The sequence below is a fragment of the Streptomyces coelicoflavus genome (assembly GCF_045041415.1).
GTDB lineage: Bacteria > Actinomycetota > Actinomycetes > Streptomycetales > Streptomycetaceae > Streptomyces > Streptomyces coelicoflavus.
This window is the reverse complement of sequence record NZ_CP108218.1, coordinates 5,796,665-5,908,881: the sequence shown is the minus strand read 5'-3', so window position 1 is coordinate 5,908,881 and position 112,217 is coordinate 5,796,665. Positions and strand designations below refer to the sequence as shown.

The following is a 112,217-nucleotide window of genomic DNA, read 5'->3' as shown; positions in this document are numbered from 1 at the left end:
CGCGATCGAGGTGACGCTGCGGACACCGGTCGCCCTCGACGCGATCCGGGCCGTCGCCGGTGAGGTGCCGGACGCGGTGGTCGGCGCGGGCACCGTCGTCACGGCGGAGCAGGTCGGTGAGGTCGTGGCGGCCGGGGCGCGGTTCCTGGTCAGCCCGGGGTGGACGGACAAACTGCTGGAGGCCATGCGGGGGTCCGGGGTGCCGTTCCTGCCGGGGGTGTCGACCACGTCGGAGGTGGTGGCGCTGTTGGAGCGCGGGGTGCGGGAGATGAAGTTCTTCCCGGCCGAGGCGGCGGGCGGCACCGCCTATCTCAAGGCGCTCGCCGCGCCGCTGCCGCAGGCGCGCTTCTGCCCGACCGGCGGCATCACGCCGGCCTCCGCGCCGGAGTACCTGGCCCTGCCCAACGTCGGCTGCGTCGGGGGCAGTTGGATGCTGCCCAAGGATGCGATCGATGGGCGGGACTGGGGGCGCGTCGAGGCGCTGGCCCGGGAGGCGGCCGGGCTCAGCGCAGGTGGGACGTCTCGTTGAACAGGCGGACGCTGGCGCCGCCGTCGGCGTAGTACGCCACCGCCGACAGGGACGCGGCGGACAGTTCCATGCGGAACAGCGACTCGGGCGGGGCGCCCAGCGCGAGTCGCAGGAACGTCTTGATCGGCGTCACGTGGGAGACCAGCAGCACCGTGCGGCCCGCGTACGCCGCGACGAGCCGGTCGCGGGCGGCGGCGACCCGGACACCGGTGGCCGCGAAGCTCTCGCCGCCGCCGGTCGGTTCCGCGTCCGGGGAGGCCAGCCAGGCGTCCAGGTCCTCGGGGTAGCGGTCGCGCACCTCGCCGAAGGTGAGCCCCTCCCACGCGCCGAAGTCGGTCTCGCGCAGGCCCTCGTCGACCGCCACCTCCAGGCCGAGGCGGGCGGCGACGACACCGGCGGTCTCACGGGTGCGGGCCAGGGGTGAGGCGACGACCGCCTCGATCGTGCCGCGCCGGGCGAGGCTCGCGGCGACCCTCTCGGCCTGCTCCCGGCCGACGGACGACAGGGACGGATCGCTGCCGCCGCTCCCGGAGAACCGCTTCTGCGGGGTGAGGGGCGTCTCCCCGTGCCGCAGGAGGACGAAGGTGGCGGGGGCGCCCATGTCGGGGGGTCCCCAGCCGGGCGAGGCCACGGCCTTCGCGGCCCGCACGTCGGCGCCGGTCCGGGCCGCCTGCCCGAGGTGCTCGCCCGCGACCGCGCCGCCCGCTGCCGGGGCGGCCTTCCCACCGCCACCGCCTTCGGTGCCGGCAGGTGCGACGGCCGGCTCGTCCCCGCTCCGGCCGCCCCCGGCCGCACGACCGGCGGCAGCACCCCGCGTCACCGCGCTCCCGGCGGAGGTCACCGCGTCGGCGCGTCCCGCGACCCCGGTGGGTGTACCGGCCGGCCCGTCCCCGGTACCCGGATCGACCGCCGCACGAGGGGCGGCGGCGTCCCGCGCCCCCGTGCCGGGCACGGCCCCCGCTGCCACACCGGCGCCCTCCGCGGCCCCGGCGGGTGCGGCGGTCGGCCGCCCGGTGCGGCTGCCCCGGGCCGTACGGCCGGCGGCGCCGCCCGTGTCCAGTTCCGCCGTCGACCCGGACGGCGACCACGTCTCGCCGCGCGCGCCCGCGTCCATCGCCTCGTTGGCCAGGCGGTCGGCGTGCTTGTTGCTCGCGCGGGGGATCCACTCGTACGTCACGCGGCCGGGCGGGAAGACCCGCGCGGCCTCGGCCGCCAGCGGCTTCATGTCGGGGTGCTTGATCTTCCAGCGGCCCGACATCTGCTCGACGACGAGCTTGGAGTCCATGCGGACGTGAACGACGGCGTCCGGGTCGAGTTCCCTCGCCGCGCGCAGGCCGGCCAGCAGCCCCCGGTACTCGGCGACGTTGTTGGTGACGACCCCGAGGTACTCGGCGGCCTCCACCAGGGACTCCCCCGTCGCCGGGTCGAGGACCACCGCGCCGTAGCCCGCGGGCCCCGGGTTGCCCCGCGACCCGCCGTCCGCCTCGACGACGAACTCCCGTACCCGGCCCTGTGAACCGGCCACCGGATCAGTCACCGAACCGGCTCCCTACAGCCCGGAGTCGGCCGTGCGCACCAGGACGCGGCGGCAGTTCTCGCAGCGGACGACCGTGTCGGGCGCCGCCGCACGGATCTCGCTCAGCTCGGTGATGGCCAGCTCCTGGCGGCACCCCTGGCAGCTGCGCTGGTACAGCTTGGCCGCGCCGACGCCGCCCTGCTGCTCGCGCAGCTTGTCGTAGAGCTTCAGCAGGTCGTCGGGGACGGAGCCCGCGACGACCTCGCGCTCCTTGGTCACCGAGCCCGCCTCGCCGTCCAGCTCCTCGACGGCCGCGTCACGGCGCGCGGTGGCGTCGTCGATCTTGCCCTGGACCGCACCGACCCGCTCGGTCAGCTCGGCGACCCGCTCCTGCGCGGACTCGCGGCGCTCCATCACCTCCAGGACGACGTCCTCGAGGTCGCCCTGGCGCTTGGCGAGGGAGGCGATCTCACGCTGGAGGTTCTCCAGGTCCTTCGGGGAGGTGACGGCGCCGGAGTCCAGGCGCTGCTGGTCGCGGGCGGCGCGCTGGCGCACCTGGTCCACGTCCTGCTCGGCCTTGGTCTGCTCGCGGGCGCAGTCGCTCTCCTCGGTCTGCGCGGCCACGAGCAGGTCGCGCAGCTGGGTGTGGTCCTTGGTCAGCGACTCGATCTCGGCGTGCTCGGGCAGGGACCGGCGCTTGTGCGCGAGCTGCTGGAGCCGCGTGTCGAGGCCCTGGACGTCGAGGAGTCGGATCTGGTCGGCGGGCGCGGCTTTCAGTTGGGGGCTCCCATTGCGCTAGAGGTCGGGGCGGACGCCACCTGGGCGGTCCAGGGGTCGGTGACCGTTTTCGAGACGTGGACCCTGAGGTCCCAGCCGTTGCGGTCGGAGATCTCGTCGAGCTGGGCCGCGCCCAGCTCGCACCAGGGCCACTCGGTGGCCCAGTGCGCCGCGTCGAGCAGCGCGAGGGGACGACGGGCCGCGCGGTCCGCGGAGAACTCGGAAGCGGGGTGGTGGCGCAGGTCCGCGGTGAGGAAGGCGTCGACGCCCGCCGCCCGTACGTGGTCGAAGAGGCTGTCGCCGGAGCCGCCGCTGACGGCGACCGTGCGCACGGTCGCCTCCGGGTCGCCGGCGACGCGGATGCCCTGCGCCGTGGCGGGCAGCCGCTCGGCGGCGCGGGCGGCCAGCTCGCGGACGGTCAGCGGGTGCGGCAGCTCGCACACCCGGCCGAGGCCCCGGCGCCCCTCCGGGTCGGCCGGGTCCGGCACCAGGGGCCGTACGACGTTCAGGTCGAGGGCGCCGGCCAGCGCGTCGGAGACGCCGGGGTCGGCGGTGTCGGCGTTGGTGTGGGCGACGTGCAGGGCGATGTCGTTCTTGATGAGGGTGTGCACCACGCGGCCCTTGAAGGTGGACGCCGCGACCGTCGTCGTCCCGCGCAGATACAGCGGGTGGTGGGTGACGAGCAGGTCGGCGCCGAGCTTCACCGCCTCGTCGACGATCTCCTGGACGGGGTCCACCGCGAACAGGACCCGCGTGACCTCCTGGTCCGGGTCGCCCACGACGGTGCCGACCGCGTCCCAGGACTCGGCCCGCTCGGCGGGCCACAGGTTGTCCAGCGCGGCGATGACTTCTGACAGACGGGGCACGCGTGCAAGGCTACCTGGAGCTTCTGTGCCGTTGTACCCGCAGCCGCGCACACCGGCCGCCGCCGCGACGGCCCGGTCCGGCACAGCACACCCCGTGCCCTTCCCTCAGGCGAATCGTTCCTGTGACACACGTATGTGTGATGCGGGCCGTCCCGGTCCCCCGCCCGTGCGTACGAAAACTAGCTTCGTCGCTGGAGGTGACCGAACGATGACGGTCTGTGCGATCGAGCCTTCGGCGGACCCCGGCGACGGCGGGACCCCGAAGGCGGGGTGCAGCATCACCGCGGAGGGTGGCTACGCCGCGCGTCTCGCCCGGAGCGAGGGGAGCGGCGAGGCCTGGTACCCGGAGCGGTGGACCCTGGACGGCCCGGAGCCGTACGCGGTGCCGCTGCCGGGGAACCAGCCCGAGGAGCCCGGCACCGAGGTGCAGCCGATGGGCGACGGGCGGGTCCTGGTCCACCGCGTGGCGGCAGGCCGGCACCTCTTCGCGCTGCTGTACCCGACCGGGCCCGGCACCGGCGAACTGTCGCTCGGCGCGGTCGAGTGCCCCGCCGACGCCCCCGGGCTGCGGCTGCTGCCGCCGGCTCCGGGGGGTGAGCGGGCGTACGCCCTGGCGGCCGGGGCGCGTTCGACGGTGCTGTGGCAGGTCGCGGGCGGCGCCTTCGGACCCGAGCGGGTGGCCGAGATCCCCGGCCGCTGCTCGGGCGGGGTCTGGCTGGACCGTGCGGGCCGGATGCTGGCGGTGGACCGGGAGACCGGCGGGCGCACCAAGGCGGTCGTGGTGGACCTGGAGCGGGACGGCGAGGTCTCGCCGCTGCTCCAGATCGCCCCGGACAGCGACGACCGGCTGCTGCTGGCCGACCCCGACAGCGGGCTGGTGCTGATCGGCTCGGACGCGCCCTCGCCGGGGCGGGAGCGGCTCGGCTGGGGCGTCCTCGGCAGCACGCTGCCGGTGCGTTTCCCGGAGTGCCTGCGCATGCCGGACTGCGTCGTGACGCCGTTCGCCGTCCAGCCGGGGCAGGTGCTGACTCCGGAGCGGTGCGGGGTGGCGCTGCGCGTGGACGGCGCCTTCGGCAGCTGGGTCGGGGTCTGGCGGCCCGCCGACCGGCAGGTGCGTCATCTCCCGCCGCCCGACGGCTGGTTGACGGGGGCCGGGCTGTGGACGCCGGACGGGGAGCTGCGGCTGCCGTGCTCCACACCGCGCTCGCCGTGCGGCGTGGCCCGGCTGGTCGCGCCGGAGGCTCCCGGCCCGGAAGGCCCGGACGGCCCGGACGGCTCGGAAGGCGCAGACGGCGCAGAGGGCGCAGACCGCACAGAGGGCGTGGGCGGCGCGGGCGGCGGGCGGTCCGGGAATCCGGAGGAATCGGCTCCGGACGAGTCGGGCGAACCCGGCACGGCGGACGCTCCCGCCCCCGCCCAGCCGCGCCCCGTACCGCTTCAACAGGCCCCGCTGGCACGGCTTGTAACGAAGTAGTGCCGGTTGGCGTGGTCGCCTGGATCCGCCCCGAGGTGTGCCGGTTAGACTCGCCCGGCTGTAGGAAAGATCATGTTGACGGGGTGAATTCCTTCCGATGAACGACGCCAGCACGACCCAGCCGATGCAGGCCGCCGGTGCCGACGTTTCCGAGACCGACGCCGGCCACGGCAAGCACCGTGGACCGGTCTCCAGCCAGGAGGGCGAGGCGACCCCGCAGGGCCGCCACCGCAAGCCTGCCGAGGAGTCCCAGACGGCCGCCTGACGCCACGGACGAGGCATAAGTCTCAGACACAGACACAGGCACAGGCACACACGAAGGCACGCGGCTCCGGCCCCGTTCGTCGCATCTTCCGTTCTAGTGGTCGTTGCAACACCCCAGCTTGAAGGGGTGCTCGATGGGCTTCGAGATCCGGAAGGACAAGCAGACCAGGGGGGCGAAGCTCCGGCGTGAGCGGGAGGAATACTTCCGGCTCGTGGACCTGGGCTACAGCAACAAAGAGGCGAGCAAGCTCGTCGGCATCAACATCCGGACCGGCCGCGAGTGGAGGAACGGCCGGCCCGAAGGACGCAAAAAGCGCCCGAGGCCACCTGCGCACATCGTGCGGGTGGCCTCGGGCGCTCCTTCGCGTTTTCTGACGGAAACCGAACGAATCCACATAGCCGACCGGGTACGGGAGAAGGCCACCGTCCGCGCCATCGCGGCGGAGCTGGGCCGCAGCCCGTCCACGATCAGCCGCGAGATCCGGCGCAACCGCAGCGTCCTGCCAGACGGCCGCTGGTACTACCGGCCCCACGCGGCCCAGCGGCGGGCCGACGCCCGCCGGCCACGTCCCAAGCCGGGCAGGATCGGCCAGAACCCGGAGCTGCGAGACTTCATCCAGGACCATCTCACCAAGCGCTGGAGCCCGGAGCAGATCTGCCACGCTCTGCGCAGACGCTTCCCTGACCGGCCGGAGATGCACGTGGTCCACGAGACGATCTACCAGGCCCTCTACGTCCAGGGCCGCGGAGAACTTCGGCGAGAACTGACCCGGGCCCTGCGTTCTGGGCGGGTCCGCCGCAGGCCGCACCGCCAGGCCGCCAAGCGCCAGCCGCGGTTCACCGGCAACATGCTGATGATCAGCGACCGGCCGGCCGAGGCCGCCGACCGTGCCGTCCCCGGGCACTGGGAGGGGGACCTCATCGTCGGCGCCCGGCACAAGTCCGCGATCGGCACCCTGGTCGAACGCGCCACCCGGTACGTCATGCTGGTCCACCTGCCGGACGGCCACCAAGCCGAGCACTTTCACAAGGCCCTGGCCGAGACCGTCGCCCAACTTCCGCCCCACCTGCGGCGGTCGCTGACGTGGGACCAGGGCAACGAGATGGCCAGCCACCACGTCTTCTCCACGGCAACCGACATGCCGGTCTACTTCTGCAACCCCGGCAGTCCCTGGCAGCGCGGCTCGAACGAAAACACCAACGGCCTGCTCCGGCAGTACTTCCCCAAGGGCACCAACCTCGCCCAGCACAGCCGCGAGGACCTCGACACGGTCGCGGCCGAGCTCAACGCCAGACCGCGAAAGACGCTCGGCTGGGAAACCCCAGCCGAGCGCCTCGCTAAGCTCCTGGCGACAACCAGTTGATCACTGTGTTGCGACGATCCCTGGAATCTGCCCATCCGACGGGCGGGGCCGTTGTCGTCCCCCGCGCACCGTCCCGCCCCGTCCTTCCCCTCCCCTACCCGTACCGGACGACCGTGTCGGCGAGGACGGGCGCGTCACCGCGCTCGACGGCGCTCACGGCCACCCGCGCCTCCCACGTCTCCGCCGTCTCGCCCGTCTCCTCCGTCTCCCCCGCCCCGGCGCCGTCCGCCCCGGGCCCCCGCCACATCCGCACCCGCAGCGTCTCCCCCGGGTACACCACCCCGGCGAACCGCGTGCGGTACTCGCGCACCCGGGTCACGTCGCCGTCCAGCAGCGTGTCGACGACCGCCTTGAGGGCGGCGCCGTAGGTGCACAGCCCGTGCAGGACGGGCCGCTCGAAGCCGGCCCGCGCGGCGAACTCCGGGTCGGCGTGCAGAGGGTTCCAGTCGCCGGAGAGCCGGTAGAGCAGGGCCTGGTCCTCGCGCACGGCCCGTTCGACGACGTGGTCCGCCGGCTCGGCGGGCGGTGGCGAGGGGCGTCCGGACGGGCCCCGCTCGCCGCCCCAGCCGCCTTCCCCGCGTACGAAGACCTCGGCCTCCTCGGTCCACAGGGGCCCGTCCGCGTCGGCGACCTCGGTGCGCAGCACGAGCACGGCCGCACTGCCCTTGTCGTACACGGCGACGACGCGCGAGGACGCGGTCGCCCGGCCCCGCACCGGGACGGCGGGCCGGTGCAGCCGCAGCCGCTGCCCGCCATGCAGGACGTGGGCGAGGTCGACGTCGACGCCGGGCACGGACAGCGCGCCGATCACCCCGGGAACGCCGCCGCCGGCGACGGTCGCGAAGCTCGGCAGGACGTGCAGCCGGGACTCCAGGGTGTAGCGCAGCTCGCGGGGGCCGGTGGCGGGCCGGCCGGCGCCGATGCCGAGGTGGTAGAGCTGGACGTCCTTGTGGTCCCAGGCGATCTCACGGACCCGGGGCGCGGCGGCGAGCGCCCCGACTGCGTCGACGGGCATGGCCCTCCCCGTTTCGTCCCTGCGGTTCCCGGTCACCGTACGGGAACCGCGGGGACGAGCGGCACCCATGACATTTGTCCTGCCGATCTCCGGACAACCGCATCTGCCGCGCGTCCCCGCCGGCTCCGTAACGTCATCGGCATGAGACCGACAGAGGGCACCACCCCCGCCGTCGCCTTCACGGGTGCGGCCAAGACGTACGGCGACATCCGCGCCGTGGACGGCGTGGACCTGCGCATCGGGCGCGGTGAGACCGTCGCGCTGCTCGGGCGCAACGGCGCGGGCAAGTCGACGGCGATCGCGCTGCTGCTCGGCCTGTGCCCGCCCGACGCGGGCACGGTGGAGCTGTTCGGCGGCCCTCCGGAGCGTGCCGTGCGCGCCGGCCGGGTGGGGGCCATGCTCCAGGAGGCGCGGGCGGTGCCCCGGGTCACCGTGGGCGAGCTGGTCGCCTTCGTGGCCGGCCGCTACCCGGCGCCGATGCCGGTCGGGGAGGCCCTGGAGCTGGCGGGTATCGCGCCGTTGGCGGGGCGGCGGGTGGACCGGCTGTCCGGCGGGCAGGTCCAGCGGGTGCGGTTCGCCCTCGCGCTGGCCGGCCGCCCCGGCCTGCTGGTCCTGGACGAGCCGACGGCGGCCCTCGACGTGGAGGCCCGGCACGCGTTCTGGGAGTCGATGCGGGCCTACGCCCGTCGGGGCAGCACGGTCCTCTTCTCCACGCACTACCTGGAGGAGGCCGACGCGCACGCCGACCGGATCGTGGTCGTCGACCGGGGGCGGGTCGTCGCGGACGGCACCGGCGACGAGCTGCGCCGGGCGGCGGGCGGCAGCCGCGTCTCCGTCGACCTGGCCGGCCGACCCGCCGACGGCCTGGAGCTGCTGCCCGGAGTGTGCTCGGTGGAGATACGCGGGGACCGCGCGCTGCTGCGCAGCGAGGACTCCGACGCGACCGTGGTCGCCCTCGCGGAACTCGGCGCGATACGCGGCCTGGAGGTGGCCCCCGCGTCCCTGGACGACGCGTTCCTGGCCCTGACGACGAAGACGAAGGAGAGCGTGCGATGAAGGGCGGGACGATGGACTACCTGCGGTTGGAGACGCGCCGTACGCTGCGCGATCCCGGCTTCGTCATCGGCGGCGTCGCCATGCCGGTCCTGATGTACCTGCTCTTCACCAACCTGGGGGGCGACGCGGGCGAGTGGAAGACGGGCGCGATGGTCGGCATGGCCGCGTACGGCGCGGTCGGCTCGGCCCTGAACACCGGCGGCGGGGTCGCCGAGGACCGGGCGATCGGCTGGCTGCGGCAGCTGAGGGTGACGCCGATGCCCCCGCACCAGGTGGTCGCGGGCCGCGCCCTGACCGCCTCCGTCACCGTGCTGCCCGCGATCACGGCGGTCCTCGGCGCGGGCGGCCTGGTCAACGGCGTACGGCTGGACGCCTGGCAGTGGGCGGCGCTGGCGCTGCTGCTCTGGCTCGGGTCGGTGCCCTTCACGCTGCTGGGGCTGGGCAACGGCTACCGGCTGACCGGGCAGACCACGGGCGTGGCGAACATGGTGGCCAACCTCGGCCTCGCGGTGCTCGGGGGACTGTGGTTCCCGCTCGCACTGTTCCCGGAGTGGCTGCGCACGGTGTCGTCGTACACGCCGACCAACCGCTTCGCGCAGCTGGGCACTTCGGTGGCCACGGGGCAGGCGCCGCCCGCGGGTGGAATCCTCGTCCTCGCGGGATGGCTGCTGGCGTTCGGTGCGTACGCCGTCCTGTCCTACCGCCGCGGCGCGGGAAACGACTGAGCGCCCGGTGCGCCCGAGCGGAAGGAAGCCGACAGCCATGACCGGGACCCGAGGGCGGCTGCGCAGGATGTCGCACCGCCTGGACGCGTGGCAGCTGGCACGGCAGCCCGAGCCCGAATCCGAACCGGCCCAGGGCGGCGGACGGCCGGAGCGCGTCGGCCCGCCGCCGACCGGATTCACCCTGCTGCCGTGGCTGCTCATGGGCCTGGGCAGCCTGGCGAACATCTTCCAGGGGAACAGCGCCAACCCCTGGATCGGCGGCGCGGGGCTGATCGTCTTCAACTCGCTCTACATCCACGTCGCCTTCCGCTCGTTCCACAAGACCTTGCGCGAGTCGCTGAACACGCGGCTGGCACTGGCCGCCATGGCGGTGGTGACCTGTGCGCTGGCGCTGGCGTACGGCGGCAGCTGGCTGCTGTTCTTCCCGCTGCTCGGCCTCGCCGCGGGGGCGGCCCTGCGCGGCCCGTGGCTGGGCCGGTGGGGCTGGTCGCTGACGGTGGTGGCGGGCGTCGTGGCCGGCGTCAAGGACGGCTGGAACGGCCTGAACATCGCCTACGGGACCTTCCTCTCGACGATGGTGACGGCCGCGATCCTGAGCCTGTCCGACGCCGTACGGCAACTGCGTGCCGCCCGGGAGGAACTGGCCACCCGGGCGGTGGCGGAGGAGCGGCTGCGGTTCTCGCGGGACCTGCACGACCTGCTGGGGCACACGCTGTCGGTGATCGTGGTCAAGTCGGAGGCCGCCCGCCGGCTGGCACCCCGGGACCTGGACGCCGCGCTGACCCAGGTCACGGACATCGAGTCGGTCGGCCGCCAGGCGCTGACCGAGATCCGCGAGGCGGTCACCGGCTACCGGGAGGGCAGCCTGGGCACCGAACTGGACCGGGCCCGTTCGGTGCTGGACGCGGCGGACGTGGAGGCCGTGGTCCGCCGCACGGGCCCGCCGCTGCCACCGCAGACCGAGGCGCTGCTGGGGTGGGTGGTACGGGAGGCGGTCACCAACGTCGTACGGCACAGCGGGGCGAGCCGCTGCGAGATCACCGTCCGGGGCGGTGCGGACCGGGTCCGGCTGACGGTCACGGACGACGGCACGGGCGTGGCGGGCCCCACCCGGGGTCCGGGCACGGGCCTGACCGGCCTCACGGAACGCCTCGCCACGGCGGGTGGTTCGCTCACGGCGGGGGCGGAGCCGCGGGGCGGCTTCTCGGTGACGGCGGAGCTCCCGGTGCGGGCGGAGGAACGGCCGGTGGGCGCACCGGCCTAGGAGAAACGACACCCCCTGGCGCCGCGTCCTACTCTTGCCCCCGTGACCGACGAGACGCCGCGCGCCCACCCCGTCCGTGTCCTCCTCGCCGAGGACCAGGGCATGATGCGGGGCGCGCTCGCGCTGCTGCTCGGGATGGAGGAGGACATCGAGGTGGTCGCGCAGGTGGCGGCCGGGGACGAGATCGTCGCCGCCGCGCTGACGCACCGCCCCGACATCGCCCTCCTCGACATCGAACTGCCGGGCCTGAGCGGCCTGGACGCCGCCGCCGAGCTGCGGGAGCGGGTGCCCGGCTGCCGGGTGCTGATCCTGACGACGTTCGGTCGCCCCGGGTACCTCAGGCGGGCCATGGACGCGGGCGCCGCCGGTTTCCTGGTGAAGGACGGCCCGGTGGAGGAGCTGGCCGGCGCGATCCGCCGGGTGCTGGCCGGGGAGACGGTCGTCGACCCGGCGCTCGCCGCGGCCGCGCTCAGCGCGGGTCCCAGCCCGCTCACCGGCCGGGAGTGCGACGTGCTGCGGGCCTCGGCGGACGGGGCGACGGTCGCGGACGTCGCCGCGGTGCTGCATCTGTCCGAGTCGACCGTCCGCAACTACCTGTCCGCCGCGATCGGCAAGACCGGGACGCGCAACCGGGCGGAGGCGCTGCGCTCGGCTCGGCAGCGGGGGTGGGTTTGAACTGGGGTGGTGCGTCGGCCGCGGGCCGGTGGGGGTTGCTCGCGCCCCGCGGCGGAGCCGCAAATGGATGCAGCCCCGCGCCCCTCAGGAGGCGCCCCTTCGGGGCGCTCCCCTTCGGGCGCCGTTTCAGACCTCGGCGCGCTCAGTCCCTCGCGCGGGTCTTCGGCAGCCACGTCCACATCAGTACGGCCGCTGCGACCAGGACCGCCGTCGCCGTGCGGAAGACCAGGGCGTAGCCGTCCGTCAGGGCCACCGGGCCCGCGTGCTCCTCGCCGCCGGACCGGGACGCCGCGATCGTCGCCATCACCGCGAGGCCCAGCGAACCGCCCATCGTCCGGGAGGTGTTGATCAGCCCGGAGACCAGTCCGGCGTCCCCGGGGGCCGCGCCGGAGATGGCGAGCGAGGCCAGCGGGGTCGCGGCCAGGCCCGCGCCCAGCATCATCAGTACGCCGGGAATCATGATCGCGGTCACATAGCCGCCGTCCGCGGTCATCGTCGACTGCCAGCCGAAGCCGACCGCGGCGACGAGTGTGCCGAGCACGGCCACGTTGCGCGCGCCGAGCACCGGCAGGAACCGCGGGGCGGCCTTCGAGCCGAGGATGACGGCGAGGGAGCTGGGCACCAGGGCGAGACCGGCCTCCAGCGGGGAGTAGCCGAGGACGTTCTGCGCGTACAGGGTCATGAAGAACCACATGGAGAACATCGACGAGCCGGACACCAGCATCGCCACGTTCGCCGACGCCACCGACCGCAGCCGCAGCAGGCCGAGGGGCATCAGCGGGGCCGCCGTCCGCGCCTCGACGAGGAGGAAGAGCCCGAGCAGCGCGAGGCCGGCGAGCAGCGGGACCAGTGTCGCGCCCGCGGCCCATCCCTCGGACTCGGTCTGCGAGATGCCGTAGGCGAGTGTGGCGAGTCCGGCGGTCACCAGCAGGGCGCCCGGCAGGTCGAGGCGGCGGCGCTCGCCGCCCCGGCTCTCGGTCAGCCACAGCAGGGCGCCGGCCAGCACGACCGCGCCCACCGGCACGTTGATCAGCAGCACCCAGCGCCAGGACAGCCCGTCCACCAGGACACCGCCCACCAGACCGCCCGCGGCACCGCCGCCCGCGCCCACGGCGGTCCAGGTCGCGATCGCGCGGGCCCGGGCCGCGCCCTCCGGCACCGCGGCGGTCAGGAGCGTCAGCGTCGAGGGGGCGAGTACGGCCGCGCCGAGGCCCTGCACGGCCCGCGCCGCCAGCAGCTGCCAGCCCTCCTGGGCGAGTCCGCCGCCCAGCGAGGCCAGCGTGAAGAGCCCGAGCCCGACCAGGAACATCCGCTTGCGTCCGTACAGGTCGCCGGCCCGCCCGCCGAGCAGCATGAACCCGGCGAAGGCGATGGCGTAGGCGTTGACCACCCACTGGAGGCCCTGGGCGCTGAGCCCGAGGTCGGTCCGCATCGAGGGCAGGGCGACGTTGACGACGGACACGTCGAGCACGACCAGGAACTGTCCGGCGCAGGCGATGGCCACGACCAGCCAGGTCGGCGGCGTGCGGCGCGGGGATATGCGGCGTGCGGAGGCGGGGGCGGCGATGCGGGTGGCTTCGGGCATGGGTGTCATGGTCTCAAGTCCGCTCTGCCCCTTGCATCGGTTTTTGGTCGCACCCGCCGCCGACCCGTCCTAGGACCCGAGACGTAGGCGACCGGCCGGTGAACCGCGTGTAGGCGCGGTCCCAAGAGAAGGTCAAGAATTAGTTAGGGACTCGAAGCAACGGAATAGTTGCCCCGGCGCACGAGGTTCAGTCTGCACACACCCAAGATCCGCGCATCCACCGACTCCCGGCCTGGAGGCCCCACCCCATGTCCCACACGACGACCGACGAGCCCGTGCGGCGAGCGAGCGGGGCCACCGTCCCGGTGCTCGCGTTCGCGGGCATCGTCGTCGCGGTGATGCAGACCCTGCTGGTCCCGGTCATCAAGGACCTGCCCCGACTTCTGGACACCTCACCCAGCAACGCCACCTGGGTCCTGACCTCCACGCTCCTGTCCGGAGCCGTGGCCACGCCGATCATGGGCCGGCTCGGCGACCTGTTCGGCAAGCGCCGCATGCTGATCGCCAGCCTGTCGGTGATGGTCGTCGGCGCGCTGCTCAGCGCGCTCACCGACGCCCTGGTCCCGATGATCGTGGGCCGTACCCTCCAGGGCGTCGCGATGGGCGCGATACCCCTCGGCATCGGCCTGATGCGCGACATGCTGCCCCGCGAGCGGCTCGGCTCGGCGATGGCGCTGATGAGCTCCTCGATCGGCGTCGGCGGCGGTCTGGCGCTGCCCGCCGCGGCCCTGGTCGCGCAGAACACCGACTGGCACGCCCTCTACTTCGGCGCCGCCGGCCTCGGTGTCCTGTCCATCGCGCTGACCCTGCTGATCGTGCCGGAGTCCCCGCTGCGCGCCAAGGGCTCCTTCGACCTGCCGGGCGCGCTGGGTCTGTCCGCCGGCCTGATCCTGTTCCTGCTGCCGGTCAGCAAGGGCAGCGACTGGGGCTGGTCGTCGCCGACCACGCTCGGCCTGTTCGCCGCCGCCGTCGTGGTGCTGCTCCTGTGGGGTCTGATGGAGCTGCGCGTCGCGGCCCCGCTGGTCGACCTGCGCACCACGGCCCGCCGCGAGGTCCTGCTCACCAACCTCGCCTCGATCATGGTCGGCGTCTCCTTCTTCGTCATCTCCCTCGTCCTGCCGCAGCTGCTCCAGCTGCCCGCCGAGACCGGCTACGGCCTCGGGCAGTCGATGGTCGTCGCGGGCCTGTGCGTGGCCCCGCTGGGCCTGACGATGATGTTCACCGCGCCGGTCTACGCCCGCCTGTCCGCCCGCTACGGCCCCCGCACCACCCTCATCATCGGCCTGGTGATCATCGGCATCGGTTACGCCGGCGGCCTCGGCCTGATGAACGCCGCCTGGCAGACCGTCGTCACCTCGGTGCTGATCGGCGCGGGCATCGGCCTCGCCTACTCCTCCCTGCCCGCGCTGATCATCGGCGCGGTCCCGGCCTCGGAGACGGGCGCGGCCAACGGCCTCAACACCCTGATGCGGTCCATCGGTACATCGGTGTCGAGCGCCGTCATCGGCATGGTGCTCGCCAACACGTCGAAGGTCGTCGGCGGCGTCGCCGTCCCGACGATGCACGGCTTCCGCGTCTCCTTCCTCATCGCGGCCGGCGCCGTCGCCATCGGCCTGGTGCTGGCCTTCTTCCTCCCGCGCCGCAGCCCGGCCGGGGTCTCGCAGCTGCGGGCGAGCAGCGAGGAGGACGCCAACCTGGCCCGCGCCGAGCAGGCGCTCGCCGGGGCCGGGCAGCCGCCGCAGGGCTTCCGCGGCCGGGTGCTGGCCGCCGACGGCGCCCCCGTCGCCCGCGCCAAGGTCACGCTGATCGACCGGCACGGACGGCAGGCGGGCGCGACCCTCTCCGCGGGCGACGGCAGCTACGCCCTCGCCGTGCCCGCACAGGGCCCGTACGTCCTGGCCGCCCGCGCCGCGGGCCACCCCCCGCTCGCCCACGCGGCGACCCACGGCGGCGACCGCCCGGTCGACCTGGACCTGTCCCTGCCGGGCGAGACGGTCCCGGCCTGACCCTCTGCCGTCCCGGACCCGTACCCCCTGTCGCGCCGCGCGGCGGGGGGTACGGCAGCATGGGGCGCCGCACACGCCGTACGACCAGCGAAAGGCCCCCATGACCGCGGCCCCCGGATCCCTCCCCGCCCCCGCCCCCGACGTCCTGGCCGCCTTCGAGGCCGCGAAGGGGTTCATGCCCGCGCACGAGGGCCGCGCGCTGTACGCCGCCGCCGTCGAGGCGGGCGGGCTCGGGCTGCCGCTGCTGGAGGTCGGCACGTACTGCGGGCGCTCCACCGTGCTGCTCGCCGACGCGGCCCGCCGGGCCGGGGTCACCGCGCTCACCGTCGACCACCACCGGGGCAGCGAGGAGCAGCAGCCGGGCTGGGACTACCACGACCCGGAGACGGTCGACCCGGAGCTGGGTGTGATGGACACCCTGCCCGCCTTCCGCCGCACCCTGCACCGGGCCGGCCTGGAGGAGCACGTGGTCGCCCTCGTCGGCCGCTCCCCCCAGGTCGCCGCGTTCTGGAACTCCCCCCTCGGACTCGTCTTCGTCGACGGCGGCCACACCGACGAGCACGCGAACGCCGACTACGAGGGCTGGGCCCCGCACCTGGCCGACGGCGGCCTGCTGGTCATCCACGACGTCTTCCCGGACCCGGCCGACGAGTTCACCGGCCAGGCCCCGTACCGCGTCTACCTCAGGGCGCTGGAGTCCGGCGCGTTCACCGAGGTCTCGGTGACCGACTCGCTGCGCGTCCTGCGGCGAACCGGCACGGGGATCCGAAGGCGCGGTTAGAGTCGCTGACGTGTCGTACACAGGCCCGGACTTCGAACCGCCCCAGCGCCGCCGCTCCCCGCTGCGCCGCCCCCTGACCGTGGCGGTCGCCGCGCTCGTGCCCGGGGCGCTGCTCGGGTGGGGGGTGTACGCGGCGGTCGGCGGCCCGGACGACGGCGACGGAGGCGGCGCCGACCGCGCGGGCGCCGTACGGACGTCGGCGGCACCCTCGTCGCTGCCTCCCGCCTCCAGTGCTCCCGCGTCGCCGGGCGAGGACGACGGCAAGAAGCCCGCGGGTTCGTCGCCCGCGCCCACGTCGAAGCAGCCGTCCGCCTCCCGGCCCGCCGCCTCGGGCCCCCTCAAGGGCAAGGTCGTCGTCATCGACCCGGGCCACAACCCCGCCAACTTCCAGCACGCGTCCGAGATCAACCGCAAGGTGAACGTCGGCACGCACTGGAAGGAGTGCGACACGACCGGCACGGCCACCAACGCGGGCTGGCCCGAGGCGAAGTTCACCCTCGACGTGGCCCACCGGCTGCGCACCCTGCTGGAGGCGCAGGGCGCGACCGTGAAGCTGACGCAGGACGGCGACCGTGCGTTCGGACCCTGCGTGGACGAGCGGGCCCGGATCGGCAACGAGGCGCACGCGGACGCGGCGATCTCGATCCACGCCGACGGGTCGGGGGCCGGCAACCGCGGCTTCCACGTGATCATGCCGGGCGCGGTGCACAAGGGCGCCGCCGACACCCGCGCCATCGTGGCGCCCTCCGCCGAACTGGGCCAGCGCGTCGCGGGCAACTTCGTGCGCGTCACGGGCAGCGCGCCGTCCAACTACCTCGGCGAGGGCACCGGCCTGGTCACGCGTACGGACCTGGGCGGTCTCAATCTGTCAACGGTTCCCAAGGTGTTCATCGAGTGCGGCAACATGCGGGACGGCAAGGACGCGGCGCTGCTGACCAGCGGCAGTTGGCGGCAGAAGGCGGCGGAGGGGATGTCTGAGGGGATTGTGAGTTTCCTGCGCGGGTAGCGCCCGGCGCCCCGATCCCTGCGGACAGCCCCGAGGTCCGGACGATAGTGTCGTCCGTACGATGAGGGGCCACCCCCGCGCTTCACACCGGAACCTTTCGGCGCCATCGTGACAGCGACGCCTCTACCGACGACGAGACGACCTACGAAGGACCTGAAGTGAATATCCGCTCCCTCACTCGAGGCGACGGCGTGGTGATCGGAGCAGCGGTGTTGCTGTTGATCGCGTCGTTCCTCGGCCTCTACTCCGTCAAGGACGCCCCCGACAGTCTCGAACTGCCGAACCTGTGGGGCAGCGGGCCCGTCGTGCTCGGCGTCGTCCTGGCGGGCATCATCGGCGCCGCGCTGATCGTGGTGGCCCGAGGGCTGCCGCAGCCCAAGAAGGTCGCGGGTCTCGACCTGGGCCAGCTGGGCATCGCGTTCACGATCTTCGCCGCCTGGAGCGCGCTCGGCAACGTCTTCGACCCCGCGAGCGGCGTCGACAACGTCGGCGGTGGCTCCGACGGTCCCGACCTCGGCGTGGGCCTGATCCTCGCTCTCGTCGCCACGCTGGTCATGGCCGCCGCGGCCGTGGCCACCCCGCTGGTCCCCGCCCTCAAGGGCTCCCTGGTCCCGGCCGCCCGTCCGGCCGCGCCGCAGCCCTACGGCGGCCAGCCCCAGGGTGGTTACGGCTACCCGGGCGCCCAGCAGCAGCCGTACGGCGGCCAGCCCGGTCACCCGGGTCAGCCGGGGCAGCCGGGTCAGCCCGGTCCGTCCTTCGGTGGCCAGCCGCAGCCGGGGCAGCCGCAGGCCGCTCAGCCGCAGGCGCCGCAGCAGGCGCAGGCGCAGCCGGCCGGGGACTTCTCCCCGTTCTGGTTCGCCGTGCCGGTACCGCGTCCCCTGTTCGGGGAGGACGGCTCGCCGACGCCGATCGCCGAACTGGCGCCGGGCACCTGGTACCTGGCCGTCGAGCAGCGCGGCGCCAACCTGGTCGCCCAGACCCAGGACGGCCGCCGCGGCGTCCTCCAGGACACCTCGGGCATCCAGCGCGGCTGATCACTCCGACGCCGCCGAAGCTTCAACGGCCCCCCGTCCGGACTCGGTTCCGGGTGGGGGGCCGTCGGTGTACAGGTTTCCTTCGGGCTCGGGCGGCCATACGGAAGGCATGTCCAGATACAGCGGTTCGAACTCCGCGGGCAGGGCCGTCGCGATCGTCGCGGACATCATGGCCTTCATCCTCGGCCTGTGGATCCTGATGTACCTGTTGGACGCCAACCGGGCCAACGACCTGGTGCGGTTCGTCCATGACGCGGCCAGTTGGCTGGCGGGCTGGTCGCACGACCTCTTCACGTTCGACGAGGCGTGGGCCCGGGTCGTCGCCGGCTACGGTCTGGCCGCGGTCGTCTACCTCTTCGTCGGCCACGCCGTCGCCAACCGCCTCGGCCGTCGCTGACCGCAAGTCCGCCGGTCAGACGGTCCGCCGTTCAGACGCAGCAGTCCGGGTCCAGTCCCCTGGGCAGCCGGTCGCCCGAGAAGACCTGGCAGGTGGCCTCGTGGCCGCCGAGCGCGGCGACGGCGAGGAGCAGGGAGCCGGCCGTCCAGGTGGTCAGTTCGCGGGGCCAGATCGCGTCGTCGTCGAAGACGTAGCCCGTCCAGTACAGGCCGCTGTCCGCGTCCCGCAGGTGCTGGATGGACTGGAGGATCTCCAGGGCGTGGTCGGACTCGCCCACCGCCCACAGGGCGAGCGCGAGTTCGGCCGACTCGCCGCCGGTCACCCACGGGTTGGGCACGACGCAGCGCACCCCGAGGTCCGGGACGACGAAGCGGTCCCAGCTCTCGGTGAGGCGGCTCCTGGCCTCCGTGCCGGTCAGCGCGCCGCCGAGGACGGGGTAGTACCAGTCCATCGAGTAGCGGCCCTTGTCCAGGAACCGTTCCGGGTGGCGGCGGATGGCGTGCCGCAGTGCACCGGCCGCCAGCTCCCAGTCGGGCTGCGGCTCTTCGCGCTGCTCGGCGATGGCGAGCGCGCAGCGCAGCGCGTGGTGGATCGATGAACTGCCGGTCAGCAGGGCGTCGGTGGTGTCGGTGCCGTCGTCGTCGCGGCGCCAGCCGATCTGTCCACCGGGCTGCTGGAGGCGCAGCACGAACTCGACGGCCGCGTGGACGACGGGCCACATCCGGTCCAGGAAGGGGTCGTCGCCGGTGGCGAGGTAGTGGTGCCAGACGCCGACGGCGACGTAGGCGACGAAGTTGGTCTCGCGGCCGCGGTCGGTGACGTCGGCGAAGTCTCCGTCGGCGTAGGCGGCGTACCAGGAGCCGTCCGGGTTCTGGTGCCGGGCCAGCCACGTGTAGGCCCGCTCGGCGGCCTCGTGCTCGTCGGCCGTGTCCAGGGCCATCGCGGCCTCGACGTGGTCCCACGGGTCGAGATGGTGCCCGCGGAACCAGGGGATGGCTCCGTCCGCGCGCTGTACGGCGAGGATGCCGCGGACGGTCGCGGCGGCCTCGGCGTCGGTGAGGACGCCGGGCAGGACGAGGTGTTCGGTACGGGGGGTGCGGGGCGAGCGCGGGGTCGTCACGCGGCGTCCACCGGCGGCAGGTGCGGCTTGGTGGCGTAGGCCACGAAGCTCTTGCCGATCAGCGGGTTCAGCGCCTGCTCGGCGACCCGGGTCGCCAGTGGCTTCTTCATGATGTCCCACACCAGCAGCTTGTGGTACGCCCGCACGGGCAGCGCCTTGTCGTTGTCGACGCCGAACGCGCACTTCAGCCACCAGTACGGCGAGTGCAGCGCGTGCGCGTGGTGGGTGCCGTACGGCTTGAGGCCGGCCTCGCGGATGCGCTCGAGGAGCTGGTCGGCGCGGTAGATGCGGATGTGGCCGCCCTCGACCTCGTGGTAGGCGTCGGAGAGGGTCCAGCAGACCTTCTCGGGGCCGTAGCGCGGCACGGTGATCGCGATGCGGCCGCCGGGCCTGAGGACGCGGACCATCTCGGCGAGGACGCCCTTGTCGTCGTGGATGTGCTCCATCACCTCGGAGATGATGACGACGTCGAAGGAGGCGTCGGGGAAGGGCAGGGCCAGCGCGTCGCCCTCCATGGCGGTGGCGGTGGCGCCGGCCGGGGCCTCGCCGGCCTCCTTCATCGCCGCGAACCACTTGGCGACCTCGCGGATCTCCTCGGCGTTCTGGTCCAGCGCGACGACCTGGGCTCCGCGCCGGTAGCACTCGAACGCGTGCCGCCCGGCGCCGCAGCCGAGGTCCAGGACGCGGTCGCCCGGGGCGAGCGGGAACCGGGAGAAGTCGACGGTCAGCACGTGGCCCTGCTTTCGGGGTAGACGCCGGTGTCACTGGTGGTCGGGGTCGCGGGCACGATCCTCGGGGTGGCGGTGGGGGCGGGGCCGATGGCCTCCCGGTAGCGGGCGACCGTGCCCTCGGCGGCGCGGGCCCAGGTGAAGTGCTTCAGGACCCGTTCGCGTCCGGCCGCGCCGAGCCTGGCCCGCAGTTCGCGCTCGCCGAGCAGCCGGTTCAGCCCGGCGGCCAGCGCGTCCGCGTCGCCCGGCGGCACCGCGAGGCAGGTCTCCCCGTCGGGTCCGGCGACCTCGGGGACGGCGCCGCCGGTGGTGGCGAGCAGGGCGGTGCCGGTGGCCATGGCCTCGGCGGCGGGCAGCGAGAACCCCTCGTACAGCGAGGGCACGCACGCGACCTCCGCCGACCGCACGAGGTCGACCAGTTCGGCGTCGGAGATGCCCTTGACGAACTCGACGGCGCCGTCGAGGCCGTACCGCTCGATCGCCTGCGCGACGGGCCCCTCGGCGGGCCGCTTGCCGACGACGACGAGGTGGGCCCGGGGGTGCTCGGTGCGCGCCTTGGCGAGCGCCTCGACGAGGAAGACCAGGCCCTTGAGCGGCACGTCGGCGCTGGACGTGGTCACGATCCGGCCCGGCACCCGCGGCACCGACGGGTCGGGCGAGAACAGGTCGGTGTCGGCGCCGATGTGGACGACGTGGATGCGGTCGTCCCGTACGCCGAGGTGGTCGACGATCTCCTGGCGGGAGGTGCCGGAGACGGTGAGCACGGAGGGCAGCCGGCGGGCGACGCGCTTCTGCATCCGGGTGAAGGCGTACCAACGGCGCACGGAGTAGCGGCGCTTGCGGCCGTCGGCGGCGTCCAGCTCCAGCTGCCGGTCGACGGTGATGGGGTGGTGGATGGTGGTGACGAGCGGCGCGCCCACGTCGCCCAGCAGCCCGTACCCGAGGGTCTGGTTGTCGTGCACGACGTCGAAGTCGCCGCGGCGGGCGCGCAGATGGCGCCGGGCGCGCAGCGAGAAGGTGAGCGGCTCCGGGAAGCCGCCGGTCCACATGGTGCCGACCTCGAGCGCGTCGATCCAGTCCCGGTACTCGCCCCGCTTCGGGGTGCGGAAGGGGTCGGGCTGGCGGTAGAGGTCGAGGCTGGGCAGTTCGGTGAGGGAGAGCCGGTCGCCGACGAGGGGCCCCTCGTCCAGGACGGGGTAGGGCTGGGCGCCGATGACCTCGACGCGGTGGCCGAGGCGGGCCAGTTCGCGGGAGAGATGGCGGACGTAGACGCCCTGGCCGCCGCAGAACGGGTTCCCCTTGTAGGTGAGGAGTGCGATGCGCAGCGGTGGCAGGCCGTCGGCTGCGGGTTCCGGACGGGGACCCGTCTGACTGGCCTCGGCGGTCACTCTGGGCCCCCTTCTCGCTGCGCTGTCCCGCGACACTACGTCGGGAGGTTAATCTAGAACAAGTTTCAGACTTGATCGTCAGCGGCTTCGAATCTACCGGCAGGTAGCCGGGCTGTGACGAGTGGATCAGGTGATTCACGCCACGGCGGGAGCACGGCGGGAGCACGGCGGGAGGGGGAGCGGGTGACCGAGGCGGACGAGCGGGCGACACGGGCACCGGGCGCGGCGCACCGTGCCACCACCCCGCCCCTCACCGAGCGGCAGCGGGAGCGCCGCGGCCGCATCCTGCACGCGACCGCCCAGCTGGCCTGCCGGGGCGGCTTCGAGGCGGTGCAGATGCGCGAGGTCGCGGAGTCCTCGCAGGTCGCCCTCGGCACCCTGTACCGCTACTTCCCCTCCAAGGTCCACCTGCTCGTCGCCACCATGCACGACCAACTGGAGCGGCTGCACGGCACCCTGCGCAAGAGCCCGCCCACCGGCGAGACGGCGGCGGACCGGGTGGCGCAGACCCTGATGCGGGCCTTCGGCGCACTGCAGCGCGAACCCCGGCTGGCCGAGGCGATGGCCCGCGCCCTGACCTTCGCCGACCGCAGCGTCTCCCCGGAGGTCGACCAGGTCTCCCGGCAGACGACGGCGATCATCCTGGACGCGATGGGCGGCCTGGACAACCCGACCCCGGAGCAGCTCTCCGCGGTCCGGGTCGTCGAGCACACCTGGCTCTCCACCCTGATCACCTGGCTCGCCGGCCGCACCTCCCTCGCCCAGGTGCGGGTGGACATCGAAACGGTCTGCCGCCTGATCGACCTGACGGACGCCGGCCCGGGAGAGCGGACGGCGCGCCCCTGAGAGCGGCCGCCCGGCCCGGCCGCCACCGCCTCCCGGCCGCTCCCTCCCTCCCGGCCGCCCCTCGGCCCCGGCCCGGCGGGCGGGTAAAGTGGCGGCGTCGTCATCACCCGTACGGGGGGAAGCCGGTGCAATTCCGGCGCTGACCCGCAACCGTGAACCGCCCGCCGAGCCCGCCCGGGCTCGCGGACGGTGAGCCGGACTGCCCCGCGCGGATGTGACCGGCTCACGTGCCCGGCGCCCGCCGGTGCACGGGCACCGTCGAGGCATACGGGCCGAGCCGCCGGGGGTGCCCCGTGCTGCCAGGCCCCGCACAGGGAAAGGCACCCGCCGATCATGAACGTCCGCCGTCGCAGCAGCGCCGCGGCTCTGGCCGCCATAGCCGTGATCGGCGCCGCCGCCGCGCCCGCGGTCGCCGCCGATCCGTCGCCGTCCGCCTCCGCGCCCCCGTCCACGCCGTCCGGGCTGTACGGGACCACCGACCCGCAGTACGACGGTGTCTGGCGCCAGTCCCTCGCGCTGCTCGCGCAGGACACCGCGGGCGTCGTCCCGTCCTCCAAGGCCGTGAAGTGGCTCACGGACCAGCAGTGCGCGAACGGCTCCTTCGGCCCCTTCCGCGCCGACCCCGCCAAGGCCTGCGACGCCAAGACCATGGTCGACACCAACAGCACGGCCGCCGCCGTCCAGGCCCTGTGGGCCGTCGGCGGGCACGGCGACGTCGTCGAGGACGCCCTCGGCTGGCTGAAGTCCGTGCAGAACGAGGACGGCGGCTGGGGCTACAGCCCCGGCACCCCCAGCGACGCCAACTCCACCTCCGTCGTCGTCGGCGCCCTGACCGCCACGGAGACGAACCCCGAGGACGTCCGGAAGGGCGGCAAGTCCCCCTACGACGCCCTGCTGACGTTCGCCCTGCCCTGCGCGAAGGACAAGGGCGCGGGCGCCTTCGCCTTCCAGCCCGACAAGGACGGCAAGCTGCTCCCCAACGCGGACGCCACCGCCGCCGGTGTCCTCGGCTCGCTCGGCAAGGGCCTGGTCACCGAAGCCGGATCCGGCGCGAAGGCCAAGGCGGCCACCTGCTCCGACGCGGACGAGCCGACCCGCGAGCAGGCCGCCGCCAACGGCGCCGCCCACCTCGCCGACGCGCTCGCCAAGGACGGCCACCTCGTCTCCGCCCTCGGCGGCTCCGCCGACCAGCCCGACTACGGCAACACCGCCGACGCCGTCGTCGCCCTCGCCGCGCAGGGCGGCGCCGACCGGGCGGCCGAGCCGCTGGCCTGGCTGGAGAAGAACGCCGCGAAGTGGGCCGCGGAGAGCGGCCCGGCCGCCTACGCCCAGCTGATCTTCGCCGCCCACGCCACGGGCACCGACCCGCGCGCCTTCGGCGGCACGGACCTGGTGGAGAAGCTGAACGCGACGGGACCCGCCCCGCAGGGCACGACCGCCAAGGACACGGCCACCGCGAGCGACGCGGACGAGGCGGAGAAGAAGGACGACGACTCCCCCTTCGGTGTCTGGTGGTTCGTCGGCGTCTGCCTCGTCTTCGGCATCGGCGTCGGTTTCCTGCTGAGCAACCGCAACAAGAAGCAGCAGCCGTGACCCGCCGCGCCGTCCTCCTCGTCCTGGCCGCGTTCCTCCTGATCGGGACCGCGGGCCAGGCGCAGGCCGCCGGATACCGCTACTGGTCCTTCTGGGACCGCGACGGCGGCAAGTGGGTCTACGCCACCCAGGGCCCGTCCACGGCCCGCCCCTCCGACGGCGACGTGCAGGGCTTCCGCTTCGCGGTGAGCGAGAACTCGGGCGACGCGGCCCAGCCGCGCGGCACCGCGGACTTCGCGTCGATCTGCGCGAAGACACCGGCCGAGGAGGGCAGCAAGCGGGTGGCGCTGGTCCTCGACTTCGGCACGGCCCCCGACGCCCCGTCCGGCGAGACCCCGCCCGCCCCGCGCACCGCCTGCGCCCAGCTCTCCCCCGACGCCACGACGGCCGACGCCCTGGCCGCCGTCGCCGACCCTCTCCGCTACAACACCAACGCCCTCCTGTGCGCGATCGCGGGCTACCCGAAGTCGGGCTGCGGGGAGCAGGTGTCGCAGAAGGAGGACTCCAGCGCCTCGGCCGCCCCGAAGGCCACGGAGGACGAGAGCGACGAGGACGGCCCGTCGATCGGCCTCTACGCGGGCATCGGCGTCGTGGCAGCCCTGGCCGCCGCAGGCGCCTGGCAGTCAAGGCGGCGCAGGAATGCAGCCGGTTAATGCTGCGGGCAGTCGTGCCGCCGGGGCCGCTGCTCCTGCGGGCAGTCGTGCCGCTGGGGCGGCACGGGTGGGCGCAGGCGGCACCCCGTCAGCGCGGGCAAGCGCCCCCACCCCCGCCGCCCCCCATCGGCACCGGGCAACCGCCCTGCACCCCGGCGCCTGGTGGCTCTGGGCCCTGTCCCTCGGCACCGCCGCCACCCGCACCACCAACCCCCTCCTCCTCGCCCTCCTCATCACGGTCTCCGCCTACGTCGTCATCACCCGCCGCCCCCACGCCCCTTGGTCCCGCTCCTACGGCGCCTTCGTCAAACTCGCCCTCGCCGTCCTCCTCATCCGCCTCCTCTTCACCACCCTCCTCGGCTCCCCCATCCCCGGCACCCACACCCTCCTCACCCTCCCCGAAGTCCCCCTCCCCGACTGGGCGCAGGGCATCCGCCTCGGCGGCCGGGTCACCGCGGAGGGCCTCACCTTCGCGCTGTACGACGCGATGAAGCTCGCCACGCTCCTCATCTGCGTCGGCGCCGCGAACGCCCTCGCCAACCCCTCCCGCCTCCTCAAGTCCCTCCCCGGCGCCCTGTACGAGATGGGCGTGGCCGTCGTCGTCGCCCTCACCTTCGCCCCGAACCTCATCGCCGACGTCCACCGCCTGCGCGCCGCCCGCCGCCTGCGCGGCCGCCCGGACCGGGGCGTACGCGGCCTGCTCCAGGTGGGGCTCCCCGTCCTGGAGGGCGCCCTGGAACGCTCCGTCGCCCTCGCCGCCGCGATGGACGCCCGCGGCTACGGTCGTACCGCCCAGGTCCCCGCCCGTGTCCGCCGTACGACCGCCGCCCTGACCCTGGGCGGCCTGCTCGGCGTCTGCGCCGGCACGTACGGGCTGCTGACCGCCGCGGGCGGCACGTACGGCATCCCCGTGCTCCTGGCCGGTGTCGCCGCCGCCGTCGCGGGCCTGTGGCTCGGCGGCCGGCGCACGGTCCGCACCCGCTACCGCCCGGACCGCTGGGACGCCCGCGCCTGGCTGGTCACCGCGTCCGGCGCGACGGTCGCCGCCCTGCTCTTCCTCGCCGCCGCCCGCGACCCGGCGGCGCTGCACCCGGGCGTGATCCCGCTGACCGCGCCCACCCTCCCGCTCTGGCCCGCGGCGGCCGTACTCGTCGGCCTGCTCCCGGCGTTCGTCACCCCCGCACCCGAGCCCCCATCCAGCAAGGAGCCGTCGTGATCCGCTTCGAGGACGTGTCGGTCACGTACGACGGTGCGGCCGAACCCACCGTCCGGGGCGTCGACTTCGAGGTGCCGGAAGGCGAACTCGTCCTGCTCGCGGGCCCCTCCGGCGTCGGCAAGTCCACGGTCCTCGGCGCGGTCGGCGGCCTGGTCCCGCACTTCACCGGCGGCACCCTGCGCGGCCGGGTCACCGTGGCCGGCCGCGACACCCGCACCCACAAGCCGCGCGAACTCGCCGACGTCGTCGGCACGGTCGGCCAGGACCCGCTCTCCCACTTCGTGACGGACACCGTCGAGGACGAACTGGCCTACGGCATGGAGTCCCTCGGTCTCGCCCCGGACGTGATGCGCCGCCGCGTCGAGGAGACCCTGGACCTCCTGGGCCTGTCCGACCTGCGCTCCCGCCCGATCGCCACGCTCTCCGGCGGACAGCAGCAGCGGGTCGCCATCGGCTCGGTGCTCACCCCGCACCCCGAGGTCCTGGTCCTGGACGAGCCGACCTCCGCCCTGGACCCCGCCGCCGCCGAGGAGGTCCTGGCCGTCCTCCAGCGCCTGGTCCACGACCTCGGTACGACCGTCCTGATGGCCGAGCACCGCCTGGAGCGGGTCATCCAGTACGCCGACCAGGTCGTCCTGCTCCCGGCCCCCGGCGAGGCACCGCTCCTCGGCGCTCCGGCGGACGTGATGGCCGTGTCCCCGGTGTACCCGCCGGTGGTGGACCTGGGCAGGCTGGCGGGCTGGTCCCCGCTGCCGCTGACGATCCGGGACGCCCGCCGCCGGGCCGCGCCCCTGCGCGAGCGCCTGGCCGGCCGGGAGATCCCGGACCGCACCCCGTCACCGTCCGCCACGCTCCCCGCGCCGCCCGCCCCGCGCCCCGTCACCTCCCGTTGGCGCCGCCGCAGGAAGCACCCGGAGACTCCCCCGGCGCCCACCCCGTACGCCGCCGAGGTCCGCTCCCTCGCCGTGCGCCGCGACCGCGTCCAGGCCCTGCGCCACGTCGACCTGACCGTCTCCCCCGGCGAGACGGTCGCCCTGATGGGCCGCAACGGCGCCGGAAAGTCCACCCTGCTGTCCGCGCTGGTCGGCCTCGTCGAACCGTCGGCGGGTTCGGTCCGCGCCGGGGACGCCGTACCGCACCGCACTGCGCCGCGCGACCTCGTACGGCGCGTCGGCCTGGTCCCGCAGGAGCCGCGCGACCTGCTGTACGCCGACACGGTCGCCGCCGAGTGCGCGGCAGCCGACCGGGACGCGGAGGCGGCGCCCGGCACCTGCCGCGCGCTGCTGTCGGACCTGCTCCCCGGCATCACGGACGACACCCACCCCCGGGACCTCTCGGAGGGCCAGCGCCTCACCCTCGCCCTGTCCGTCGTCCTGACCGCCCGCCCGCCGCTCCTCCTCCTGGACGAGCCGACGCGCGGCCTGGACTACGCGGCGAAGGCCCGCCTGGCCGGCATGCTGCGCGCCCTGGCCGCCGCGGGCCACGCGATCGTGCTGGCCACGCACGACGTGGAACTGGCCGCCGAGCTGGCCCACCGCGTCGTGCTGCTCGCCGAGGGCGAGGTCATCGCCGACGGCCCGGCGGCGGACGTGGTGGTGGCCTCCCCGTCGTACGCCCCGCAGGTCGCGAAGGTGCTGGCCCCGCGCAAGTGGCTGACGGTCGCGCAGGTACGGGAGGCCCTGGCATGACCGGCGGCACCCCTCCCCAGCGCCAGGCCCGCGCGGTCCGCCTGGGCCCTCGCTCGGTCGCCGCACTCGTACTGGTCAGCGCGGTGGGCGTGGCGGGCTTCGGCTGGCCCTTCCTGGCCCCGCCGGACGCGTCGCTGAACGCGCACGCGCAGGACGCGCCGTGGCTGTTCGCGGGCGTGCTGGTGCTGCTGGTGGCGGTGGTGGCGGCGACGATCTCGGAGTCGGGCCTCGGTCCGAAGGCCGTGGCCATGCTCGGCGTGCTGGCGGCGGCGGGCGCGGCCCTGCGTCCCATCGGCGCGGGGACGGCGGGCCTGGAGCCGATGTTCTTCCTCATGGTCCTCAGCGGCCGGGTCCTGGGCCCCGGTTTCGGCTTCGTCCTCGGCTCGATCACGATGTTCGCGTCCGCGCTGCTGACGGGCGGGGTGGGGCCGTGGATGCCGTTCCAGATGCTGGCGATGGGCTGGTTCACGATGGGCGCGGGCCTGCTGCCGGGCCCCGACCGGCTGCGCGGCCGCGCGGAGCTGCTGATGCTCGCGGCGTACGGCTTCCTGGCGGCCTTCGCCTACGGCACGGTGATGAACCTGGCGGGCTGGACGTTCATGAACACGCTCTCCTCGAACATCGCCTTCGACCCGGACGCGTCGATCGCGGACAACCTGGCCCGCTTCCTCTCCTACTGCCTGGCCACGTCGCTGGGCTGGGACGGGGGCCGCGCCGCCATGACGGTCGTCCTGACCCTGGCCCTCGGCACCCCGCTCCTCAAGGCCCTGCGCCGCGCCACCCGCAGGGCGGCCTTCGAGGCACCGGTCACGTTCGAGAAGGGCGACGGGGTGAGCCGCCCCACGTGAGCCGCTTCACCCACGAAGCGGCTTCGTAGCCGGGGTCCGGCCGACGGGCGGGCCACCGCTACGGCAGCGCCTGCGACGCGTGGAGCTTCTGGCAGTCCAGCGGCTGGTACTGCCCCGGCGTCAGCGGTTCAGGTCCAGTACGGGCAGGCCCCGCCCCTCGTACGCCTTCGTAGCCACCGTGGCGATCAGCGCGTCCGCGCCCCACTCGGGCAGGTGCCGAGCCGCGTGGATCGCCGCGCCGATCCCTGGCGGCACGCCGTCACGGCTCAGCTCTGCGATCGCGAGCACTGCCGGGTAGTCGAGGTCGACGGTGTGCATCACGTCCAACTGCCCGACGTGTTCGGCGATGCCGAGAAGCTCGCTCTCCGCCTCCAGAACGGAAAGGGCCGGCACCCACAAACGGGTCTCCGTCTCGAAGTTCGCCCGGTGGACGAGAGCGGACACCTGCCGATTGCCCGACAGCGCCACTAGCGTGGGCGTGTCGAGGACCAAGTGGTGCAGGATCACGCGGCATCACTCTGCTGCCGGGCAAAAGCATCCCGGAGCCTGCGTCCCATCACCGCGCTCTCTTCGTCGTCCACCTCGACCCCGAAGTTCTCGGCCAGGTAGGCGCGCGTCCGCTCGGCGCGCTCCAGGCGCTCTTCCTCCGTCAGCGTCGACTCCGCGAACTCCTGCACCAGTGATCGAATAGACGTCCCCTGCGCCTCCGCGATCACTGCCAACCGGTCCCGCACCTCGGCCGGGACCCGGATCATCGCATCACCCATACCCGCAGTATACGTCGACGTATACACGGCCGGAGGCCGCTTGACGCGCTTGCTGCTCCATCAGCTTTCGGGCCGTGCAGTAGCTTTCCGGCATCCCCGAAACGACCGGAAGCGACCGGAGGTCCACCCATGCCCCGTCAGGCGCCCTACCTCGCACTGGCCGACGTGCTGCGGACGCGGGTTCTCGCCGGAGAGTGGGAGACCGGGGCGCGGCTGCCGTCGCGGGCGCGGCTCGCCGAGGAGTACGGGGTCGGGCGCAACGTCGTACAGCGGGCGGTGGACCGGCTGGTCGTCGACGGGCTCCTCGAAGGGCGTGCGGGCTCGGGCACGTACGTCCGCAGCCCACGTGAGCGCCTGCGTCTGGTCCGCTCTCGGCACCGGGAGCGGACGGGCGGGCGTCCTCACGGCGCCGACGCGCGGGAGCGGGGCGGGGCCGACTCCTGGGACGCGGAGAGCCGGGTGGGCGTCCCCGCGCCGGAGGGGATCGCCGAGCGGCTGGGCATCGCGCCCGGCGACCTCTGTGTCACCACGCGGTACGAGTTCCTCGCCGGTGGGCAGCCCGTCCAGCTCTCCGAGTCCTGGGAGCCCCTGGCCCTCACCAAGGGGACCCCGGTCGCGCTGCCCGAGTCCGGGCCCCTGGCCGGCCAGGGGGTGGTCGAGCGGATGCGTTCCCTCGGGATCGTCGTCGACACGGTCGTCGAGGTGCCGCGCCCGGCCCGCGCCACCCGGGAGCAGGCGAACCTGCTCGGCGTCGGCCCGGGGGACCTCGTTCTCCTGATCGAGCGGACCATGTACGACACCGTGCGTCGCCCCGTGGAGACGGCGGACATGGTCGTCCCGGACCGGTACCGCGAGGTGGTCTACGAGTTCGGAGTGGAGCGCCCCGCCCGCACCACCGCCGGACGATAGGCATGCCCGGGTCTCACCGGCTCGGACTCCTCAACGACCGGGACTTCGGCCGCCTCTTCGCCGCCACCGCACTCGGTCAGCTGGGCGACCGGATCATCTTCCTGACCTTGCCGCTGGTGGCGATCGCGACCCTGCACGCCGACGAGTTCCAGGTCGGGCTGCTGACCGCGACGACCACGGCGGGCTCGCTGCTGGTCGGGCTCCCGGCCGGGGCATGGGTCGACCGGATGCGGAAGAGGACCGTGCTGATCGGCACCGACCTCCTGCGCGCGGCGGCCCTCCTGACGATCCCGCTCGCCTGGTGGGCCGACCTGCTCAGCGTCCGGCTGCTGTACGCCGTGGCCCTGCTGCACGGGGTGCTGACCGTGTTCTTCGACGTCGCACACGTCAGCTACCTGCCGCATCTGGTGGGACGCGACAAGCTCGTGGAGGGCAACGCGAAGCTCTCGGCGATCCGCTCGGTGACCAGCATCGGCGGCCCGGCGGTGGCGGGGCCTCTCGTCGGTCTGGTGGGGGCTCCGGCGACGCTCCTGGCGAGTTCCGCCGGAATGACCATGTCCGGCCTCTTCGCGGCCACGATCCGCAGGCGGGAAGAGAACCCGAGGCCGACGTCGGAGAGGCCCCGCCTCAGGACGGAGATCACGGAGGGGCTGCGCTTCGTCCTCCATCGTCCCGCCCTGCGCGCCATCATGATCTCGGACGCGCTGTTCAACCTTTCCCTGGTGATGTACCAGACGATGCTGCTGGTCTTCCTGGAGCGCACCGTGGGCCTGGGGCCCTTCGGCATCGGACTCGTTCTGTCGGGCATGGGGTGCGGCGCCCTGCTGGGCGCGTTGGCGGCCACCACGCTGGCGCGGCGGATCGGACAGCGCCCGGTCATCTGGCTGGCCACGCTGGTCACTTGCCCGTTGGCCGTACTCATGCCGTTGGCGCACCCGGGCTGGCCCCTTTACGGGGGCGCCGTCGGGCTCGCCGCGCTCTCCCTGGGCGGCGTCGTCCGCGTGGTGGCCCAGTCGAGCCTCCAGCAGTCCCTCACTCCGGACCGGCTCCTGGGCCGGATGGCCGCGACGGCCCGGTTCGTCTCCTCGGGCGGCGTTCCGCTCGGCGGGCTCATGGGCGGGGCGTCCGGGGCCGCGTTCGGTGCGACGGCGACCTTGTGGATCGGCGCGGCCGGTATGACGCTGAGCGCCCTTCCCACCTTCCTGTGGTGGCGCGGCCTCAGCCCCCGGCCCGGTGTCCATCGGTGAGATCCCGGAGCGCTCGGAGCAGTTGCGCCCGTTGTGCCTCGTCGAGAGGTGCGAAGAGGTCCTCCAGGACGCCGGTCGCCAACTTCCGGCCCTCCGCGAGTGCTTCCCGGCCCGACTCGGTGAGCGCGTGATCGAGGCGGCGCCCACGGCCTGCGGACCGGGTGATGAGCCCGCGCTCCACGAGCCGGTTCGCGAGGGTGCCGAACGCCTGGTCGCTCTGGAACGTCGCGACGGCGAGTTCGTGTCCGGAGGCTCCGGGCATCCGCTCGACGGCGCGCAGAGCGTCCCACTGGACGAGGCTGACCCCGATCTCGCGCAGCGCGGCGTCCATCGCACGGTGGTTGCGGTACTGGGCGCGTTTGATCGCCAGCCCGAGCACCTCCAGGTCGGTCGTCATGGTGGTACCGTATCAACACTCGTATATAAACATATTGATATGCAGGGAGCGCCATGGACGCCACGAACATCTCTCTCGTCGAGGGCCTTCCCGCCCTCCAGGCCGGCTCCCCCGCATCACGCACGGCACTCGTGCTGCACGGTGGCGGGGGACCCCGGACCGTCGCACCGCTCGTAGACCACCTCGCAGCCACGCTGCACACGTTCGCACCCACGCATCCCGGCTGGGAGGGCACGGCGCGCCCCGACTCCATCGCCTCGGTCGCCCAGCTCGCGGCCGCCTACCTCGCGCGCCTGCGCGAGCACGACGAGCGCGACGTCGTGCTGATCGGATCCTCGATCGGTGGCTGGGTCGCTCTCGAAATCGCGGTGCAGGCCGCCGCCGACGACCGCTGTGCGGGAGTACTCGGGGCCGTGGTCGTCATCGACGGCGTCGGTGCGGTGGTGGACGGCGAACCCGTCGCGGACTTCTTCGCCCTCGACGCCCGCGGGCTCGCCGAGGCCGCCTGGCACCACCCGGAGCGCGGCTACCTCGACCCGGCCCGCCTCACCGACGAGCAGCGCGCGATCCAGCAGGCGAACGGACGCACCATCGCCGCCGTCGCGGGCCGGAGCATGAGCGATCCGACGCTGCTCGGCCGGCTCGGCGCGGTGGGCATCCCTGCACTCGTGGTGTGGGGCGAGAGCGACCGGATCGTCACGCCGGCCTACGGGCGGGCCGTTGCCCGCGCGATACCCGGCGCGCGGTTCACCGAGGTCCCGGAAGCCGGACACCTCCCCCACCTCGAAGCCCCGGACACGACCTGGGCGGCGATGGACCCCTTCCTCGCGAAGCTCTAGGCGGGGGCGGAGCCACCCCCGCCCCCGCACTCGAACCAGACCGTCTTGCCGCCCCCGGCGCCCGGCGCGACACCCCACTTGTCGGCCACCGCCTCCAGCAGCACCAGCCCCCGGCCGCCCTCCGCGTCGTCGCTCACCCACGCCGACGGTACGGGCTGCCGGGGACTCCCGTCCGCCACCTCCACCCGGACCCCGCCCGCCCGGCGCAGCAGCAGCAACACGCAGCGCCGGTCCGGGACATGGCGCACGACGTTCGCCAGCAGCTCGGTGACGCCGAGTTCCACCGCGTCGGTCAGCTCGGCCAGGTCCCACTCGCACAGGTACGAGCGGACGATGCGGCGGACGTGCCCAGCCGAGTGCGCGCCGGCGGTGAAGCTCATCCGGTACTGGTCTGCCAGGGGGTGGCCCACGAGGACCGAGGGAAAGTATTCGTTCACGGCACGAGCCTGACGTCGGACGACTACCGTGGGCTACGGAACGGATACAACCGGTGCCCCAGTGGACCGAGTTGTGCGCGAAGGGGGCTGTGCGTGACCCACATCAACGTCCTTGACCCGGGCGCCTCGCCGCTCGACTACTACGGCTTCGAGCTGCGCCGCCACCGGGAGGCCGCCGGCCTGACCCAACGGCAGCTCGGCGACATCGTCAACTACACCGGCTCGTTGGTCGGCCAGATCGAGACGGCACGGAAACTGCCGACGCCGGAGTTCAGCGAACGGGTGGACGCTGCGCTGGGCACGGGCGGGTTACTGTCCCGACTCGTCGACCTGGTGATGCGCAGTCAGGTGCCGGCCTGGTTCCAACAAGTGGCCGAGTTGGAGGGGCGGGCGGCCGAGATCTGCACCTTCCAGACGCACATGATCCACGGCCTGCTCCAGACCGACGCCTACGTCCGGGCTGTGCTCGGCACACTCGATCCGTACGACCTCGACGACCGCACCGCGGTACGGCTCGCCCGCCAGCGCATCTTCGAGAAGGAGGAGCCGCCGGTCTTCTGGACGGTCCTCAGCGAGGCCGCGCTCCACCAGGAGATCGGTGGCCGGGAGACGATGCGCGGGCAACTGGCCCACCTGTTGTCGTTCGAGAACAATCCCCGGATCAATGTCCAGGTGCTGCCGTTCTCGGTGGGAGCCCATCCGGGACTCCAAGGCTCATTCACCCTCTTTCGCTTCGTTCGGGACCCAGCCATCGTCTACACGGAGGGGTACGGTGCCGGGCATCCGACCGCCAACCCGGACACGGTCAAGGACTGTTCGCTCCGTTACGATCACCTCCGGGCCGCCGCACTCTCTCTCAGGGACTCGGCGGCACTGATCCGCCGGGTGATGGAGGAACGCTGTGGTGAGCAAGGCGATACCGACGACGATCCAGTGGCGTAAGTCCAGCTACAGCGGCGACCAGGGCGGCGAGTGCCTGGAGGTTGCCGAGACCCCCCACGCCACCGTCGCCGTACGCGACTCCAAAACCCCGGCGGGCCCGACCCTCGCCCTCGCCCCCGCCGTCTTCACCACCTTCGTCGACTGGGCCCGCACCACCCACAAGTGACGCGTAGGCGTGCGCAATTGCGCCAACCATGAGCCGCACCCTGGGCCGTGTGATCTTCGTGTGCCTAAAGTGTGTGCGCCTCAGGCACTCGCAACAGGTCACCCCCTGACACACGACCGCGGCGGGCACGCACCACCTCTGCCCGACTCGCGCCGGTCGAGCGCGGCCTCACTCGGGCCCGGGTGGCGGCGCCCTCCGTCCGAGAGGAAGCCGGCCCATGGCTGACGAGATGGTGCGCGCAGCGCAGCAGTTCATCAACACCACGTACGACGACGGCGCCAAGCTGGGCATATCGAGGCTCGACGAGAACGGCCAGACGAGCTGGACCGTGATGTACGCCCTGACCCGGGCGCTCCAGTACGAGCTGGGCATCTCCGGCCTGTCGAACAACTTCGGCCCCACGACGCTCTCCACGCTCCAGTCGAAGTACCCGAACATCCACGCCTCCGGCGCCCCCGAGAACATCGTCCGGATCGTGCAGGCCGGCCTGTACTGCAAGGGGTACGACGGCGGCGGCATCGACGGGACGTACAGCGAGCGGGTCCAGGACTCGGTGCTGTCGCTGAAGTCGGACATGGGTGTCGACTTCGCCTACCCCGGCGGTGACGTGGTCCCGAAGGTCTTCAAGGGCCTGCTGAACATGGACCCGTACGTCACCGTCAACGGCGGCTCCGAGCAGATCAGAGCCGTCCAGCAGTGGATGAACGGCGAGTTCGTCAACCGCCGGGACTTCTACATCGTGCCCTGCGACGGGCACCACTCCCGGACCGTCGCCACGGCCATGCTCTACGCGGTGCAGTACACGATCGGTATGGCCGACGGCGTGGCCAACGGCAACTTCGGGCCGGGCACCAAGTCCGGGATCAAGGCGCACACGCTGTCGGTGGGATCGTCCGGCACCTGGGTGCAGCTCTTCACCGCGGGCATGCTGCTCAACGCGCGGCCCGTGTCGTTCGGCGGCACCTTCACCTCGGCGCTCGCCGACGCCGTCCGCTCCTTCCAGTCGTTCGCCAAGCTCCCGGTGACGGGACAGGGCGACTTCTCCACCTGGGCGTCGCTGCTGGTGTCGTACGGCGACCAGGACCGCAAGGGCTCCGCCTGTGACGGCGTCACCCGGATCACCCCCGACCGGGCCAAGGCCCTCAAGGCGGAGGGGATCACGATCGTGGGGCGCTACCTCACCAACCCGGTCCCGGGCGGCGGCACGGTGCCCGAGAAGGAGATCCAGTCCGGGGAGTTGCAGACCATCGCCGACGAGGGCATGCGCTGCTTCCCGATCTACCAGACCTTCGGCCGGGGCGCGAGCGACTTCAGCTATCCGCTGGGGCGCGCCGCGGGCCAGGCCGCGATCAACGCCGCCCTCGACCACGGGTTCAGGTCCGGGGCCAGGATCTTCTTCGCCGTCGACTTCGACGCGTACGACTACGAGGTCACCGACAGCGTCCTGCCGCACTTCAAGGGCATCGAGGACGCGATGCGCGACGACGGCAACCGGTACACGGTCGGCGTGTACGGCCCGCGCAACGTGTGCACGCGCGTGTCCGACGCCGGGCACGCGTCGGCGTCGTTCGTGTCCGACATGTCCTCCGGGTTCTCCGGGAACTTCGGTTACCCGCTGCCCGCGAACTGGGCCTACGACCAGATCGTCACCAAGACCGTCGGCTCCGGCAGCGGCTCCATCAACATCGACGTCAACATCGCCTCCGGACGGGACAGCGGCCAGGGGTCCTTCGACCCGCCGCGCGGCGTCAAGCCCGACACCCGTCTCAGCCCCGACGTCACGACGGCCATGGAGACCGACGTCGGCAAGTACATGGAGTCCCTCGGCTTCCCCCTCGACGGGGGACTGCGGTCGTACCAGCACTGGAAGTGCTTCGAGCGCACCGTCACCGCGCACGACGACCTGATCACGGAGCTGTCGAACCGGCACAACATGCGCAAGGCGCTGATCCAGACCACCGCCTACTGGGAGATGCGGCACATCTCCCCGGACGACGAGGCGGCCTGGGCCGCGGTCATCCTGGCCTTCAACACGACCCGGCAGTACATCCGGGACACCTCCACCGGCATCGCCAAGCAGCGCGCCGTCACCCTCATCGGCGCCTGGAACCACGCGCTGGACAAGGGGTACGGGTCGGGTCAGCCGCGCCGGGACGTGTCGGTGGACGAGGACAAGTACAACGCGTGGAAGCAGGCGTACGACAGCGAGACGTACGCCCTGACCAGCGTCGCGCTGATCCACCGCTGGGACATCGACGGCAAGCCCGGCGGCGACGACGACTCACCGGCCCTGCGCCAGCCCACCCTGGGCTACACGGACCAGGAGATCTACGAGGTCCTGCGCCGCTACCAGGGTCCCGGCGACGTCGCCTACGAGGAGGCCAAGAAGAGAATGGGGCTCTACTACGTGATGGAGAAGTACAACTCCATCTCCCGCAACCTCTGACAGGAGTACGGCACATGTCAGGCGACCAGCCCTACGCCGAGCACGAGGGTGCCGTCCTGCTGCTGTTGCTGCTGGCCGGTCTCGTCGCCGTGGTGTGGCTCACGGTCCGCGCGGTCACCGGCCTGGTGCGGGCCCGCCGGAGGGGCACGACCCTCCTCGGTCCGGCGGCCGCACTGGCCTGGGACGCGGCGGTCGGGATGTACACCTGGGGGCTGCTCCACCTGTTCTTCTTCGACGACCACGCCCAGGCCGAGGCCTGTGCGAAGGCCGTCGAAGGCAGGGTCACCGGCTACGAACCGACCTTCGTGCCGCTGCACTTCGGCTGCCGCGCCGGTGACGGCCGGGTGACCGAGGCGGTCGTCCCGTCCTACCTCAACCCCGCCACCCTGCTGCTCGGCATCTGCGCGCTCGTCCTGACCTGGCTCGTCATCGCACACCACAAGAAGGGCACCCACACGTGACCACCCCCCTGTCCCGCCGCCACGTCCTGCGCCGTGCCGCCTTCCTGGCCGCCGGGGCCGCCGTCGGCTCCCAGGTGCTGTCCTCCCCCGCCCTCGCGCAGCCGGCCGGTCCGGAGCCCGACAAGCTCCGCGAGTCGGTGCGCAAGGCGCAGGAGCGCAACAAGCGCGTGCTCAGCGGCGTCCCGTCCCGCAACGGCTGGGAGATGGAGAAGACCGCCGACAACCGCGGGCACGTCTACACCAGACCCGTACCGGGCCTTCCGGTCGACGGCGTCCAGGTACGCATGGGCGACGTCGAAACCGTGCTGGTCCATGTGGTCCGCCGCTTCCACTACGAGGTCGACGAACTGCGCCACGGCGACGTGACCGGCTGGCGCCACCCCTCCACGGTCCGCAAGGGCATGGCCGAGTCGAACCAGGCGTCCGGTACGGCGGTCCAGATCCGGCCGGGTTCCTACCCGTCGGGAGTGCGGGGCGGCTTCTTCCCGCAGCAGTTGACGGCGATCCGGGACATCCTCGCGGAGTGCGGCGGTGTGGTCCGCTGGGGCGGCGACGACAAGCACCCGGACGAGGCGCTGTTCTACATCGACGTCAAGCCCGGTGACGACAGGCTGCCGAAGCTCGCCGAGAAGATCGTGGACTGGGACTGGACCCCCGGCAAGGGGGCCGGTTCCGGCACCGTCTGAGCCGGAGCGGGCCGGAGCGGGAGCGCGAGCGGGACCCGGTCCGGGCCAACGTTTCTGTTCGATTTATCGTCTTCGCACGTGTGTCCACCCGGGCACCCTCGATGACCTCGAACGGAAACCCCGACCGTGGCCCCTGCCGAACTCACCGTCCCCCGGCCCGAACAGCTCCGGGACAGACGTCCGGGCAACGCCCTGCGCGCCTTCGGTCGCCGGCATCGCGTGCCGCTGCTCGCGACCCTGCCCACCATTCCGCTGTACGCGGTGTGGTGGGCGTTTCTCGCGACGGGCGGCGGGGACCTCGCCGCGCAGGAGGCGTGGGCCGACTTCGCCTCGAACCACGGGGGTTCGGCGTACGGGCTGTTCTGGTACGGCGGGATGCACACCGCCAACTACAGCGTCTTCTCGCCGTACTTGATGGCGCTGGTCGGTGTCCGCACCGTCACGGTGGTGTCCGGGCTCGCCGCCTCCTGGCTCGCGGCGGTGCTGATGGTGCGCGGCGGGGTGCGCCGGCCCGTGTGGCCCGCGCTGCTCGCCTCCCTCGCACTGTGGTGCGACGTCGCCTCCGGCCGGGCCACCTTCGCGCTCGGCGTCGCGCTCGCCCTGGCGGCCTGCGTGCCGCTGGTGCGGGAGCGGCGCCTGTGGCTCGGCGCCGGGTACGCGGCGCTGGCGACGATGGCCTCGCCGGTGGCCGGGCTGTTCGTGGCCGTCGTGGGCGCCGCGTTCCTGCTCGTACGGGACTGGGGGCGCGCCCTCGTCCTGCTCATACCCCCGGCGGCCGTGGTCGGGCTGACGACGCTGTTCTTCCCCTTCACGGGGGAGCAGCCGATGCCGTTCGCCCGCATCTGGCCGCCGGTCCTGCTCGGCCTCGCCGTCACCGTGCTGGCCCCGCGTACCTGGCGGGTCGCCCGGTGGAGCGGGGCCGTGTACGCGCTGGGGACCGTGCTGACGTATCTGATCGCCTCGCCGGTCGGGACGAACGTCGAACGGTTCGCCGAGTTGTTCGCGCCCGCCGTGCTGCTGGCGGCCCTGCTCACCGCCCCGCCCGCGCTCACCGCGGACCGGGTGCGGCGGCTCGCGCGGGGGCTGCTGGCCGTCGCGCTCGCCTACTCCGTGTGGTGGGTGGGCGGCAAGACCGTGAGCGACCTGAGAGTGTCCACCGTCGTGCCCGCCTGGGCCGCCGAGACGGACGGGGTCGTGGCGGCCCTGGAGGGGCTCGGCGCCGACCGGACGCGGGTGGAGGTGGTGCCCGCCCGCAACCACCGCGAGGCCACCCTGCTCGCCCCGCACGTCAACATGGCCCGCGGCTGGAACCGGCAGCTCGATGTGGAACGCGGACGCCTCTTCTACGACGGCAGCTTCTCGGCGGCCACCTACCGGGAGTGGCTGGACCGGTGGGCGGTCGGCTTCGTCGTCGCCCCGCTCGGCAAGCCGGACGGTCCGGCGCGGGCCGAGGCGAAGCTGGTCCGGGACCCGGAGCGGCGGCCCGAGTGGCTGGAGCCCGTCTGGCGGGACGCGCACTGGCAGGTCTACCGGGTGCGGGACGCCGTACCGCTCGTCTCCGCGCCCGGCACCGTCGTGTCCACCGGCCCCGCCGACCTCGTACTGCGCGTGGCGCGGCCCGGCGCGGTGACCGTGCGGGTCGCCTGGTCGCCGTGGCTGCGCAGCGACGGCGGGTGTCTCGTGCAGGAGGGCGAGTTCACCCGGCTGACGGTCGACGAGCCGGGCGAGTACCGGATCAGCTCGCGGTACGGTCCTTCGCCGGGGTCGGGGGGCCGCTGCTGACGCCGGGCGCGGGTTCCGCGGGCTCCGCGGCCTCCTTCGCCGCCGCCACCGCCACCGCCGTCCGGGCCCGCGGGCCCTGGAACCAGTACGTCAGCCCGAAGCCCGCCGCGACCACGGCCGCGCCGCCCACCGCGTCCAGCACCCAGTGGTTGCCGGTCGCCACGATCGCCGAGACGGTGAAGAGCGGGTGGAGCAGGCCCAGCGCCTTCATCCACATCCTCGGCGCGATGACCGCGATCACCACCCCGCACCACAGCGACCAGCCGAAGTGCAGCGACGGCATCGCCGCGTACTGGTTGGTGAGGTGGGTCAGCGTGCCGTAGTCCGGCTTGGAGAAGTCCTGCACGCCGTGCACGGTGTCGATGATCCCGAGGCCCGGCATCAGCCGCGGCGGGGCCAGCGGGTAGAGCCAGAAGCCGACCAGGGCCAGCAGCGTGGCGAAGCCGAGGGAGGCGCGGGCCCAGCGGTAGTCGACCGGACGGCGCCAGTACAGGAGGCCCAGGACGGTCAGCGGGACGATGAAGTGGAACGACGTGTAGTAGAAGTCGAAGAAGTCCCGCAGCCGGCCGACGCCGACCACCGCGTGGTTGATCGTGTGCTCGATGTCGATGTGCAGGAACCGCTCGAGGTCCAGGATCTGCGTCCCGTGCTCCTCGGCCCGCGCCCGGCCCGCCGAGTTGCTGCCGCCGGTCGCGGCGAGGCGGACCTGGGAGTAGGCGGCGTAGGTGACCCGGATGAGCAGCAGCTCGAGGAGGAGGTTGGGGCGGGTGAGGACCCGGCGCAGGAAGGGCAGCAGCGGGACGTGCTTGAAGCGGGCCGGGACCGGCGGCGCGTAGGCGGTCGGGGTCGGGTTCTCGAAGTAGGGCGACGTGCGCGGCAGGAAGGGCACGGCGACGGCGGCGGCCAGCGCGGCGAGCAGCACGACGTTGTCCCGCAGCGGGTACAGCGCCGCCATGTTCGGCAGCATCATCTTCGCGGGCAGCGTCATCACCAGGACGACGGCGACCGGCCACACGTACCGGTCGGAGGCCCGCTTGCCGACCCGGCCGACGAGCGCGGGCAGCACCCACAACAGCTGGTGCTGCCAGGTGGCCGGGGAGACGACGACGGCCGCGCAGCCGGTGACGGCCACCGCGAGCAGCAGCTGGCCGTCACGGGCGTAGCGCACCGCGCGGCGCAGGGCGAGGACGGCGACGGCGGCGCCGAGCAGGAGGAAGAGGGCGATCTCCAGCGGGCCGTTCAGGCCGAGGCGGAGCAGGACGCCGTGCAGCGACTGGTTGGCGAGGTCGTCGGCCTCGCCGCCCAGGCCGACACCGGCCATGTGGTGCACCCAGTACGTGTACGAGTCCTGCGCCATCGCCGCCCAGGCGACGGCGGTGCAGGCGGCGAACGTGATCCCGGTCGACAGGGCGGCGCGTCTGCGGTCGGTGAACCACAGCAGGGGGACGAAGAGGAGGACGGTCGGCTGGAAGGCGGCGGCGACGCCGATCAGCACGCCGCCCACCCGGTCGCCCCGCGCCCCGCGTACGGCGAAGCAGCCCAGCAGGACCAGCAGGACCGGGATGATGCTGGTCTGGCCGAGCCAGAACGCGTTGCGCACCGGGAGGGACAGCATCAGCAGGCTGATGGCGACGGGCGCCGCCAACAGCGCCGTACGGCGACCGACGGGCTGGGGCAGGGCGCGGGCGGCGACCAGGCCGAGGGCCACCACCAGCAGCAGCGAGCCGAAGGTCCAGCCCCAGCCGAGGGCCTGTTCGGCGGCGCGGGTGAAGGGTTTGAGGACGAGCCCGACGAACGGCGTGCCGGTGAACTGAGTGGAGTCGTACAGCGACCCCTCCACGTGCAGGACGCCGTGCTCACCGACCCAGGTCTCCAGGTCCGTCAGGCGTTCCCCGCGCGGGGTGCCGAGGACCGCCGCCACCTGCCGTACGGCCAGGACGGCGGCGATCAGCCACAGTCCGAGGCGTGCTACGCGCAGCCGTGCTCTGGTCGCGTCGGCGGCCGCGGCTCCGAAGGACTCCGCCGGTCGCCCACTGTGCTCCGCATTCGCCACGCCTCGTCGGCCTCCCGCCCCGTTCGTACCGTCCGCACGTACCCTACGTACCGCGTTCGTGTACGCGGTGTGTCGTCCCTGCGAACCCTATGAGGCTCGCACCACCTTCGGAGGAAGACGCGGTCGCCCCCCACTCAACCTGACAGCCGCCCGCTTTTCGATCCGGGGAGCGAGAAGGATCACAGCTCGCGGCCGGGGGAACCGCGCACGGCGCGCGCATGTCCCCTGCATGTACGCCATTTCGGTGCACACTGCAACGAAAAGCATACCGGGCGTAAGCGGAGCATCAGCGCCTATGGTCGCTTTTCTGCCCGTGGCCGAGTGCCGCGGGCTCTTTCCGGCCCGGCGACAGCGCCGCCGTACGGGTCACACACGGCGTTCCCCCGCCTCCGTCCCTGTCCCCGTCGAAAGCAGGCGAGCGTAGTTTTGTCGGCCGCCCCCGTCGCCACTCCCCCGTCCCGCACGACCCCCGCACCCGTCCCGCGTGCCTCCGGCGCCCCCACCGCCACCGATCCCGCGCTCGTCCGGCGTGCCGTCAAGGCGGCGGCGCTGGGCAACGCGATGGAGTGGTTCGACTTCGGCGTCTACAGCTACATCGCCGTGACGCTGGGCAAGGTCTTCTTCCCGTCGGGCAACCCGACCGCGCAGCTGCTCTCCACCTTCGGCGCCTTCGCCGCCGCGTTCCTGGTCCGTCCCCTCGGCGGCATGGTCTTCGGTCCGCTCGGGGACCGGGTGGGGCGGCAGAAGGTGCTCGCCGTCACGATGATCATGATGGCGGCGGGCACGTTCGCGATCGGCCTGATCCCGTCGTACGCGACGATCGGCGTCTGGGCGCCGGTACTGCTGCTGCTCGCCCGGCTGGTGCAGGGCTTCTCCACCGGCGGCGAGTACGCGGGCGCGTCCACCTTCATCGCCGAGTACGCGCCGGACCGGCGCCGCGGCTTCCTCGGGAGCTGGCTGGAGTTCGGCACGCTCGCCGGGTACATCGGCGGCGCCGGTCTGGTGACGCTGATGACGGCGCTGCTGTCGGACGGCGACCTGATGTCGTGGGGCTGGCGCATCCCGTTCCTGATCGCGGGCCCGATGGGCATCGTCGGCCTGTACCTGCGGATGCGGCTCGAGGAGACCCCGGCGTTCGCGGCCGAGGTGGAGAAGGCGGAGACGGCGCGGGTGAAGGTGCCGCTGCGCGAGATGGTCACCGGTCAGTGGCGGGCGCTGCTGCTCTGCGTCGGCCTGGTGCTGGTCTTCAACGTCACCGACTACATGCTGCTGTCGTACATGCCGAGCTACCTGACCAGCGAGCTGAAGTACGACGAGACGCACGGGCTGCTCGTGGTGCTGGGCGTGATGGCCCTGATGATGGTCGTCCAGCCGTTCGCGGGCGCGCTGACCGACCGGGTCGGCCGGCGGCCGGTGATCGCGGCGGGCTGCGCGGGCTTCCTGCTGCTGTCCGTCCCGGCGCTGCTGCTGATCCGCGAGGGCAGCCTGCTCGCGGTCGCCCTCGGCATGGGCGCGCTGGGCCTGCTGCTGGTCTGCTTCACCGCCTCGATGCCGTCCGCGCTGCCCGCCCTCTTCCCGACCCGGGTGCGCTACGGCTCGCTGTCGATCGGCTTCAACGTGTCGGTGTCCCTGTTCGGCGGGACGACACCGCTGGTGGTGACGGCGCTGATCGGCGCGACGGGCGACATGATGATGCCCGCGTACTACATGATGGCCGCGGCCGTGGTCGGCGGCGTCGCGGTGTGGTTCATGACGGAGTCGGCGGGCCGCCCGCTGCCGGGCTCGGCACCCGCGGTGGACGGACGACGCTGATCGCCCCCGTCTGAGAGACTGCCGGGATGATGGTCAGACTCGCCGAGGAGCGAGACTTCCCCGGATTCCTGGGCCTGGCGGGCCAGGTGGAGCACTGGTTCGGCCCGATGGTCGAGGAGGCCGGATTCCACGACGCGGTGCGCGAGCACATCCGCCGGGGCGCGGCCCTGGTCGCCGTCGCCCCGGACACCGACGTGGGGCCGGGTGCGGGCGCGGAGCTGCTCGGTGGGCTCCTGTTCGGCACGGACACGGAGACGGACCCGCCGGTCCACCACGTCCACTGGCTGGTCGTGTCCCGGCAGGCCCGCGCGGGCGGTGTCGGCCGTGCGCTGATGCGGGACGCGATGCGTAGGTGGGTGCGGGAACCGGCCGACGTCGAGGTGGTCACCTTCGGCGCCGACCACCCCGGCGCCACCGAGAGCGGCGCCCGCGTCTTCTACGAGCGCCTCGGCTTCACCCCCGCCGAAGTCGTCGCCCCCGGCCCGGAGGGCGGCTCCCGCCAGCTCTTCCGCCTCGGGGCACGGGTCCGGCCCGCACACCGGGAACACGTCACGACGTACACGGGAGGCCCCGCATGAGCGAGTCACAGGTCTGGGACGACGTCGACAGCTACTTCATCACCCACCTCGCACCGGACGACGACGCCCTGGCCGCCGCCCGCGCGGAGAGTGACGCCGCCGGGCTGCCCCCGGTGAACGTCGCCGCCAACCAGGGCAAGCTCCTCCAGCTCCTCGCCCAGATCCAGGGCGCCCGCACCGTGCTGGAGATCGGCACCCTCGGCGGCTACAGCACCATCTGGCTGGCCCGCGCCCTGCCCTCCGACGGCCGCCTGGTCACCCTGGAGTACAGCGCCCGGCACGCGGAGGTGGCCACCCGCAACATCGCCCGCGCCGGCCTCGAGGCCCTCGTCGACGTACGGGTGGGTCCCGCGCTGGAGTCCCTGCCGAAGCTCGCCGACGAGAACCCGCCGCCCTTCGACCTGGTCTTCATCGACGCCGACAAGGGCAACAACCCGCACTACCTCGAGTGGGCCCTCAGACTCACCAGCACCGGCAGCCTGATCGTCATCGACAACGTGGTCCGCGGCGGCCGCGTGGCCGACGCCGACGACACCGGCGACGACGTGCGCGGCACCCGCGCCGCCATCGAGCTGATCGGCAGCCATCCGCGGCTCAGCGGCACCGCGGTCCAGACGGTCGGCACCAAGGGGTACGACGGTTTCGCGCTGGCGCGCGTGCTGGCCTGACCCCGCCGAGCGGCTACGCCTCGTGGTAGAAGCCGACGTTGACGCTGCGCGGCTCCGCGCGGTCCTGGACCACGACCTCGCCGCTGCCGCCCCTGGGCAGCGGCACCGTGCCGCCGTACGGCAGGGACTGCAAGTGCTCGCCGATGGTCAGCCGTACCTCGCTGGAGGGGTCCGGCTGGGAACCGCGCAGCCAGCTCAGCCGCCAGGTGCCGTCGGCTCCGCAGCGGAACTCCAGGTGGACCCGGGAGACGAACAGCCAGTCGTCCGGCGTCGACAGCCGGCACACGGACCTGTCCCTGCCCACGCGCAGCACCGCGTCCGGCTCGCTGGGCGCGTCGGCCATCTGCATGCCGGCCGTGGCGCCCGCGTCCGCCGCGGTGACGGCGGCCATGGTGAGTTCGAGCACGTGCGCTCCTTCGAGGTCCGTTGGCCTGTCGCCGCCGCATGATAGATCGACCGGTGGTGTGCTGTCCGGCACAATGGGGTCATGACCGAGCGAAAGCCACCCGGCGTCGACTTCGAGTCCTGGGTCGACAAACAGATCCGTGATGCGGACGCGCGCGGCGAGTTCGCCGAACTGCCCGGCGTCGGCAAGCCCCTGCCGAGCGAGATGGACAGCACCTACGACGAACTGTGGTGGGTCAAGCGGAAGATGGCCCGCGAGGGCTTCTCCGTACTGCCGCCCACACTGGCCCTCCGCAAGGAGGCCGAGGACGCCCTGGAGGCGGCGGCGAAGGCCCCGTCGGAGCGGGTGGTCCGCCGCATCGTCGAGGAGATCAACGTCAAGATCCGCGACGTCATGTTCAAACCGCCGCCCGGCCCCCCACTGGGTCTGAAGCCCTACGACGTCGAAGAGGTCGTACGGCGGTGGCGGGAGGGCCGGGCGGAGCGGTGACGCCCGTCGCTCACAGGCGCATCAGACGGTCCGCCAGCTCGCGGTAGTCCCGTAGGGCCAGGCGGAGTTGCTCGGTGTCCGTGCTGGTCGCGTCCCCGCCCTCCCCGGGCTCGTGCCAGGAGGTGCGCAGGGTCTGCCTACGGTGCGCCACGGCGTCCGTGAAGGCGGCGGCGACCTCTTCCAGGACCCGGTCGGCCTCCTCGACGGAGGCGCGCGGCGCGTCCACGAACCCGGCCACCGCGTGGTGCAGCCGCTCACCGAGCCGCTCGGACGCACCGGGCGGGAGGAGCGCGGAGGCCGACGCGGGGGTGGTCGCCGGGGTTGCCCCGGCGGCGGTGCGGGCCACGGCGGCAGTGGCGGCGTCGCCGCCTGCCCTGGTGCCGGGGGCGGCGCCGGAGTTGGGGGTGGGGTCGACGGCGGTGCCGGGACCGGGAGGGGTGCGGGGATCGGCAACCGCGCCGGGGTCGGCGACCGAGCCGGGGTCGGCGGTGCCGGGACCGGGATCGGCAGAGGTGCCGCGGTCGGCAACCGTGCGGCCGGTCTTGCCTGTGGTGCCTGTTGTGCCTGTCACGTCGGACATTGCCTCAGCTCTCCTTCGGCCGGCGCTTGCCGAGCGACCACCCGTGCGGTGCTCGGGCCCCGGGGGTCGACGCCGGTGCCGGTGCCGGTTCGCCTGCTTCCGTGCCGGTCCGCCGCCCGTCGCCGCCGTCGTGGCGGGCCGGGCGCATCAGGGCCTCGAACAGGGCGCGGGCCTCGACCATGGAGGCGCGCATCTCCTCCGTTCCCGTGCCATCGCCCTCCCGGGCGTCGTCCACGCGCGCGTGGGTCACGCGGTGCACGCGGCGGTAGCCCTCGACGTGGTGGGCGTGGTGCACGGACAGCGCCGTGAGCTGCTCCTCGTACTGCCCGCCGTCCGGGAAGCCCCGCGCGCCGGCGAGTTCCGCGAGCAGCCGGTCCGCCTCGGCGACCGCCTCGCGCGGGGAGTCGACGAAGCGCTCCTGGGCCGCGGTCCAGCGCGCCTCGAAACGCTCGCGCTCGGCGGACTCCAGGGGCCGTGTGCGCAACGACCCGTGCCGTCGCACCCGTTCGGTCAGTTCCCGTTCGGCGGCCTTGGTGTCGCCGTCGTGCCGGGCCACGGCCAGGTCGTACTCGGGCCCGAAGCGGCGCTTCAGACTTCCGCCGTGCTGGGGGCCCCGTGCGCGCAGGGCAAGGACGGCCGCGGCGACGAGCACGACCGCCACGACCACGATCAGAGCGATGATCACGCCAGTGGACATGAGTGCCTTCCGGGTTTTCGGCCTGCCGGCTCTCAGAGCGGCCGGTTCGCCGTTCGTGTTGCCCCCGAGGCCGCGCTCAAACGGCGCACGGCGTGCGCCGAGGGCGCATCGGTGGGAAAATACGCTTGCCCGGCCCACCGGCCCCCTGCCGACAATGCCGGTCATGACCTGGACCGTCGCCCCGGAACCGTACGACTCCCCCGTCGCCGCCGCCCTGTGGCGCGCGTACTACACGGAGGTGAGCGACCGCTGGTACCAGCTGTACGAGGGGCGCTCCACCGACCCCGACGAGCTGGAGCGGGAGATCGCCGCGGAGTCCGGTGCCGACCTCGCACCGCCCCGGGGAGGGCTGCTGGTCGCGCGCTACGCCGGTGAACCGGCCGGTACCTCCGGCGTACGGCTGCTGGACGACACGACCGCCGAGCTGAAGCGGGTGTTCCTGTGCGCCGGGATGCGCGGCCGGGGCGGTGCCGCGCTGCTCGTGCGGGCCGCAGAGGACGTGGCGCGGACGCTCGGGGCCCGGCGCATGCTCCTCGACACGCGCGGCGACCTGGTCGAGGCCCGCGCCCTGTACGCGCGCCTCGGCTACACCGAGACCGACGCGTACAACCAGAGTCCCTACGCCGAGCACTGGTTCACCAAGCCGCTGCGCCGCGACTCCTGACGGCGCCCCGCTAGCCGGCCCGTGCGGGCGTACGCCCCTTGCGCCGCTCCTCACCCCCGCGTCCCGTGCGCCGGTCCTGCGGACGCTCCCGCTCCGAGCCGCACAGTTCTCCGGTCAACTCGTGCACCAGTTGCACCAGGTCGGTCGGGCGGTCGGGTCCCCACCAGTCGCCGAGCAGTTCGGCGAGGGAGTCCTCGCGGGCCAGCGCCAGCCGTTCGGCGACCTCGCGCCCGCGGCCGGTGAGGACCAGGTCGGGGCCCTCACGGACGGCCAGGTGCCGCTCCTCGACCTGGCGGGCGGCCGCCATCACGGTGGCCAGCGGGACGGGGCTGCGCTCCGCGAGCTGGGCCGGCTCCACCCGGCCGTACCTCCGGACCCGCAGCAGCATCCAGCTCGACGCGGGCAGCAGGTCGTACCCCGCCCGTGCGGTGATCCGGCGGTAGATCTCCCGGCGGCCCTCCCGGGTGCCGAGCACCGACAGGGCGCGGCACACCTCGTCGTGCGAGGAGCGCTCCACCGGGTTGCTGGCCAGGGTCTGGGTGGCGTCCGGGGCCGTGACCGAGCCGCGCAGCCGGTCCTCCTTGAGGAACCAGGCCAGGAGGAAGGCGACGAGGGCGACGGGGGCGGCGTACAGGAAGACGTCGGTGATGGAGGAGGCGTAGGCGTGGATCGCCTCGGGGCGCAGCGCGGGCGGCAGGGCGCCGATGCCGCGCGGGTCGGCCTTGAGGGTGTCCACGGAGACGCCGGGCGGCAGGGCGGCGCCCCGGAAGGCGTCGGTGAGCTGGTCGGCGAGTCGGCTCGCGAAGACCGTGCCGAAGATGGCCACGCCGAACGAGGCGCCGATGGACCGGAAGAAGGTCGCGCCGGAGGTGGCGACGCCCAGGTCCTCGTAGGCGACGGCGTTCTGCACGATGAGGACGAGGACCTGCATCACCAGGCCGAGGCCCAGGCCGAAGACGAAGAAGTAGGCGCTCACCTCGGCGGTGGCGCTGTTCTCGTCGAGCTGGTGCAGCAGGAGCAGTCCGAGGGTGGTGACGGCGGTGCCGGCGACCGGGAAGACCTTCCAGCGGCCGGTGCGGCTGACGATCTGCCCGGAGACGGTCGACGACAGCAGCAGGCCGAACACCATCGGCAGCATGTACACACCGGACATGGTGGGGGTGACACCCCGCACGACCTGCAAGAACGTCGGCAGGTAGGTCATCGCGCCGAACATCGCGAAGCCGATGACGAAGCTGATGACGGCGGAGAGGGTGAAGGTGCGGACGCGGAAGAGCTTGAGCGGCAGGACGGGCTCGGCCGCCCGGCGCTCCACGGCCACGAAGAGCACGGCCAGCACCACCGCGAGCACCGCGAGCCCGATGATCTGCGGGGAGCTCCAGGCCCAGGTCGTGCCGCCGAGCGAGGCCACCAGGACCAGGCAGGTGGCGACGGAGGCGATGAGGAGGGTGCCGAGGTAGTCGATGACGTGCCGGGTGGTGCGGCGCGGGATGTGCAGGACCGCCGCGATCACGGCCAGGGCGACGACGCCGATGGGCAGGTTGATGTAGAAGACCCAGCGCCAGCTGAGGTGCTCGGTGAAGACCCCGCCGAGCAGCGGCCCGAGCACGCTGGTCGCGCCGAACACCGCGCCGAACAGCCCCTGGTACCGGCCGCGTTCGCGGGGCGGGACCAGGTCGCCGACGATCGCCATCGACAGCACCATGAGCCCGCCGCCGCCCAGCCCTTGCAGGGCGCGGAAGGCGATCAGCTGACCCATGCCCTGCGCGATGCCGCACAGCGCGGAACCGACCAGGAAGATCCCGATCGCGAGCTGGAAGAGCTTCTTGCGCCCGTACTGGTCGCCGAGCTTGCCCCACAGCGGTGTCGCGGCGGTCGCCGCCAGGAGGTACGCGGTGACCACCCAGGACAGGTGCTCGAGACCGCCCAGATCGCTGACGATGGTCGGCAGCGCCGTCGAGACGATGGTCTGGTCGAGCGCGGCGAGCAGCATGCCGAGGAGCAGGGCCCCGATGGACACGAGCACACCGCCGGCGACCTGTTCCCGCTCCTCCGGCGCCCCGGGCCCCCGCCCCGGGTCCGCCTCCGCCGCCTCGCGCACCTCTCCGGCCATGTGGACCTCCACGGATGTCATGACTCGCGCGCGTGCCGACACGCGCTGCCCATCCTGGTCGGTGTGACCGGATATGGCCGTTTCAGTCCTCCAGGAAGCCGGTATTCCGGGGGCGTGTGCGCGGAAGTGTGGAGAAGATCTGCATAATCTCTGAAGTTCGCGAGGGGAGTCGCGAGGGGCGCGAGGGGAGGGACGAACGCGTGGAGCAGGAGAAGCAGCCGTCGCAGGAGCGGCCGGGGAGGGCCTCGTGCCCGGAGTGCGGCACGCCCAGAGCGGCGGACAACACCCCGTCCTGCGCCTGCGGGACACGGGCGTCCGACGCCCTGCGCGACGCGCGCACGGCCCGGGCGGCAGCGGCGGAGGACTTCGACCCGCTGCGCATACGGCCGTACGTCGAGCTGGACGGGGCCGCGGAGCCCTCCGGTACGCCTGAGGCACCCGGCGCGTCCGGGGCCTCCGGTGAGCGCTCCGACGGGACCGCGTCCGACCCGGACGCCACCATGACACTGCGCGCGGTCGGTGCGGGTGCGGGTGCGGACGGAGGTGCGGGCGCCGGCGCCGGTGCCGGTGCCGGTTCGCGCGACGGGGGCACGGAGGCGGCGTCCGCACTGTCGACGCCGCTCGCCCCGTCGGCCGGCTCGCCCAGCGCGCACGACCTGCGCCTGTTCGAGGCTTCCGCCACCGCGCCCCTTCCGCAGGTCTCGCGGCCGGGCCCGGGCACGGGGGGCGCGAGCGGTGGCGGACGGCCCTCGCGCGGGCGCCGCAAGGGCCTGCTGCTGAGCGCGGCCGGAGCGGTCGCGGTCGTGGTCGGCGCGGCGGGATACGCCAGCGGGCTGTTCTCGTACGACACCCCGTCGCGGGACGGCGCCCTGCCGGACGAGGTCCGGGCGAGCGTGCCGGACCCGTCGACCGGCGAGGCGTCACCGAGCGAGGAACCCAGCGCTTCCCCGGCCTCGTCGGCACCCTCCGCTTCCCCCTCCCCGTCCCCGTCTCCGTCGGCGTCCGCCTCCGCCTCGGCGAGCGCGAGCGCCTCCGCCTCGCCGTCCCCGTCGAGCGCCTCGCCCACGGCGTCCCGGCCGGCCGAGCCGACGCAGAGCACGACCGCACCGGCCGAGGACGCGCCGCCGGAGTCCGGGGAAGAGGGCCTCGCCCCGGGCGACGGCCCCACGCTCCAGCGCGGCGACCAGGGCCCGGAGGTCGCGGAACTCCAGCAGCGCCTGCGAGGGATGAACATGTACTGGGGCGACTTCAACGGCAACTTCAACCGCCAGGTCGAGGACGCGGTCCGCCAGTACCAGTGGTACCGCGGCATCTACACCGACGGGGTCGGCGTCTACGGCCCGGACACCCGCCGCAGGCTCGAGTCGGAGCCGCGACAGCGGTAGACCGCAGGAGGGACGGGCGAAGAACCCGCGCAGGCGGGCCCCCGCCGGCTGTCCCGGCTGTCCCGTCAGCCGATGTGCAGGCGCAGCGTGCCGTCCGCGTCGGACTCGACGCGTACCCGCGTGAGGTCCTCCACGACCACGTCCGGCCCGTGGAGCCCGGCGCGGGGTCCGACCCCGACGACCCGCATGCCGGCGGCGCGCGCGGCCGCGATGCCGGCGCCGGAGTCCTCGAAGGCGATGCAGTCGGCGGGGGCGATGCCCAACTCGGCGGCGCCCTTCAGGAAGCCCTCCGGGTCGGGCTTGCTCGCGCCGACCGACTCGGCGGTGACCCGGACGTCCGGCTGTGCGAGCCCGGCGGCGGCCATCCGCGCGGTGGACAGGGCCACGTCGGCCGAGGTCACCAGGGCGTGCGGCAGACCGCGCAGCGAGGCGAGGAACTCCGGCGCCCCGGGGATCGCGACGACGCCCTCGGTGTCGGCGGTCTCCTCGGCGAGCATGCGCGTGTTGTCGGCGTGGTTCTGCTCCATGGGCCGGTCCGGGAGCAGCAGCGCCATCGAGGCGTAGCCCTGCCGTCCGTGGACGACCTTCATGACCTCGTCGCCGTCCAGCCCGTGCCGGTCGGCCCAGCGCCGCCAGACGCGCTCGACGGCGGCGTCCGAGTTGACGAGGGTGCCGTCCATGTCGAGCAGCAGGGCACGGGCGGGCAGAACGGTGGTGGCGGTGGCCGTCATCGGCAGACTCCAAGGCGCGGGGAGGAGAAACAAGGTGGCCCCGCCCGCCGGTCAGGGAGAACGGGCGGGAGCCACTTTGTTCATCCACGGTACAAAACGGAGCGGGGATCGCGCCAGGCGGCCCCCGCCACCGATACCCGCCCGGCCCCGCCGACCACCCCCGCCGACCGCCCCCGCGGACCGGTGGCGGCCCGTGCCGGCCGGCACTCAGCCGCTGATCGCCTCCCACAGGCTCCACACGCCCAGGCCCAGCATGAGCACGGCCGCGATCTTCGTGATCAGCGCCAGCGGCACCCGCTTCATCAGGGCCTTCCCACCGACGATGCCGAGCCCGGCCACCGCCCACAGCGCGAGCACCGCACCGAGGCCGACGGAGAGCGGATCGTCGTAGCGGGCGGCGAGGTTGGCCGTCATGATCTGCGTCAGGTCACCGAACTCGGCGACCAGGATGAGCATGAATCCCGCCCCGGAGACCTTCCAGAAGGACTGGTCCCGCGGCTTGCGGACCTCCTCGTCCTCGTCGTCCTTCTTCATCAGCAGCACGGCGGCACCGCCGAGGAACAGCACACCGGTGATCGCGTGCACGAGCTGCTGCGGCAGCAGGGTCAGCACACTGCCGGCCGCGACCGCGAGCACGACGTGCAGCAGGAAGGCGGCGGCGACGCCCGCGAAGACGTACGAGGCGCGGTAGCGGGTGCCGAGGACGAGGCCGGCGAGGGCGGTCTTGTCCGGCAGCTCGGCGAGGAAGACGACACCGAAGACGAGCGCCGTCACGGTCAGGCTGATCAAGATTCCTCAATCGGTCGGGGCCACCCCACCGAGAGTGCTGATTGCGCGGATTTCACGATCTCCGCGACGCGCGACACCTCGGCACGGCAGCACACGGATCCACCCGTGCCATGCGGCACGGGCGTGCACTGCTTGCCGAAGGTCTCGCTGGCCCGCCTCGCGTACGAGGCCTGCCTCCGGGCGCCGGCTCAGGCGGGCTGAGCAGTATGTCGACGGTCCGGCGAAGAGCTACTCCCCTTCTGCGCCGTCCATAGTACGCGAACCTCCGGACGGGCCCGAGGGCCGAAGGTCCCGCACCGACTCCCGTCAAGGTCCTGTGACGAGTCACGTCGCACTCCTAGACGTGCCATGCACACGTCACTAGCTTCTTACCGACCGCACACCTGTGCGTCATGCGGCGTCGCGAGCATTGCCTTGCCCGCGCCCCAACGCCCCCACACCTCAAGGGAGTTCGCATGCCGAAGTTCTACGCGCGTCGACGGCTCGGTTTCCTCGCCGCGTTCACCGGGCTCATAGCCTCCGCCGGGCTCCTCAACGGCCCGGCCGCCTCCGCCGCCCTCCCCACCCCGGTCAGCGCCGCCACCGCCCGCACCTACCTCTCCTCCCTCACGGTGGCCTCCGAGGACCGCACCGGCTACGACCGCGACCTCTTCCCGCACTGGATCACCCAGTCCGGCACCTGCAACACCCGCGAGACGATCCTCAAGCGGGACGGCGAGGACGTCGTCACCAACTCCTCCTGCGCCGCCACCAGCGGCACCTGGTACTCCCCGTACGACGGCGCCACCTGGTCCGCCTCCTCCGACGTGGACATCGACCACATGGTCCCCCTCGCCGAAGCCTGGGACTCGGGCGCCGACTCCTGGACCACCTCGCGCCGGCAGTCCTTCGCCAACGACCTCACCCGGCCCCAGCTCCTCGCGGTCACCGACAACGTCAACCAGTCCAAGGGCGACCAGGACCCGGCCACCTGGATGCCCTCGCGCAGCGCCTACCGCTGCACGTACGTGCGCGCCTGGGTGCAGGTGAAGTACTACTACGACCTCTCGGTCGACTCGGCGGAGAAGTCCGCCCTCCAGGGCTACCTCGCGAACTGCTGACGCGCCGTCCACCGTCCGTTCGTCCATCCGTTCGGCCCGGAACCTCCCCGCCGGCCTCCGTCGTTCCGTACCGTACGGTGCGACGGAGGAGAGGATCATCATGGCGGGACTGCGCCTGGGCCCACTGCTGAGGTACGCCGACGGTTCGTGCGCGACCGTCTGGGTGGAGACGAGCGGCCCCTGCACCGCCGAGGTGCGCTGCGCCGACGGCTCCCGGGGCACGGCCCGCACCTTCCGGATCGCGGGCCACCACTACGCCCTGGTCCCGGTCGGCGGTCTGACCCCCGGTACGGCGACGGAGTACGAGGTGTTCCTCGACGGCGCGAGCGTGTGGCCGCCGGCCGACTCCCGCTTCCCGGCCTCGGTGATCGCCACGCCCACGGACGATGACGGCATGCGCGTCGCCTTCGGCTCCTGCCGCTGGGCCGCGCCACCGGCCGGCGGCAAGGACTCGGTGGGCCCGGACGCCCTGGACACCCTCTCCGCCCGCGTCGCGGCCGACCCCGAGCGCGCCCGCCCCGACGTCCTGCTGCTGCTCGGCGACCAGGTGTACGCGGACGAGGTCTCCGACGCGACCCGCCACTGGCTCGCCGGCCGCCGCGACCTGGACCGGCCCCCCGGCGACCAGATCGCCGACTACGAGGAGTACACCCGCCTCTACTACGAATCGTGGCTCGACCCCGAGGTGCGCTGGCTGCTGTCCACCGTGCCCAGCTGCATGATCTTCGACGACCACGACGTCATCGACGACTGGAACACCTCCGCCGCCTGGCTCGCCGACATGCGGGCCACCGACTGGTGGCAGGAGCGGCTGCTGAGCGGGCTGATGTCGTACTGGGTGTACCAGCAGCTGGGCAACCTCTCGCCCGACGAGCTGGCCGCCGATCCGCTCTACGCCGCCGTCCGCGAGACCCCCGACGGCACCGACGCCCTGCGCGCGTTCGCCGCCCGGGCGGACTCCGACCCGGCCTCCGTCCGCTGGAGCTACCGGCGCGACTTCGGGCGCACCCGGCTGCTGATGGTGGACTCCCGCGCGGCACGCGTCCTGGACGAGGACCGCCGCACGATGCTCGACCCGGGCGAGGCCGCCTGGCTGCGCGAACAGATCCTGGAGGGACGGGGCGACAGTGACAGCGACAGCGACAGCGACAGCGACAGCAACAGTGCGTACGACCACCTGCTGATCGGTACCTCCCTGCCCTGGCTGCTGCCCCACCTGGTGCACGACGTGGAGGCGTGGAACGCCGCGATGTGCGGCGGCGAGCGGGGCGAGCGCTGGGCGCGGCGCGGTGAGTGGATCCGGCGCGGGGCCGACCTCGAGCACTGGGCCGCGTTCCCGTCGTCCTTCGACGCGCTCGGCGACCTGATCGCCGAGGCCGGTACGGGACCGGGGGCGCCCGCGACGGTGAGCGTGCTGTCGGGCGACGTCCACCACGCCTACGTGGCCGAGCCTTCGTGGGCGGGGCGTGCGCCCGATGCGCGGGTGGCCCAGCTGACCTGCTCCCCGGTGCACAACTCCGTGCCGCTCTCGATCCGCCTCGGCTTCCGCTTCGGCTGGAGCGCCCCGGCGCGTGCGCTCGGGCGGCGCATCGCCCGGCACGGACGCTGTGCGCCGCCGGCGGTGAGCTGGCGCAGGACGGGCGGCCCCTGGTTCGGCAACCAGATCATGACGCTGACGCTGCGGGGCCGGTCGGCGCGACTGCGCCTGGAACAGGCCCGGGCGAACCGCGACGGCACGAACGCACTCCGGACGATCACGGACCGGGAACTGGCGTAGGCGGGACACGCCGGGCGGGGCGTGCGGCGGGCGGGCCGGGGTATGAATTGAGTCACGTCCGCAGGCCGCACCGCGGGCGTGGGAGCGCTCCCACCTGCCTCGGCGTCCATGCCGTACAGGTGACCGCACGTCAGGCTATGGCTAAATGTTGAACTTGCAAGTACTCGTTAGGCAGACCTAACGTGGGCAGCCCACTCGGTTCCGTCCCCCGCCGGCCGCGCCCTCGGCCGGTCGACCGAAGGAGCAACCCCCCATGCCCGAACGCCTCAACGGCACCAACGCCCAGCCCTACGTACTCGGCTTGTTCCGCATAGTCGTCAGCCTGCTGTTCGCCTGCCACGGCGCCGCCTCCCTGTTCGGCGTCCTCGGCGGCGCGGCGGGATCGGGCGGCACCATCGACGCGGGCACCTGGCCGGGCTGGTACGCGGCCGTGATCCAGCTGGTCGGCGGTGGCCTCGTCCTGCTGGGCCTCGGCACCCGCCCGGCGGCGGTCATCTGCTCCGGCTCGATGGCCTACGCGTACTTCAAGGTGCACCAGCCGGGCGCCCTGTGGCCGCTGGAGAACGGCGGCGAGGCGCCCGCCATGTTCTGCTGGGCCTTCCTGCTGCTCGCCGTCACCGGTTCCGGCGCCTTCGGCCTGGACCGGCTCCTCGCCCGGCGCACGTCCGAGCGGAAGCAGCCCGCCCCGGAACCGAAGACGCCGGTCGCGGCCTGACCGGACCGCGCGGGGCTCCCCGGCGTCACGCACGCCGGTGGAGCCCTGCGCGGTCGACAGCGGTGTGAACGTCACGCGCCGAACACACGAGCCCCCTGTGAACCCGCTGTCACACCCCCGGCGTACGCTGTATGGCTGTCATTGGCCGCTCCTGCCGTCCCCGCGTCTCGCGGCAGGCCCGGCCCACGGGGGAGTCATCGGGGAGTTGTGGTCGTGGAGAGTCTGGGAGTCGTCGGGGCACTGGTCAGCAGCCCGTGGATCTATGCGCTGGTGGCCGTCTCGGTGCTGCTCGACATCTTCCTGCCGGTGCTGCCGAGCGGTGTCCTGGTGATCACGGCGGCGACGGCGGCGGCCGCCGGTTCGGGAGCGGCGGCCGCCGGACGGGTGCCGCAGGACGTCCCCGACATCCTCGTCCTGACGCTCTGCGCGGCGACCGCCTCCGTCCTCGGCGACCTGGCCGTCTACCGCCTCGCCTGGCGCGGCGGGGCGCGACTGGACCGCGCCATCGCCCGGTCCCGGCGGCTGACCACCGCGCAGGAACGTCTCGGCGGCGCCCTGGCCCGCGGCGGCGGCGCCCTCGTCGTCCTGGCCCGCTTCGCCCCGGCCGGCCGCTCGGTGGTCTCGCTGGTCGCCGGCGCGGCCCATCGCCGGGTCCGCGAGTTCCTCCCCTGGTCGGCCCTGGCCGGGCTGGCCTGGGCCGCCTACAGCGTCGCCCTCGGCTACTTCGGCGGCCAGTGGCTGGGCGCGAGCTGGCTGGCGACGGGCGTGTCGCTGGCGGCGCTGTTCGGCGCGGGGGCGGGCGCGGCGTACCTGATGCGCCGCCAGCCCCGGACGACCGAGGCCTCGTAGGCGCACCAGCCCGTAGCGGCACCGGCCTCGTAGGCGCACCGGCCCGGTAGCGGCACCGGTCTCGTAACGGCGGCAGGTTTCGCGGCGCGGCGCGTAGCGGCACGGGCCGGGCGCGGTCGCGCCGGACGGCGTCAGGAAGCCCGGCGCGCGCCGGCGCCTCCCCGTATCTCCAGGTCGGCCAGCAGCTCGGCCGTGGCCTCGGCGACGGCCTCGACGGCGCGGTCGAAGACCTCCTGGTTGTGCGCGGCGGGCGCACGGAACCCGGAGACCTTGCGTACGTACTGAAGGGCTGCGGCCCTGATCTCGTCCTCGGTGGCCTCCTCGGCCAGCACCGGCGGACGCAGGGTCTTGATGCTGCGGCACATGACGTCAGTCCTCCCTCTCCAGGTCCACGCGCCAGTCGTTGGACCTGATCCAGTGGCCCTTCGGATACTCGAAGTCGGCCTCCCCGAGCAGCGTGAACCCGGCTCCCCGGCAGACCGCGTTCGACGCGGCGTGGCCGACGCTCGGGAACGCGTGCAGGTACCGGTGGGACCCGTCCGCCCGGGCCGCCTCCCGGACGGCGCGGGCCGCCCGCACGGCCAGGCCGCGCCCCTGGAACTCGGGCAGCACGCCCCAGCCGGTCTCCCAGACCTCGGTGTCCTGCCAGGTCCGCCGCCAGTACCCGACGGAGCCGACGGTCTCACCGCCCGCCGCCAGGGTCACCCGGTACATCCGCCCCGGCGCCGGCTCCACGTACCGGCGGTTGCGGAGCAGGAGCTGCTCCTCGCTCTCCGGGCCGCCCAGGTGCGCCGTCATCTCCGGGCTGTTGAGCCTGCGCAGCAGCCACAGGTCCCCCTCCGCCCAGGGGACCAGGTCGACCCGCTCCCCGCCCGCCCCGGTCCGCCCGCCGTCGAACTCGTCCACGCCGTCCATGTCTTTCACGGTAGGGCAGGGGTCTGACAGTCGGCCGAGGCCTCGGCGCCACCCTTTCGCGTGAACCACCGAAGGGAACGCGCGCCTCAAAATCGAACAGGCGTATCATTGGAATGTGGCTACGACCTATGATTTCCCCAGTGACCTCCTCGCCGGTCAGGAGGAACTGCATCAGGTCCGGGCCGAGCTGGCGACCCTGCTGAAGAGACTGCCGTGGTCCGTCGAACCGCTCGACGGGTTCAGTGACGACAACGGCTGGCGCAAGGTCGAGCGCCCGGCCTCGCCCGGCTGGTCGGCGGACGACCAGGCCGAGGTCGAGAAGCTCCGGCAGCGCGAGCGCGAGCTGGCCGTGTTCGTCAGCACCCATCGCTACTGGTCGGAGATCACCGGCCCCGACCAGGTGAGCGCCCGGTCGGCACTGAAGCGCGCCCACGAGGCCCCGCCCGGGGACGCCTGAGGACGTCGCGCGCGGGCGGGACCCGTGGGCCGGGCCGAGGAGCCGCGGACTCAGTCCTTGCCGTTCCCGCCGTCGTTGCCGTTCCCGCCGTCCTTGCCGTCCTTGCCGTCCTTGCCGTCCTTGCCGAGGAGCTTGTTCATCTCGGTGATCTCGGCGTTCTGCGCGGTGGCGATGGCGTCGGCGAGGTCCTTGGCCGGGGCGTAGCGGCCCTTGGCCTTCTCGGTCCCGGCCATCTCGACGGCACCCTCGTGGTGCTCGACCATCATGGTCAGGAACATCGTGTCGAACTCCCGGCCGGAAGCCTCCTTCAGCTTCGTCATGTCCTCGTCGCCCATCATCCCGGGCATGCCCGAGTGCGCCGAGTGGTCCATGCCGGGCATCGACTCCGGCACTTCCTCGCCCCAGGCCGTCAGCCAGCCGGTCATGGTCGTGATCTCCGGGTCCTGTGCCTTCTCGATGCGCGCGGCGAGGTCCTCGACCCCGGCCGACGCCGACCGGTCCGCGGCCAGCCGTGCCATCTCGAGCGCCTGCCGGTGGTGCGGGATCATGCCCTGCGCGAAGGCGACGTCCTGGGCGTTGTGCGCGTTCTCGCCGGTCTCGTTCCCGGCGGTGCTCCCCGCCTCGGCGCCCGCGGAGGCGGAGGCGTGCGGGCCCTCGTGACCGCTGCCGCCGTCACCGTCGCCGCCGCAGGCGGCGAGGAGGAACGCGGCGGTGGCCGTCGCCGCCGCCAGGGCGGTACGGCGCGTGCGGATACGGATGCTGGTCCTGCTGGTCATGCGTGAACTCCTGCTGTGAGGGGGGATGGACATGCCGGTGCACCGCGCCGCGCCCTGGCGGCGCGGGTGCGGGGGCGGTGTCTATATCCGCAGGAGCTGGAGTTCGGCGAGGGAGGGCGGCGCCCGCGCACCGTCCGGTGCGCCGGCCGCGTACGCCCGTACGATCCCGTCGCACCCGACGACGGGGACCGGGTCGGGGACCGGCGCCGGCAGCACCGGTCCGTCGCTCACCGCGCCGGACGCGCACATCGCGTCGGCGTGCCGGAGATGGCCGCCGCCGCAGGAGCCGTCGTCCTGGGGGCAGCCCGCGTGCGCCGTGCCCGCGCCCGTCGTCGAGGACGCCGCCGCACGCGTATGCGTGCCCGGGGACGGGGACGGGGACGGGACCATCGGTGCCGCCGACGCGTGCGGATGCCCGGCGGAGTGCTCCGGGAGGCCGCCGCCGGGCGCCAGCCCGTGCATGCCGAGGAGTCCGGCGAACAGCCCGAGCACGCACACGGCCCGCCACCACCGCGCGGGCGGTCGCGGGACGTACGGCTCGGGGCTTCTCACGGACCTCATCCTAGGGAGGCGGGGAACGAGCGCACGCGTAAGGCCCCCGGAAGAACTCCGGGGGCCTTCGCGCCGACGACGGCGCCGGTCCTGGTGGGCGCGGACGGTTTCGAACCGCCGACATCCTGCTTGTAAGGCAGGCGCTCTACCCCTGAGCTACGCACCCAGGACGAGTCGACAGCCTACATGGCCCGCGGCGCTGCCCGGCAAACGTGTTCGCACCGTGCCCGGCCGGCGGGCCGGGGGTTATCCCCACCCCGGATCCGGTAGCGGTCCGGATCCCGGCGGGGGCCCGCGCTCCGTACGGTCGAAGAGCCTCGCCGATGGGGGCCGTCCGCCACCGCGGAGGGCCTCGGGCGCGGCACCTCGCCGTCCGTTCCAGGGGGAGACCGCCATGCCCGCCCGTACCGTTCCCGTCCGCGTGTCCGCCGCCGTCGGCGCCGTCGCCGTTCTCGTCGCGGGCCTGAGTGCCTGCGCCTCCGCGTCGGACGACAAGGACCCCGAGCACCGGTCGTTCGACCTGCCGGGCCGCACCCTCACCGTGGACACCGACGACTCCGCCCTGGAAGTCGTCGCCTCGGACGACCACGCGTCCGGCAGGATCGAGGTGACCCGGTGGTTCTCCGGGTCGGTCGCCGTCGGTTCGGACCCCGAGGCGACCTGGAAGATGGACGGCGACCGGCTGGTGCTGCGGATGCACTGCTCCGGCATCATCGCCGACTGCGCGGCCAAGCACCGCGTCGAGGTGCCGCGCGGCATCGCCGTCAAGGTGCGGGACGGGGACGGCAGCGTGCGGGCGAGCGGGTTCGAGGACGCGCTGGACATCCGTACCGGCGACGGTTCCGTGCACGTCACCGACTCCTCGGGGCCGCTGAAGCTGCGCACCGACGACGGCTCCGTACGGGCCGCGGTCTCCTCCCGCCGGGTCAGCGCGCACACCGGCGACGGCTCGGTCCGGCTGGACCTCGGCGCCGTCCCGGACCAGGTGGAGTCCCGTACGAGCGACGGCTCCGTGACGATCTCGCTGCCCCGGGCCACGTACAAGGTGTCCACCGACACCGGCGACGGCGCGGTCGACGTGTCGGTGCCCACGGACGACACCAGCGCGCACGTGGTCGACGCCCGGTCCGGTGACGGCAGGATCACGGTCCGAACCGCGAACTGACCGGCCCGTGTGTTCGTCCTCAACGGGTGGGAGAATGAACCCGGGCAGGACGGACGACACGGGAGAGTGATGTGACGGCGACGCCATCGCAGCCGGACTCGCCGACGGCGGTGCGCGCCCAGCGCCCACCGCGCCGCTCCCACCGCTCCCGCCCCGGGGCGCCCCGGCCGGTCCGTGACGCGCTCACCCTGATGGGCCTGCCGCTGCTCGCCGTGCTGGCCCTGCCCGCCGCGTTCGCCGGGGGCGGTACCCGGCGCTGGTTCGGCGGGCGGGCCGAGAGCCAGCGGGCCGAGGCCCAGACCGCCAAGGACGACGCGGCCGCCGCCTTCTACGAGCTGGACACCGCCCAGCGGGACCTGCGGATCTCCATAGAGACGATCGCGGCCGTCGACTCCTCCCCCGCCGCCCGGCGCGCGGTCAGCGACTTCGAGGCCCTCGGCCGGCGCATCGACGAGGTCAGCCACCAGTACATCAGTGCCGTCGACGCCCACGACCTGGACCGGGACGACCTGGAGGCGTCGGCCGCCGCGCAGGCCCGCGGCGAACTGACCGCGGCCAGGACCGAGCTGGGCCGGGTCAAGCAGGAACTGGACCGCTTCGCCGAGGGCCTCGGCCCCCTCCTCGGCAAGGCCGAGACCCAGCTGGCGCGCCTTGCCCCCGCCGTGGAGCGCGCCCGGCAGGCCCTGCTCGCCGCCTCCGACGCCCTGGACTCCGCGCGCGGGTCCGGTCTGAAGGCGGACGACCTCGCCACCCGTCTCGCCCGTCTCGGCCCGGAGCTGACCCGGCTGAACCAGGGCGCGGGACAGCACGGGGTGCCCCAGACCCTCGAGCGCGCCGAGCGGGTCACCCGGGAGGCCGAGGCGGTCCGCGCCGAGGCGGAACGGCTGCCCGAGCGCGCCGCCGAGACCGGCCACCGGCTGGTCTCCCTGCGCACCCGCGCCCAGGCCCTGACCACCCGCACCGGACAGGTCGAGCCGGTCCTCAGCGAGCTGCGCCGGCGCTTCACGGCCGCCTGCTGGCAGGACCTCCAGCACGTGCCGGAGCAGGCCACCGCATCGGTCCGGCAGGCCGAGGAAAAGCTGGCCGAGGCCCGGACCGCCCGCGACGAGCAGCGTTGGCCCGACGCCACCGCCCTGCTGTCGACGGTGCGGGCGCTGCTGAACTCGACCGACGAGGCCGTCTCGGCGGCCGGCGACCGGCTGCGGCAGCTGAACGCCGTGCAGAAGGACCCGCAGCAGGAGATCGAACGCACCCGGTTCGCCATCCGCGACGCCCAGCGCCTGGCCATGGCCGGCCGCAACACCCCCGAGCCACGCCACGCGCGCCCCCTGGACGAGGCCGTGGCCCGGCTGGAGCGGGCGGTCACCACGCTGGAGGGGCGGCACCCCGACTACTGGCACTTCCTGACGGAGACGGAGGCGGTCCGGCAGACGGTGGCCCAGGTGGTCACCCGGATCCGCGAGGAACGCGGGGCCGGTCACTGATCACCCGGGACGACCGGGTCCGCCGGCCGGCCGTGCCGGTTAACCTGTGCGCATGCCTCGCTACGAGTACCGCTGCCGGACCTGCGGCGACACCTTCGAACTGAGCCGTCCCATGGCCGAGTCCTCCGCTCCCGCCGCCTGCCCGGCGGGTCACGGCGACACGGTGAAGCTGCTGTCGACGGTCGCGGTCGGCGGCTCGGCCTCCGCGTCCGCGCCGGCGCCCTCGTCGGGTGGCGGCGGAGGAGGCTGCTGCGGCGGGGGCTGCTGCGGCTGAGCCTGCCGCGACGGGCTGCCCGCTCTCTCCCCTCCCCCGGCCGCATGATCCCGGCACGGCGAGGAACCCGCGCAGGAAGGCGTCCGCAGCGGACAGCGAAGGGAGCCGCCGTGTGCCCCGTGCCCTTCCTCAGGATCCCTTCAGCCGCGGTTTCCTAGCGTGGGCGTCATGACAGCCATCGCAGCGCAGCCGGCCGCGGACAGCGGCGCGGGCCCGCAGTGGATCAACGACCTCATGGACGCCCTCGGCGCACCGGGCGCCGGTCTCGCCATCGCTCTGGAGAATCTCTTCCCTCCCCTGCCGAGCGAGGTGATCCTGCCGCTCGCCGGGTTCGCCGCGAGCTCCGGCCGGATGAACCTGATCGCCGTCCTGCTGTGGACGACGGCGGGTTCGGTGATCGGCGCGCTCGCCCTGTACGGGATCGGTGCGCTGCTCGGCCGGGACCGCACGGTGGCGATGGCGGGGAAGCTGCCGCTGGTGAAGGTGTCCGACATCGAGAAGACGGAGGCGTGGTTCCTCAGGCACGGGACGAAGGCCGTGTTCTTCGGGCGGATGATTCCCATCTTCCGCAGTCTGATCTCCGTCCCGGCGGGTGTCGAACGGATGCGGCTGCCCGTCTTCCTCGCCCTGACGACGCTGGGCAGCGCGATCTGGAACACCGTCTTCGTCCTGGCAGGCTATGCGCTGGGGGACAACTGGTCCGAGGTGTCGGGGATCGCCTCGACCTACTCGAAGGTGATCCTCGCCGCGGCCGCCCTCGCCCTGCTGGTCTTCGTCGTCATGCGGCTGCTGCGTCCGGGCGCCGGCCACCGCAGGCGGGGCCCGGACGACAGGTTCAGCGAGCCGGGCTCGCCGCGCGCAGGAACTCCCGGAGGATCCGCTCACCGGCCAGGACGCCGCGCTCGGGCAAAGCGCTGATCGTCGGGGCCGTCCACCCGGAGTCGGCCAGTTCGCCGTGGCCCGGGCGCCAGCCCCGGTCGGCGGCGAGCAGCAGGTCGGCGTCGAGCAGTGAATCGCCCGCGGCGAGGGTGAGTTCGGCGCCGGTGCGGCGGGCGACCTCGCGCACGGCGGCGCTCTTGGTGAGCGGCTTGGGCACGGCGTAGATCTTGCGGCCCTGGAGGGACACGGTCCAGCCGCGGTTCTCGGCCCACACGGCGAGTTCCTTCACCCAGTCCTGGGGCAGCAGGTCGCGTTCGACGACGAGGTAGGCGAAGAGGTCCTCGGCGACCCGGTGCTTGCGCACCCACAGCGGGTCGGCGGTGTTCGTCAGGTGGTCGCGGACCTCGGCCAGCGAGGCGCATTCGTCGGCCAGCCGCGCGGTCACCCGGGCGTGCCAGGCGGGGTCGGAGACGCCGTCCACCAGCAGGTGGCCGCCGTTGGCGCAGATCGCGTACTTCGGCGGCGGGCCGGGCAGGTTGATCCGCTGGTACTGCTTGCGGGTCCGGGTGGTGGTCGGCACGAAGAGCGCCGTGTCGCCGAGGTCGGTCAGCAGCTGGGCGGCCGTCTCGGTCAGGTAGGACAGGGGTCTGCTCTCGTACACCTCCACGCACAGCAGACGGGGTGCCCGCAGGTCGGGCATGGTCAGTCCGAGCGCGGCCGCGGAGTAGATGAGCGTGCGGTCGAGGTCGCTGGCGACGAGCACCGGCATCAGAGCGTCACCGCCTTGCCGTCGGCGCCGGTGGCGCCCCGGGTGTACTGGGGGTGGATCAGCCCGACGCAGGTGTAGGGCAGGCCGTCGACCTCCTCCACGGGCACGCCCCGCTGCTCGGCCAGCAGCCGGACGTGGTCCAGGTCGGCGCCGGCGCCCGCCCGGGCCAGCACCTTCCACGGCACGCGGCGCAGCATCACCCGCGTGGTCTCGCCGACGCCGGGCTTGACGAGGTTCACGTCGTGGATGCCGTACTCCTCGCTGATGCGCTCGACGGCGGCCCAGCCCTCCCAGGTGGGGGTGCGGTCGGCGGAGAGGAGGTCCTTGACGTGGGTGTCGACCGCGTCCGTGACGTCCGGGAAGCAGGCGGAGACGGCGTCGAGGAAGGCCGGTGACAGGTCGGCGCCGGCGAGTTCGCGGTAGAACTTCGCGCCGTGGAAGTCGTGCGGGCCGACCAGGTCGGCGCGGAGCACGGTGCGCGAAACGAGGCCGGAGACGGTCGAGTTGAGGCAGGCCGAGGGGATGAGGAAGTCGTCCCGGGTGCCGTAGGTGCGTACGCAGGAGCCGGGGTCGGCGAGTACGGCGATCTCCGGGTCGAAGCCGGTGACGCCGTCGGAGGCCTCGAAGTCGCGCAGGGCGGCGGCGAGTTCGCGGGTGATGGCGCCCTTGCCGGTCCAGCCGTCGACGAAGACGACGTCGGCGGGGTCGTGGTGGCCGGCCAGCCAGCGCAGGGCGTTGGCGTCGATGCCCCGCCCCCGGACGATCGACACCGCGTAGTGGGAGAGGTCGAGGCCGTGCCGGTACTGCGCCCAACGGCGCATCAGCACGCCGACGGGGGTGCCCGCGCGGGCGAGGGAGACCAGGACGGGGCGGGGCGAGCGCTCCGCGAGGACGATCTCGGTGACGGCGCCGACGGCGCGCGCCAGCCGGGCGGCGGACGCCTCCAGCGCCGCGTGGAACAGCTCCTGGTACTGCTCGCTGGGCTGGTACTCCACGGGCAGCGACTCGGCGTAGTGCGCGCCGCCGCTCTGGATCGCCTCCTCGCGCTCCTCGGTCGGCGCCTCCAGCGTCACGTCGGAGAGGTCCTGGAGCAGCCAGCCGACCTCGTCGGGCGCGTACGAGGAGAACGCGGGGCCGCGCAGCGGCTCGGGCAGCATGGAGGGCCTTTCCGGGGCTTGCGGGACGGGCGGGACGTCGGGGACGTACGACGGGACGACCGCGAGCAGGACGTGGGGGACGTGGGCGGCGAGCCGGGCGGCCAGCCCGTCCGGGGCGTGCAGCGCGGGGGTGTCGGCCGCCGAGTCGACGACGGCGACCACGGCGTCGAAACCGGCGCCCGCGACGTTGTAGGCGTAGCGCTCGCCGGGGCCGTCGGCCGGGTCGTCGTGCGCGGGGAAGACCAGGCGGGTGCGTATCGCGTAGCCGGGGTCGTCGACGGCGAGGACGGGAGAGCGGGTGGTGGTGGAGTAGCGCACGTCGACGCCGTCGCCGGCGGTCTGCTCCAGCGCCCGGGCCAGGCGGAGCGGGGCGTACATCAGCTCCTCGAAGCCGAGGACGAGCACCCGCCGGGCGCCGGCGGGCAGCGCCTCGGCGATCCGGGCCGCCATGCCGGGCAGGGCGCTCTCCAGCCGGTCCCGGTCCGCGGCGGTGAAGCCGTGCCGGCCGCCGTCGGGAAGACCGGCGGGCCAGCGCAGGTCCACGGGGGTGGCGCGGGGGTGGGTGCGGTGGTCGTGTGCGGGGCCGACAACGCCCGCCGGGGGCGCGACCGGCCACGACGGCGCCGCGGACGACGGACCACCGGCCTGCGCGCTCTCCGCCTCGTACCGCGTCACCAGGGCCTGCCCCTTCTCCAGCACCCCGTCCGGGAGCCGCACCGTCCCCGAGGCCGCCGCTACGAGATCCACCCGCGCGCCGATCTCCCGCGCGAACTCCTCGAGGCGCCCCGCGTCCGCCGCCGACCGCATGTCCACCAGGGCGACCACCACGTACCGCTCCCGCGGATACCGCTCGTGGAGATCGCGCACGGTGTTCAGCACCGTGTTCCCCGTGGAGAACTCGTCGTCGACGAGGACCAGCGGCCCGTCCCCGGCCAGCAGCGCGGGGTCCGCGGGCAGCAGGAGGTGGGAGGTCGCGTGCGAGTGGGACTCCTCGAAGCCGCCAGCCCGGGCGACTCCGGTGACCGGACGGCGGGTGGAGTGCAGGTACGGGGCGGGGCCCAGGCCGTCGGCGACGGAGTGGCCGAGTCCGGTGGCGGTCTCCGCGTAGCCGAGGACGACCGCGCGTTCGGCCGCGTCCGCGCCGAGCAGCTCGCGGACCCGCCGGCCGAGGGCGACGCCGTGCCCGTACACGACGGAGGGCGACTGCGGGACGTGTTTGCCGAGCACGTTGGAGACGAGCAGGTGCGCCCGCTTGGGGTTGCGGCGCAGGGCGAGCCCCAGCAGGCCGGTCAGCGCCTCGTCGCCGGCGAGTTCGACGCCGAGCCGCTCGGCGACCCAGCTGCCGGACCAGACTCCGACGGGCTCTTCGGCGTGCCCTTCGGCGTGCGCCCTCTCGGTCATGTACTCGTGCCTCCCGTTGTCCGCCGCGGCGTGCGCCCGGCGTCGGTCATGGATCGCTTGCGTCCGGTCACCCGGCGTTCAGTCGGACAGGCCGGCGGCGAGCAGCTCCACGAAGCCGATGTCCTCGTTCGCCACCCCGAAGACCTCGGCGCGCAGCAGGGTCCGCTCGGCCCAGGCGCGATGGGGCTTCACCTCGTTCATCTTGTTGGTGTAGGCGGACCTCATCACGCCTCCGCCACCCCGTTCGGGCCGCAGGATGTCCTGGGCGTCGCTGTACTCCTCGTGGCTGACCACGGACAGCGCGTGCACGGGGAGCACGTGCGAGGGGTGGATGCAGGTCTTGCCCAGCAGGCCGTTGGCCCGGTCCAGGGAGATCTCGCGCAGCAGACCGTCCATCGAGTGCTCGATGAGCTTCTGGCGCAGTTCGACGGCCTGTCCCTCGAGGAAGGGGCTCTGGCGCAGTTGCGGTTTGAACATGCGCTCCTGGACCCGGAAGTACTCCCACACGGGTCCGGTCACCGTGAAGCCGGTGCCGTCGGCGCGGGCGAGCATGTTCACCACGTCGGCGATCACGGAGGCGACGATCTGGACGTCGTAGGCCGTCATGTCGGGGCCTCTGCGCAGCCCGTAGGAGGAGCAGAAGTCGGTCACGCCGAGCCGCAGGGCGAGGACGCGGTCCCGGTACTTGTCGACCGCGCGGAAGATTCCCTCCAGCGTCTGCACCCGGGTCTCCCGGTACAGCAGGTCGGGGGACTCGAGCACCGGCATGGCGAAGAGCCTGCGGCCGCTGGTGGCCTCGGCCGCGGCGAGCGCCTCCAGGAAGGGCATGCCGCGTTCCTCGGTGAACTTCGGCAGTACGAATCCGGACAGCAGCCGCACGGCGGGGCCCAGGCGATGTACGAGGTCCGGTATCTGCTCGGGGGTGCGGACCCGGACGAACAGGAGGGGCAGGTCGACGCCGGAACGTTCCGCCAGGTCCGTGAGCCGGCGGACGAGGTTCTCCTCGCCGAAGGGCACGTCGGCGTCGTCGATCGAGTCCTCCAGGCACAGCACCATCGACACCAGCCCGCGGGCACCCTGTTTCAGGATGTCGTCGGCGAGGCTCGGCCGGGTGGCCGGGCTGTAGAGCGTGGCGCCCAGGGCCGCGGACAGCAGCCGGGCCGGGGAGTCCGCGGTGAAGGTGCACGGCTCCTGATGGAAGAGACGCTTCCGCACATCAGGGGCCATCTGTCCGAAGTGACGCATTTGAACTCCCCCGTGGTGTCTGGGCAACCTGTTGATCGACGAAAGGTGGCCGGTAATAGTACGTATGTATCCGTGTCGGAGGTTCCCACCGGGCATGAATTCCAGGTAACCCGGCCGTGTCGGCGACGGCGAGCCGGGGCGGGCGGACACGAGCCGAGTACCCGCCCCCGCGTTGTCGTGACCAGGACCGAGAGGGCAGGATGACGGCATGACGCACGCGATGCTGAAGGGGTCGAACGTCCCGCTGCAAGCCACCACGGTACGCGCCGTGCTGCGCTGGACCCCCGGGCAGGGGGTCCCCGACGTCGACGCCTCCGCGCTGCTGCTGGGGCCGGACGACCGTGTGCGTTCCGACGAGGACTTCGTCTTCTACAACCAGCCCCGGCACCCGTCCGGCCAGGTCTGGCGGCTCGGCAAGAAGCGGGTCGCCGAGGGGCTGACCGACACGATCCAGACAGACCTCTCCGGGGTCGAGCCCTCCGTGGGCCGGATCCTGCTGGTCGCCTCGGCGGACGGGGTCGCCTTCGACCGGGTCACGTCGCTGCGCATCCTGCTGCACGACGCCGCGGCCGCCGACGCGGAACCGCTGGCGTACTTCGACGTCAAGCCGGAGACGGGCGAGGAGACGGCGCTGATCTGCGGCGAGCTGTACCGGCGCGGGGAGGGCTGGAAGTTCCGGGCGCTGGGCGAGGGCTACTCCAACGGGCTCAAGGGCCTGGCGACCGACTTCGGCATCTCGGTGGACGAGTCGGAGGGCGCGGACGATCCCATGTCGGCCCCCCGGCCCGAACCGTCCCCGCCGGCCCCCGCCCCGTCCCAGTCCGCGCCCGCCGCGTCCGTGTCGGCCCCGCCGGTGGTCGGCCCCGACCAGCCGACGGCGGTGCAGCCCCTGCCGGAGGTCTCGCGGCCGCTGCCGCCCGAGCAGCCCGCCGGCGTACCGGCGCAGCCCGCGTACGGCTATCCGCAGCAACCGGCACCCCAGCCCGCCTACGGGTATCCGCAGGCGCCCGCCGCGGCCGGGGTCACCGGGGCGCAGTCCGGGTACGGCTATCCGCAGCCGGTCACGGGGGCGCCCGACCCGGACTTCCGGCTGCCCCCGCAGGGGCCGCAGTTCCTCGGCCGGTAGCCGCCGCGGAGGGGCCGCACGGCCGCGGGACGCGCCAGGGGCCCGGACACCGGCTCAGCGGCCCGGGTACGGGTTCAGGGGCCCGGGTACGGGCTCAGCGGTCCGCCTTGCTCTTGTGCCCCCGGCCCCACTGGAGGCCCCACCCGTACAGCCGGTCCAGTTCGCCCTGGAAGCCGTACACGAACTTCACCTCGCGGCGGACGATGATCTCGTCCTTGACGTTCTCGAGCATCACCACGGCGCACGACCGGGCCTGCGGATGGCGCTCGTCGAGGCCTATCTCGATGCGGGGGCCGTTGCTCGGGTAGAGCGTGACGACGGCGTGCGTCCGGTCGAAGGCGGGGGTCTGGTCGTAGATGTAGGCGAAGAGCAGCAGGCGCTTGATGGCGTCCCGGTGGTCGAGGTTGATGTACAGCGTCTCGCCGGAGGCCGAGCCGAAGCGGTCGTCGCCGCTGAGCTTGACGTAGGGCGGGGCGTTGACGTCGCCCAGGAAGCCGCCGAGCGGCTGGACCACCCCGCGGGTGCCGTCCTGGAGTTCGTAGAGGCAGCCGAGGTCGAGGTCGACGTTGACCATGCTCTGGCTGTGGCCGACGACCTCGGGGGGCTTGAGCGCCTTTAAGGGGTGCCGCAGCAGGCTCTCCCGCTGGACGCCCGAGATGTCGGAGGTCCGCATCCGCCAGGAGAGGTTGACGCGGAGATTGCCGGTCGCCGCTCCCTGCTTGGTCAGGGAGACCTGGCTGTGCCGTTTGGTCAGCTGTATGGAGTTGGTCGCCGCGCTGCCCGAGTCGAACTCGGACTCGCGGCCGCGCCACAGCCCGTCCAAGAAGCCCATTCCCGCCCCACCTTCGCGTCACCGCCGACGGGGCGGCCCCGAGGAGTCGTCCTCGTCGGCCGCCCCGCTCAGAGCGTTCCTCGTCCGGGCCGGGTTCACACCCGGGGCATGGGCGCACCGGGAGCGCGCCCCGGCCCGGAGATCAAGGGTTTCACACCCCGGAGGAGACCTCCGCCTTCTCCTGGTCGCCGCCTCCGCCGGCCGCCGCCAGTGCGCGGTTGCGGCGCACGGAGGAGAAGAAGGACCAGGCGATGAGGGTGACGCCGACGAGGCCGGTGATGATCTCGTGGATCTCGTACTGGATGGTGACCAGCAGGATCACGGCGAGGGCGCCGATGGCGTAGTGCGCGCCGTGCTCCAGGTAGACGTAGTCGTCGAGGGTGCCCTGGCGGACCAGATAGACGGTCAGGGACCGCACGTACATGGCGCCGATGCCGAGGCCGAGGGCCATCAGGACGATGTCGTTGGTGATGGCGAAGGCGCCGATGACGCCGTCGAAGGAGAACGACGCGTCCAGGACCTCCAGGTAGAGGAACATGAAGAACGCGGCCTTGCCCGCCAGCGCGACGGCCGACTTGGGCTTGCCGGTGCGCGCGGCCCGCTCTTCCTCCTCGTGCTCGCGTTCCTCCTCCTCTTCGAGTTTGTCCTCGAAGTAGCCGGAGAGACCGCCGACGATCATGTAGGTGATCAGACCCGCGATGCCCGCGAGCAACACGGTCTCGGCCTTGTCGGCATGGGCGCCGCCGTGCTGGTGGGCGTGGGCGCCGAAGGTGATGGCGGAGACCAGCAGCACGATCAGGGCGATGCAGACCGACAGCATGTCGACCTTGCCGAGCTTGGCCAGCGGACGCTCCAGCCAGGCCAGCCACTTGATGTCCCGGTCCTCGAAGATGAAGTCGAGGAAGATCATCAGGAGGAACATGCCACCGAACGCGGCGATCGACGGATGGGCGTCCGTCACCAGCTCCTGATAGCGGTCCTTGTCGGTGAGCGCGAGGTCGACGGCCTCGATGGGTCCGAGCTGGGCGCTGATCGCCACGATCACGACCGGGAACACCAGGCGCATGCCGAACACCGCGATGAGGATGCCGATGGTGAGGAAGATCTTCTGCCAGAAGGCATTCATCTTCTTCAGGATCCCGGCGTTGACCACCGCGTTGTCGAAGGACAGCGAGATCTCCATGATCGAGAGGATCGCCACGATGCCGAAGGCGGTCCACCCCCCGTAGAAGATCGCCGCGACCAGGCCGAGCGCGGTGACCGCGAACGACCAGCCGAAGGTTTTCAGAAGCACTGGCTACCCAATCGTGTGTGTACGGGGCTCCCCCGCGCCGTACTCGGCTTTACGAAACGTTGACTCCGAAGTCTAGAGCGATACCGCGAAGCCCCGACGCGTACCCCTGCCCCACTGCACGGAACTTCCACTCGCCCTGGTAGCGGTAGAGCTCGCCGAAGATCATCGCGGTCTCCGTGGAGGCGTCCTCGCTGAGGTCGTAGCGGGCCAGTTCCTGGCCGTCGGCCTGGTTGACGACCCGGATGAAGGCGTTGCTGACCTGGCCGAAGGCCTGGCCGCGCTCGTCGGCCATGTGGATGGAGACCGGGAAGACGATCTTGTCGCAGTGCGCCGGCACCTTGGCGAGGTCGACCAGCAGCGACTCGTCGTCGCCGTCGCCCTCACCGGTGAGGTTGTCGCCGGTGTGCTCGATCGAGCCGTCCGGGCTCTTGAGCTGGTTGTAGAAGACGAACCACTCGTCGCCGAGCACCCGGCCGCTGCCGCACACGAGTGCGCTCGCGTCGAGGTCGAAGGGTGCTCCGGTGGTGGAACGCGCGTCCCAGCCGAGCCCGACCAGTACCTGTGTGAGGTTCGGTGCGGCCTTGGACAGGGAGACGTTGCCGCCCTTGGCAAGCGTGACGCCCATGGTGATGGTCCCTCCCCGGGTGATGGTTCTCGGGTTTCCTGCGCGTCCGGCGCCGCACGTAAACCGTGCGGCGCCGGACGTGTCGAGACGGTCGCTCAGACGTTGACGCCGAAGTCCTGGGCGATGCCGCGCAGGCCCGAGGCGTAGCCCTGGCCGATGGCGCGGAACTTCCACTCCGCACCGTGGCGGTACAGCTCGCCGAAGACCATGGCGGTCTCCGTGGAGGCGTCCTCGCTCAGGTCGTAGCGGGCGATCTCGGCCTCGCCGGCCTGGTTGACGACGCGGATGAACGCGTTGCGCACCTGGCCGAAGGACTGCTGGCGGTTCTCGGCGTCGTAGATCGAGACCGGGAAGACGATCTTCTCGATGTCGGCCGGGACCGTGGCGAGGTTGATCTTGATCTGCTCGTCGTCGCCCTCGCCCTCACCGGTGATGTTGTCGCCGGTGTGCTCGACCGATCCGTCCGGGCTCTTCAGGTTGTTGAAGAAGATGAAGTGCGCGTCGCTGGCGACCTTGCCGCCGCTGTTCAGCAGCAGCGCGCTGGCGTCCAGGTCGAAGTCGGTGCCGGTCGTGGTGCGGATGTCCCACCCCAGACCGACGATGACCGCGGTCAGGCCGGGGGCCTCCTTGGTCAGCGATACGTTGCCGCCCTTGCTGAGGCTGACTCCCACGAGTCCTCCATTGGTGTCCAGGGGCGGGGTGCCCCGTAGTGCGTGGATATCGGATCAACGAGTCGATCCTAGTGACGGGTTCCCGCCCCCCGCAGTCCCCGGAGCCGACGAATCACGTGGTGTCGGCACCCGGGGCCGGTACCCGGCGTCGGCGGCGGGCGCCGGTCACAGGGAGTCGAGCGCCTTCACGTACTCGGTCAGGTCGCGGGCGTCCGGCAGACCGTTGACCACGGTCCAGCGCACGACGCCCTCCTGGTCGATGACGAAGGTGCCGCGGACCGCGCAGCCCTTGTCCTCGTCGAAGACGCCGTAGGCGCGCGAGACGTTGCCGTGCGGCCAGAAGTCGGAGAGCAGCGGGTACTCCAGGCCCTCCTGCTCGGCGAAGACGCGCAGGGTGTGGATGGAGTCGTTGGACACGGCGAGCACCTGGGTGTCCCGGTCGGAGAACTGCGGCAGGTTGTCGCGCACCTCGCACAGCTCGCCCGTGCACACACCGGTGAAGGCGAAGGGGTAGAAGAGCAGCACGACGTTCTTGCGGCCGCGGAACTCGGACAGCCGGACGGTCGCGCCGTGGTTGTCCTTGAGTTCGAAGTCGGGGGCCTTGTCGCCGACCTGGATCGCCATGTCCCGTACATCCCTTCCTAGGGTGGTTCGCTGGAAACACCCTACGCAGGGACGGTCGCGGTCCCGCGGACGGGCCGACAGCGGTCGGCTGCCGGCCAGTCCGGGGTCCGGTGCGTCGCGGAGCCCGGGGGCTACCGCTTGGACTTGGCGGCCTTCGGCGTCGCCAGCCGGCTGCCGCTCCAGTCCTTGCCGACGCTGACGCTCTTGGACGCCGTCAGTCCGGCGGTCGTCGAGGCCTCCGAGATGTCACTGGCCTCGACGTACCCGTCACGGCCGGTCTTCGGCGTGAGAAGGAGGATCGACCCGCCCTCTTCGATGTACGTGGTGGCATCCACCAGCGCATCCGTCAGGTCGCCGTCGTCGTCACGGAACCACAGCACGACGGCATCGGCCACGTCCTCGTAGTCCTCGTCCACCAGCTCGCCCTCGACGGCGCCCTCAATGGCCTCGCGGAGCTCCTGGTCGACGTCGTCGTCGTAGCCGATCTCCTGGACCACCTGCCCGGGCTGGAAACCCAGCCTGGCGGCAGGGTTCGTCCGCTCCTCCGCGTGGTCCGCGGTCGCGCTCACGGGTTGCCTCCTGATCATGTTTCGGTAGATGTCTTGTGGCCTCGCGCGTGCGCGAAGCTTGGCCGTAGTCCACACGGGCGGGACGGATCGCGCAAGTACCCGGCGTCCGGGACCGCCGAAACGGTGACGATCCCGGCCGTGTCGACGCAACTCCAGCCATGCCGTCCAGCCCGAAGGTGACGTACACCACACCTATCTGCCCCGTTTGCGTATTTGGGAACCATGTGTGGGTACGAGACTCGAATGAACGTGCCCCCGATTCTCGCGGGAGAACCGGTTACCCCACGGTACAGATGACGATTGCCTCCGCGAGGTCCACGATGGGGAACCAGCGGGGGAATCGGCGCAGACACCCGGAAAGAAACCGAAAAACCACCGGAAAACGGCCCTCCGACAGCGAAGGAACAGCGTGGCTTCCGCATCCGATCGCAGTGATCGCAATCCGATCATCATTGGCGGCCTCCCGAGTCAGGTCCCCGACTTCGATCCCGAGGAGACCCAGGAGTGGCTCGACTCGCTCGACGCCGCCGTCGACGAGCGCGGCCGGGAGCGGGCCCGGTTCCTGATGCTGCGGCTGATCGAGCGGGCCCGCGAGAAGCGCGTGGCCGTGCCCGAGATGCGCAGCACGGACTACGTCAACACCATCCCGACCAAGAGCGAGCCGTTCTTCCCCGGCAACGAGGAGATCGAACGCAAGATCCTCAACGCCACCCGCTGGAACGCGGCGGTGATGGTCTCGCGCGCGCAGCGGCCCGGCATCGGCGTCGGCGGCCACATCGCGACCTTCGCCTCCTCCGCCTCCCTGTACGACGTGGGCTTCAACCACTTCTTCCGGGGCAAGGACGAGGGCGACGGCGGCGACCAGGTCTTCTTCCAGGGGCACGCCTCGCCCGGCATCTACGCGCGCGCGTACCTGCTCGACCGGCTGAGCGAGGAGCACCTGGACGGCTTCCGCCAGGAGAAGTCCAAGGCGCCGAACGCGCTGTCGTCGTACCCGCATCCGCGGTCGATGCCGGACTTCTGGGAGTTCCCGACGGTCTCCATGGGCCTCGGTCCGATCGGCGCCATCTTCCAGGCGCGGATGAACCGTTACATGCACGCGCGCGGCATCGCGGACACCTCGAAGTCGCACGTGTGGGCCTACCTCGGCGACGGCGAGATGGACGAGCCGGAGTCGCTGGGCCAGCTGTCCATCGCCGCGCGCGAGGGGCTGGACAACCTGACCTTCGTGGTCAACTGCAACCTCCAGCGCCTGGACGGCCCGGTGCGCGGCAACGGCAAGATCATCCAGGAGCTGGAGTCGGTCTTCCGCGGCGCCGGCTGGAACGTGATCAAGCTGATCTGGGACCGCACCTGGGACCCGCTGCTGGCCCAGGACCGCGACGGTGTGCTGGTCAACCGCATGAACACGACCCCGGACGGCCAGTTCCAGACGTACGCCACCGAGTCCGGTGCCTACATCCGCGACCACTTCTTCGGCGACGACCACCGGCTGCGCAAGATGGTCGAGGACATGACCGACCAGCAGATCCTGCACCTGGGGCGCGGCGGCCACGACCACCGGAAGATCTACGCGGCGTACAAGGCGGCGCTGGAGCACAAGGGCCAGCCGACGGTCATCCTGGCCAAGACGATCAAGGGCTGGACGCTGGGCCCGAACTTCGAGGGCCGCAACGCCACGCACCAGATGAAGAAGCTGACGGTCGACGACCTCAAGCGCTTCCGCGACCGGCTGCACCTGCCGATCTCCGACAAGGAGCTGGAGTCCGGCCCGCCGCCGTACTACCACCCGGGCCGGGACACCGAGGAGATGCAGTACATGCACGACCGGCGCCTGGGCTGCGGCGGGTACGTGCCGACCCGGGTGGTGCGGTCGAAGCCGCTCGCGCTGCCGGACGACAAGACGTACGCGACCGTGAAGAAGGGGTCCGGTCAGCAATCCATCGCGACGACGATGGCCTTTGTGCGCCTGCTCAAGGACCTCATGCGGGACAAGGAGATCGGCAGGCGGTTCGTGCTGATCGCGCCGGACGAGTACCGCACCTTCGGCATGGACTCGTTCTTCCCGAGTGCGAAGATCTACAACCCGCTCGGGCAGCAGTACGAGTCCGTGGACCGGGACCTGCTGCTCGCCTACAAGGAGGCGCCGAACGGGCAGATGCTGCACGACGGCATCTCGGAAGCCGGCTGCACGGCCTCGCTGATCGCGGCCGGATCGGCGTACGCCACGCACGGCGAACCGCTCATCCCGGTCTACGTCTTCTACTCGATGTTCGGTTTCCAGCGCACCGGCGACCAGTTCTGGCAGATGGGCGACCAGTTGGCGCGCGGTTTCGTCCTGGGCGCGACCGCGGGCCGTACGACCCTGACCGGTGAGGGCCTCCAGCACGCGGACGGCCACTCGCAGCTGCTCGCCTCGACCAACCCGGCGTGCGTGGCGTACGACCCCGCCTTCGGGTTCGAGATCGCGCACATCGTCCAGGACGGCCTGCGCCGCATGTACGGCGGGGACGAGCAGCACCCGCACGGCGAGGACGTCTTCTACTACCTCACCGTCTACAACGAGCCCATCCGGCACCCGGCAGAGCCCGAGAACGTGGACGTCGAGGGCATCCTCAAGGGCGTGTACCGCTTCAGCGAGGGCACCGGCGGTGCCATCCCCGCGCAGATCATGGCGTCCGGCGTCGCCGTGCCGTGGGCCGTGGAGGCGCAGCGGATCCTCGCCGAGGAGTGGAACGTGCGCGCCGACGTCTGGTCGGCGACCTCCTGGAACGAGCTGCGGCGCGAGGCCGTGGACTGCGAGGAGCACAACCTGCTGCACCCCGAGGAGGAGCAGCAGGTGCCGTACGTGACGCGGAAGCTGGCGGGCGCGCAGGGGCCGTTCGTGGCGGTGTCCGACTGGATGCGGTCGGTGCCGGACCAGATCGCGCGGTGGGTGCCGGGGACGTACCAGTCGCTGGGCGCCGACGGGTTCGGCTTCGCCGACACGCGCGGGGCGGCGCGGCGGTTCTTCCACATCGACGCCGAGTCGATCGTGGTGGGCGTGCTGAGCGAGCTGGCGCGGGAGGGGAAGGTCGACCGGTCGGTGCTGAAGCAGGCGATCGACCGGTACCGGCTGCTCGACGTGGCCGCGGCGGACCCGGGGGCGGCCGGCGGGGACGCGTAGTTCTCGTCACCCTCGCGCCCCGTACCGCCTCCCCGGAGCCGGGGTGGCACATGGCTCACCCCCGTCCCTAACGGGCGGGGGTGAGAACATCCGGGCGAAGGGTGACGCCGTGCCCGGGCACGGTTCCCGGCGCCGAGAGGCCGGTGACCGCGCGGACGGCTCCGGCGATCGCGAGCGTCGCGCGATCCTGCCCGGTCCATGACCACGTCCGGCCATGTGAGCGGGGGCACCTGCGCGATCCTTGTTCGAAGCTCGCCGTCAACGCCCTGAACTCCTTGTGGAGTTCGAGTACCCCCGTGCGGAGTGTCATGCCTGCTTCGCCTGTGCTGCCTGCGCGCCGCCCCCCTCCGGCAGCGCGCCGCAGCCGCACGCCCTCCGTGCCCTGCGGAGGACATGACCCACTGTGACCTGCGAGGTCTGGTGGAGGGGAGGGTTCGCGGCCCCCGTCACCCTGATGGACGAAACAGGGGGCCGACGAACTCCGCGGGCCGGATCAGATGTGGCCGACGCCCGCGCCCGCGTCCGCGTTCTCACCGCGCTTGGTGAGGAAGGCGACGAAGACGGCCACGACCGCGACCCCGGCGGCGACGAGCGAGGCGAGGCTCATGCCGGAGATGAAGGTGTCGTGGGCGACGTCCGCGATCTTTCCGGCGACCTCGGCCGGGGTGCCCTCCGCCACCGGCGGGACGCCGACCCGGACCGCCTCGGAGGCCTGGTCCGCCTGCTCCGGCGTCAGCTCGGGCAGTCCCGCGTCCGCCCAGTTGCCCGGCAGGTCGCTGTCGACCTTGGAGGCCATCACGGCGCCCAGCACGGCCGTGCCGAGGCTGCCGCCGATCTGCATCGCGGCCTGCTGGAGGCCGCCGGCCACGCCCGAGAGCTCCATCGGCGCGTTGCCGACGATGACCTCGGTGGCGCCGACCATGACGGGCGCGAGGCCGAGGCCGAGCAGGGCGAACCAGACCGACATCAGACCGCTGCCGGTGTCCGTCTCCAGCGTCGAGATGCCGAACATGGCGACCGCGGTGCACACCATGCCGCCGGCCAGCGGGATGCGCGGGCCGACCTTGGTGATCATCGCGCCGGCCAGCGGAGAGGCGACGATCATCATGCCGGTGAGCGGCAGCAGGTGCAGACCGGCGTCGATCGGGCTCATGCCGTGGACGTTCTGCAGGTAGAAGGTGACGAAGAACAGACCGCCCATGAAGGCGATGGCCATCAGGACCATCAGGACCACACCGGCCGACAGCGGCACCGAGCGGAACATCGCCAGCGGGATCAGCGGCTCCTTGACCTTGGTCTCCCAGACGGAGAACAGGACGAAGCCCACCATCGACCCGACGATGTACGTCCAGGTCTGCCCGGAGCCCCAGCCCCACTCGGGGGCCTTGATCAGCGCCCAGACGAGGGCGAACATCGAGGCCGACAGCAGCACGATGCCGAGGACGTCGAAGGAGCGCGGCGCGTTCTCGGCCCGGTGGTCCAGCAGGATCATCACGCCGAGCACGACGGCGACGATGCCCACCGGCACGTTGATGAAGAACACGGACTGCCAGTTGACGTGCTCGACCAGCACGCCGCCGAGGATCGGGCCGCCCGCGGTGGAGGCGCCGATGACCATGCCCCAGATGCCGATGGCCATGTTGAGCTTCTCGGCCGGGAAGGTGGCCCGCAGCAGGCCGAGCGCGGCCGGCATCAGCAGCGCGCCGAACAGGCCCTGGAGGACGCGGAAGACGATGACCGAGGCGATGCTGCCCGACAGCCCGATGGCACCGGAGGAGACGGCGAAGCCCGCCACGCCGATGAGAAAGGTCTGCCGGTGACCGAAGCGGTCACCGAGCTTGCCCGCGGTGATCAGCGCGACCGCAAGGGCGAGGAAGTAGGCGTTGGTGATCCACTGGACGTCCGCGAGGCTCGCGTCCAGGTCGTCCTGGATGGCCGGGTTGGCGATCGCCACGATGGTGCCGTCCAGGGCCACCATCATGACCCCGACCGCGACGGTGACGAGAGTGACCCACGGATGGCCCCGCCATCCCTTGGCGGGCGCTGAACCCGCCGGGGTGCCGTCACCCGGTCCCGGCTTGTCGATGGTGGTCTGACTAGTCATACCGATGAGGCTAATGACAGCCGCTGACAGTTGACAAACCAATTCACGAGTCAGTAACTGACAAGACATCCCCCATTCAGCCCGAACTGGGGAAACCGTACGAAGGAGACGACTTGTGAAGGTGGCCGGCACGTCGGCACCGCCGGAGACCGCACCCGCGGCCTCCCGCCCCGGCCTGCGCGAACTCAAGAAACAGCGCACCCGGGACCTGCTGCTGCGCTCGGCCCTCGAACTGTTCACCGCACGCGGTTACGAGGAGACGACCGTCGACGACATCGCCGAGGCCGCCGACGTCTCGCAGCGCACCTTCTTCCGCTACTTCGCCTCCAAGGAGGACGCGGCGTTCTTCGTGTCCCGGCTCGCGGAGTCCCGCTTCGTCGACGCCGTACTCGCGCGGCCGCCCGAGGAAGCGCCCCTGGACGCGCTGCGCATGGCCCTGGCCGAGAGCTGGAACACCATCGGCGAGGCCGTGGAGCAGCTGATCCCGCTGGAACTGCACATGCGCTTCTACCGGGTGATCGAGTCGACGCCCGCGCTGCTCGCCGCCCATCTGCGGCGCGCGACGGAGCTGGAGGAGGAGATCGCCCGCGTCGTCGCCGCCCGCGAGGGCCTGGACATCGACCGGGACCCCCGGCCCCGCGTGGTCGTGGCCGTCTTCGGCGCCGTGATGAGGGTCACCGAGCGGATCTGGTCGGCGCGCGACGAGGTCGGCCTGGCGGCCCTGCGGGACCTGACGACCACTTACCTGGACCAGGTGGCACCCGCGCTCACCGGGAACTGGCGCCGCACCGAAACGTGATCCGTGTCACTGGATTCACGCGAGACCGGCCCGTTCTCCTAGTGTGTCCTCCCAGTGACTTCCTTCGACACCTCCCCGCAGCTGAACGTCTGGCGCGTACTGCTCGCCCTGGCCGTGGTGTTCGTGATGCTGGCGACCACCGGCTGGACCGCCCTGCGCGACCGGCGGGGCCCCACCGCCCTCGAAGCGTCGGTCTCGGCCTGGGAACACGGCCGGATCGACGGACGGCGGCTGCCCGACGCGCAGGCGTCGCCCGCCCGGCTGGCCCGCTTCTTCGCCTCGCTCAGCGCATGGCAGCGCACCAGCCTGGCCCACCGGTATCCGCTGGCCGTCGGCAACATGAACGGCGCCCCCGTCCAGCTGCGCTACGTCGCCAACCGTTCCGCACTGCACAAGGCGCGGTCGGTGGAGCGGGAGCGCATGCACGACAAGCACCTGTCCCCGGCCGGGCAGCGCGAGGCGGGCCGGCGGATGTACAACTACGAGTCGCTGCTCGACCCGGGCCGGCACATCCTCGCCTTCGATCCGGCGGGCTCGGGCAGGGTCGCCGAGGTGTTCGGGAACCTGAACCGCGCCGACCGCGTGTCCGTGGTCGTGCCCGGCGTCGACACCGAACTGGTCACCTTCCAGCGCACCGACCGCAAGAAGTACGCGGCGCCCGTCGGCATGGCCAGGTCCCTGTACGCGGCCGAGCGGGCGGCGAGCCCCGGCACCGGCACGGCCGTGATCGCCTGGGCCGACTACACCTCCCCCAGCGGCCTCGGCATGGAGGCGGCCACGGCGAACCGCGCCGCACACGGGGCCGTACGCCTGAACGCCCTGCTGCGCGCGCTGCCCGGCAAGACGCCCGTCTCCCTCTTCTGCCACAGCTACGGCTCGGTGGTGTGCGGCCTCGCCGCCGACACGCTGCCCGGCCGGGTGACCGACATAGCGGTGGCCGGCAGTCCCGGCATGCGCGCCGAGAACGCCTCCCACCTGGACACCTCCGCCCGCGTGTGGGCGATGCGGGACGCCGACGACTGGATCCAGAACGTGCCGTACCTGGAGGTCGGCGGGCTCGGGCACGGGGCCGACCCGGTGTCCGCCGACTTCGGGGCGCGGGTGCTGTCGGCTCGGGACGCCCGGGGACACAGCGGCTACTTCGTCCCCGGCACGGACAGCCTGCGGAACTTCGCGGGGATCGGCGTTGGCGCATACCGCACGGTCGCCTGCGCCGGCGAAGACGACACATGCCGGGCGGATTTGTCCGTGGCGACGGCGGCCGGACGCGCGTAGAGGCGCAGAAACTCCGGTTTGCACGGGGAGGGGACGAAGAGGCTCATGCCGCATACGATGAGCCGCATGGGTGACGTACTGGCCGGATTTCATGCCGCCTGGGAGTTCGAGTCCGACTCCGTGCTCATCCGCTACGAACGGGGGATTCGAACACCCAAGCTGTTCCAGGCCCTGGGGGAACGCCGGGTGCCCCTGGAGGCGATCGAGGGCGTGACGCTCACGCCGGGCAGGCGCGGCACCGTCGTGCTGCGCGTCCAGCCTCGCGCGGGCGCCGATCCGCTGATCGAGGCGGCGGCCGGACAGCTGAAGGAGAGCGGCGACCCCTACCGGCTGGTGCTGCCCGCCGAACGGGAGACGCTCGCGGAGTACTACGCCGACGAGCTGACGGCGCTGCTGACCGGGTCCGGCAGGACCGAGCGCTACCTGGTGGCCCCGCCCGAGGCGCCGCTGCACTTCAAGGCGTACGACGGGAAGGCGTCCTTCGACGGGAAGGCGGTGTCCTTCCGGTGGTCCTGGACGGGCGCGTCCTCGGCGAAGTGGAAGGCCGGCGACCAGAGCTTCCCGGTCGCCGGCCTCGGCGGGGTGGAGTGGCGGTCCCCCGAGATGTTCGAGGGATACCTGCGGCTGCTGCCCCGCGACGCCGACGCGGTGGCCGGTACGGCCGCCCCGACAGCCCCGGCCGCACCACCCGTCCCCCAGGCCGACCAGGATCCGGCGGCGGTCGTGTTCGGCCTCGGGTACGGGCCGGTGCACGAGTCACTGCCGTTCGCGGCGGCCGTGCTGGCGGCGGTGCGGGAGCGGGGAGCCGTGGCGCCCGTTCCCGTTCCGGTGCCGGCGCCGCGTCGTGACCCGGCGGACATCGCCGAGCGGATACGGCATCTGGGGGAGCTGCATCAGCAGGGGCTGGTGACGGACGAGGAGTTCTCCTCGAAGAAGGCGGAGTTGCTGGCGGAGCTTTAGCGTCCGTCCTCGGGGCGCCTGTCTACTCCCGTCCGGCAGACGTGAACGTCATGTCCGCGTAGCGGTCGCCCGCGACCTTTTCCGCGATCGGTTCCAGTGCGGACAGCTCGGTCTCCGTCAGGACGATCCCCGTCGCCCCCGTGTTCTCCTCCACCCGCGTCGGCTTCCGCGTGCCCGGGATGGGGACGACCGGGAGGTCGTGGATCCGGGCGCGCTGCTGGACCCAGGCCAGGGCGATCTGGCCGAGGGTGGCGCCGTGGGCCTCGGCGAGGGCGCGGACCGGGGCGAGGAGGGCCGCGTTGGCCGCCGCGTTGCCGCCGGTGAAGCGGGGCTGCTGACGGCGGAAGTCGCCGTCGGTCAGGTCCTGTTCGGCGTTGGCGAAGGAGCCGGTGAGGAAGCCCCGGCCGAGCGGGGAGTACGGGACGAGGGTCACGCCCAGTTCGCGGGCGGCCGGTACCACGCCCGCCTCGATGTCCCGGCTGAACAGCGACCACTCCGACTGGACGGCGGCGATGGGGTGCACCGTCTGCGCGGCCCGCAGCTCGTCCCCCGTCACCTCGCTCAGCCCGAGCTGCTTGACCTTGCCCTCGCGGACCAGGTCGGCCATGACGCCGACGGTCTCCTCGATCGGCACGTTCACGTCGCGCCGGTGCATGTAGTAGAGGTCGATCACGTCGAGGTCCAGACGGCGCAGGCTCGCCTCGACGGCCTCGCGGATGTACGGCGCGTCGTTGCGGATGATCCGCCTGGTCGGGTCGTCCGGCGGGATGGACAGGGCGAACTTGGTCGCGACGACGACCTCGTCGCGGTGGGCCTTGAAGAAGGGCGAGAGGAACCGCTCGTTCTCGCCCGCGCCGTAGGCGTCGGCGGTGTCGTAGAGCGTGACGCCCAGCTCCAGCGCCCGTTCCAGGGTGGCCCGGGACGCCTCGGCGTCCGAGGGTCCGTATCCGAAGCTCATGCCCATGCAGCCGAGGCCCTGGACGCCCACCTCCGGGCCGCCCGCGCCGAGCCGGGCCGTCGGGATCCTGCTGTCGGTCATCGGTCCCCCTCCTCTTCACGGGCACGTCCCGCGTCCCCGTAGAAACTGATCTTGCGGTCGAGTACGGCGACGGTGTCCTGAAGTTCGGCGATCCGCGTCAGCACGTCGCGCCGGGTGGATTCCAGCAGTTCCCGCCGGTCGAGGTAGGTGCTCTCGCCCTCGCGCACCATCTCCGCGTACCGCACCATGTCGGCGACGGGCATGCCGGTCATCCGCAGCTTGCCGACGAAGTCGAGCCAGTCCAGGTCGCTGTTGCTGTAGCGGCGCTGCCCGGTGTGCGAGCGGTCGATGTGGGACATCAGGCCGATCCGCTCGTACCAGCGCAGCGTGTGGGCCGTCAGGCCGGTGAAGGCGACCACCTCGCTGATCGTGTAGCGGTCCTGCCCGTCGGGGCGCGGGTGGCGCCGGGGCGGGGCGGAGCAGATGTCGGTTCCCGTGGCGTTGCCGGTGGCGTTCGGACCGAGGGTCCCCGCCGTGGTCTGCATCACCGTCATGGCCTCAACGCTATGACCTTGGAGTGCACTCCAGGCAAGCGACGCCGGCCTAAACCGCCGCCGGAAATCCGCAGGACACACGACCCGGCAGGTCACTAGCGTGCGGGCATGAGTCTCGTACGCCGTGCCGTGGCCGGGGACGCGGAGGAAGTGCTCCGCCTCCGGCAGGTGATGATCGCTTCCGTCAGTCCCGACGCTTCCACCGACTGGCAGGCGGAATCGCTGCCCGGCCTGCGGTCGAGACTGGCCGACCCGGACGGAAACTTCGCGGCGTTCGTGGTCGACCACCCGGACCGGCCGGACCACCCTGACCGGCCGGACGCGCTGGCGGCGCTGGTGGCGGGGACGCTGGAGTACCGGATCGGCGGTCCGAACAGGCCGGGCGGTCTGCTCGGGTACGTCTTCAGCGTCGCCACCGACCCGGACGCCCGGCGCCGCGGGTACGCGCGGGCGTGCATGGACGCGCTGCTGGAGTGGTTCCGCGAGCGCGGCGTGGGGCACGTCATGCTGACGGCCTCCCCCGACGCCGAGCCCCTCTACGCGTCGATGGGCTTCACGCGCGACGCGACCCCCTCGATGCGGCTGTACCTCTGAGCCGCTTAGGCTCGGTGCCATGTCCTTGAAGAGCCTCGCGTCGATCGAGAACTGGCCGGTCCCCACCGCCGCGGCGGGCGCCGTACGCGCCGACGGCACGATCCTCGGCACCCACGGGCCGACCACGCACCGCTTCCCGCTCGCCTCGGTCACCAAGCCGCTCGCGGCGTACGCGGCGCTCGTGGCGTACGAGGAGGGCGCGATCGAGCTGGACGAGCCCGCCGGGCCGCCCGGGGCGACGGTCCGCCACCTGCTCGCGCACACCTCGGGCCTGGCCTTCGACGAACACCGGACGACCTCCGCGCCCGGGGAGCGCCGGCTGTACTCCAACGCCGGTTTCGAGCAGCTCGGCGACCACATCGCGAAGGCGGCGGACATGCCGTTCGCCGAGTACGCGCGGCAGGCGGTCCTGGAGCCGCTGGGCATGACGTCCACCGCCCTCGACGGCTCCCCCGCGAAGGACGGCGTCTCGACCGTCGAGGACCTGCTCCGCTTCGCCGCCGAGGTGCAGGCGCCGCGCCTGCTGGACCCCCGCACGGTCGCCGAGGCGATGACCGTCCAGTACCCGGGCACCAAGGGCGTCCTGCCGGGCTACGGCCACCAGAACCCCAACGACTGGGGCCTCGGCTTCGAGATCCGCAACACCAAGTCCCCCCACTGGACGGGCTCCACCTCGTCCCCCCGCACCTTCGGCCACTTCGGCCAGTCCGGCACCTTCCTGTGGCTCGACCCGGAAGCGGGCCTCGCCTGCGTGGCCCTCACCGACCGCGCCTTCGGCCCCTGGGCGGTGGAGGCGTGGCCGCCGTTCACGGACGGGGTGCTGGCGGAGGTACGGGGCTGAGGTGGCCTACTCCCTGGGCCTGTACGCGTTCTCCGAGGGCGAGTTGTCCGCGTTCGACACGGACCTGGTCCGGACGGTCCTCTCGCCCGTCGCAGCCGTGCAGGAGGGGGTGACCGACGACGGGGCGACGGAGTACTGGATCCGCGCCGCCGACGGCAGCGAGGCCGAGGTGAGCGTCTTGGGCGGCCACATCGGTGTGACACGTCCACAGGCCGGTGACGTGTGGCAGATCATCATCGAACTGGCTGACCGCCTCCGGGCGGCGGTCCTCCTCCCCGACGGCACGCTCCTGTGCCGGGAGGAGATGCGCGGCCACCTCCCCGAGGGCATGCGGAACGATGCCGTTCTCGTTCCGGAGATCACCCTCGCGGCCTTCGAGAAGGCGGCAGGCCCGTTCACGCACCCCCTGACGTGACGCGCGGCCCCTCCCCCGTCAGCGGGCCGCCATCTCCCACACCAGCAGCTCCGCGCCGGACGCCGCCCCCGCCACCGCTTCCAGCGCCTCGGCGTCCGTGACGCGCGCCGCGTCGCCCGCGCCCAGCGCCTCCCCGCCCAGCGTCACCTCGCCCCGCACCACGTGCACGTACACGTACGCCCCGTCCGGTACCGCCGTCCGCTCCCCCGGTGACAGGCGGCGTACGTGGAGCAGCGCGCCGGCCTCCGGGACGGCGTACGGGGTGGAGTCGGCGATGCCCCGGACGGTCTCGTAGGCGGGGTCGCCGCCGGGGTCGAGCGGGGCCAGCCACATCTGGACGAAGGTGAGGGGGACCGGCGCGTCGTTGCGCTCGACGTGGCGGACGCCGCCCGCGGCGCTGAGGCGTTGCACGTCCCCGGCGCGGACCACCGTCTCGTGGCCCGTGCTGTCGCGGTGGGTCAGCTCGCCCGACACGACCCAGGTGACGATCTCGGTGTGGCTGTGCGAGTGTTCGTCGAAGCCGGCGCCGGGGGCGAGGTGCTCCTCGTTGCAGGCCAGCAGCGCCCCGAAGCGCAGGTTGTCGGGGTCGTAGTGGGGGCCGAAGGAGAAGGCGTGGCGGGAGGTGATCCCGGCGGCCGGATCACCGCCCGGATAGCGCTCGTCGGCGCGGCGTACGTCCATCACGTCGTTCACCGTAGCCCCGGCGCGGCGCGGTCCGGAGCGCGGCCGTGCCGTGCAGTACCGCCCCGGCGGCACACCCCACCGGCCCGATAAGGCAGTCTTGTCCCCGTGCCCGAACCCGAAACCGGTAAGCCCGACGCCCCCGCCCAGCCCCCTCACCCGCACACCGCGACGCTGAAGCGGCTGGAGCAGTCCTCCGGATCGCTCGCCGCGCAGGCCATCGCGCGCATGGACGAGACGCTGCCGTGGTACCGGGCCATGCCACCGGAGAACCGTTCCTGGATCGGGCTGGTCGCCCAGGCCGGCATCGCCGCGTTCACCGAGTGGTTCCGGCGGCCGGACGCGCCCCAGGCCATCTCCACCGACGTCTTCGGCACCGCGCCGCGCGAGCTGACCCGGGCGATCACGCTGCGGCAGACCGTGGAGATGGTGCGGACCACCATCGAGGTGATGGAGTCCGCGATCGACGAGGTCGCCGCGCCCGGCGACGAGTCCGTGCTGCGCGAGGCGCTGCTCGTGTACGCCCGGGAGATCGCCTTCGCGACCGCCCAGGTGTACGCCCAGGCCGCCGAGGCACGCGGTGCCTGGGACGCGCGCCTCGAGTCGCTGGTGGTGAACGCCGTGCTCAGCGGCGAGGCCGACGAGGGGGCCGTGTCGCGGGCGGCCGCGCTGGGGTGGAACTCGCCCGAGCACGTCTGTGTCGTCCTCGGCACCGCTCCCGACGGGGACTCCGAGCTGACCGTGGAGGCGATCCGGCGGGCGGCCCGGCACGCCAAGCTCCAGGTGCTGACCGGGGTGCTCGGGGACCGTCTTGTCGTGATCGCCGGGGGCCGCAACGATCCGCTGGCGGTGGCGAAGTCGCTGATCGGACCGTTCGCGCAGGGGCCGGTCGTCGCCGGTCCCGTGGTGTCTGACCTGCTGGCCGCGACCCGGTCCGCGCAGGCCGCCGCGGCCGGACTGAAGGCGTGCACCGCCTGGCAGGACGCGCCGCGCCCGGTGCTCGCCGACGATCTGCTCCCGGAGCGCGCGATCGCCTCCGACCCCTCGGCCCGTGAGCAGTTGGTGGAGGAGATCTACAGACCGTTGCAGGAGGCGGGGGCGGCGCTCCTGGAGACGCTCAGCGTCTATCTCGAACAGGCGAGCAGTCTGGAGGGGGCGGCCCGGATGCTCTTCGTTCACCCGAACACCGTGCGCTACCGGCTCCGACGTGTGACTGACGTCACCGGATGGTCACCCTCTGATGTACGGTCTGCGTTCACACTGCGGATCGCGCTCATCCTGGGGCGTCTGGCCGACGGAGATCCGCAGTTCTAAGATTTTGTGCAGGGTCCACAAAACCCGCTCCCGTTCTTCGTCCCTGTCCCCACGGGCGGTCGTGGCCGTCCTCAAGAGAGAGTGTGAGAGTGCTCGTACTCGTCGCTCCCGGCCAGGGCGCCCAGACGCCCGGCTTCCTGACTGACTGGCTCGCCCTCCCCGGTGCCGCTGACCGCGTCGCCGCGTGGTCGGACGCCATCGGACTCGATCTCGCCCACTTCGGCACCAAGGCCGACGCGGACGAGATCCGAGACACGTCCGTCGCCCAGCCGCTGCTGGTCGCCGCCGGAATCCTCTCCGCCGCGGCACTCGGTGACATTGCCGAGATCGCGCCCGGCGCGGTCGCGGGTCACAGCGTCGGCGAGATCACCGCCGCCGTCTTCGCGGGCGTCCTCGACGACACCGCCGCGCTGTCCCTCGTACGCCGTCGGGGTCTGGCCATGGCCGAGGCCGCCGCGGTCACCGAGACCGGCATGTCGGCGCTGCTCGGCGGCGACCCGGAGGTGAGCGTCGCGCACCTGGAGAGGCTCGGCCTGACCCCGGCGAACGTGAACGGCGCCGGTCAGATCGTGGCCGCCGGCACCATGGCGCAGCTGGCCGCGCTGAGCGAGGACAAGCCCGAGGGCGTGCGCAAGGTCGTCCCGCTGAAGGTGGCCGGCGCGTTCCACACGCACCACATGGCGCCCGCGGTGGACAAGCTCGCCGAGGCCGCGAAGACGCTGACGCCGGCCGACCCGAAGGTGACGTACGTCTCCAACAAGGACGGGCAGGCCGTCGCCTCCGGTGCCGAGGTGCTGGAGCGGCTGGTCGGTCAGGTCGCCAACCCGGTCCGCTGGGACCGGTGCATGGAGACGTTCAAGGAGCTCGGCGTCACCGCGCTGATCGAGGTGTGCCCGGGCGGCACGCTGACCGGGCTGGCCAAGCGGGCGCTGCCCGGCGTGAAGACGCTGGCCCTGAAGTCCCCCGCCGACCTCGACGCGGCCCGCGAGCTCGTCGCCGAGCACACCCAGGCCTGACAAGGAGCGCGAGAGCATGTCGAAGATCAAGCCCAGCAAGGGCGCCCCGTACGCGCGCATCCTCGGCGTCGGCGGATACCGCCCGACCCGGGTGGTGCCGAACGAGGTGATCCTCGAGACGATCGACTCGTCCGACGAGTGGATCCGCTCGCGCTCCGGCATCGAGACCCGGCACTGGGCCGGCCCCGAGGAGACGGTCGCCGCGATGTCCGTGGAGGCGTCCGGCAAGGCGCTAGCGGACGCGGGGATCGACGCCTCCCGGGTCGGCGCGGTGGTCGTTTCGACCGTGTCGCACTTCGCCCAGACCCCGGCCATCGCCACCGAGATCGCCGACCGGCTCGGCACCGACAAGGCCGCGGCCTTCGACATCTCGGCGGGCTGCGCGGGCTTCGGCTACGGGCTGACGCTGGCCAAGGGCATGGTCGTTGAAGGTTCCGCAGAGTACGTGCTGGTCATCGGCGTGGAGCGGCTGTCCGACCTGACCGACCTGGAGGACCGGGCCACCGCCTTCCTGTTCGGCGACGGCGCGGGCGCGGTCGTGGTCGGCCCCTCCCAGGAGCCGGCGATCGGCCCGACGGTCTGGGGCTCGGAAGGCGACAAGGCCGAGACGATCAAGCAGACGGTCTCCTGGGACCGTTTCAGGATCGGCGACGTCTCCGAGCTGCCCCTCGACCGCGAGGGCAACGTCAAGTTCCCCGCGATCACGCAGGAGGGCCAGGCGGTCTTCCGCTGGGCCGTGTTCGAGATGGCGAAGGTCGCGCAGCAGGCGCTGGACGCGGCCGGGATCAGCCCGGACGACCTGGACGTCTTCATCCCGCACCAGGCCAACGTGCGGATCATCGACTCGATGGTGAAGACGCTGAAGCTGCCGGAGCACGTCACGGTCGCCCGTGACATCCGCACCACCGGAAACACCTCGGCCGCCTCGATTCCGCTCGCGATGGAGCGGCTCCTGGCGACGGGTGACGCGAAGAGCGGCGACACCGCGCTCGTCATCGGCTTCGGGGCGGGTCTCGTCTACGCCGCGACGGTCGTTACCCTCCCCTAGGCACTCCGTGCCGGATCACGCGGTCCGGAACGGAGAGCAGCAACACCCGCCGCGACGCGGCGGGCCGCCACACCCTCTGGACAACAAAGAAGGAGCGCCATCATGGCCGCCACTCAGGAAGAGATCGTCGCCGGTCTCGCGGACATCGTGAACGAGATCGCCGGCATCCCGGTTGAGGACGTCCAGCTGGACAAGTCCTTCACCGACGACCTGGACGTCGACTCGCTGTCCATGGTCGAGGTCGTCGTCGCCGCCGAAGAGCGCTTCGACGTCAAGATCCCGGACGAGGACGTCAAGAACCTCAAGACGGTCGGCGACGCGACGAAGTACATCCTCGACCACCAGGCCTGATCCACCGATACTCGGGCATACCCCGGGTATCTGGCAGATCCGGGCAGACTGCCCCGCCACCCGGCGGTGGCGCCGTACGAATCCGTATCCCGTTGGAGAAAGAATTCCCGTGAGCTCGACCAATCGCACCGTGGTCGTCACCGGTATCGGCGCAACCACACCGCTGGGTGGCGACGCAGCCTCGACCTGGGAGGGCCTGGTCGCCGGCCGGTCCGGCGTCAAGCCCCTGGAGCAGGAGTGGGCCGCCGACCAGGCGGTCCGCATCGCCGCGCCCGTGGCCGTGGACCCCTCCGAGGTCATCCCGCGGCCGCAGGCCCGCCGCCTGGACCGCTCGGCGCAGTTCGCGCTGATCGCGGCGCAGGAGGCCTGGAAGGACGCCGGTTACGCCGGCAAGGCGGGCGAGAGCCCCGCCGAGGAGGGGGTGGCCCACGTCGACCCCGACCGGCTCGGTGCGGTCATCGCCTCCGGCATCGGCGGCGTGACGACCCTCCTCGACCAGTACGACGTGCTGAAGGAGAAGGGCGTCCGCCGCGTCTCCCCGCACACCGTCCCCATGCTCATGCCGAACGGCCCCTCGGCCAACGTGGGCCTGGCCGTGGGCGCCCGTGCGGGCGTGCACACGCCGGTGTCCGCCTGCGCGTCGGGCGCCGAGGCCATCGGCTACGCCATCGAGATGATCCGCACCGGCCGTGCCGACGTCGTCGTCGCGGGCGGCACGGAGGCGGCGATCCACCCGCTGCCCATCGCCGCGTTCGGCAACATGATGGCGATGTCCAAGAACAACGACGACCCGCAGGGTGCCTCGCGCCCCTTCGACACGGGCCGCGACGGCTTCGTCCTCGGTGAGGGCGCCGGCGTCCTCGTCCTGGAGTCCGCCGAGCACGCCGCCGCGCGCGGCGCCCGGGTCTACGCGGAGGCGGTCGGCCAGGGCATCTCCGCCGACAGCCACGACATCGTGCAGCCGGAGCCGGAGGGCCGCGGCATCTCCGCCGCCCTCCAGAACCTGCTGGACCGCAACGACCTGGACCCGGCCGAGATCGTGCACGTCAACGCGCACGCCACCTCGACGCCGGCCGGTGACATCGCCGAGCTGAAGGCGCTGCGCAAGGTCCTCGGCGACGACGTCGACCACATGGCGGTCTCCGGCACCAAGTCGATGACCGGTCACCTCCTCGGTGGCGCGGGCGGCGTGGAGTCCGTGGCGACCGTGCTCGCCCTGTACCACCGGGTGGCGCCGCCGACGATCAACGTCGAGAACATCGACCCGGAGGCCGAGGCCAACGCGGACATCGTCCGCGGCGAGGCCCGCAAGCTGCCGGTCGAGGGCCGGATCGCCGCGCTGAACGACTCGTTCGGCTTCGGCGGGCACAACGTGGTCCTCGCGTTCCGGTCGGTCTGACGGACGCCCCCGCGCGCATGAGGAAGGCCCCCCACCGGCCGGTGGGGGGCCTTCCTCATGCCCGAAATACCCGAACGGCGTCGGTGGTCACACCACGTCAGACCACCTGGTGCAGCCAGCGGACCGGGGCGCCCTCGCCCGCGTGGCGGAAGGGCTCCAGTTCGTCGTCCCAGGGCTTGCCGAGGAGCTTGGCGACGTCCGACTCGAGGTCGGTCTCGCCGCGCTGGGAGCGGACCAGGGCGGCGCGCAGCCGGTCCTCGGGGATCATGATGTCCCCGTGGATGCCGGTGACGGCGTGGAAGATGCCGAGGTCGGGAGTGCAGCTGTAGCGCTCGCCCTCGACGCCCGCGGAGGGTTCCGCGGTGACCTCGAAGCGCAGCAGCTGCCAGCCGCGCAGTGCCGAGGCGAGCTTGGAGGCGATGCCGGCCTGGCCCTGCCAGGAGAACTCCGAGCGCCAGGTGCCGGGCGCGGCGGGCTGCCGGATCCAGTCCAGGCCGACGCGCGTGCCGAGCACGCCGGCGATGGCCCACTCGACGTGCGGGCACAGCGCGCGCGGCGCGGAGTGCACGTACAGGACTCCACGTGTCGTCACCGGAACCTCCGGGCTGAGCGGGACATCTCGGAACGGGGTGGAACGGCCGCGACCGGGCGGGCCACGTTCATGGCGAGGCTACCGTGCGGCGGGGCAAGGAGTGTGACCTACCGTCGGTCCCGCCGTCGACAAAACGCCGCCATTCACCCGGCAGGACGCTAGTACGGGTGTGAGGCGTCGCACCGCCGCCCTCGGGAACCCTCGCGCGGTGTCATGGGTTGAGCACGGTGGAGGCACGAGGCGAGGGGTGGGACCGGTATGGGCCGAGGGACGGACCGGCGGACGCGGCGTGTCCGTCGTCGGGCGGGTGCCGCGCTCGCCGTCGTGACCGCCGCCGCCCTGGGCGTGGCGGGCTGCGACGCCGCGGGCGGCGACTCCCCCGCCCCCTCCCCCAGCGCGTCGAAGCGGGCGAAGACGGCCCCGGCCTGGGACACGAGCCCCGAGTCGGTCGCCGCCGTGGGCGACTCCATCACGCGCGGCTTCGACGCCTGCTCGGTGCTGTCGGACTGCCCCGAGGTGTCGTGGGCGACCGGCAGCAGCGCGGAGGTCGACTCGCTGGCCGTACGGCTGCTGGGGAAGGCGGACGCGGCCGAGCACAGCTGGAACTACGCGGTCACCGGGGCCCGGATGGCGGACCTGACCGCGCAGGTGACGCGGGCGGCGAAGCGGAAGCCGGAGCTGGTGGCGGTGATGGCGGGGGCGAACGACGCGTGCCGGGCCACGACCTCGGCGATGACGCCGGTGGCGGACTTCCGGGCGCAGTTCGAGGAGGCGATGGCCACCCTGCGCGAGAGGCTTCCCAAGGCGCAGGTGTACGTGTCGAGCATCCCGGACCTCAAGCGGCTGTGGTCCCAGGGGCGTACGAACGCGCTGGGCAAGCAGGTGTGGAAGCTGGGCATCTGCCCGTCGATGCTGGGCGACGCGGACTCCCTGGACTCGGCGGCGACGCTGCGGCGCAACACGGTGCGCGACCGGGTGAGGGACTACAACGAGGTGCTGCGGGAGGTCTGCGCGAAGGACCGGCACTGCCGCACCGACGACGGCGCGGTGCACGCGTTCCGGTTCGGCACGGACCAGTTGAGCCACTGGGACTGGTTCCACCCGAGTGTGGACGGTCAGGCCCGGCTGGCGGAGATCGCGTATCGCGCGGTCACCGCGAAGAGTCCCTGACCGGAGTCCGTGACCGGAGTCCCTGACCGGAGTCCCTGACCGGAGTCCCTGACCCGGCCGCTGACCTGGCGTGTCCTAGAGTTCCGCACATGAGCGAACTCTTCGGCACACTTTCCGACGGCACCCCGGTACACCGCTGGACCCTGGAGCGGGCCGGCGTACGCGTCCGGGTCCTGTCGTACGGCGGGATCGTGCAGTCGGCGGAGGTTCCGGACCGGGACGGCAACACCGCCGACGTGGTGCTGGGGTTCGCGGACCTGGACGGCTATGTGACGCACCCCGAGCCGTACTTGGGTGCGCTGGTGGGGCGGTACGCCAACCGGATCGCGGGCGGACGCTTCCCGCTGGACGGGCGGACGTACGCGCTGGCGCCCAACGAGGGGCCGAACGTGCTGCACGGTGGCGCGCGCGGCTTCGACAAGCGCGTGTGGGACGTGCAGGCGGTCCCGGAGGGCGTCCGGCTGAGCCGGGTCTCGCCGCACGGCGAGGAGGGTTTCCCGGGGCGCGTGGAGATGTCGGTGACGTACACGCTCCAGGAGTCGGGCTCGCTGCGGATCGCGTACGAGGCGGTCACGGACGCGCCGACGGTGCTGAACCCGACCAACCACAGCTACTTCAACCTGGGCGGCTCCGGGCACGCGGGCGGGCACGAACTGCGGCTGGCCGCCTCCCGGATCACACCGGTCGACGCCGGCCTGATCCCGACCGGCGGCCTCGACGACGTGACGGACACCCGCTTCGACTTCCGGCGGGCGCGCAAGGTCGGTTCGGGCTACGACCACAACTTCGTCCTGGACAAGGGCGTGACCGACGCGGCCGAGCAGGTCGCCGAGTTGTACGACCCGGCGTCGGGGCGGGTGCTCACGGTGGCGACGACCGAGCCGGGCCTCCAGCTGTACACCGCCGACCACCTGGACGAGCCCTTCGCCCCCGGTGACGGGATCGCGCTGGAGACCCAGCACTTCCCGGACTCCCCGAACCGGCCCGGCTTCCCGAGCACGGTGCTGCGGCCGGGCGAGGTGTTCCGCTCGGAGACGGTGTACGGCTTCTCGGTGCGCTAGGGGGTGCCGGAGGGCCGAGCCCCGGCCCGGCCGTCAGGTTCCGGGCCGGGGCTGTTCACGGGGGCGCGCTCGCGGGCGTCCCGGGTCAGACGGTAATCGTCGCGGTGATCCGGCGGCCCGCGATCGGGCATCCGATCAGGAGTTCGTACGAACCCTTCACAAACGGCCATGAGTCGGTCGCCCCGCGCCATGGCGTCCACCACTCCCGTCACGCGATACTGCCGCCGTCCGCAGCGCACCCCACGGCGACGGAAGGACCTGGACTCCCTTGAGACCCCTACGTGTTCGGATCGGCGTACTCGGACTGGCCCTGGTGGCGGGGCTCGCGGCCCCCACGACGGCGACGGCGGCACCCCCGGCGGGCACCGCCCCCGCGCCGACCGTCGAGGAGCGGCGGCTCGACGGGGAGGTGCCCGGGGAGATCCTGCGGCGCTCCGGCTTCGCCGCGGTGACACCGGCGTTCGCCCGGAAGCTCGGGCGGGCGGACTCCTACGGCGAGGCGCGTGCCGTGGTGGCACGCGAGGGCGCGGCGCTGTGGCGGCGGGCGGTGGACCGGGTGCAGGGGCGCGGGCCGGCCCGCGGGGACCTCAGCCGCGACGACGACCGGCCGCTGTACTGGGCGCGGCTCGCGATGACACGGGAACTGCGCACCTGGGAGCCCGGGTTCGGGCTGGGCGAGCGGCAGCGGGCCGCGCTGCTGGCCGAGCTGGAGCACACCTCGCGCGGCCAGGCCGATCTGCGGCTGCCGCGGGGAGGACACGACAGGGGAACGGGCGTGAAGCGGGTGCTGCTCACCGGTTTCGACCCGTTCACCCTGGACCGGGACATCCGGATCTCCAACCCGTCCGGCGCCGTCGCGCTCGCCCTGGACGGCACGGTGATCGACACCCCGGACGGTCCCGCCCGGGTGGAGACGGCCGTGTTCCCGGTGCGCTGGGCGGACTTCGCCGAAGGGACGGTGGAGCGGGCGCTGCGGCCGTATCTGCCGCGGGTGGATCTGTTCACCACGGTGAGCCAGGGCCGGGTCGGACGCTTCGACGTGGAGCGGACCAACGGGGCCTGGCGGGGCGGCTTCCCGGACAACGAGAACGTCTCCCGCACGGAGACGGTCCCGGTGGCCGATCCCGCCTCGCAGCCGCAGTGGACGACGACCACGCTGCCGTACGCGGCGATCACGGCCGCGGACACGGGCCGTTTCCCGGTGTACGACAACACGCGGGTGACGGAGATCCCGGCGGGCGGCACCGAGGCGGTCGTGCGGCCGGACGGGCCCACGCCCGGTTCGACGGCCCGGGAGGGTGGCGGCGGGAACTACCTCTCCAACGAGATCGCCTACCGCGCGACGCTGCTGCGGGACCGGCTCGGGCTGCGCGGCACGCTGCCGGGCGGGCACGTGCACACGCCGGTGCTCCAGTTCGGGACGGGGAACACCGATCCGGCGACGGGGGCGGTCACCGACCCGGAGTTCGTGCGCAACCGGCTGGACATCGTGGCGCAGACGCGGGCGATCGTGGCCGTGGCGGTCAGCGCCCCGGGGCCGGACCGGGGCTGACGGCCGGGTCGGGAGTGTCGCCGTCGGACGGGTCGTCGGCGCCGTCGCGGATCTCCTCGCCCAGCAGTTCGCGGGCGAGGAGCGTGGCGCCGGCGACCGCGCCCGGCATCAGGAACACCGCGACGAACGGCACCAGGAAGGACACGCCCAGCGGGGTGCCGAAGCCCCAGACCAGCATCCTGCGGGAGCGCAGCAGGGCGAGGCGCTCGCGCAGTTCGACGCCGCGGCGCTGGAGGGCGACGGCGGCCAGCTCCTCGGTGAGGAAGAAGCCGGTGACGAAGAAGCCGACCACCGGGACCACCGTCTGGCCGACGACCGGGATGAAGCCGAGCGCGAAGAGCAGCACGCCCCAGACGACGGCCCGGACCAGGATCCGCAGGCTGTCACGGCCGGAGATCCACAGCTCGCGCCAGAGCGGCAGGGAGGACACGGGAGCCGTGCCGTCCGGGGAGACGTCGCGGTCCACGCGCTCGGAGAGGGCGTCGTAGAAGGGCTGGCCGACCAGCAGGGTGACCGCGGTGAAGGTGAGGACGGCCAGGAGCAGGGCGAGGGCGAACAGCACGGCGGTGAGGAAGCCGCGGAAGAGCCCGAGCCAGGGGCTGGACCAGTCGTCGGCGAAGGGGGTCACCCAGCCGACGAAGTCCTCGCCCCACAGCGCGAGCGCGATCAGTACGCCCACGTACAGGACCAGGGTGATCAGGCCCGGGACGAGTCCGAGGCCGTAGCTCCGGCCGTGCCGGGCCACCCAGCGCTGGCCCTTCAGAAGGTGGCCGAATCCCGCCCCAAGATCACGCATGGGCGGCACTCTACCGGTCGGCGCGCCGGACCGTTTCCGGCCCGGTCCCGGCCCCGTTCCGGCCCTCGCCCCCGGCCCCTGTTCCGGTCCCGCTCCGGGTCAGGCGAGCGTCACCGTGATGTTGCCGCGGGTCGCCTTCGAGTACGGGCAGACCTGGTGGGCCTTCTCCACCAGCGACCGCGCGGTGGCGGCGTCGACCGTCGGGATCTCGGCGGAGATCTCGACGATGATGCCGAAGCCGTCGTCGTTCTTGCCGATCCCGACCTTCGCGGTGACGGTCGAACCGGTGATGTCGGCGCCCTCCTGGCGGGCCACGACGCCGAGCGCGCCCTGGAAGCAGGCGCTGTACCCGGCGGCGAACAGCTGCTCCGGGTTGGTGCCGGCGCCGTTGCCGCCCATCTCCTTGGGCGGGTTCACGACGACGTCGAGCCTGCCGTCGTCGGTGGCGACCCGGCCGTCGCGGCCGTTCTCGGCGGTGGCGACGGCGGTGTAGAGGACTTCGGACTGCTGGATGGGCATAACGGGTGTCTTCCTCCTCGGTCCGCCGTGACTCGCGCCCACGATCACGACGGATTTCGGAAAGACGCTACCGCATGCCGGAAATCCGGGAAAGCCCGCTCCCGCCCCGCCGTCGACGTCAGAGCTTGACGATCATCTTTCCGGTGTTGTCGCCGCGCAGGACCCCGAGGAACGCCTCCAGGTTGTTCTCGATGCCCTCGACGACCGTCTCGCGGTACTTCAGCTCGCCGGAACGGACCCAGGGGCCGACCTCCTCGACGAACTTCGGCTGGAGGTCGTAGTGGTCGCCGACCAGGAAGCCCTCGATGCGGCCGCGGGTCTGGATGAGCCGGGCGAGGTTCTTCGGGCCGGGCGCGGGCTCGGTGTTGTTGTAGACGGAGATCGCGCCGCAGATGGCGATCCGGCCGTTGAGGTTGAGGGAGCCGATGGCCGCCTCCAGGTGGTCGCCGCCGACGTTGTCGAAGTAGACGTCGACGCCGTCCGGGGCGGCGGCGCGCAGCTGCTCGCTCACCGGGCCGTTCTTGTAGTTGAAGGCGGCGTCGAAGCCGTACTCGTCGAGGAGCAGCTTGACCTTCTCGTCCGAGCCGGCCGAGCCGATGACGCGCGAGGCGCCCTTGAGCTTCGCGATCTGCCCGACCTGGCTGCCGACGGCACCCGCGGCGCCCGACACGAAGACGGAGTCGCCCTCCTTGAAGGAGGCGGTGCGCAGCAGACCGGCGTAGGCGGTGAGCCCCGTCATGCCGAGCACGCCGAGGTACGTCGACAGCGGCGCCGCGTCCGGGTCCACCTTGACGGCGTTCTTCGCGTCCAGGGCGGCGTACTCGCGCCAGCCGAAGAAGTGCAGGACGTGGTCGCCGACGGCGAAGCCCTCGGCGTTGGAGGCGACGACCTCGCCGACCGCGCCGCCCTGCATGACCTTGCCCAGCTCGTAGGGGGCGGCGTAGGACTTGGCGGCGCTCATGCGGCCGCGCATGTACGGGTCGACGGAGACGTACAGGTTGCGCACCAGCACCTGCCCGTCGCCCGGGGTGGGGACCTGCGCCTCGACGAGCGCGAAGTCCTCGGGCTTGGGCCAGCCGACCGGGCGGGTGACCAGGTGCCATTCGCGGTTGACGGCGGGGAGGGCGGGGGAGTCGGTCATGGGGCACCTTTCCTGGGGCGTGCTGGGAGTGGTCTGCCGAGAATGTTTCATGCTCTGAAACAACCATGCGGCTGAACATTTCAGGTTGTCAAACAAATGGGTACCCTGGATTCCATGGCCACACCACGCGACACCACCCGCCGACCCGACGCTCTCACCCTCGAAGTCGTCGAGCTGATCGGCGAGGTCGTGGCCCGGTTCCACGCGGACTACGAGGAGGCGGCGGCGGAGCGTGCCCTGACCGGGGCGCAGGCCAAGCTGCTCAGCCTGCTGTCCCTGGAGCCGCTGCCGATGCGGAAGCTGGCCCACAAGCTGAAGTGCGAGCCGTCGAACGTCACGGGCATCGTGGACCGGCTGGAGGCGCGGGGACTGGTGGAGCGGCGCCCCGACCCCGGCGACCGGCGGGTGAAGGTCGCGGCGGCGACGGAGGAGGGGCGCCGGGTGGCGCGGGGGCTGCGGGAGTCCCTGCGGTTCGCCCGGGAGCCGCTGGCGGGGCTTTCGGAGGGGGAGCGGGTGGCGCTGCGGGACGCCCTGCGGCTGATGGTCGGGGAGGGCCCACCGGAGGGCTGACCCTCAAGACCGTGTCGCCGAGCGAGGGCGCCGGGAAGACCGCCTACTGACACTCCGACGCGCTCGCCTGTGGTCCGCCGGCGGGGAGGTGCACCGAGGCGGCTCGGTACTGGTGCCGGCGGCCCCGGTGGCCTCGTCCAGGTGGCCCGCCGTGGCCAAAGCCTGCACCCCTCCGGCCAGGACCGAAGCGCGGCTGGAGGCGTGCGGCGAGAGGCCTGTACAGCTTCTCGCGCCCGGCCGTCAGCCAGGGCGCCCGGCCATGACGACGAGGCACCGGACGGGTGCTGATGGGCGCAGCAAGACGTCGTGATCGGTCCCATGAGCGCCCTCCTTGCCGTCACCGACGGCGGTACCGCCTACCAAGCGGAAGTGCTCTCCACACTTGGTGCCACGGGTACTGTCTGACGAATGTCGAATCAGTCAGTGACGGCGGGAGTCGGTCTCGCTGGAGTGATGGCGCACTGCGGGGGAAGCCTGGCGGGCGCCGTGGAGCTTCTGGCGGGAGCCATAGCCTCGGCACCGGCGGCTCCGGAGCCCTATGCCGCCCTGGCCGAGTTGTGGACGGACCGGCGCTCAGAACTGAAGGAGAACCTCGAAGAGGACGGCTCCCTGAGTGCTGTGCTGGCGCAGACGTACCTTTTGTTCCTTGACGGCGACATGGACAACGCGGTGATGGCCCTTGGTTCGGTCACAGGTGCGCGGCCCGACGTGGCATGGGGCGCTGCGCCCTGGTTCGGCGATGCGCGCTTTCTCGGTGTGGTGAGTGCCGAAGCGCTGGCGGAGGCGTGTCTGCGGACACTGGACTACGGCCACGACCTGGACACCGAAGAAATGCGGGAGTCGTTCGCCCCGTGGTTCCATGCCCTCGACGTGGTGTCCGAACGGAATCCCGTACCGGAGTCGTTGGCTGCCATGGCCCGGCTGCCCCGGGCCTGCGGCCGGTACGAACTGTCCTTCGCACTGTGCGACCGCGCCGATGCCGTCGACCGGGTCATGTGGACCGCAGTCGCACGAGCGACCACCTGGCGCGTGATGGGAAACCTGGTTCAGGCTGCTGCGGCCTTGGAACTCGCCTTGCTCCTGGACTCCGCCAACTGGTCCCTCTACCTGGACCTGGCGGACGTGCGTGCCGAGCAGGGCGACTTCACCGCAGCCGTGAGCCTCGTCGAACGGGGTCTGGAATTCGAACCTCACGAAGTCTCCCTGCGCGCGGCGGCCGCCGCCTACCGCACACGCCTTTCCGGCGCGTCCGACGACCTGAGGGCTTTGATCGCCCTGGTACCAGGGCTCGCGAACGCCACCTACCGGAACCTGTTGATCGACTACGCATGTGCGGGGCCGAAGCTGCCTCGGAGACTCGTTGCCAAGGCCCGCCGCCTCCGTGAGAACTGAACGGGCTGTCGTGCCGACCGGTGCCAGTCAGTCAGGTTGGCCTTCCCGGCTCCGCACCATGTGGTTCGCGCGCTGAGGGCTGTCCCGTAAAAGATCTTCGAGGTGGCGGTGTGCTACCCCATGACCGCGCGGGCCGCGTCCAGGAACGCCAGCCGGTTGTCCTCCAAGTAGTCGCGCACGCTCTCGCCGTCGGGCAGGCCTTCCCACACCGTCCGGTTGAGGTCGAGGAAGTACGCACGTGCCGCGTCGTGCACGGGCAGAGGGAACTGGATGCGGATGAGCCGCTCCGCGACCCACAGCCTGTTCATGACGTCCCGGGTCGTGAGGAACCAGACGTCGGTGTCCTCCCACTCGGACGGCCGGCTGAAGGCGGAGCGTTCGGCCTCGGCCCCCACCTCGATGAACCGCTCCAGCAGCGTCAGCCGTTCCCCGCGCCGGGCCTCCGACACGGCGATCCGCTGCCGTTGTTGTTCAGCGCGTTCCGCCGACAGTTGAGTCCTGTGCTGCACGAGGTAGGACAACGAGCCGCCGAGGACAACGCCGCCCAGCGATATGAGGGACACCCAGACCTGACCTGACATGGCGGTCATCGTGCCATGCCGTCGATCTTTGTCGGAGAACTACAGGTACTCGGCCAACCACCAGGTCGTCGTGGATGCAGGCAGCCGGCTCGTGGTCGACGTCGGCCGCACAACGGTCGTCGCGGACGGCGGCTGCCGGGGCACCGGCCTGGTCGTCCCGCACCGCCACGAGCGCGGCCAGGCAGAGCACCCGGCCTGGAAAGGGGAACGAAGGAGGAACACAACGCGTCTCACCGCAAGATCCGCGCCCGCGCCGAGCACGTCTTCGCCCGAACGAAGAGCCGGCACCGTCAACGGGGAACGTGGATCTCTCTTATGTGCACCACCACAGGAACCGGTCGCAGGTTTCCGTCGGGGTCGGGTCCGGGGAGTCCGGTGGGGTGGGGGACGTCGTCGGAGGCGGGTCGTCGTTCGACTCCGGGGACGACGGGTCCGGGTCCGCGGGCGGCCGGGTGGCGGTCGGAACCGGTGCGCGGGAAGCGCCGGGGGCGCCGGACTCGCTCGCCGTCCCGGACTCCTCCGCCTCCGGGGACTCCGACGGGGACGCCGACACCGTTGTCGACGCCGATGCCGACGCGGACGGGGAGTCCGGGGCCGGGGTCGTGCGCGAGGTGTCGTCGGCCGGGATCACCGACGCCTCCCCCACTTCACGGGTGGCCCCGCCGTCCGCCGTCTCGCCGCCCGCCGCGGCCGGCTTCTGCGGGGAGTGCGGGGCGTCCATGCCGAGTTCGGCGAGGCTCAGTCCCCCGGCGGCCAGGACGAAGCCCGCGGTGACGAGCAGGGTCCGGCGGCGGCGCCTGCGGTGTGCGGCGGCCTTGCGGTCGCGGCGGCTGGAGCGGACGCCGGGCGGGGCGGCGTCGCCGGGGTCCTCGTCGTAGCCCTCGTCGGGGCCGTTCGCCGCGCCTTCCCGGGGCCCCTCGTCGGCCGTCACCGCTTCGTCGGCGGAGCGCGGGGGTTGCTCACCTGCCGTCAGGTGGACGCCGGACGCGTGGAGTTCGTGGGCGGGCGTGCCGCACCCCGGGCAGGCGAGAGCGCCGTTGAGGTGCCGTCGGCACGGGTGGCAGTAGTCCATGACGCGGGAAGGTTAAGTTCCGGGACGGGCGCGTTCCTAGAGGCCACTGTGAATGTTGTGTGGGGAAGCACGCGACCTCGGTCTTTCCCCCGATCCGAAACTGCCGAAACCGTTATGTGTCCGACCCATTGACACCCCGCACACCCCATCCTTACTGTCACGCCAGCATTTCGAACGAGTGACGAAATATCGAACACAGCGAAGGGCAGCCGCCGTGCGCATCACCGGAATCAGCACACACGTGGTCGGGACGCCGTGGCGCAACCTGACCTACGTCCAGGTGCACACCGACGAGGGCCTCACCGGAGTCGGCGAGACCCGGATGCTGGGGCACACCGACGCTCTCCTCGGCTACCTGAAGGAGGCCGAGGCCAACCACATTCTCGGTTCCGACCCGTTCGCTGTCGAGGATCTGGTCCGCCGCATGAAGTACGGCGACTACGGCCGCGCGGGCGAGATCGTGATGTCCGGCATCGCGGTCGTCGAGATGGCGTGCTGGGACATCAAGGGCAAGGCCCTCGGTGTCCCGGTGTGGCAGCTGCTGGGCGGGAAGGTCACCGACAAGGTCAAGGCCTACGCCAACGGGTGGTACACCACCGAGCGGACCCCGGAGGCGTACCACAAGGCCGCGCAGGGGGTCATGGAGCGCGGGTACCGGGCGCTGAAGATCGACCCGTTCGGCACCGGGCACTTCGAACTGGACCAGGAGCAGACGAACTACGCGGTGTCGCTGATCGAGGCCGTGCGGGACGCCATCGGTCCCGACGCCGAGCTGATGCTGGAGATGCACGGCCGGTTCTCGCCCTCCACCGCCGTCCGGCTCGCGCGCGAACTGGCGCCGTTCAGGCCGGCCTGGCTGGAGGAGCCGGTCCCGCCGGAGAACCTCAAGGCGTTGAAGAAGGTCGCCGAGAAGGTCGACATCCCGGTCGCCACGGGTGAGCGCATCCACGACCGGATCGAGTTCCGCGAGCTGTTCGAGGACCAGTCGGTGGACGTCATCCAGCCCGACGTCGGCCACATCGGCGGCATCTGGGAGACCCGGAAGCTGGCCGCGACCGCCGAGACCCACTACACGCTGGTCGCCCCGCACAACGTCGGCGGGCCCGTACTCACCGCCGCGAGCCTCCAAGTCGGGTTCACCTCCCCGAACTTCAAGATCCTGGAGCACTTCAACGACTTCGCGGACGCGGAGATCAAGAAGGTCGTCAAGGGCGCCCCCCGGGTGGACCCGGAGGACGGGTGCTTCCACCTCTCCGACGCGCCCGGTCTCGGCGTCGAGCTGGACACCGACGCGGCGGCCGAGTTCCCGCAGCAGCAGGCGCGGTTCGACCTGTGGGCCGAGGGCTGGGAGAAGCGCGCCCCCAAGGGGGCCGGGGCATGAGCGGCGCGGTCCTCGTCGAGGCGCCGGGGGTGCACCGGCTCGTGCCGCACGAGCCGCGTGAACCGGGGCCCGGCGAGGCGCTGGTGCGGGTGCACGCCGCCGGGATCTGCGGCAGCGACCGCGAGGTCTACCAGGGCAACCGGCCCGAAGGGTACGTGCGTTACCCGCTCACCCCCGGACACGAGTGGTCCGGGACGGTGGAGCGGGTCGGCACCGGGGCGCCCGCGTCGCTCGTCGGCCGGAAGGTCGTGGGTGAGGGCTTCCGCAACTGCCAGGTGTGCGACCGCTGCCACGCGGGCGAGACGACGCTGTGCACGGCCGGGTACGAGGAGACCGGGTTCACCCAGCCCGGCGCGATGGCGCCGACGCTGACCCTGCCCGCCCGGCTGCTGCACACCCTGCCCGACGGCGCCGACCTCACCGCGGCGGCCCTGCTGGAGCCCGCGGCCTGCATCGCCGCCGCCGCGCTGAAGGCGAACGCCCGGCCCGGTGAGCGCGTCGCCGTCGTCGGCACGGGCACGCTCGGCATGTTCGCCGTGCAGTTCCTGCGTGCCGCCTCCCCGGCCGAGTTGCTGGTCGTCGGCACGCGCGGGGACCGGGAGGAGCTGTCGCGGCGGTTCGGGGCGACCGACTTCCGCACCAAGGACCGGCCGCTCCCGGACGACTTCGACGTCGTGATCGAGACCGCCGGGTCCGCGGACGCCGCCCGCACCGCCGCCGCGTTGCTGCGCAGGGGCGGCCGGCTGGTGCTGACCGGCATCCCGGCGCCCGGCGCCGACTGCCTCGACCCGACCGACCTGGTCGTACGGCAGCTGGAGGTGCACACCGTCTTCGGGGCGCCGCCCGACGCCTGGGCGCACACGGTGCGGGTCTTCGCCGCCGGTCTGCTCGATCCGCGGCCGCTGGTGACGCACGAGCTGCCGCTCGCGGAGTTCTCCCGGGCCATCGAGCTGGTGGGCGCCGGCGACCCGAAGGTCGGAAAGGTGCTGCTGCACCCCGACGCCCTCCCCTGAACCGTACGCCGGTGCGGGAGCGACCCGACGGCCTCCGCACCGGCGTACCCCCACCGGACGGACGACGCGCACCCGGGCGACCGGCGCGGCCGGCATCCGCCGCCCCGCACGCCCGCCGGCGCGAACCTTGTCCGACATACCGAACACTAAGGACAGCTTGTGACCGACCCTTCCGCCCCGGCCGCCGCACGCAGGCCCGGTGAGCAGGCCCTCGCCGCCCTCGGCCTGGCCGCGCCCGACCCCGATCCCGCCGACGCCTCGCCGCACTCCTTCCCGGGCGGTGGCCGCTGGCGCACCGAGATCCCGTCCTGCGAGGGTCCGGAGGCGCTGGGGGTGGTGCTCAAGGAGTCCTCGCGCCTCGACGTGCCGATCCACCGGATCAGCCAGGGCAGCGGCGTGTGGATGCTGACCGACGCCGAGATCACCGAGATGGTCGAGGCCACCGCCGAACGCGACATCGAGCTCTGCCTGTTCACCGGTCCGCGCGGCACCTGGGACATCGGCGGCTCCACCCGGACCGACTCGGGCGGCGCGGGCCTGCGGGCGCGCGGGCACGCCGCGGTCGCCGGCTGCGTCGAAGACGCCGTGCGCGCGGCCGAGTTGGGCGTCAAGTGCCTGCTCGTCGCCGACGAGGGCGTGCTGTGGACGCTGCACCGGGCCCGCACCTCCGGCCTCCTGCCCGCCGACACCACGCTGAAGCTCTCGGCCCTCGTCGGACCGGTCAACCCGGCCTCGTACGCGGTCTACGAACGGCTCGGCGCCGACTCCATCAACGTACCCAGCGACCTGACGCCGGATCACCTGACCGAAATACGGCGGGTTTCGGCCGCGCCGATGGACATGTACATCGAGGCTCCCGACGACCTCGGCGGCTATGTGCGGATGTACGAGGTCGCCGAACTCGTCCGGCGCGGCGCACCCCTGTACCTGAAGTTCGGCCTCTCCAAGGCACCCGGGATCTATCCGTACGGGCACCACCTGCGGGAACTGACGCTGGCCACCGCCAAGGAGCGGGTGCGGCGCGGCCGGCTCGCCCTCGACCTGCTCGCCCGGCACCGCGCGGACGGGGAGATGGCACCGCTCGGCACCCGGCTTCCGGGGGCGCTCAACCGGTTCGAGATCTCGTCATAACGTTCCGGAAAATCCCTTCACAAAAGACGACACGACCGCGCACAATCCCACACACCTGCGTCGCCGACACAGCCCTCACCTCAAGGATGATGACCATGCGCAACCGCAGAGCCGCACTCGCCGCGATAGCCTCCGCCGCCTCGCTCGCCCTCACCCTGACCGCCTGCGGCCAGAACAGCGAGGGCGGCAGCGAGGAGGACAAGGGGGGCAGCGACGGCGCCACCGTCGGCATCGCGATGCCGACCAAGTCCTCCGAGCGCTGGATCACCGACGGCGCCAACGTCGAGAAGGAGCTGAAGGCGAAGGGGTTCGAGACCAAACTCGTCTTCGGCGAGGACGACCCGGACCAGCAGGTCTCCCAGATCGAGAACATGATCACGCAGGGCGTGGACGCGCTGATCGTGGCCGCGATCGACAACAAGTCCCTCGGCAACGTCATGCAGCAGGCCAAGGACGCCGACATCCCGGTCATCTCCTACGACCGGCTGATCCTCGGCACCGAGAACGTCGACTACTACGCGTCCTTCGACAACGAGAAGGTCGGCGAGCTCCAGGGCAGCTACATCGTCGACAAGCTCGGCCTGAAGGCGGGCAAGAAGGGCCCCTTCAACATCGAGCTGTTCGCCGGCTCCAACGACGACAACAACACCCGGTACTTCTTCAACGGCGCGATGAAGGTCCTGAAGCCCTACATGGACAAGGGCCAGCTGGTCGTCCGCTCCAAGCAGACCGACCTCAACCAGGTCACCACCCTGCGCTGGGACGGCGGCACCGCCCAGAAGCGCATGGACGACCTGCTCACCTCCAGCTACCGCAGCGCCCGGGTCGACGCGGTGCTCTCGCCGTACGACGGCATCTCCATCGGCATCCTGTCCGCCCTGAAGTCGGACGGCTACGGCTCCGGCAGCAAGCCGATGCCCGTCGTCACCGGCCAGGACGCCGAGATCGCCTCGGTGAAGTCGATCAAGGCGGGCCAGCAGACCCAGACCGTCTTCAAGGACCTGCGCGAACTGGCCAAGGTCGCCGCGAACATGGTCGACGCGGTCCTGGACGACAAGAAGCCCGAGGTCAACGACACCAAGTCGTACGACAACGGTGCCAAGGTCGTCCCCGCCTACCTGCTGCAGCCGGTCAGCGTCGACAAGAGCAACTGGGAGAAGATCCTCGTCGACGGCGGCTACTACTCCGCGGACCAGCTCAACTAACCGGGCCCCACCAAGGATTGGAAGGCACGACCATGGCGGGACCCGTCCTGGAAATGCGCTCGATCGTCAAGACCTTTCCCGGTGTCAAAGCGCTGTCGGACGTCACGCTGACCGTTCGCCAGGGCGAGGTCCACGCCATCTGCGGGGAGAACGGCGCCGGCAAGTCCACCCTGATGAAGGTGCTCTCCGGAGTCCACCCGCACGGCAGTTACGAGGGCGACGTCCTCTTCGAGGGCGAGACCTGCCGGTTCAAGGACATCCGGGCGAGCGAACAGCACGGCATCGTGATCATCCACCAGGAGCTGGCGCTGGTGCCGTACCTCTCCATCGCGGAGAACATCTTCCTCGGCAACGAGCACGCCAAGCGCGGACTGATCAACTGGAACGACACCCTCAAGCACGCCACCGAACTGCTGCGCCGGGTCGGTCTCGACGAGCACCCCGAGACCCGCGTCGCCGACATCGGCGTGGGCAAGCAGCAGCTGGTGGAGATCGCCAAGGCGCTGTCGAAGAAGGTGAAGCTGCTCATCCTCGACGAGCCGACGGCGGCGCTCAACGACGAGGACAGCGGCAAACTCCTCGACCTGATCCTTCAGTTGAAGGAGCAGGGCATCACCTCGATCATCATCTCGCACAAGCTGAACGAGATCCGTCGGGTCGCCGACTCGGTCACCATCATCCGCGACGGGCGCTCCATCGAGACGCTCGACGTGAAGGCGGCGGAGACGACCGAGGACCGGATCATCAGCGGCATGGTCGGCCGCGACCTGGAGAACCGCTTCCCGGACCGGACCCCGCACCAGCCCGAGGAGGGCACGGCTCCGGCCCTGGAGATCCGCAACTGGACCGTGCACCACCCCATCGACCAGCAGCGCAAGGTCGTCGACGACGTCTCGATCGAGGTGCGGCGGGGCGAGATCGTCGGCATCGCCGGGCTCATGGGCGCGGGCCGCACCGAGCTGGCGATGAGCGTCTTCGGCCGCACCTACGGCCGGCACGCGGGCGGCACGGTCCTCAGGGACGGCAGGGAAATCCGTACGAAGACCGTCCCCGAGGCGGTCAAGCACGGGATCGCCTACGTCACCGAGGACCGCAAGCACTACGGCCTCAACCTCATCGACACCATCAACCGGAACATCTCGCTGACCGCGCTGGGCAAGGTCTCCAAGCGGGGCGTGGTCGACGAGCACGGTGAGCAGCAGGTCGCCGAGGACTACCGCAAGTCGATGAACATCAAGGCGCCGACCGTCTTCGAGCCGGTCGGCAAGCTGTCCGGCGGCAACCAGCAGAAGGTCGTCCTCAGCAAGTGGATCTTCGCGGGTCCCGAGGTGCTGATCCTGGACGAGCCCACGCGCGGCATCGACGTGGGCGCCAAGTACGAGATCTACACGGTCATCGACCGCCTGGCGGCCGAGGGCAAGGCGGTCGTGTTCATCTCCTCCGAACTGCCGGAGCTGCTCGGCATGTGCGACCGCATCTACACGATGGCCGCGGGACGGCTGACGGGTGAGTTCTCGCGGGCCGAGGCCTCGCAGGAGGCCCTGATGCGGCAGATGACGAAGGACAAGCAGGACCAGAAGACCCTGAAGGGCGAAGAGGTAAGCCGATGAGTACGGACCTGACCGCCAAGACTCCCGCACCGGCACCGCCCGGCGGCAAGGGACCGGCCTCCGGCGGCGGCCTGCTGCACCTGATGCTCGACGGCATGCGCCGCAACATGCGCCAGTACGGCATGCTGATGGCCCTCGGCCTGATCGTGGTGCTGTTCGCCGTGTGGTCCGACGGCGACCTGCTGCTGCCGCGCAACGTCTCCAACCTGGTGCTGCAGAACAGCTACATCCTGATCCTCGCGATCGGCATGATGCTCGTCATCATCGCGGGCCACATCGACCTGTCGGTGGGCTCACTGACCGCGTTCGTCGGCGCGACGGCGGCCGTCCTGATGGTCAGGAACGACCTGCCCTGGCCGGTGGCGGTGATCCTGTGCCTGGCCATCGGCGCCGCCGCCGGCTCCGTGCAGGGGTTCTTCATCGCCTATCTCGGCATACCGTCGTTCATCGTGACCCTCGCGGGCATGCTGCTCTTCCGCGGTCTGACGGAGATCTTCCTCAAGGGCCAGACCCTCGGCCCGTTCCCCAAGGACCTTCAGAAGATCGCCAACGGCTTCCTGCCCGAGGTGGGACCGAACACCAACTACCACAACCTCACCCTGCTGCTGGGCTTCGCCCTGATCGCCTTCGTGGTGTACCAGGAGGTCCGCGACCGCAAGCGGCAGCAGGAGTTCTCCCTCGACGTGCCGCCGGTCAAGCTGTTCCTGCTCAAGCTGGTCGCGCTGGTCGCCGCGATCCTCGTGGTCACGCTGCTGCTGGCCAGCTACAAGGGCGCGCCGATCGTGCTGCTCATCCTGGGCGTGCTGGTGGTCGGCTTCGGCTACCTGATGCGCAACGCGATCATCGGCCGCCACATCTACGCCATCGGCGGCAACCTGCCCGCGGCCAAGCTGTCGGGCGTGAAGGACAAGAAGGTCACCTTCCTGGTCTTCCTGAACATGGGCATGCTCGCGGCCCTGGCGGGGCTGGTCTTCGCCGCCCGCTTCAACGCGGCCTCGCCGAAGGCGGGCCTCAACTTCGAACTGGAGGCCATCGCCGCCTCCTTCATCGGCGGCGCCTCGATGAGCGGCGGCGTCGGCACGGTCCTCGGCGCGATCATCGGTGGCCTGGTCCTCGGCGTGCTGAACAACGGCATGAACCTCGTCGGCATCGGCACCGACTGGCAGCAGGTCATCAAGGGCGCGGTGCTGCTGGCCGCCGTCGGGTTCGACGTCTGGAACAAGCGCAGGGTCGGTTCGTAACGGATCTCGGGCCCCGCCACTCACGGCGGGGCCCGCTTCTTCTCACGGAAGTACAGGAGCCGCACGTATGGAACTGAGCAGACGGACGGTCATCGCGTCGGCGGCCGCGGCCGGCGTCGCCGCCACCGCGGTCGGCGGCACGGCGTACGCGTCGGGAGGCAGGAAACCGGTGAAGGAACTCTTCGGCAGGCTCGCCGACGGGACGAAGGTGTACCGCTGGTCGCTGGAGAACGGCGGCACGCGGATGAAGGTGCTGTCCTACGGGGGCGTCGTCCAGTCCCTGGAGGTCCCGGACCGTCGGGGCCGCTACGCGAACGTCTCACTGGGCTTCGACAACCTCGACGACTACGTGGCCCGCAGCCCGCACTTCGGCGCCCTCATCGGACGGTACGGCAACCGCATCGCCAAGGGCCGCTTCACCCTGGACGGCACCACCTACCAGCTCTCCGTCAACGACGGGGAGAACTCCCTGCACGGCGGCGCCCTCGGCTTCGACTACCGCGTGTGGGACGTCGAGCCCTTCACCCGGGGCTCCGACACCGGTCTGGTGCTCCACTACGTCAGCGTCGACGGCGAGATGGGCTACCCGGGCACGCTCAGGGCGAAGGTGACGTACACCCTGACCCGGCGCGGCGACTGGCGCGTCGACTACGAGGCCACCACCGACCGGGCCACCGTCGTCAACCTCACCAGCCACGTCTACTGGAACCTGGCCGGCGAGGGCAGCGGCACGATCGAGGACCACGAACTCGCGATCGCCGCCTCCCGCTTCACGCCCACCGACGCGGGCCTGATCCCCACCGGCGAGCTGGCCCGGGTGGCCGGCACGCCCTTCGACTTCCGCCGGGGCAAGCCGGTCGGCCGCGACATCCGGGACGCCCACCCGCAACTGGTCACCGCCAAGGGCTTCGACCACAACTGGGTGCTCGACAAGGGCATCACCGACCGCCCCGAGCACATCGCCACCCTGCGCGAGCACGCCTCCGGGCGCACCCTGCGCATCGCCACCGACCAGCCCGGGCTCCAGTTCTACTCGGGCAACTTCCTCGACGGCACCCTGACCGGCACCGGCGGCTCCCTCTACCGCCAGGGCGACGCCCTGTGCCTGGAGACCCAGCACTTCCCGGACTCGCCGAACCACCCGTCGTTCCCGTCGACCGTGCTGCGGCCCGGCGAGACGTACCGGACCTCGACGGTGCACTCGTTCGACGCGTAGTCGGCAGGCCACGGCAGCGGGCGTGCACATTTCCTTCACACGCGTTGAACGGTGCCCCGTCCGCCTCCGTATACAGGGGCGGCCCGTGTCCCCCGCACGGGCCGCCCACTTACGGAGGTCCACTTGTCCGGCAACGTCACCTCGTTGTTCCGCAGCACCGCGGCGCACAGCCCGTCGATGGCGGCGCTGACGCGGGAGAGCGGCGAGGCGGCGGGCGCCGGGCCGGTGGACTTCTGCATCCCCTGCAACCCGTACTTCCCCACCCCGGCGATGTTCGAGGACCTGGCCGGCCGGCTGCGCGACATCGTCACCTACTACCCGAGCAGCGCCGACACCATCACCGCCGAACTGTGCAGCCTGCTCCAACTGCCGCCGCAGTGCGTGGCGATGGGCAACGGCTCCACGGAGCTGATCACCTGGATCGACCACCTGCTGGTCCGTGAGTCCCTCGCCGTCCCCGTCCCCACCTTCGGCCGCTGGACCGACCAGTCCATGGAGACCGGCAAACGGGTCGACATGTTCCCGCTCCAGGAGGCCGGCGGCTTCGCCCTCGACCTCGGCCGGTACGCCGAGTTCATCCGCGCCAGGGGCACCCGGGCCGTGGTGGTCTGCAACCCGAACAACCCCGACGGCGGCTACCAGCACAAGCAGGCGCTGGTGCAGTTCATGGACACGATGGCCGACCGGGACCTGGTGGTGGTCGACGAGTCGTTCCTGGAGTTCGCCGACGCCGAGACGGACCCCAGCGTGGTCCAGGAGGCGATGCTGCGCCCCAACGTCGTCGTCCTGCGCAGCCTCGGCAAGAACTTCGGCCTGCACGGCGTCCGCTTCGGCTACCTGGTCGCCAACCCGGCGCTCGCGGGCCGGGTGCGGAGCATGCTGCCCAAGTGGAACCTCAACTCCTTCGCGGAGCACGTGGTGTTCATGCTGCGCGACCACGGCCCCGAGTACGCGCAGAGCCTGCACCAGGTGCGGCGCGACCGCCTGGAGATGGCCGCGCAGCTGTCCTCGCTGCCCGGTCTGACCGTCTACCCCTCCCAGGGCAACTTCCTCTTCGTCCGCCTCCCCGTGGGCGCCGAGGGGACCGCCGTGCGGGACCGCATGCTCACCGAGCACCGGGTGCTGGTCCGTGAGTGCGGCAACAAGATCGGTTCGTCCAGCCGCTTCCTGCGTCTCGTGGTGCGCCCCCAGGCCGACGTGCGTCGCCTGGTGTCCGGCCTGGAACAGGTGCTCTACGGGGCCGGGAGGGGAGCCGCCGTGCCCGGGCCGGCCACAGGGACCGGCTACAGCTCGGGCACGGCGGCGGTGGACCGGCTGATGTACGAGACCAACGGCTCCGGCATGCGCGCGATCACCGCACAGGCCGCCGGTGCCGGTGCCCCGGGGCTCGCCGCCGCTCCGGCTCCCGCGGCGGGCACCGGCACCGGCATACCGCTGCCCGCCGCGGTGCCCGTCGCTCCGGCGGCGGCCGCCGTGCCGCCCCCGGCGCCGGTCCCCCAGCCGGCGCCGTACCCCGGACCGGTGCCGGTCCCCCACCCGGCACCGGTCCCGCAGCAGCCCGCGCCCGCTCCGGTTCCGCAGCCCGTGCCCGCGCCCGTGCCGGCGCCCGTGCCCACGCCCGTGCCCGCGGCCCCGCCGGCCGCCGCGTATCCGGCGTCCTTCGGTCCGACCCCGCCCGGCGTCCCGGCCCGCGGTGGGCTCACGGCCGCCCAGGTCCGGGGCACCGACGGCCTGGAGTCGGTCCCGGCGACGGGCTGGCCGAAC

111 protein-coding genes, 1 tRNA gene, 1 pseudogene and 1 riboswitch (2 of these 114 running past the window's edge) are annotated in these 112,217 nt (G+C 72.4%); of the genes and pseudogenes, 70 read left to right on the top strand and 43 right to left on the bottom strand.

Going from position 1 to position 112,217, the window contains the following annotated elements:
- A protein-coding gene (eda, locus tag OHA99_RS26340) for a bifunctional 4-hydroxy-2-oxoglutarate aldolase/2-dehydro-3-deoxy-phosphogluconate aldolase (protein WP_153180117.1) crosses the window boundary here: on the top strand, nt 1-529 show its 3' portion. The gene continues 131 nt to the left of window position 1, outside the view; the window shows 529 of its 660 coding nt (coding positions 132-660); its start codon lies beyond the left edge, outside the window; it ends in the stop codon at nt 527-529.
- Here eda and OHA99_RS26335 read toward each other — a convergent pair.
- Genes OHA99_RS26335 through OHA99_RS26325 form a run of 3 tightly spaced genes read right to left on the bottom strand, consistent with a single transcriptional unit; the run spans nt 504 to nt 3,688 of the window.
- Entirely contained in the window at nt 504-2,066 is a 1,563-nt protein-coding gene (locus tag OHA99_RS26335; RefSeq protein ID WP_405698114.1) for a bifunctional RNase H/acid phosphatase, read from the bottom strand. The genes eda and OHA99_RS26335 overlap by 26 nt on opposite strands.
- A gap of 12 nt (nt 2,067-2,078) precedes the next feature.
- Nucleotides 2,079-2,822 (bottom strand): zinc ribbon domain-containing protein, encoded by a 744-nt coding sequence (locus OHA99_RS26330; RefSeq protein WP_165687391.1) that lies wholly within the window; start codon nt 2,820-2,822, stop codon nt 2,079-2,081.
- Nucleotides 2,819-3,688 carry a Nif3-like dinuclear metal center hexameric protein gene (locus OHA99_RS26325; RefSeq protein WP_153180115.1) on the bottom strand — a complete coding sequence of 290 codons (870 nt, stop codon included), beginning with the start codon at nt 3,686-3,688 and terminating at the stop codon, nt 2,819-2,821. Before OHA99_RS26325 ends, OHA99_RS26330 begins: the two co-directional genes overlap by 4 nt.
- Nucleotides 3,689-3,896: 208 nt before the next feature.
- Between OHA99_RS26325 and OHA99_RS26320 the strand changes: the two genes are divergently transcribed.
- From OHA99_RS26320 to OHA99_RS26310, 3 genes are all read left to right on the top strand, one after another.
- Nucleotides 3,897-5,162, top strand: coding sequence for a hypothetical protein (locus OHA99_RS26320; protein WP_153180114.1), 1,266 nt, complete (start codon nt 3,897-3,899; stop codon nt 5,160-5,162).
- Nucleotides 5,163-5,259: 97 nt separating this feature from the next.
- A complete protein-coding gene (locus tag OHA99_RS26315) occupies nt 5,260-5,427 on the top strand; it encodes a hypothetical protein (protein ID WP_063789615.1) in 168 nt (55 codons plus the stop codon).
- Between the two features lie 133 nt (nt 5,428-5,560).
- Complete coding sequence (locus OHA99_RS26310) at nt 5,561-6,790, top strand: IS30 family transposase (protein WP_405694274.1); 1,230 nt, start codon at nt 5,561-5,563, stop codon at nt 6,788-6,790.
- 94 nt (nt 6,791-6,884) lie between these two features.
- Here the strand turns inward: OHA99_RS26310 and OHA99_RS26305 are convergent, their stop codons facing one another.
- On the bottom strand, nt 6,885-7,805 hold the full coding sequence (locus tag OHA99_RS26305; RefSeq protein ID WP_405698111.1) for a MaoC/PaaZ C-terminal domain-containing protein: 921 nt from the start codon (nt 7,803-7,805) through the stop codon (nt 6,885-6,887).
- A gap of 141 nt (nt 7,806-7,946) precedes the next feature.
- On the opposite strand from OHA99_RS26305, the gene OHA99_RS26300 reads away from it, so the two are divergent.
- The 4 genes from OHA99_RS26300 to OHA99_RS26285 are packed head-to-tail and all read left to right on the top strand — an operon-like array spanning nt 7,947 to nt 11,525.
- On the top strand, nt 7,947-8,861 hold the full coding sequence (locus OHA99_RS26300) for an ABC transporter ATP-binding protein (protein WP_153180112.1): 915 nt from the start codon (nt 7,947-7,949) through the stop codon (nt 8,859-8,861).
- Nucleotides 8,858-9,586 carry an ABC transporter permease gene (locus OHA99_RS26295; protein ID WP_194280104.1) on the top strand — a complete coding sequence of 243 codons (729 nt, stop codon included), beginning with the start codon at nt 8,858-8,860 and terminating at the stop codon, nt 9,584-9,586. Before OHA99_RS26300 ends, OHA99_RS26295 begins: the two co-directional genes overlap by 4 nt.
- A gap of 37 nt (nt 9,587-9,623) precedes the next feature.
- Nucleotides 9,624-10,850 (top strand): sensor histidine kinase, encoded by a 1,227-nt coding sequence (locus tag OHA99_RS26290; protein ID WP_153180111.1) that lies wholly within the window; start codon nt 9,624-9,626, stop codon nt 10,848-10,850.
- 42 nt (nt 10,851-10,892) lie between these two features.
- Entirely contained in the window at nt 10,893-11,525 is a 633-nt protein-coding gene (locus tag OHA99_RS26285; RefSeq protein WP_345963539.1) for a response regulator transcription factor, read from the top strand.
- Nucleotides 11,526-11,667: 142 nt separating this feature from the next.
- On the opposite strand, the gene OHA99_RS26280 is transcribed toward OHA99_RS26285, so the two are convergent.
- Entirely contained in the window at nt 11,668-13,110 is a 1,443-nt protein-coding gene (locus tag OHA99_RS26280; RefSeq protein WP_164384964.1) for an MFS transporter, read from the bottom strand.
- A 248-nt stretch (nt 13,111-13,358) separates the two neighbouring features.
- Between OHA99_RS26280 and OHA99_RS26275 the strand changes: the two genes are divergently transcribed.
- The 5 genes from OHA99_RS26275 to OHA99_RS26255 all read left to right on the top strand — a co-directional run bounded on the left by OHA99_RS26275 (nt 13,359) and on the right by OHA99_RS26255 (nt 18,334).
- Nucleotides 13,359-15,116, top strand: coding sequence for an MFS transporter (locus tag OHA99_RS26275; protein WP_405698107.1), 1,758 nt, complete (start codon nt 13,359-13,361; stop codon nt 15,114-15,116).
- A gap of 100 nt (nt 15,117-15,216) precedes the next feature.
- Nucleotides 15,217-15,897, top strand: coding sequence for a class I SAM-dependent methyltransferase (locus tag OHA99_RS26270; protein ID WP_366471989.1), 681 nt, complete (start codon nt 15,217-15,219; stop codon nt 15,895-15,897).
- 10 nt (nt 15,898-15,907) lie between these two features.
- Nucleotides 15,908-16,903 carry an N-acetylmuramoyl-L-alanine amidase gene (locus tag OHA99_RS26265; RefSeq protein ID WP_165686190.1) on the top strand — a complete coding sequence of 332 codons (996 nt, stop codon included), beginning with the start codon at nt 15,908-15,910 and terminating at the stop codon, nt 16,901-16,903.
- A gap of 158 nt (nt 16,904-17,061) precedes the next feature.
- The gene (locus OHA99_RS26260) at nt 17,062-17,937 is read left to right on the top strand and encodes a hypothetical protein (RefSeq protein ID WP_153180106.1); all 876 of its coding nucleotides are present in this window, start codon (nt 17,062-17,064) and stop codon (nt 17,935-17,937) included.
- A 109-nt stretch (nt 17,938-18,046) separates the two neighbouring features.
- The gene (locus OHA99_RS26255) at nt 18,047-18,334 is read left to right on the top strand and encodes a hypothetical protein (protein WP_153180105.1); all 288 of its coding nucleotides are present in this window, start codon (nt 18,047-18,049) and stop codon (nt 18,332-18,334) included.
- A gap of 31 nt (nt 18,335-18,365) precedes the next feature.
- On the opposite strand, the gene OHA99_RS26250 is transcribed toward OHA99_RS26255, so the two are convergent.
- From OHA99_RS26250 to OHA99_RS26240, 3 genes are read right to left on the bottom strand one after another with little or no spacing between them, the layout of a single operon-like run.
- Entirely contained in the window at nt 18,366-19,454 is a 1,089-nt protein-coding gene (locus OHA99_RS26250; RefSeq protein ID WP_153180104.1) for a prenyltransferase, read from the bottom strand.
- The gene (locus OHA99_RS26245; protein WP_007449064.1) at nt 19,451-20,185 is read right to left on the bottom strand and encodes a class I SAM-dependent methyltransferase; all 735 of its coding nucleotides are present in this window, start codon (nt 20,183-20,185) and stop codon (nt 19,451-19,453) included. Before OHA99_RS26245 ends, OHA99_RS26250 begins: the two co-directional genes overlap by 4 nt.
- Nucleotides 20,179-21,570, bottom strand: coding sequence for a glycosyltransferase family 4 protein (locus tag OHA99_RS26240; RefSeq protein WP_153180103.1), 1,392 nt, complete (start codon nt 21,568-21,570; stop codon nt 20,179-20,181). Before OHA99_RS26240 ends, OHA99_RS26245 begins: the two co-directional genes overlap by 7 nt.
- A gap of 183 nt (nt 21,571-21,753) precedes the next feature.
- Here OHA99_RS26240 and OHA99_RS26235 point away from each other — a divergent pair, with 183 nt between their 5' ends.
- From OHA99_RS26235 to OHA99_RS26210, 6 genes are all read left to right on the top strand, one after another.
- Nucleotides 21,754-22,416 (top strand): TetR family transcriptional regulator, encoded by a 663-nt coding sequence (locus OHA99_RS26235; protein WP_153180102.1) that lies wholly within the window; start codon nt 21,754-21,756, stop codon nt 22,414-22,416.
- 115 nt (nt 22,417-22,531) lie between these two features.
- Nucleotides 22,532-22,621: riboswitch (cobalamin riboswitch) on the top strand.
- Nucleotides 22,622-22,749: 128 nt separating this feature from the next.
- Nucleotides 22,750-24,009, top strand: a complete 1,260-nt coding sequence (locus OHA99_RS26230; protein ID WP_405698103.1) for a prenyltransferase/squalene oxidase repeat-containing protein — start codon at nt 22,750-22,752, stop codon at nt 24,007-24,009.
- Nucleotides 24,006-24,662 carry an SCO2322 family protein gene (locus OHA99_RS26225; protein ID WP_405698101.1) on the top strand — a complete coding sequence of 219 codons (657 nt, stop codon included), beginning with the start codon at nt 24,006-24,008 and terminating at the stop codon, nt 24,660-24,662. Before OHA99_RS26230 ends, OHA99_RS26225 begins: the two co-directional genes overlap by 4 nt.
- Before the next feature lie 67 nt (nt 24,663-24,729).
- A complete protein-coding gene (locus tag OHA99_RS26220; RefSeq protein ID WP_153180099.1) occupies nt 24,730-25,878 on the top strand; it encodes an energy-coupling factor transporter transmembrane component T in 1,149 nt (382 codons plus the stop codon).
- A complete protein-coding gene (locus OHA99_RS26215) occupies nt 25,875-27,566 on the top strand; it encodes an ABC transporter ATP-binding protein (RefSeq protein ID WP_165686182.1) in 1,692 nt (563 codons plus the stop codon). The genes OHA99_RS26220 and OHA99_RS26215 overlap by 4 nt, the downstream gene beginning before the upstream one ends.
- Nucleotides 27,563-28,414 carry an ECF transporter S component gene (locus tag OHA99_RS26210; protein ID WP_153180097.1) on the top strand — a complete coding sequence of 284 codons (852 nt, stop codon included), beginning with the start codon at nt 27,563-27,565 and terminating at the stop codon, nt 28,412-28,414. The genes OHA99_RS26215 and OHA99_RS26210 overlap by 4 nt, the downstream gene beginning before the upstream one ends.
- Nucleotides 28,415-28,534: 120 nt before the next feature.
- Here OHA99_RS26210 and OHA99_RS26205 read toward each other — a convergent pair whose 3' ends face one another.
- Nucleotides 28,535-28,921 carry a hypothetical protein gene (locus tag OHA99_RS26205; RefSeq protein ID WP_108986892.1) on the bottom strand — a complete coding sequence of 129 codons (387 nt, stop codon included), beginning with the start codon at nt 28,919-28,921 and terminating at the stop codon, nt 28,535-28,537.
- Complete coding sequence (locus OHA99_RS26200) at nt 28,918-29,181, bottom strand: hypothetical protein (protein WP_282880063.1); 264 nt, start codon at nt 29,179-29,181, stop codon at nt 28,918-28,920. The genes OHA99_RS26205 and OHA99_RS26200 overlap by 4 nt, the downstream gene beginning before the upstream one ends.
- A gap of 129 nt (nt 29,182-29,310) precedes the next feature.
- On the opposite strand from OHA99_RS26200, the gene OHA99_RS26195 reads away from it, so the two are divergent.
- Both OHA99_RS26195 and OHA99_RS26190 read left to right on the top strand, forming a co-directional pair.
- Complete coding sequence (locus tag OHA99_RS26195) at nt 29,311-30,090, top strand: GntR family transcriptional regulator (protein ID WP_381584608.1); 780 nt, start codon at nt 29,311-29,313, stop codon at nt 30,088-30,090.
- 2 nt (nt 30,091-30,092) lie between these two features.
- A complete protein-coding gene (locus OHA99_RS26190; RefSeq protein WP_405698097.1) occupies nt 30,093-31,337 on the top strand; it encodes an MFS transporter in 1,245 nt (414 codons plus the stop codon).
- On the opposite strand, the gene OHA99_RS26185 is transcribed toward OHA99_RS26190, so the two are convergent.
- Complete coding sequence (locus OHA99_RS26185; protein ID WP_381498425.1) at nt 31,309-31,734, bottom strand: MarR family winged helix-turn-helix transcriptional regulator; 426 nt, start codon at nt 31,732-31,734, stop codon at nt 31,309-31,311. The two genes, OHA99_RS26190 and OHA99_RS26185, sit on opposite strands and share 29 nt — an antisense overlap.
- Nucleotides 31,735-31,787: 53 nt before the next feature.
- Here OHA99_RS26185 and OHA99_RS26180 point away from each other — a divergent pair, with 53 nt between their 5' ends.
- Nucleotides 31,788-32,573 (top strand): alpha/beta fold hydrolase, encoded by a 786-nt coding sequence (locus OHA99_RS26180; protein ID WP_153180092.1) that lies wholly within the window; start codon nt 31,788-31,790, stop codon nt 32,571-32,573.
- On the opposite strand, the gene OHA99_RS26175 is transcribed toward OHA99_RS26180, so the two are convergent.
- Complete coding sequence (locus OHA99_RS26175; RefSeq protein WP_153180091.1) at nt 32,570-33,010, bottom strand: ATP-binding protein; 441 nt, start codon at nt 33,008-33,010, stop codon at nt 32,570-32,572. The two genes, OHA99_RS26180 and OHA99_RS26175, sit on opposite strands and share 4 nt — an antisense overlap.
- Nucleotides 33,011-33,103: 93 nt before the next feature.
- Between OHA99_RS26175 and OHA99_RS26170 the strand changes: the two genes are divergently transcribed.
- The 6 genes from OHA99_RS26170 to OHA99_RS26145 all read left to right on the top strand — a co-directional run bounded on the left by OHA99_RS26170 (nt 33,104) and on the right by OHA99_RS26145 (nt 39,493).
- Nucleotides 33,104-33,952 carry a helix-turn-helix transcriptional regulator gene (locus tag OHA99_RS26170; RefSeq protein ID WP_153180090.1) on the top strand — a complete coding sequence of 283 codons (849 nt, stop codon included), beginning with the start codon at nt 33,104-33,106 and terminating at the stop codon, nt 33,950-33,952.
- Entirely contained in the window at nt 33,915-34,118 is a 204-nt protein-coding gene (locus tag OHA99_RS26165) for a DUF397 domain-containing protein (RefSeq protein ID WP_405698095.1), read from the top strand. The genes OHA99_RS26170 and OHA99_RS26165 overlap by 38 nt, the downstream gene beginning before the upstream one ends.
- 217 nt (nt 34,119-34,335) lie before the next feature.
- On the top strand, nt 34,336-36,564 hold the full coding sequence (locus OHA99_RS26160) for a glycoside hydrolase domain-containing protein (RefSeq protein ID WP_153180088.1): 2,229 nt from the start codon (nt 34,336-34,338) through the stop codon (nt 36,562-36,564).
- A 14-nt stretch (nt 36,565-36,578) separates the two neighbouring features.
- Entirely contained in the window at nt 36,579-37,025 is a 447-nt protein-coding gene (locus OHA99_RS26155; protein ID WP_153180087.1) for a hypothetical protein, read from the top strand.
- Complete coding sequence (locus OHA99_RS26150; protein ID WP_405698093.1) at nt 37,022-37,711, top strand: hypothetical protein; 690 nt, start codon at nt 37,022-37,024, stop codon at nt 37,709-37,711. Before OHA99_RS26155 ends, OHA99_RS26150 begins: the two co-directional genes overlap by 4 nt.
- Before the next feature lie 126 nt (nt 37,712-37,837).
- On the top strand, nt 37,838-39,493 hold the full coding sequence (locus tag OHA99_RS26145) for a hypothetical protein (protein ID WP_153180085.1): 1,656 nt from the start codon (nt 37,838-37,840) through the stop codon (nt 39,491-39,493).
- Here the strand turns inward: OHA99_RS26145 and OHA99_RS26140 are convergent.
- Nucleotides 39,447-41,546, bottom strand: a complete 2,100-nt coding sequence (locus tag OHA99_RS26140) for a bifunctional glycosyltransferase 87/phosphatase PAP2 family protein (protein ID WP_366471979.1) — start codon at nt 41,544-41,546, stop codon at nt 39,447-39,449. The genes OHA99_RS26145 and OHA99_RS26140 overlap by 47 nt on opposite strands.
- 426 nt (nt 41,547-41,972) lie before the next feature.
- On the opposite strand from OHA99_RS26140, the gene proP reads away from it, so the two are divergent.
- From proP to OHA99_RS26125, 3 genes are read left to right on the top strand one after another with little or no spacing between them, the layout of a single operon-like run.
- On the top strand, nt 41,973-43,358 hold the full coding sequence (gene proP, locus OHA99_RS26135; protein WP_381606475.1) for a glycine betaine/L-proline transporter ProP: 1,386 nt from the start codon (nt 41,973-41,975) through the stop codon (nt 43,356-43,358).
- A gap of 26 nt (nt 43,359-43,384) precedes the next feature.
- Nucleotides 43,385-43,936, top strand: a complete 552-nt coding sequence (locus tag OHA99_RS26130) for a GNAT family N-acetyltransferase (protein ID WP_266571908.1) — start codon at nt 43,385-43,387, stop codon at nt 43,934-43,936.
- Entirely contained in the window at nt 43,933-44,604 is a 672-nt protein-coding gene (locus OHA99_RS26125; RefSeq protein WP_405698090.1) for an O-methyltransferase, read from the top strand. The genes OHA99_RS26130 and OHA99_RS26125 overlap by 4 nt, the downstream gene beginning before the upstream one ends.
- A 13-nt stretch (nt 44,605-44,617) precedes the next feature.
- Here OHA99_RS26125 and OHA99_RS26120 read toward each other — a convergent pair whose 3' ends face one another.
- Nucleotides 44,618-45,010, bottom strand: a complete 393-nt coding sequence (locus tag OHA99_RS26120; RefSeq protein ID WP_164243925.1) for a hypothetical protein — start codon at nt 45,008-45,010, stop codon at nt 44,618-44,620.
- 81 nt (nt 45,011-45,091) lie between these two features.
- Here OHA99_RS26120 and OHA99_RS26115 point away from each other — a divergent pair, with 81 nt between their 5' ends.
- The gene (locus OHA99_RS26115) at nt 45,092-45,499 is read left to right on the top strand and encodes a DUF1992 domain-containing protein (protein WP_007388412.1); all 408 of its coding nucleotides are present in this window, start codon (nt 45,092-45,094) and stop codon (nt 45,497-45,499) included.
- A gap of 10 nt (nt 45,500-45,509) precedes the next feature.
- Here the strand turns inward: OHA99_RS26115 and OHA99_RS26110 are convergent, their stop codons facing one another.
- Nucleotides 45,510-46,079 carry a hypothetical protein gene (locus OHA99_RS26110; RefSeq protein ID WP_153180080.1) on the bottom strand — a complete coding sequence of 190 codons (570 nt, stop codon included), beginning with the start codon at nt 46,077-46,079 and terminating at the stop codon, nt 45,510-45,512.
- A 4-nt stretch (nt 46,080-46,083) separates the two neighbouring features.
- Nucleotides 46,084-46,776 carry a hypothetical protein gene (locus tag OHA99_RS26105; protein ID WP_153180079.1) on the bottom strand — a complete coding sequence of 231 codons (693 nt, stop codon included), beginning with the start codon at nt 46,774-46,776 and terminating at the stop codon, nt 46,084-46,086.
- 163 nt (nt 46,777-46,939) lie between these two features.
- Here OHA99_RS26105 and OHA99_RS26100 point away from each other — a divergent pair, with 163 nt between their 5' ends.
- Complete coding sequence (locus OHA99_RS26100) at nt 46,940-47,440, top strand: GNAT family N-acetyltransferase (protein WP_366471976.1); 501 nt, start codon at nt 46,940-46,942, stop codon at nt 47,438-47,440.
- A 10-nt stretch (nt 47,441-47,450) separates the two neighbouring features.
- On the opposite strand, the gene OHA99_RS26095 is transcribed toward OHA99_RS26100, so the two are convergent.
- Nucleotides 47,451-49,553, bottom strand: a complete 2,103-nt coding sequence (locus OHA99_RS26095; protein WP_153181995.1) for an MFS transporter — start codon at nt 49,551-49,553, stop codon at nt 47,451-47,453.
- A gap of 200 nt (nt 49,554-49,753) precedes the next feature.
- Between OHA99_RS26095 and OHA99_RS26090 the strand changes: the two genes are divergently transcribed.
- The gene (locus tag OHA99_RS26090; protein WP_405698087.1) at nt 49,754-50,938 is read left to right on the top strand and encodes a peptidoglycan-binding protein; all 1,185 of its coding nucleotides are present in this window, start codon (nt 49,754-49,756) and stop codon (nt 50,936-50,938) included.
- A gap of 65 nt (nt 50,939-51,003) precedes the next feature.
- On the opposite strand, the gene OHA99_RS26085 is transcribed toward OHA99_RS26090, so the two are convergent.
- A complete protein-coding gene (locus tag OHA99_RS26085) occupies nt 51,004-51,669 on the bottom strand; it encodes an HAD-IA family hydrolase (RefSeq protein WP_153180076.1) in 666 nt (221 codons plus the stop codon).
- 207 nt (nt 51,670-51,876) lie between these two features.
- A complete protein-coding gene (locus tag OHA99_RS26080; RefSeq protein WP_153180075.1) occupies nt 51,877-52,458 on the bottom strand; it encodes a TMEM165/GDT1 family protein in 582 nt (193 codons plus the stop codon).
- A 455-nt stretch (nt 52,459-52,913) separates the two neighbouring features.
- Between OHA99_RS26080 and OHA99_RS26075 the strand changes: the two genes are divergently transcribed.
- From OHA99_RS26075 to OHA99_RS26060, 4 genes are all read left to right on the top strand, one after another.
- Nucleotides 52,914-53,558, top strand: a complete 645-nt coding sequence (locus OHA99_RS26075; protein ID WP_007449118.1) for an HNH endonuclease family protein — start codon at nt 52,914-52,916, stop codon at nt 53,556-53,558.
- A 100-nt stretch (nt 53,559-53,658) separates the two neighbouring features.
- Nucleotides 53,659-55,335 carry an alkaline phosphatase D family protein gene (locus tag OHA99_RS26070; protein WP_405698084.1) on the top strand — a complete coding sequence of 559 codons (1,677 nt, stop codon included), beginning with the start codon at nt 53,659-53,661 and terminating at the stop codon, nt 55,333-55,335.
- A gap of 253 nt (nt 55,336-55,588) precedes the next feature.
- A complete protein-coding gene (locus OHA99_RS26065; protein WP_153180073.1) occupies nt 55,589-56,050 on the top strand; it encodes a DoxX family protein in 462 nt (153 codons plus the stop codon).
- A 207-nt stretch (nt 56,051-56,257) separates the two neighbouring features.
- A complete protein-coding gene (locus OHA99_RS26060; protein ID WP_164384931.1) occupies nt 56,258-56,899 on the top strand; it encodes a DedA family protein in 642 nt (213 codons plus the stop codon).
- Nucleotides 56,900-57,030: 131 nt separating this feature from the next.
- Here the strand turns inward: OHA99_RS26060 and OHA99_RS26055 are convergent, their stop codons facing one another.
- Nucleotides 57,031-57,264, bottom strand: a complete 234-nt coding sequence (locus OHA99_RS26055; RefSeq protein ID WP_153180072.1) for a DUF2277 domain-containing protein — start codon at nt 57,262-57,264, stop codon at nt 57,031-57,033.
- Between the two features lie 4 nt (nt 57,265-57,268).
- Nucleotides 57,269-57,814, bottom strand: coding sequence for a GNAT family N-acetyltransferase (locus OHA99_RS26050; protein WP_405698081.1), 546 nt, complete (start codon nt 57,812-57,814; stop codon nt 57,269-57,271).
- Nucleotides 57,815-57,929: 115 nt separating this feature from the next.
- Between OHA99_RS26050 and OHA99_RS26045 the strand changes: the two genes are divergently transcribed.
- A complete protein-coding gene (locus OHA99_RS26045) occupies nt 57,930-58,271 on the top strand; it encodes a hypothetical protein (protein ID WP_153180070.1) in 342 nt (113 codons plus the stop codon).
- 50 nt (nt 58,272-58,321) lie between these two features.
- On the opposite strand, the gene OHA99_RS26040 is transcribed toward OHA99_RS26045, so the two are convergent.
- The 3 genes from OHA99_RS26040 to OHA99_RS26030 all read right to left on the bottom strand — a co-directional run bounded on the left by OHA99_RS26040 (nt 58,322) and on the right by OHA99_RS26030 (nt 59,765).
- Nucleotides 58,322-59,047, bottom strand: coding sequence for a DUF305 domain-containing protein (locus OHA99_RS26040; RefSeq protein ID WP_405698079.1), 726 nt, complete (start codon nt 59,045-59,047; stop codon nt 58,322-58,324).
- Nucleotides 59,048-59,128: 81 nt separating this feature from the next.
- Nucleotides 59,129-59,599 (bottom strand): DUF6153 family protein, encoded by a 471-nt coding sequence (locus tag OHA99_RS26035; protein WP_405698077.1) that lies wholly within the window; start codon nt 59,597-59,599, stop codon nt 59,129-59,131.
- Between the two features lie 91 nt (nt 59,600-59,690).
- Nucleotides 59,691-59,765, bottom strand: a tRNA-Val gene (locus OHA99_RS26030).
- A 228-nt stretch (nt 59,766-59,993) separates the two neighbouring features.
- On the opposite strand from OHA99_RS26030, the gene OHA99_RS26025 reads away from it, so the two are divergent.
- The 4 genes from OHA99_RS26025 to OHA99_RS26010 all read left to right on the top strand — a co-directional run bounded on the left by OHA99_RS26025 (nt 59,994) and on the right by OHA99_RS26010 (nt 63,440).
- Nucleotides 59,994-60,764, top strand: a complete 771-nt coding sequence (locus OHA99_RS26025; RefSeq protein WP_153180067.1) for a DUF4097 family beta strand repeat-containing protein — start codon at nt 59,994-59,996, stop codon at nt 60,762-60,764.
- A gap of 71 nt (nt 60,765-60,835) precedes the next feature.
- Entirely contained in the window at nt 60,836-62,248 is a 1,413-nt protein-coding gene (locus tag OHA99_RS26020; protein ID WP_366471968.1) for a hypothetical protein, read from the top strand.
- Nucleotides 62,249-62,300: 52 nt separating this feature from the next.
- On the top strand, nt 62,301-62,522 hold the full coding sequence (locus OHA99_RS26015) for a zinc ribbon domain-containing protein (protein WP_087793020.1): 222 nt from the start codon (nt 62,301-62,303) through the stop codon (nt 62,520-62,522).
- 168 nt (nt 62,523-62,690) lie between these two features.
- Nucleotides 62,691-63,440 carry a DedA family protein gene (locus OHA99_RS26010; RefSeq protein ID WP_153180065.1) on the top strand — a complete coding sequence of 250 codons (750 nt, stop codon included), beginning with the start codon at nt 62,691-62,693 and terminating at the stop codon, nt 63,438-63,440.
- Here OHA99_RS26010 and OHA99_RS26005 read toward each other — a convergent pair.
- The 3 genes from OHA99_RS26005 to OHA99_RS25995 all read right to left on the bottom strand — a co-directional run bounded on the left by OHA99_RS26005 (nt 63,358) and on the right by OHA99_RS25995 (nt 67,973).
- The gene (locus OHA99_RS26005) at nt 63,358-64,170 is read right to left on the bottom strand and encodes an HAD family hydrolase (protein WP_153180064.1); all 813 of its coding nucleotides are present in this window, start codon (nt 64,168-64,170) and stop codon (nt 63,358-63,360) included. The genes OHA99_RS26010 and OHA99_RS26005 overlap by 83 nt on opposite strands.
- Nucleotides 64,170-66,728 (bottom strand): phosphoribosyltransferase, encoded by a 2,559-nt coding sequence (locus OHA99_RS26000; protein WP_405698074.1) that lies wholly within the window; start codon nt 66,726-66,728, stop codon nt 64,170-64,172. Before OHA99_RS26000 ends, OHA99_RS26005 begins: the two co-directional genes overlap by 1 nt.
- Before the next feature lie 78 nt (nt 66,729-66,806).
- Nucleotides 66,807-67,973 (bottom strand): HpcH/HpaI aldolase/citrate lyase family protein, encoded by a 1,167-nt coding sequence (locus OHA99_RS25995; RefSeq protein WP_153180062.1) that lies wholly within the window; start codon nt 67,971-67,973, stop codon nt 66,807-66,809.
- Nucleotides 67,974-68,181: 208 nt separating this feature from the next.
- Here OHA99_RS25995 and OHA99_RS25990 point away from each other — a divergent pair, with 208 nt between their 5' ends.
- A complete protein-coding gene (locus OHA99_RS25990) occupies nt 68,182-69,099 on the top strand; it encodes a TerD family protein (RefSeq protein WP_153180061.1) in 918 nt (305 codons plus the stop codon).
- Between the two features lie 94 nt (nt 69,100-69,193).
- Here OHA99_RS25990 and OHA99_RS25985 read toward each other — a convergent pair whose 3' ends face one another.
- The 6 genes from OHA99_RS25985 to OHA99_RS25960 all read right to left on the bottom strand — a co-directional run bounded on the left by OHA99_RS25985 (nt 69,194) and on the right by OHA99_RS25960 (nt 73,714).
- Nucleotides 69,194-69,931: a Tellurium resistance gene (locus OHA99_RS25985; protein WP_153180060.1), complete on the bottom strand. Its 738-nt coding sequence runs from the start codon at nt 69,929-69,931 to the stop codon at nt 69,194-69,196.
- A 151-nt stretch (nt 69,932-70,082) separates the two neighbouring features.
- Nucleotides 70,083-71,225, bottom strand: coding sequence for a DUF475 domain-containing protein (locus OHA99_RS25980; RefSeq protein WP_153180059.1), 1,143 nt, complete (start codon nt 71,223-71,225; stop codon nt 70,083-70,085).
- A 49-nt stretch (nt 71,226-71,274) separates the two neighbouring features.
- The gene (locus tag OHA99_RS25975) at nt 71,275-71,850 is read right to left on the bottom strand and encodes a TerD family protein (RefSeq protein ID WP_153180058.1); all 576 of its coding nucleotides are present in this window, start codon (nt 71,848-71,850) and stop codon (nt 71,275-71,277) included.
- A gap of 95 nt (nt 71,851-71,945) precedes the next feature.
- Complete coding sequence (locus tag OHA99_RS25970) at nt 71,946-72,521, bottom strand: calcium homeostasis/redox stress adaptation protein (RefSeq protein ID WP_003976436.1); 576 nt, start codon at nt 72,519-72,521, stop codon at nt 71,946-71,948.
- A 165-nt stretch (nt 72,522-72,686) separates the two neighbouring features.
- Nucleotides 72,687-73,145, bottom strand: a complete 459-nt coding sequence (locus OHA99_RS25965; RefSeq protein ID WP_054100613.1) for a peroxiredoxin — start codon at nt 73,143-73,145, stop codon at nt 72,687-72,689.
- A 131-nt stretch (nt 73,146-73,276) separates the two neighbouring features.
- The gene (locus OHA99_RS25960) at nt 73,277-73,714 is read right to left on the bottom strand and encodes a DUF3052 domain-containing protein (RefSeq protein WP_007449195.1); all 438 of its coding nucleotides are present in this window, start codon (nt 73,712-73,714) and stop codon (nt 73,277-73,279) included.
- Between the two features lie 409 nt (nt 73,715-74,123).
- On the opposite strand from OHA99_RS25960, the gene aceE reads away from it, so the two are divergent.
- Nucleotides 74,124-76,880 carry a pyruvate dehydrogenase (acetyl-transferring), homodimeric type gene (gene aceE, locus OHA99_RS25955; protein ID WP_405698071.1) on the top strand — a complete coding sequence of 919 codons (2,757 nt, stop codon included), beginning with the start codon at nt 74,124-74,126 and terminating at the stop codon, nt 76,878-76,880.
- Nucleotides 76,881-77,373: 493 nt separating this feature from the next.
- Here the strand turns inward: aceE and OHA99_RS25950 are convergent, their stop codons facing one another.
- Nucleotides 77,374-78,984, bottom strand: a complete 1,611-nt coding sequence (locus tag OHA99_RS25950) for an MFS transporter (protein ID WP_366471964.1) — start codon at nt 78,982-78,984, stop codon at nt 77,374-77,376.
- Nucleotides 78,985-79,099: 115 nt separating this feature from the next.
- Here OHA99_RS25950 and OHA99_RS25945 point away from each other — a divergent pair, with 115 nt between their 5' ends.
- The 3 genes from OHA99_RS25945 (at nt 79,100) to OHA99_RS25935 (ending at nt 82,018) form a co-directional block, all read left to right on the top strand.
- Nucleotides 79,100-79,783, top strand: coding sequence for a TetR family transcriptional regulator (locus OHA99_RS25945; RefSeq protein ID WP_153180054.1), 684 nt, complete (start codon nt 79,100-79,102; stop codon nt 79,781-79,783).
- Nucleotides 79,784-79,837: 54 nt separating this feature from the next.
- Nucleotides 79,838-81,058, top strand: a complete 1,221-nt coding sequence (locus tag OHA99_RS25940) for an alpha/beta hydrolase family protein (RefSeq protein WP_153180053.1) — start codon at nt 79,838-79,840, stop codon at nt 81,056-81,058.
- A gap of 66 nt (nt 81,059-81,124) precedes the next feature.
- On the top strand, nt 81,125-82,018 hold the full coding sequence (locus tag OHA99_RS25935; RefSeq protein ID WP_153180052.1) for a DUF4429 domain-containing protein: 894 nt from the start codon (nt 81,125-81,127) through the stop codon (nt 82,016-82,018).
- Between the two features lie 22 nt (nt 82,019-82,040).
- Here OHA99_RS25935 and OHA99_RS25930 read toward each other — a convergent pair whose 3' ends face one another.
- A complete protein-coding gene (locus OHA99_RS25930) occupies nt 82,041-83,057 on the bottom strand; it encodes an aldo/keto reductase (RefSeq protein WP_405698068.1) in 1,017 nt (338 codons plus the stop codon).
- Nucleotides 83,054-83,551, bottom strand: a complete 498-nt coding sequence (locus tag OHA99_RS25925; RefSeq protein ID WP_164384914.1) for a MerR family transcriptional regulator — start codon at nt 83,549-83,551, stop codon at nt 83,054-83,056. The genes OHA99_RS25930 and OHA99_RS25925 overlap by 4 nt, the downstream gene beginning before the upstream one ends.
- 108 nt (nt 83,552-83,659) lie before the next feature.
- Here OHA99_RS25925 and OHA99_RS25920 point away from each other — a divergent pair, with 108 nt between their 5' ends.
- Genes OHA99_RS25920 through OHA99_RS25910 form a run of 3 tightly spaced genes read left to right on the top strand, consistent with a single transcriptional unit; the run spans nt 83,660 to nt 85,401 of the window.
- The gene (locus tag OHA99_RS25920; RefSeq protein ID WP_165686151.1) at nt 83,660-84,145 is read left to right on the top strand and encodes a GNAT family N-acetyltransferase; all 486 of its coding nucleotides are present in this window, start codon (nt 83,660-83,662) and stop codon (nt 84,143-84,145) included.
- Nucleotides 84,146-84,164: 19 nt separating this feature from the next.
- Complete coding sequence (locus OHA99_RS25915; protein WP_153180048.1) at nt 84,165-84,986, top strand: serine hydrolase; 822 nt, start codon at nt 84,165-84,167, stop codon at nt 84,984-84,986.
- 1 nt (nt 84,987) lies between these two features.
- The gene (locus OHA99_RS25910; RefSeq protein ID WP_405698065.1) at nt 84,988-85,401 is read left to right on the top strand and encodes a hypothetical protein; all 414 of its coding nucleotides are present in this window, start codon (nt 84,988-84,990) and stop codon (nt 85,399-85,401) included.
- An 18-nt stretch (nt 85,402-85,419) separates the two neighbouring features.
- Here OHA99_RS25910 and OHA99_RS25905 read toward each other — a convergent pair whose 3' ends face one another.
- On the bottom strand, nt 85,420-86,082 hold the full coding sequence (locus OHA99_RS25905; RefSeq protein WP_405699005.1) for a pirin family protein: 663 nt from the start codon (nt 86,080-86,082) through the stop codon (nt 85,420-85,422).
- Nucleotides 86,083-86,190: 108 nt separating this feature from the next.
- On the opposite strand from OHA99_RS25905, the gene fasR reads away from it, so the two are divergent.
- From fasR to OHA99_RS25880, 5 genes are all read left to right on the top strand, one after another.
- Nucleotides 86,191-87,396 (top strand): fatty acid biosynthesis transcriptional regulator FasR, encoded by a 1,206-nt coding sequence (gene fasR, locus OHA99_RS25900; RefSeq protein ID WP_007449226.1) that lies wholly within the window; start codon nt 86,191-86,193, stop codon nt 87,394-87,396.
- 89 nt (nt 87,397-87,485) lie between these two features.
- A complete protein-coding gene (locus OHA99_RS25895) occupies nt 87,486-88,412 on the top strand; it encodes an ACP S-malonyltransferase (protein ID WP_153180046.1) in 927 nt (308 codons plus the stop codon).
- 16 nt (nt 88,413-88,428) lie between these two features.
- Nucleotides 88,429-89,460: a ketoacyl-ACP synthase III gene (locus OHA99_RS25890; protein ID WP_153180045.1), complete on the top strand. Its 1,032-nt coding sequence runs from the start codon at nt 88,429-88,431 to the stop codon at nt 89,458-89,460.
- Nucleotides 89,461-89,562: 102 nt separating this feature from the next.
- Nucleotides 89,563-89,811: an acyl carrier protein gene (locus OHA99_RS25885; protein WP_007449219.1), complete on the top strand. Its 249-nt coding sequence runs from the start codon at nt 89,563-89,565 to the stop codon at nt 89,809-89,811.
- 109 nt (nt 89,812-89,920) lie between these two features.
- Nucleotides 89,921-91,210 carry a beta-ketoacyl-[acyl-carrier-protein] synthase family protein gene (locus OHA99_RS25880; RefSeq protein WP_366471960.1) on the top strand — a complete coding sequence of 430 codons (1,290 nt, stop codon included), beginning with the start codon at nt 89,921-89,923 and terminating at the stop codon, nt 91,208-91,210.
- Nucleotides 91,211-91,307: 97 nt separating this feature from the next.
- Here the strand turns inward: OHA99_RS25880 and OHA99_RS25875 are convergent, their stop codons facing one another.
- Nucleotides 91,308-91,802 carry a DUF3145 domain-containing protein gene (locus OHA99_RS25875; protein ID WP_061444967.1) on the bottom strand — a complete coding sequence of 165 codons (495 nt, stop codon included), beginning with the start codon at nt 91,800-91,802 and terminating at the stop codon, nt 91,308-91,310.
- 258 nt (nt 91,803-92,060) lie between these two features.
- On the opposite strand from OHA99_RS25875, the gene OHA99_RS25870 reads away from it, so the two are divergent.
- From OHA99_RS25870 to OHA99_RS25860, 3 genes are all read left to right on the top strand, one after another.
- Nucleotides 92,061-92,972: an SGNH/GDSL hydrolase family protein gene (locus OHA99_RS25870; protein ID WP_153180043.1), complete on the top strand. Its 912-nt coding sequence runs from the start codon at nt 92,061-92,063 to the stop codon at nt 92,970-92,972.
- Nucleotides 92,973-93,061: 89 nt separating this feature from the next.
- The gene (locus OHA99_RS25865) at nt 93,062-94,033 is read left to right on the top strand and encodes an aldose epimerase family protein (RefSeq protein WP_405698061.1); all 972 of its coding nucleotides are present in this window, start codon (nt 93,062-93,064) and stop codon (nt 94,031-94,033) included.
- Between the two features lie 268 nt (nt 94,034-94,301).
- A complete protein-coding gene (locus tag OHA99_RS25860; protein WP_405698059.1) occupies nt 94,302-95,585 on the top strand; it encodes a pyroglutamyl peptidase in 1,284 nt (427 codons plus the stop codon).
- On the opposite strand, the gene OHA99_RS25855 is transcribed toward OHA99_RS25860, so the two are convergent.
- From OHA99_RS25855 to OHA99_RS25845, 3 genes are all read right to left on the bottom strand, one after another.
- A complete protein-coding gene (locus tag OHA99_RS25855) occupies nt 95,557-96,381 on the bottom strand; it encodes an EI24 domain-containing protein (RefSeq protein WP_405698057.1) in 825 nt (274 codons plus the stop codon). The genes OHA99_RS25860 and OHA99_RS25855 overlap by 29 nt on opposite strands.
- Before the next feature lie 99 nt (nt 96,382-96,480).
- The gene (locus OHA99_RS25850) at nt 96,481-96,900 is read right to left on the bottom strand and encodes an organic hydroperoxide resistance protein (protein WP_153180040.1); all 420 of its coding nucleotides are present in this window, start codon (nt 96,898-96,900) and stop codon (nt 96,481-96,483) included.
- 118 nt (nt 96,901-97,018) lie between these two features.
- Nucleotides 97,019-98,041: an NADP-dependent oxidoreductase gene (locus OHA99_RS25845; RefSeq protein ID WP_165686136.1), complete on the bottom strand. Its 1,023-nt coding sequence runs from the start codon at nt 98,039-98,041 to the stop codon at nt 97,019-97,021.
- A 114-nt stretch (nt 98,042-98,155) separates the two neighbouring features.
- Between OHA99_RS25845 and OHA99_RS25840 the strand changes: the two genes are divergently transcribed.
- Complete coding sequence (locus tag OHA99_RS25840) at nt 98,156-98,611, top strand: MarR family winged helix-turn-helix transcriptional regulator (RefSeq protein WP_164384904.1); 456 nt, start codon at nt 98,156-98,158, stop codon at nt 98,609-98,611.
- Nucleotides 98,612-99,019: 408 nt separating this feature from the next.
- Nucleotides 99,020-100,003 (top strand): hypothetical protein, encoded by a 984-nt coding sequence (locus OHA99_RS25835; protein WP_405698055.1) that lies wholly within the window; start codon nt 99,020-99,022, stop codon nt 100,001-100,003.
- Between the two features lie 113 nt (nt 100,004-100,116).
- On the opposite strand, the gene OHA99_RS25830 is transcribed toward OHA99_RS25835, so the two are convergent.
- A complete protein-coding gene (locus OHA99_RS25830) occupies nt 100,117-100,593 on the bottom strand; it encodes a hypothetical protein (RefSeq protein ID WP_153180036.1) in 477 nt (158 codons plus the stop codon).
- A gap of 22 nt (nt 100,594-100,615) precedes the next feature.
- On the opposite strand from OHA99_RS25830, the pseudogene OHA99_RS25825 reads away from it, so the two are divergent.
- Nucleotides 100,616-100,866, top strand: a pseudogene (locus tag OHA99_RS25825) (IS5/IS1182 family transposase); the annotation flags it as partial.
- A 31-nt stretch (nt 100,867-100,897) separates the two neighbouring features.
- Here the strand turns inward: OHA99_RS25825 and OHA99_RS25820 are convergent.
- Nucleotides 100,898-101,656 (bottom strand): hypothetical protein, encoded by a 759-nt coding sequence (locus tag OHA99_RS25820; RefSeq protein ID WP_405698053.1) that lies wholly within the window; start codon nt 101,654-101,656, stop codon nt 100,898-100,900.
- 214 nt (nt 101,657-101,870) lie between these two features.
- Here OHA99_RS25820 and OHA99_RS25815 point away from each other — a divergent pair, with 214 nt between their 5' ends.
- The 8 genes from OHA99_RS25815 to OHA99_RS25780 form a co-directional block, all read left to right on the top strand.
- A complete protein-coding gene (locus OHA99_RS25815) occupies nt 101,871-103,037 on the top strand; it encodes a mandelate racemase/muconate lactonizing enzyme family protein (protein WP_153180034.1) in 1,167 nt (388 codons plus the stop codon).
- Entirely contained in the window at nt 103,034-104,050 is a 1,017-nt protein-coding gene (locus OHA99_RS25810; RefSeq protein WP_405698051.1) for a zinc-binding dehydrogenase, read from the top strand. Before OHA99_RS25815 ends, OHA99_RS25810 begins: the two co-directional genes overlap by 4 nt.
- 159 nt (nt 104,051-104,209) lie before the next feature.
- Complete coding sequence (locus OHA99_RS25805) at nt 104,210-105,181, top strand: hypothetical protein (protein ID WP_153180032.1); 972 nt, start codon at nt 104,210-104,212, stop codon at nt 105,179-105,181.
- Nucleotides 105,182-105,276: 95 nt separating this feature from the next.
- A complete protein-coding gene (gene chvE / locus OHA99_RS25800; RefSeq protein ID WP_153180031.1) occupies nt 105,277-106,386 on the top strand; it encodes a multiple monosaccharide ABC transporter substrate-binding protein in 1,110 nt (369 codons plus the stop codon).
- A gap of 32 nt (nt 106,387-106,418) precedes the next feature.
- Nucleotides 106,419-107,996, top strand: coding sequence for a multiple monosaccharide ABC transporter ATP-binding protein (mmsA, locus tag OHA99_RS25795; RefSeq protein WP_366471954.1), 1,578 nt, complete (start codon nt 106,419-106,421; stop codon nt 107,994-107,996).
- On the top strand, nt 107,993-109,237 hold the full coding sequence (gene mmsB / locus OHA99_RS25790; RefSeq protein ID WP_153180029.1) for a multiple monosaccharide ABC transporter permease: 1,245 nt from the start codon (nt 107,993-107,995) through the stop codon (nt 109,235-109,237). Before mmsA ends, mmsB begins: the two co-directional genes overlap by 4 nt.
- A gap of 67 nt (nt 109,238-109,304) precedes the next feature.
- Nucleotides 109,305-110,453 (top strand): aldose epimerase family protein, encoded by a 1,149-nt coding sequence (locus tag OHA99_RS25785; RefSeq protein WP_405698048.1) that lies wholly within the window; start codon nt 109,305-109,307, stop codon nt 110,451-110,453.
- Nucleotides 110,454-110,576: 123 nt separating this feature from the next.
- On the top strand, nt 110,577-112,217 hold the 5' portion of the coding sequence (locus OHA99_RS25780; RefSeq protein ID WP_366471953.1) for a histidinol-phosphate transaminase. Its footprint extends 27 nt past the window's final position; only the first 1,641 of its 1,668 coding nucleotides appear in the window; it begins with the start codon at nt 110,577-110,579; the stop codon falls past the right edge of the window.

Bases quoted from the DNA above. Each gene is read 5' to 3' on its own strand.
- OHA99_RS26320 (WP_153180114.1), top strand. From the start codon at position 3,897: ATGACGGTCTGTGCGATCGAGCCTTCGGCGGACCCCGGCGACGGCGGG.
- OHA99_RS26315 (WP_063789615.1), top strand. From the start codon at position 5,260: ATGAACGACGCCAGCACGACCCAGCCGATGCAGGCCGCCGGTGCCGAC.
- OHA99_RS26310 (WP_405694274.1), top strand. From the start codon at position 5,561: ATGGGCTTCGAGATCCGGAAGGACAAGCAGACCAGGGGGGCGAAGCTC.
- OHA99_RS26305 (WP_405698111.1), bottom strand. From the start codon at position 7,805: ATGCCCGTCGACGCAGTCGGGGCGCTCGCCGCCGCGCCCCGGGTCCGT.
- OHA99_RS26300 (WP_153180112.1), top strand. From the start codon at position 7,947: ATGAGACCGACAGAGGGCACCACCCCCGCCGTCGCCTTCACGGGTGCG.
- OHA99_RS26295 (WP_194280104.1), top strand. From the start codon at position 8,858: ATGAAGGGCGGGACGATGGACTACCTGCGGTTGGAGACGCGCCGTACG.
- OHA99_RS26290 (WP_153180111.1), top strand. From the start codon at position 9,624: ATGACCGGGACCCGAGGGCGGCTGCGCAGGATGTCGCACCGCCTGGAC.
- OHA99_RS26280 (WP_164384964.1), bottom strand. From the start codon at position 13,110: ATGCCCGAAGCCACCCGCATCGCCGCCCCCGCCTCCGCACGCCGCATA.
- OHA99_RS26275 (WP_405698107.1), top strand. From the start codon at position 13,359: ATGTCCCACACGACGACCGACGAGCCCGTGCGGCGAGCGAGCGGGGCC.
- OHA99_RS26270 (WP_366471989.1), top strand. From the start codon at position 15,217: ATGACCGCGGCCCCCGGATCCCTCCCCGCCCCCGCCCCCGACGTCCTG.
- OHA99_RS26255 (WP_153180105.1), top strand. From the start codon at position 18,047: ATGTCCAGATACAGCGGTTCGAACTCCGCGGGCAGGGCCGTCGCGATC.
- OHA99_RS26230 (WP_405698103.1), top strand. From the start codon at position 22,750: ATGAACGTCCGCCGTCGCAGCAGCGCCGCGGCTCTGGCCGCCATAGCC.
- OHA99_RS26210 (WP_153180097.1), top strand. From the start codon at position 27,563: ATGACCGGCGGCACCCCTCCCCAGCGCCAGGCCCGCGCGGTCCGCCTG.
- OHA99_RS26200 (WP_282880063.1), bottom strand. From the start codon at position 29,181: ATGGGTGATGCGATGATCCGGGTCCCGGCCGAGGTGCGGGACCGGTTG.
- OHA99_RS26195 (WP_381584608.1), top strand. From the start codon at position 29,311: ATGCCCCGTCAGGCGCCCTACCTCGCACTGGCCGACGTGCTGCGGACG.
- OHA99_RS26190 (WP_405698097.1), top strand. From the start codon at position 30,093: ATGCCCGGGTCTCACCGGCTCGGACTCCTCAACGACCGGGACTTCGGC.
- OHA99_RS26185 (WP_381498425.1), bottom strand. From the start codon at position 31,734: ATGACGACCGACCTGGAGGTGCTCGGGCTGGCGATCAAACGCGCCCAG.
- OHA99_RS26180 (WP_153180092.1), top strand. From the start codon at position 31,788: ATGGACGCCACGAACATCTCTCTCGTCGAGGGCCTTCCCGCCCTCCAG.
- OHA99_RS26160 (WP_153180088.1), top strand. From the start codon at position 34,336: ATGGCTGACGAGATGGTGCGCGCAGCGCAGCAGTTCATCAACACCACG.
- OHA99_RS26155 (WP_153180087.1), top strand. From the start codon at position 36,579: ATGTCAGGCGACCAGCCCTACGCCGAGCACGAGGGTGCCGTCCTGCTG.
- OHA99_RS26130 (WP_266571908.1), top strand. From the start codon at position 43,385: ATGATGGTCAGACTCGCCGAGGAGCGAGACTTCCCCGGATTCCTGGGC.
- OHA99_RS26125 (WP_405698090.1), top strand. From the start codon at position 43,933: ATGAGCGAGTCACAGGTCTGGGACGACGTCGACAGCTACTTCATCACC.
- OHA99_RS26115 (WP_007388412.1), top strand. From the start codon at position 45,092: ATGACCGAGCGAAAGCCACCCGGCGTCGACTTCGAGTCCTGGGTCGAC.
- OHA99_RS26110 (WP_153180080.1), bottom strand. From the start codon at position 46,079: ATGTCCGACGTGACAGGCACAACAGGCACCACAGGCAAGACCGGCCGC.
- OHA99_RS26105 (WP_153180079.1), bottom strand. From the start codon at position 46,776: ATGTCCACTGGCGTGATCATCGCTCTGATCGTGGTCGTGGCGGTCGTG.
- OHA99_RS26100 (WP_366471976.1), top strand. From the start codon at position 46,940: ATGACCTGGACCGTCGCCCCGGAACCGTACGACTCCCCCGTCGCCGCC.
- OHA99_RS26095 (WP_153181995.1), bottom strand. From the start codon at position 49,553: ATGGCCGGAGAGGTGCGCGAGGCGGCGGAGGCGGACCCGGGGCGGGGG.
- OHA99_RS26085 (WP_153180076.1), bottom strand. From the start codon at position 51,669: ATGACGGCCACCGCCACCACCGTTCTGCCCGCCCGTGCCCTGCTGCTC.
- OHA99_RS26075 (WP_007449118.1), top strand. From the start codon at position 52,914: ATGCCGAAGTTCTACGCGCGTCGACGGCTCGGTTTCCTCGCCGCGTTC.
- OHA99_RS26070 (WP_405698084.1), top strand. From the start codon at position 53,659: ATGGCGGGACTGCGCCTGGGCCCACTGCTGAGGTACGCCGACGGTTCG.
- OHA99_RS26065 (WP_153180073.1), top strand. From the start codon at position 55,589: ATGCCCGAACGCCTCAACGGCACCAACGCCCAGCCCTACGTACTCGGC.
- OHA99_RS26055 (WP_153180072.1), bottom strand. From the start codon at position 57,264: ATGTGCCGCAGCATCAAGACCCTGCGTCCGCCGGTGCTGGCCGAGGAG.
- OHA99_RS26050 (WP_405698081.1), bottom strand. From the start codon at position 57,814: ATGGACGGCGTGGACGAGTTCGACGGCGGGCGGACCGGGGCGGGCGGG.
- OHA99_RS26040 (WP_405698079.1), bottom strand. From the start codon at position 59,047: ATGACCAGCAGGACCAGCATCCGTATCCGCACGCGCCGTACCGCCCTG.
- OHA99_RS26025 (WP_153180067.1), top strand. From the start codon at position 59,994: ATGCCCGCCCGTACCGTTCCCGTCCGCGTGTCCGCCGCCGTCGGCGCC.
- OHA99_RS26015 (WP_087793020.1), top strand. From the start codon at position 62,301: ATGCCTCGCTACGAGTACCGCTGCCGGACCTGCGGCGACACCTTCGAA.
- OHA99_RS26010 (WP_153180065.1), top strand. From the start codon at position 62,691: ATGACAGCCATCGCAGCGCAGCCGGCCGCGGACAGCGGCGCGGGCCCG.
- OHA99_RS26005 (WP_153180064.1), bottom strand. From the start codon at position 64,170: ATGCCGGTGCTCGTCGCCAGCGACCTCGACCGCACGCTCATCTACTCC.
- OHA99_RS26000 (WP_405698074.1), bottom strand. From the start codon at position 66,728: ATGACCGAGAGGGCGCACGCCGAAGGGCACGCCGAAGAGCCCGTCGGA.
- OHA99_RS25995 (WP_153180062.1), bottom strand. From the start codon at position 67,973: ATGCGTCACTTCGGACAGATGGCCCCTGATGTGCGGAAGCGTCTCTTC.
- OHA99_RS25990 (WP_153180061.1), top strand. From the start codon at position 68,182: ATGACGCACGCGATGCTGAAGGGGTCGAACGTCCCGCTGCAAGCCACC.
- OHA99_RS25985 (WP_153180060.1), bottom strand. From the start codon at position 69,931: ATGGGCTTCTTGGACGGGCTGTGGCGCGGCCGCGAGTCCGAGTTCGAC.
- OHA99_RS25975 (WP_153180058.1), bottom strand. From the start codon at position 71,850: ATGGGCGTCACGCTTGCCAAGGGCGGCAACGTCTCCCTGTCCAAGGCC.
- OHA99_RS25965 (WP_054100613.1), bottom strand. From the start codon at position 73,145: ATGGCGATCCAGGTCGGCGACAAGGCCCCCGACTTCGAACTCAAGGAC.
- OHA99_RS25950 (WP_366471964.1), bottom strand. From the start codon at position 78,984: ATGACTAGTCAGACCACCATCGACAAGCCGGGACCGGGTGACGGCACC.
- OHA99_RS25935 (WP_153180052.1), top strand. From the start codon at position 81,125: ATGGGTGACGTACTGGCCGGATTTCATGCCGCCTGGGAGTTCGAGTCC.
- OHA99_RS25930 (WP_405698068.1), bottom strand. From the start codon at position 83,057: ATGACCGACAGCAGGATCCCGACGGCCCGGCTCGGCGCGGGCGGCCCG.
- OHA99_RS25925 (WP_164384914.1), bottom strand. From the start codon at position 83,551: ATGACGGTGATGCAGACCACGGCGGGGACCCTCGGTCCGAACGCCACC.
- OHA99_RS25920 (WP_165686151.1), top strand. From the start codon at position 83,660: ATGAGTCTCGTACGCCGTGCCGTGGCCGGGGACGCGGAGGAAGTGCTC.
- OHA99_RS25915 (WP_153180048.1), top strand. From the start codon at position 84,165: ATGTCCTTGAAGAGCCTCGCGTCGATCGAGAACTGGCCGGTCCCCACC.
- OHA99_RS25905 (WP_405699005.1), bottom strand. From the start codon at position 86,082: ATGGACGTACGCCGCGCCGACGAGCGCTATCCGGGCGGTGATCCGGCC.
- OHA99_RS25890 (WP_153180045.1), top strand. From the start codon at position 88,429: ATGTCGAAGATCAAGCCCAGCAAGGGCGCCCCGTACGCGCGCATCCTC.
- OHA99_RS25885 (WP_007449219.1), top strand. From the start codon at position 89,563: ATGGCCGCCACTCAGGAAGAGATCGTCGCCGGTCTCGCGGACATCGTG.
- OHA99_RS25870 (WP_153180043.1), top strand. From the start codon at position 92,061: ATGGGCCGAGGGACGGACCGGCGGACGCGGCGTGTCCGTCGTCGGGCG.
- OHA99_RS25865 (WP_405698061.1), top strand. From the start codon at position 93,062: ATGAGCGAACTCTTCGGCACACTTTCCGACGGCACCCCGGTACACCGC.
- OHA99_RS25855 (WP_405698057.1), bottom strand. From the start codon at position 96,381: ATGCGTGATCTTGGGGCGGGATTCGGCCACCTTCTGAAGGGCCAGCGC.
- OHA99_RS25850 (WP_153180040.1), bottom strand. From the start codon at position 96,900: ATGCCCATCCAGCAGTCCGAAGTCCTCTACACCGCCGTCGCCACCGCC.
- OHA99_RS25845 (WP_165686136.1), bottom strand. From the start codon at position 98,041: ATGACCGACTCCCCCGCCCTCCCCGCCGTCAACCGCGAATGGCACCTG.
- OHA99_RS25840 (WP_164384904.1), top strand. From the start codon at position 98,156: ATGGCCACACCACGCGACACCACCCGCCGACCCGACGCTCTCACCCTC.
- OHA99_RS25835 (WP_405698055.1), top strand. From the start codon at position 99,020: ATGTCGAATCAGTCAGTGACGGCGGGAGTCGGTCTCGCTGGAGTGATG.
- OHA99_RS25830 (WP_153180036.1), bottom strand. From the start codon at position 100,593: ATGACCGCCATGTCAGGTCAGGTCTGGGTGTCCCTCATATCGCTGGGC.
- OHA99_RS25820 (WP_405698053.1), bottom strand. From the start codon at position 101,656: ATGGACTACTGCCACCCGTGCCGACGGCACCTCAACGGCGCTCTCGCC.
- OHA99_RS25810 (WP_405698051.1), top strand. From the start codon at position 103,034: ATGAGCGGCGCGGTCCTCGTCGAGGCGCCGGGGGTGCACCGGCTCGTG.
- chvE (WP_153180031.1), top strand. From the start codon at position 105,277: ATGCGCAACCGCAGAGCCGCACTCGCCGCGATAGCCTCCGCCGCCTCG.
- mmsA (WP_366471954.1), top strand. From the start codon at position 106,419: ATGGCGGGACCCGTCCTGGAAATGCGCTCGATCGTCAAGACCTTTCCC.
- mmsB (WP_153180029.1), top strand. From the start codon at position 107,993: ATGAGTACGGACCTGACCGCCAAGACTCCCGCACCGGCACCGCCCGGC.
- OHA99_RS25785 (WP_405698048.1), top strand. From the start codon at position 109,305: ATGGAACTGAGCAGACGGACGGTCATCGCGTCGGCGGCCGCGGCCGGC.